Here is a 114,027-nt window from a genome sequence, read left to right as displayed (position 1 = left end):
ACACCGCCGCCCGGAAGGGCCTCGACCCGAAGCTCCTGGAGCTGGTGAAGATCCGGGCCTCGCAGCTCAACCGCTGTGCGCTCTGCGTGGACATGCACAGCAAGGACGCGCTGGCGCAGGGCGAGAGCGTCGAGCGGATCATCCAGCTCAGCGCCTGGGAAGAGTCCGAGCACTTCTACACCGAGAAGGAACTGGCGGCGCTGGGGCTGACGGAGGCGGTGACCGTCCTGACGGACGGCTTCGTGCCGGACCACGTCTACGAGCGGGCCGCCAAGCACTTCGAGGAGGCGGAGCTGGCGCAGCTGATCGCCGCCATCACGGTGATCAACGCCTGGAACCGGTTCGGGGTGACCTGCCGACTGGTGCCGGGGCACTACACGCCGGGGCAGCACGCGTGAGCAAGGCCGGTGACGTCCGGGCCGGGGCTCCGGAAGTGGGCCCCGGCGGCGGTCCGGGAGATCGCCGCCGGGCTCCGTCGGCCGGGGCGGGCGGGATCACCTCACGTGGCTGACCGTCCTCGGACGGAAGCGCCGGTACAGCACCACTCCGGCCGTCAGCGAGGCCAGGCTCGCGGCCGCCGGCGCCCAGGGGTTGCCCGTTCCGGTGTGCGCGAGCGTGCCGGTCGTCCGCTGCCGGACGACGGTGGCGGGCGGCTTCGGCGTCGGGTGGGCCTTGGCCGGGTGTGACGGCTGGTGACGGACCGGGGGCGCGGGAGGTGTGGACGGGCCGGACTCGTCGGGATGGCCGTTGACGGACTCGTTGCCGAAGACGGGATTGCCGACACCCACCACGTTCACGCTGTTGCCGACGACGTTCAGGGGAACGTCGACCGGAAGCTGGATGTCGTTGCCGGAGAGGACGCCCGGCGAGTCGTGGGCGCTGCCGACGGCTGTCGCCCCTTCCTTCTTCTCCGCGGACTTGCCCCCCTCGTTGGCGCACCGGTTGCCCATCGCGGGGTTGAGGAGCCCGACGACGTCGACGGTGTTCCCGCACACGTTCACCGGGATGTTCACCGGCAACTGGATGTCGTTGCCGGACACCAGCCCGGGCGAGCCGGCCGCGGAACCGTCCGCGGCGGAGTCGGCCCACGCAGGCCCCGCGACCGCCATCGCACCAGACGCGACGGCGAAGGCGATCACACTGTTTCGGGTAGCCCGTTTCATGGGTTCCCTGCCCTTCCAGACACGTCGCGGGCACTCACCCGCGATCGGCGAAAACCAAGCAAAGCGAAATAAGTAGTACTTTTTTGGACCGGTATCCGGGCGTGCCGGGCTGGAGCGTGCGGGCCCGCCTGACTCTCGACGAGACGAGGCGTGCCACGGTCGTCCGGTCCGGCGCCCCGCCGACGTCTCCCTGCGCCATGGTTCGCCTCGGGCGGCGGATGCGCGCACGACGGCGGGGCACATGGCCGGGGGATCGACGCGGCCGGCGGCTGTTGCGCGTCGGCCTGTGGCACAGGCCGGGCAGACAGCGGCGAGGCGTCAGAGCGCCTGGTTGTTACAGCCCATGTCCGAACCGAGGTGGTTCTGCTGTGCGCCCGGGTTGCCCTCGCCGTTCAGCAGGTTGCCCGCCAGACCGGTGATCGCGCCGACACTGCCGATCACTTCGATGTTCATGTCGTGAGAACGGCACTCGGTGGCCTGGGTGATGTCGAGGTCGCGGCCCAGGTCGTCGTGAGCGGACGCGGTGTTGGCGCCGAAGGAGCCGACACTGCCGAGCATGGCGCCCACGAGGACTGCCTTGTGGAACTTGCGCATGGGTTCTCCATTGGTCTGGCGGAATTGGTCTGGCGGAGGGAATCAGGTCGTGCGGGACGTGCGGATGTTCGCCGGCGCGGCCGTCAGCCGAGCCGGGGAAGCCCCAGCTGGCCGACCGGAGGTGCCGCGACCTGTCCGAGGCCGACCGGGGAGAGCTGCGGCGCGCCCGGCGACCCGAGCTGCGGGCTGAGGAGCGGGTTCACCTGCGGGTTGAGCTGGGGGTTCACCTGCGGGGCGACGATCGCCGGCGCCTGCGAGGCGAAGTCCTGGGGTACCTGGGGTACGGCCAGCTGCGGGGCGACCTGCGGCATGACCTGGGGCATGACCTGCGGCACCACCTGGGCCGGCTGCGCGGGGGCGGCCTGGACCGGCTGCGGCGGGGCGGCCTGCTGCGGGTACTGCGGCGCGGCCTGCTGCTGGTACGGAGGAGGGGCCTGCTGCGGGTACTGCGGGGCGGCCTGCTGCGGGTACGGCGCCGTGGCGGCCTGCGCAACTCCCTGCGAGGAGGCCGTGCTGGAGGCGTAACCGGTCGGCTGTGGCGCGGGCGCGGCCTGCTGGACCGGCTGGGGTGCGGGAGCCGGGGCCGCCTGGGGAGCGGGAGCCGGAGCCGCCTGGGGCGCGAATTGCTCGGGAGCCGGAGCCGGAGCCGGGGCGGGACTGCCTTGTCCGATGGGAGCGGCATGACTGACACCGCCGCCGAGTGCGGACAGACCGCTGGCCGCCACTGCAAAGAGCGCGGCCTTGTGAAGCTTGCGCATGAAACCCTCGGCCCTTCGATACCTGATGGGAAGTCCATTGCATTCAGCGCGGTCACACGTACAGTCGGTGTGATACTCGTACTGCACGGCCGGCAGCAGCAATTCCGATAAGCACGCGGACTTCGCATTCGAAGCCGGCAGCGATTGCCTCACCCTCTTCAGGTCCACGGTCGCTGCCCTCTCCTCGTCGGAACGAGGATCGCCCGGCTGCGGTCACGGCATCCAAAAGCCCGTCACCCATTTGCCGACCAACGGGGCCGACTTCACCACTCGCACACCCTGCGGCAAATGGGTGACCACGACCAGGCGACCGTTTCTGGGTCTGCGCACGTCTCGTTCCCCACGGGGCAAGAACGATGGTTCACCGCAGCCGCACAGGGTGGCAGGAACAGCGACAACTGCGCTGCCTCATCAGCATTTCATCAGATTCCGTGCACAGGTCAATGAAGGGCCGAGAATTCCATGCGCAAGCTTCGTAGGGTCGCGCTCGTCGTCGCAGCAGCCGGAGGTCTCACCGCCGTCGGCGCCGGCCCAAGCTCCGCGGTCACTCCCGCCACCTACAACGGGGCTGTGCCGCCGCCCGTTTCACAGCCGGACGCCCAGGCCGCCTCGCTCTCCTCCGCGCAGGCGACCGCGCAGTCCTACGGCTCGCCGGCCCCGCAGCAGGCGCCCCCGCAGCGTGCCACCGAGGTCGCCCCGCAGATCAACCCGCAGCTGAACCCGCAGATCAACCCGCAGCTTTCCTCGCCGGCCCCGCAGCCGGCGCAGGGCCAGGCCGCCCCGGTGAGCCAGACCAACATGTTCCGTCCGTCCCAGGAGTGCAGCCCGCAGAGCCTGCTCGACGCGAACGTCCCGGTCGCCCTGCTCGCCGCTTCCCAGACCCGCGGCATCGACTGCTCCCAGGCCAACAGCCAGTCGAACTCGCTCGCCAACGCGCGCCAGGGATGACGGCCAAACATCGGCGCGCGGCTGGAAGTTGTCGAAAATCGCCACCGACGGGTCCATGTCGACGCGATACGGCTTTCGGGTGCTTTCGCCTTGCGATCGCGAAATCGGCGCGTCGTTGCCATCTTTGGCGTATTTCGCACTAATCTCCCGTAACTGTAATAAGCCGATCTCCCGCAGATCGCACCCACTCACTCCCCGGAGATGACATGCGCAAGCTTCGCAACGTTGCCGTCCTGATCGCCGCAATCGGCAGCATCGGACTCGTCGGCGGCACGGCCCACGCCGACCAGGGCGGTAAGGGCGGCGAGCACGGTGACAAGTTCAAGATCACGCAGAGCTCCAACTGCAAGTCGCACGACCTGAACCTGGACGTCCTCGGCGAGGTCGGCGTGCTCGACGGCGTCCTGGGCAGCGCGCTGAACGGCGAGGGCAACCCCGGCGCCCAGGCCACCGACATCGGCTCCACCATGGGCTGCAACAACAGCGCCTTCTGAAAATCTGATCGGCGCGAAGACGTCGGTCGACAAATGGTCCCGGCGCCGGGCTCCAACTCTGCGCCGGGACCATTTGTATGCGTCGGCAGACCTCCGAGGTAGCGAAAATTACGCGAGTTCGGCGCGCCGCTGGATTATCTCGGTTATTTCGTATCAACCTTCAGGTCAACGATGTCGATCTTTCACGGATCGCCTCTACCCCACCTCACCGGAGATGAAATGCACAAGGTACGCATGGCTGCTGTCCTCTTCGCCGCATTCGGGAGCATCGGGCTCCTGGGTGCCGGCGCCGCCCACGCCGGCCAGGGAGGCGGCAAGGGGGGCGACAGCTTCGACATCCGGCAGAGCAGCACCTGTACGTCGCACGACGGCAACGTCGACATCCTCGGCGAGGTCGGCATCGGCAACGGCCTGGGCGGCAACCTGCTGAACGGCGAAGGCAACGCCGGTGCGCAGCAGAGCCACCTCGGTTCGGACATGGGCTGCAACAACAGCTTCGGCAAGTAGGCCGAACCGACAGATCCCGGTGCCCCGGCAACGGCCGGGGCACCGGGATCTGTCAATGCCGCTCAGAACTCGATGTGCGGCTTCTTGAAGCCCTTGGGCAGCTCCGCCGTGTTGGAACAGTCCACCTCCGGTCCGGCGCTCGTGGATCCGCTGCCCAGCACTCCGTCCTCCGGATACACCACGCTCGGCCGGTCGGTCGTCTCGCAGTTCTGCGTCTGCCTGATGATGTGCGTGCCGTCCTTGTCGGAGTGGATCTCGTTCTTGCGAACGCAGACGGTGTCGCCCTGCGCGTTGGTCTTGCAGTCGCTCGAGTGTCCGTCTGCATACGCGTGTCCGGCGCCGACGCAGATCGCTGCGAGACTCCCGACGAGCCCCGTGACGGTGGCAATCTTCTGCCGAGTGAACATGTGCTGCTTTCCTTTGCAAAAGAGGCCCGGTCGCGTGCCGTTACCGGCGTGCGTCCGGGCCCGAGAAGGTCGAAACAGGGCATCCTGCGCCTGGACGCGGTGCCGACCGCTACCGACGACAGGATGGCGGCAGCCCGGACGCGTGCCCCGAGGGAGCGGTGCGTCCGGGCTGCCTTCGCCACGGGGTGTCACTCAGCAAGCCGCTGAACGGACCCCGGAGTTCGTGCGATGTTCCGCGGGCTTCCGGAGGGAGGCCGATGCGCTCGTGAGGGCGCCGAGAGGACGAGTCCTCGGTACGCCGTTACTCGCCCTCGCCGCCCTGCTGCTGGCCGTAACCCTGCTCGGGCTGCTCAGACTGGTCGGGGCCGGCCTTCTGCTCCTCCGGCTGGCCCTCCGGCTGACCCTCCGGCTGGCCCTGCGGCTGCGCCTCCGGCTGGTCCTGAGGCTGCGCCGCCGGGCCGTAGTAACCGCTGCCGACGGCGACGGCGTTGGCCGACGAGTTGGCCACGGCGGTGACGCCCTGGCCCGCGTCCTCGCCACCGGCGGCGAAGCTGGCCCCGGCACCGACGAAGGACAGGCCGGCAATCGCCGCCGCTACGACCGCGGCGCGCTGAAACTTACGCATGATGTGACCCTTTCTTATCCGGGCAGGACAGCCCGGCTTGACTACACAATGTGAGCATATACACACATTAGGTAGTCATTCAGGATCTACACTCGCTCATGTCGCGTCGTTCTCGCCTCGCGTCATCGCCCGCCAATGACCCGCATGCCGGTCCTCGCGGGTGCCGGTCGATCCCCACGTCGTGGGGGAACAGGTCACCTCGGGCCCGAGCCGCGCCCTCCCGTTGCCCAGGGCGGCGGGCACCGTCAGGGGCTGCACCGTCTGGCAGGTGTCCTGGTGGGGCGGGAGTTCGCCTTCGGGGACCTCGCCCTGGAACCGCTGGGTGCAGGTGAGGTTGCCCAGGAGATCACGAGTGCAGTCCCCCGGGTCCGCCGCGGCATACGCCTGGGTGATGCCGGCGCCGGTCGCGACGAGGCCGCCGACGAGCACCGAGAGAGCCGCGATCTTCTTCCGGTTCACCATGTCAAGGTCACCCTGTGAAAGCGGTGTTGTACTGACCGCAGGTGGTGTCCGTGGTGCCCGCGAGGCCGAGCACACCGATCGGGACGTCGTTCTCGGCGACCGTCTGCGGACTGCACTCCTGGTAGGGGCGGTACAGGTCGGACACCTGGAGCCCGTTGGCGCCGTTGTCGGCGACAGCGGTGCCGGCGCCGAGGGCAGACAGGCCGCCGGCCGCCGCCACCGCCGCGAACACGACCTTCTGAAGCTTGCGCATGGAAACCTCGATTCTTTTTCTGTACATCGAGACCGATTGCCTAGCGTGACCGCGCAAACACTAGCAGTAGCCGCATGCGACTTGCCGCACGGGAGATCCGTGTTCCCCATGGGGCATATAGCCCGACGAAATCACCAGGCGGACACCAATTGACGGGACAGGGCCACGAGTTGCCGTTGGCCGCATAACGCCGCCGATACCAATACGGTCGTATCAGAGGGAAGTTGGGTCAGAGGAGTTCCGGCTGCGCGGCCCGCATGTGATCGCCCGCCGGCACGGAGGCAATCAAGTCCCGCAACCTCTCGGCATATCGCCGCACGTTCTTGTAGGCGGCCTCGGTGTCCGGGTAACGGCAGGCGAACCACAGTCCCTCGTGCAGTCGGCTCACCCAGGCACACACCTGGTCGCCGTACGACACCCGGATCAGCCCGTACGTCTTCTGCTCGCTCCAGCCGGCCGAACCGGGGGTGAGGCGGGCATCCACGTACGAGACGATCGAGTACATGTCGGGCGAGGTCGGACGGAAGTCCGCACCGAGCAGACGCAGTACGCGGGCCAGTGGAATGCGCGCCAGCGACCGGTTGGCCCGCAGCTCGGCGCGGACCGTGGCGAGCGCGCCGTCGAAGTCCCGTGCCGCCGGTACCTCGATCGGTGCGCCGCCGACGTACCAGCCCACGGAGTCCGACCACTCGGACTTCAGCCGGGTGTGGAACGGCACGACCGTACGGTAGACGGGCTGCCCGCCGAGTTCGTGGACGATCAGACTGGTCGCGGCCAGGATGCCCACCAGGCTGCCGCCGTAGGGCCGGCAGTGCGCCTCGAACGCGGCCGCGGTGTCCGCGTCGACGAGCGGCTCGCACATCAGCTTCTGGGCGGGCAGCGCGCCACCGGGTTGCAGACCGAGGTCGACGGGGAACTCCGGAAGCCTCCCGTCGCACCGGGCGATGAACTCCCGCCAACGCGCGACGATCGCGTGTGTGTCGTCGATTCCGTCCGCGTTCGCCCGCTCGTGCCGGCAGAAGTCGACGTAACTTCCCACCGGCGTACCGGAGACGGGCCGCCCCGTGACGCCCGACGTGTACAGCCCGTGGATCTCGTTCGAGGTGAGCTGGAGGGAGTAGGCGTCGACATTGGTGTGGTCGAAGGCCATGTACACACTGGTGGAGTCGTCACGGACGACCGCCGCGTAGATGAGGTTCGGCCAGTCGAGCGCGTCCGCCGCGACGTCGAACCGGTCCTGCAGGTACCGGGTCAGCACCTCGGCGTCGGCGAAGTCGCCGACCACCTCGCGGTGCAGCGTCACGTCGTTCGCGTCGAGCGTGAACCGGTGCATGTCGTCACCGACCCACCGGAAGCCGCTGCGCAGCGTCTCGTGACGCAACGTCCAGCCGTGCAGGGCCTCTTCCAGCGCGTCGAGGTCGGCTCGGCCCGGCAGGTCGAACGCCGTGCCGAGCCAGGTCGGTACGAACAACCCGTCCTCGCGCACCGCCCGCGCCGTTCTGATGTGCGACTCCTGGATGTACGCCGGCGGCCGCGGATCCGGCGGCAGCGCTGTCGCGGCCGCGACGGTCGCCGGGCTGAACGTCCACTCGACTAGCCGTCCGGGCCGGACCTCGCAGCGCTGAATGTCAGAAATTCGCACGATGGCGTCTCCTTCACAGAAGACACCAGCTTGATCAAGTCAAAGCCGTGCGCGAGCGATGGCCGCTGTGTCGCCCACTTTTCAGCGAGACGTGTGACACCTCGAACGAGTTGACGGAAGCGGCTCAGGACAGCCACTTCTTCCAGACCGAAGGGTGGTTGTCCACCCACTTCTTGGCGGCCTCCTGAGGACTCAGCTTCTGGTCGGCGATCATCAGCGAGACCTCGTTCTGGTCCTCGGTCGTCCACTTGAACTTCTTCAGGAAGGCCGCCGCCCTGCCGCCGCTCTTCGCGAAGTCCGCGTTGAGGTACTTCTGCAGCGGGGTGTGCGGGTAGGCGCAGGCGACCTTGGCCGCGTCGGCGTCACAACCCTCCTGGTACGCCGGGAGCTTCACCTCGGTCATCGGCACCTTCTTGAACAGCCACTGGGGCGAGTACCAGTAGGTCAGGAAGGGCTTCTTCTCCTTGGCGAACTGCTTCATCTGGGTGATCTGGGCGGCCTCGGAACCGGCGAAGACGACCTGGTAGTCCAGCTTCAGGTTGTTCACCAGCGCCTTGTCGTTGGTGACGTACGACGGTGAGCCGTCCAGGAGTTGGCCCTTGCCGCCGCTCTCCGCGGTGCGGAAGAGGGAGGCGTACTTGTTGAGGTTCTTCCAGTTCGTGATGTCGGGATGCTGCTTGACCAGGTAGGTCGGCACGAACCACCCGATGTGCCCGGTGACCCCGAGGTCCCCGGCACGGCCGATGGTCTTCTTGTCCTCGACGTACCGCTTCTCCTGGTCCGGGTGGCCCCAGTCCTCCAGGATCGCGTCGACGCGTCCCTGGCTGAGCGCGTCCCAGGCGGGCACCTCGTCCACCTGCACGGTGTCGACGCGGTAGCCGAGTTCGTGTTCGAGGAGGTACTGGGCGACGGCCACGTTGGACTGCGCGCCGACCCAGGACTGCACGGACAGGGTCACGGTCTTCGATCCCTGCGCGTTGGCGAAGGGCGAGGCCTGCTTGGTCATGTCGGCGGCACCGCAGCCGGTCGCGAGGACCAGCACGGAGGCGGCGGCCACGAGGGTCGTACGACGCATGGTCAGGCTCCCTTCTCCGTACGGCGTTCCGTGGGCTGGGTGACGCGGTCGAGCATCAGGCCCAGGCAGACGATGGCGGCACCGGCCACCAGTCCGGTCGCCAGGTCGCCCTGGGCGAGCCCGAAGGCGACGTCGTAGCCGAGGGCGCCGCCGCCGACCAGGCCGCCGATGATGACGACGGCGAGGACCAGCACCACTCCCTGGTTCAGGGCGAGCAGCAACGCGGGGCGGGCGAGCGGCAGTTGGACCTGCCACAGCTGCTGACGGCCGGTCGCGCCGAGCGACCGGGCGGACTCCAGGGCGGCGGGGTCGACCTGCCGCAGCCCCTGGGTGGTGATCCGTACGACGGCGGGCAGCGCGTAGACGACGGCGGCCGCCACGGCCGGGGCGCGGCCGACGCCGAACAGGGCGACGACCGGGATCAGGTACACGAACTGCGGCATGGTCTGGAACACGTCCAGGACCGGGCGCAGGGCGCGTTCGACGCGGTCGCTGCGGGCGGCGGCGATACCGGTCGCGAAGCCCAGGACGAGGGTGACGGCGACGGCTGCGAGGACCTGGGACAGCGTGTCCAGCGACGGCTCCCACACGCCCAGCACACCGATCGCGGCCATCGCGAGGACGGCGGTGAGCGCGGTGCGCCAGGTGCCGATCAGCCAGGCCAGGGCGGCGACGATGAGCAGCACCGACCACCAGGGCAGCCACTGCAGGCCCGACCGGACGGGATCCAGGATCCAGGTGGTGAAGTGGGCCGCCCAGTCGGCGGTGCCGCCCACGACCGGGACGCCCGAGTACAGGTGGGCGGTCATCCAGTCGACGGCGCGGTTGACCGGTTCGGCGAAGTTCAGGGTCCAGGCCGCGGGCCAGTCCAGGCCGCCGAGGAGACGGGCGGCGACGGCGACGGCCACGGTGGCGACGAGGGCGTAGAGGAGGCCGGCCGGGGAGGGGCGGGTGTCGCCCCGGTCGCCCGCCGCGGCGGTGATGCGGTCCAGGACGACCGCGAGCAGCACGATCGGGATGCCGGCCGCGAGGGCCGCGCCGACGTCGACCGAGGCGAGGGCCTGATAGACGCGGTCGCCGAGGCCGCCGGCGCCGATGACGGAGGCGATGACCGCCATCGACAGCGCCATCATGATCGTCTGGTTGAGGCCGAGGAGGAGTTCCTTGCGGGCGAGCGGGACACGGGCGGTCAGCAGCCGCTGCCTGCGGGTGGCACCCAGGGAGTCCACGGCCTCCAGGACCTCCGGGTCGGCGCCGCGCAGGCCGAGGGCGGTGAGCCTGGCCATGGGCGGGGCGGCGTAGACGACGGTGGCGAGGACGGCCGCGGGGACGCCGATGCCGAAGACCAGGACGACCGGGAGGAGGTAGGCGAAGGCGGGGAGCACCTGCATGGTGTCCAGGACCGGGCGCAGGGCGCGGTGCAGCCGGTCGGAGAGACCGGCGCCGAGGCCGAGGACCAGGCCGACGGCGACGGACGCGAGGACCGCCACGACCATCAGGGCGAGGGTCTGCATCGTCGGCACCCACATGCCGAGGGCACCGCAGGCGAGGAACGCGGCGGCCGTACCGACGGCGAGCCGGAGGCCGGCGACGCGGTGCGCGACGGCGGCGGCGAGCACGGTGACGCCGGGCCAGCCCGCGGCGAGAAGGGCGAGGTAGACGACACGGACGGTGAGGACGACGGCGTTGCTGATGTAGCCGAGGAAGTAGAGGAAGAGGGGGTGGGTGTCGCGGTTGTCGATGACCCAGTTGCTGGCGGAGGTGAGCGGTGAGGAGAGGTCGACGGTGAGGGTGTGGGGCCAGGCGGCGCTGGTCCAGTGGGAGTTGGCGAGGGGGACGAGGACCGCGGCGACCACGGCCAGGGCGAGGAGCTTGCGCACGGCCTGGCTGGCGGGCAGGGCTATTCGACGGGGGCTCGGGACAGTGATCGTCGCCATCAGACACCCTCCGGGCTGGTGCGGGGAGCGGGGGGTTTCATTTGCCCGCGCTCGGGAGGCACCCCATCGGCCGGGGGACTCTGCGACGGACCATCCGCATCCCCACCCAGGGGCGCGGGGCTCTGTCGTGTGCGGCTCTGCCGCGTGGGCGCGACCGGCCCCCGCTGGGTCGCGGACGGCGTACTGGCCGCAGCCCCCTTCGCCACGACGCCGAGCAACGTGTCCGCGTCGACGACGCCGACGCACCGGTCCCCGTCCACGACCCGCGCCGGGGCGCCGGCCCCCGCCACCACGTCGATCGCCTCGGCGACCGTCGCGGCCGGGCCGACCGCGGGTCCCGCCGAGGCCTCCCCGTCCTTCGCCGGCCTCATCGCGGAGCGCACCGTCAGCACCTGCTCGCGCGGCACGTCCCGCACGAACTCCCGGACGTAGTCGTCGGCCGGGGAACCCACGATCTCCTCAGGCGTCCCGAGCTGCACCACGCGCCCGTCCCGCATCAGCGCGATGCGGTCGCCGAGCTTGAGCGCCTCGCTGAGGTCGTGCGTGATGAAGACCATCGTGCGGCCCTCCTCCTGGTGCAGGCGGACCACCTCCTCCTGCATGTCCCGCCTGATCAGCGGGTCGAGCGCGCTGAACGGCTCGTCGAAGAGGAGCACCTCGGGGTCGACGGCGAGCGCCCGCGCCAGCCCGACCCGCTGGCGCTGGCCGCCGGACAGCTGGCCGGGACGGCGCTGCTCCATGCCCTCCAGGCCGACCTTGGCGACGACCTCGGCGGCCCGCCTGCGCCGCTCGGACCTGCCGACGCCCTGGATCTCCAGGCCGTAGGCGACGTTGTCGAGGACGGACCGGTGCGGCAGCAGTCCGAAGTGCTGGAAGACCATCGCCGCACGGTGCCGGCGCAACTCCCGCAGCCGGCTCTTGTCCATCGCCCGGACGTCCTCGCCGTCGATGGCGATCGTGCCGGAGGTGGGCTCGATGAGCCGGGTCAGGCAACGGACCAGCGTCGACTTCCCGGAGCCGGACAGGCCCATCACCACGAAGACCTCGCCCTTGCGCACGTCGAAGGAGACGTCACGGACGGCGGCCGTACAGCCGGTGCGGGCGCGCAGGTCGCCGGGCGCGAGCCCGGTCAGCTCGGGGTCCGCGGGAACGCGGTCGGCCTTCGGGCCGAAGACCTTCCACAGTCCGTCGACGGAGAAGACAGGGGTCGAGCCCGGGGGTGTGGCAGGGGTCGTCACAGGGGTCGTACTGGTCATCACGCACCGCCCTTCAGCAGGTCCACGGCCCTCTCGCCGACCATCAGCACTCCGATCATCGGGTTCACGGCCGGCATGGTCGGGAAGACGGACGCGTCGGCGACACGGATGCCGTCCAGGCCGCGGATCCTCAACTCCGGGTCCACCACGGCCTGTCGGTCGTCCGTCGAGCCCATCCGGCAGGTGCCCGCCGGGTGGTACACGGTGTGCGCGACCTTGCGGGCGTACTCGCTGAGCTCGGCGTCGCCGAGGATCTCCGGCCCCGGGCACACCTCGCGCTTCAGCCAGCCGGCCAGCGGCTCGGTCTTCGCGATCTCGCGGGCGATGCGGATGCCGTCGACGAGGGTGCGGCCGTCGTAGTCGTCCTCGTCGGTGAAGTAGCGGAAGTCCAGCGCGGGCTTCACGGACGGGTCGGCGCTGGTGAGGTACAGCCGGCCGCGGCTGCGCGGCTTCGGGATGTTCGGGGTCATCGAGACGCCGAACTCCGGCCGCCGGTAGCCCAGTCGCTCCGGGTTGTCCGTGAACGGGATCTGGTAGAAGTGGAACATCAGGTCCGGGCCCGCGTGTTCGGGGTCGCGGCGCACGAACAGGCCCGCGTCGGAGTCCATCGCGGAGTTCTCCGGGATCGGGCCGTTCGTCTCCCAGACGATCACCGACTCGGGGTGGTCGAGGAGGTTCTCGCCGACGCCCGGGAGGTCGAGCACGACCGGGATGCCGAGCGCTTCGAGGTCCTGGGCCGGGCCGATGCCCGAGTGCAGGAGCAGCCGCGGGGAGTCGACGGCGCCCGCGCTCAGCACGACCTCGTTGCGGGCCCGTATCAGCAGGTCCTCGCCGTCCTTGGTGCGGACGTGGACGCCCTCGGCACGGGTGCCGTCCAGCTCCAGCCGGTACGCCCAGGTCTCCAGCAGGATCGTCAGGTTGGGCCGCTCGTCCATCACCGGGTGGAGGTAGGCCACCGAGGCGCTGGACCGCTTGTTGTCCTCGGGGTGGTAGGCGAGGTCGAAGAAGCCGACGCCCTCGGTGAACGGCTTGCGGTTGAAGCCCTCCACGCGCGGGACGCCCAGCGCCTCCTGTGCCGCGTCGACGAAGTCGCGGGCGATGGCGTTCCGGTCCTTCTCGTCGACCGGGACGATGTTGTTGAGGAGGCGGGCGTAGTACGCCTCCATCGGGACCGCGCCCCAGCCCTTGGCACCGGCATCCTCCCACTCGTCCCAGTCGGAGGGCAGCGGCTTGAAGGCGATGAGCGTGTTGTGCGACGAGCAGCCGCCGAGGACGCGGGCCCGGCTGTGCCGGATGTGGGAGTTGCCGCGCGGCTGCTCGGTGGTCGGGTAGTCGTAGTCCAGCTCGCCGCCGAGCAGGCCCATCCAGCGGCGCAGGGTGAGGACGTCGTCGCGGCCGACGTCGCTGGGACCGCCCTCGATCACGGCGACCGTGACATCGGGGTTCTCGGTGAGACGGGAGGCTATGACGGAACCCGCGGTTCCGCCGCCGATCACGACGTAGTCGTAGGTGTGGGACTGGGACATGGGGGTACTCCAAAAACTTCCGAAGACCTCGGTGAGGCTTCTCGCGTAGCCGTTCTGCTCGTCCGGCAGCTCTTCTCGCGTCGCGGCTTCTCGGGTACGGCGGTCGGGTGGGCTCAGCCGGCGAACCAGCGCACCGGCCGCGGCGCGAGGTTCTGGTAGACGTGCTTGGTCTCGCGGTACTCGGCGAGCCCGGCGGGTCCCAGCTCGCGGCCGGTGCCGCTCCTGCCGAAGCCGCCCCACTCCGCCTGCGGGAGGTAGGGGTGGAAGTCGTTGATCCAGACGGTGCCGTGCCGCAGCCGCCCCGCGACCCGGCGGGCGCGTCCGGCGTCGGCGGTCCAGACGGCACCGGCCAGGCCGTACTCGGTGTCGTTGGCGAGGGCGACCGCCTCGTCCTCGGTGCGGAAGGTCTCGACCGTGAGGACCGGCCCGAAGACCTCCTCGCGCACGACCTTCATCTCCCGCTGGCACTGGTCGAGGACCGTCGGCTCGTAGAAGTAGCCGCCGGCGGGACGGTCGGGGGACGGCTCGGGGCGCTTGCCGCCGGAGCGCAGCACCGCGCCCTCGGCCAGCGCCGACGCCACGTACGCCTCGGTCTTGGCGCGCTGCTGTTCGGAGACGAGCGGGCCGCACTCGACGCCGTCCGCCGTACCGCGTCCGAGGCGGATCCGGGCGGCGCGGCGGGCGAGTTCGGCGACGAACCGTTCCCTGAGCGGCTCCTCGACGATCAGCCGGGCGCCGGCCGAGCAGACCTGGCCGCTGTGGATGAAGGCGGCGTTGAGGGCCTGGTCGACGGCGGTGTCGAAGCCCTCCTCGGTGGCGCAGGAGTCGGCGAAGACGACGTTGGGGTTCTTGCCGCCGAGTTCGAGGGCGACCTTCTTGACCGAGACGGCGGCCGCCTGGGCGACCTTGACCCCGCTGACCAGTCCGCCGGTGAAGGAGACCAGGTCGACATCGGGGTGCTCGGCGAGGCGGGCGCCCACGCTGTGCCCGGGGCCGGTGACGAGGTTGGCGACTCCGGCCGGCAGCCCGGCCTCCACCAGCAGCTCGATCAGCGCGACGGTCGTCAGCGGGGTGATCTCGCTCGGCTTGATCACGAAGGTGTTGCCCGCCGCCAGCGCCGGAGCGATCTTCCAGCTCGCCTGGAGCAGCGGGTAGTTCCAGGGGGTGATCAGGGCGCAGACACCGACGGGCTCGTGGACGACGACGCTGTGGATGTCGGGCGAGCCCGCGTCCACCACCCGGCCCGCGCCCTCCGCCGCCACCAGGTCGGCGAAGTAGCGGAAGGCATCGGCGACACAGTCGATGTCGACCCGGCCCTCCTCGACGGTCTTGCCCGCGTCCCGGCTCTCCAGGAGGCCGAGCTTCTCGCGGTCGCGCACGAGCAGGTCGGCCACCCGGCGCAGCAGGGCGGCGCGCTCGGCGACCGGGGTGCGGGGCCAGTCGCCGGTGTCGAAGGCGCGCCGGGCGGCGGCCACCGCCGCCTCCGCGTCCTTCTCGTCACCCTCGGTGACCACGGCGAAGGGCAGGCCGTCCGCGGGGTCGATGATCTCGCGCATCGCGCCGGAGACGGCTTCCAGCCACTCGCCTCCGGCATGGATGGTCGCTTGTGCCGTTCGGTCCGCCATGATCGGTGTTGCCTTCCGTTCCTGTTCAGTGCCCCTGTGCGACAGAGGAGTCACACTCGGGGACCGTCACCGCCTGCCCTCGGTCCGGGATTGCATGCGCAATCGTGGCCGAAAGTGTGCTGCATCACTGAACAGTCGGATGAAACGGGGCAAAAGTCCTCTCAGGGCGTGGAACCCGCCGCCTCTGTGTGCGTGGCGTGCCGGGGCCTGCTCTTCGCCGAGATCTGGCCGACGAGTTCCCAGAAGCACACCAGGGCAGTCACCGGCGGAATCCCGAAAATCACTAACGACAACAAGGCATGCGACGAGTGGCTGGCGCACAGCGCCACGGCCAGGACGGAGGCGGCCAGCACCACACACCAGGACCGGCGCGCACTCCGGCGCTGAGCGGTGGCCCGCAGGACGGAGAGCGCCGCCACGAACCAGGGCCCGTACACCGTCAGCGGCCAGTACCGCGCCAGCCCCGCGGGCAGCACCCCCGAGGCGATCCCGCGCAGCTGCCCGTAGGAGTAGCAGACGGACCAGGTCAGCATGCACACCGCGCACAGCGAGACCGCCGCGATCAGGAACGTGATGTGCGTTACGCGCCGGCCGCCGTCGAGCAGGTGAGGCTCCTGGCGGGGCCGCCGACGGCTGCCCCTGCGCTGGGCCGGCACGTCCAGCAGGGTGGGAGCCGTGCTCGCACTCACGCCGGTCGGCGCGGACAGCATCTGCGCCAGCTCCTCGACCGGATCCCAGTCGTTCGGCGCGACACCCGGCTCCGGTGCGCCCCAGCCGTGTTGCTCGTAGCGACCGGTGTGATCATAGAGACCAGAGTGGTCATAGAGACCGGTGTGATCATAGAGACCAGGGTGGTCGTAGAGACCGGTGTGATCATAGAGACCGGCGTCATGCTGAATCCCGTCCATCGGTGAAACCTCCGCACCCTGCCTCAGAACGCTCTGTAGAGATCCGCCAGCGTCCGCCGATATTCATTTTCCATCATGTTGATTCTCTTCAGGAAATCATCGAGCAGGTCCGAGCATGAGGTGATATCCATACTTCCGGGCCAGTGGAGCACGGCCGTCGGATGATCTTCTGTTGAGTGCCAGTCCAATCGCATCACGGTCACCTAACGACCATCGCCCGGGACGGGATTTGGGGCATTCGGGGGAATTCAAGTCACCCGGAAGAGAAGCTATAGAATGTCCATCGCCACGCAATTGAAGAAATTGTGCATTGGCGTTCGGATATATCCCGTGAACACGGAAAGTAAATGAACGACGATGTGACCGGCGGAGGGACCCCGGGGGGACCGGCGCTCAGTCCACGGCGGGGTCCGCGTCACAGAGCGTGTCCGGCGGGCAGAACCAGTCCAGCGCCGTCGTGAGATGGGCAAGCTCGTCGTCGCGGCCGTCGGAGTCGGGGCCGTAGGAGGCGACGGCATAGATGTTGCCGTCCGGTGCGACGAACCGCTCGTCGACGACATGCCAGGTGCCGACGTCCGGCTCGCCGCCGATCCGGCCGGCCAGGTACTCCAGGCGGGAGCCGGTGAACCGGCCGTCGTCGAGGTCGGTCAGGCCGAGTTCCTGGAAGCCGTCCGGCTTGGGGGTCTCGGCGGAGAGGTAGAGCTCGAAGGAGGCGTCCGGGGAGTCCTCGGCGACCTGGTAGACCTGCAGCCGGTGCTCGCGGTCGGGGCTGCGGTAACTGACGACGGCGATGCCGTACGAGGAGTCGACGGTGGACCGCGACCAGCCCTCGGGGACGGCGATCCGGAAGCCCTCGGTGTCGTGGCGCAGCTCGTATCCGGCGGGAGGCGCGGAGGCCGACGGGGACGGGGAGCCGGTGTCCGTGGGTGACTCGGACGCCTCCGTGGGCCGCTCGGAGGGGGTCGGGGTGACCGAGGCGGCGGCCGTGGCGGGCTGGTGGCCGTCGTCCTTGCCGACCACCAGGCTCAGGACCAGGCTCGTGGCCACGCCGACGACGGCGGCCCCCACGACGACGGACCAGGCAAGCCTGCGATCACGCCCCCGGGAAGCCACGGGCGCCGGGGTCTGCTCGGCGGGCGCCCAGTCGCGGCCCCCGTCCGACCACCACTCCGCCTCCGGAGCCGACACCGGACGCTCCGGAGCCGACGGCAGACCCTCCGGAGCCGTAGGAGCCTGTGTCGTCGGAGCCGGTGCCGTCGTAACCGAAGCCGGCGGAGCCGGAGCCGTCGTAACCGAAGCCGGCGGAGCCGGTGCCGTCGTAACCGAAGCCGGCGGAGCCGGTGTCGTCGGAGCCGGTGTCGTTGCCGGATGGACCTGGGGTCCTGCCGGAGGCCGTGGTGGGGCCGGCGTGGCGGCGGGTCGGAGGCCGTCCTCCCACCGCTGCGTGTCCTCGTTCCAGTGCCGCGCTCCCCCGCTGGTCATCGGCTCTCTCACCTCCCCAGCAGGCCGGCCAGTGTGCCTGCCGAGGCCAGTACGTTGATGAGGGCCTGGGAGTCGGTGAGGAGTTCACGCAGACGTTCACGGCGGGTGGGGCCCGCCTGGCCGGTGCGGGCGATCTCGTCCTCGGTCTCGGCGAGCGCCGTGCCCAGCGCCGCCGTCTGCTCGGTGCCCCGCACCCGCTCCAGGTCGGCACGCAACTCCCGCACCGCCGCGAGGAGTTCCTCGTCGGCCGGGGAACCGGCGGTGCCGTGGTGGTGGCTCTCGGCGTGCGCGTGGCTGCCGATGGCGAACGTGCTTCCGGAGATGTTCCCCAGGGTGACCTGCGGCTCGTCACTTGCCATTGCTGTCGGGCCCCTTCTGCGTCGTGTAACTGACGGCGGTGGCGTGGCTGCCGAAGGCGAAGGTGGAGCCCTCGACCCGGTCGATGCTCACGTTGGTGCTGTTGTTGACGGTCTTCTGGACGAACTCGCCGGTCTGGTAACCGGCTTCGGCGAGCGCGGCCCGTACGCCGTTCGTCACCCGGTCCTGGATGCTGCGCAGGTACCGGACGACGTCCATCTCCTGGAAGTGGGAGCCGACGTCCACCGCGCCCAGTTCCCGCACGGACAGCGCTGGACCCTCGGGCAGCGCACCCGCATGGCCGCCGGTCAGCAGCCGCCAGAGGTACACCGCGCCCCGGCCGAGCTGGCCCAGCGAGCGGCCCACCGAGCCCGGGACCAGGGCGATCGCGGCGGCGGTCTTGCCGGCCCAGTTGTTGTTCCGGAACCGGTGGGCGGTGCGGTCGGCGCCCTTGAAGTCCGCGCGGACCGGAGTCAGTACGTGCGGGGCGATCTCCAGCACGAGCATCCGGCCCTGGGTGTGGATGCGCACGAACACCGTGACGACCACCTCCTCCTCCCAGCCGCCGACGCGGATCCGCAGGAAGTGCCGGCGCTTCTCGGCACCCTCCTCGACGGCCCGCGCCCGGTGCTCCTCGAAGGCCTGCGGGATGTAGGGCGCCTGGTCCCGGGCGAGCAGTCCCTCGGCGGGCAGGAACACGCACTCGTCGATCTCCAGCTGGCGCAGCCGGTCGCGGTTGCCGGGTCCGGCGTACTCGGCCGGGACGCGGAGCTGTTCGAGCAGCGGGCGGATCTTCTCCAGGATCGCCCGGTTGCTGAGCGGCTGCTGCTCCTTCTTCAGCTCGTCGGGCTTGAGTTCGACGGCGAGCACCCACGTGTCGTAGGCGGCGCCCGCCCCGCAGAACGGGGAGGCCTCGTTGTACATGATCAGCGGCGCGTGCTGTTCGATCCGGATGCGCTGCTTGAGCCGCTGGAAGCGCGGGTTCTCGGCCTTCTCGGCGGGGTCGCTCGCCGCGTCCGGGAAGCGCTGCGGGGAGAGTTCACCGGCCAGTGCCCGGCTGAACTGGGTGCGCTGGGCGTGCGCGCACAGGGCGATGCCGGCGAACACGGCGAGCGTGAGCCAGGCGTGCCAGGCCTCCGCCAGACCGCCGAAGTCGCCGAGGCCCGGGGCGAACAGGTCGCCGACGCTGGTCGAGTCGGAGTAGCTGGAGCCGTAGCCGTCGGAGCCGTACGGGTCGTACGAGGCGCTGTCGTCCGAGCCGCCGCCGAACGCGACGGCGACGGTCGCGATCAGGGCCACCGCATAGAAGGACCGGCCCCACCAGCGGACCAGGAAGGCGGCGATCACCCGGTACAGCGGCGGCCGGGCGGCGCGGCCCCTGATCCAGGGCGCGACGGCGAGCGCGATGCCCGGCACCAGGAAGAGCACGAGCAGCCCGCCGCTGAGCGGCAGTCCCACCACCCACAGGCCGAGGATCGCCGCGGCCCACAGCAGCTCCTGGCGGCGGGCGCGCAGGGCGTGGGCCAGGACCCGGGCGGCGTCGAAGCCGAGCGAGGGCGCCGCGATCCGTTGTTCGTTGAGGTGGAGTTCCTCGATGACCCGGTCCCGGTATGCGGAATCCAGATAGGTGCCCGCGCACAGCAGCCGGGTGGCCTCACTGGCGTACGGCGGTGTGGGCGGCAGCGCGGGCGGCGCCCCGGCGGGCGGTCCCGGATGCGGTTGTTGCGGCACGTAAGCGGTGCTCACGACGATCCCCCGATGCGTGTGACGTGCGGTGCTGGAAGTGCGTTACTGGACGTCGAGTTGACAAACCATCAGCATAGGGCGACGGCCGTGGCCGGTGAAACGGAATTGCCCGAAGTCACCGCAGGTCAGAAGTCGGCCGGCGAGACTACGACCCACCACCGGCAACGGCACCGGGCCCGTCGGTGATCATCAACTCCCTTACGCAGCCCCGGAGCCAGGCGTGTGCCGGGTCGGCGTCGTGACGCGGGTGCCAGGCCAGTCCGATGCTGATCGGCGGGAGGTCGAGCGGCACGTCGAAGGTGACCAGGCCGAGCGCGGTGGCCAGGGGCGCGCTCCAGGAGGTGATCAGGCCGATCAGGTCGGAGTCGCGGAGCACAGGGAGGCCGGGAAGGTGCCGACGGTGCCCACCACCCGGCGCTCCAGGCCGAGTCCGGCCAGCGCGGTGTCCACCGGGCCGTGCAGCTTGCCGCGCCGGGAGACGTTCAGGTGACCGGCCGCGCTCGCATACCGCTCGGGGGTCAACTCGCCTTCCAGGAGCGGGTGTCCGGCCCGTACGACACCGAGCATACGGTCCTCGTGGAGGTGTTCCACATGCACCTCGGGCAGGGCGGTGTCGACCACCCCCACCTCCAGGTCGGCGGTGCCGTGCCGCAGGAACGGCGCGTCCACATGGCTCTCGGCGAGAAAGCGGATGCGGATGCCCGGCGCCTCCTCGGCGGCCCGGGCGAACAGGGTCGCGCCATGGGTGCCGGCGATCGCGTCGTGGCCGATGATCGTGAACGTCCGGGAGACGGTCCGCAGGCCTGTCCATGCCGGCCCTGACCCTGGGCGTCGTCACCTCGCTCCCGCCGCATCAGGCAGGCCTGGGCTCGGGCCTCGGCACCACGGCCCGCGAGACCGGCGCGGCCCTGGGCGTCGCGGTCACCGGCACGATCCTGTCCGCCCACACCGACCTGGCCTCCGGCCTGGGCCCGGCCCTGCGTACCGTCGCGCTGCTGGTCCTCGCGGCGACGGCGCTCGTGGTGGCCGGTTACCGCGACCGGACCCCGACACGTACTATCGCGTCCGACCGGAAACGCGTACTGTCGCGATCATCCGGCGCCTGAGCAACTCCCCACACCATACGGCCCGTTGAGGAGCCTCCCATGCCCGCCCTGCTGAATCCCGTCCTCGACCTGCTGACCCTGCGCGGCACCGTCGCCGAGGTGGAACAGATCACCGCCCGCACACGCCGGCTGCGCATCGACGGCGACCAGCTCGCCGGTCTCGACGTGCGGCCCGGTCAGCAGGTACGCGTCCTGGTCACCGGCCTGACCCTCCGCACGTACTCGGTGTGGCGCTACGACCCGTCCGGCGTGGTCGAGTTGTGCGTGCTGGACCATCCCGAGGGCGGGCCGGGGGCCCAGTGGGGGCGCACGGTCTCCACCGGCGAGCCGGTGCGGCTGCGCAGGCCCGAGGGCACGTTCACGCTGCGCCCCGAGGCCGCCCACCATGTCTTCGTCGGCGACGAGACGGCCTCGGTCGCCTTCGGCGCGATGCTCGCTGCGCTGCCCGAGGAGGCCGCCGTCTCCGGCTGCGTGGAGACGGCGACCGCGGCGGACCGGCTGCCCCTCGCGTACGCGGAGCACCTCGACTGGGTGCTCCGCGGCGAGACCTCACTGCCGGAGGCGGTACGCCGACTCGCCCCCGAGCCCGGCGGGATCGCGTATGTCGCCGGGGAGGCGCGGGCCGTGCAGGCGGTACGCAAGGTGCTCGTCCAGGAGGCGGGGTGGGACCGACGGGCGGTGCTCACCAAGCCGTTCTGGACGCCGGGCAAGAAGGGGATGGAGTGACGACGACGCTCAGGAACACCGGGCGCCGGCGGGGCAGAAGGAGTCGAGCGCCGTGGTGAGCGGCCCCCGGACCAGCGCGGCGGGGAGGCTCCCGGGGCCGCTGGAGCGGATCGCGTACAGGGTGCCGTCGGCGGCCTGGAAGCGGTGGTCGATGACCTGCCGGGTGCCCTTGTCCTTGTCGTCGTAGCGGTATGACAGCTCGGCCCAGGTGTCGCCCGAGGTACGGTCACCGGGCTGGTAGCCGGGTTGCTTCGCGTATCCGTACCCGGGGTCGTTCTCGGCGAGGTCGAGGGACTCGGCCGGGGTGGCCTCGGCGAGCGCGAAGATCTGCATCTGGCGCCCGTCGGACGGGGAGTCGTAGTACACCACCGGCGCCTTCTCCCCCTGCTGCTGCCGCCGGGTCCACCCCTGGGGCACGTCGAGGGTGTACCCGACGGGATCGCGCACGACGCGGTATCCGGCGGCGACGGAGGGGGTGGGAGTGGGGCTGGCCGTGGGCTCGGGGGACTCGGGCGCCGACGACTTGGCACTGACGCTCACGCTCACGGACGGGGCGGTCCCGGTACCGGAGCGATCACCGCCGTCCCGGCCGAAGTACCAGAACCCCAGCCCGGAGAGACCGGCGACCAGAACCAGACCGACCGCCGCGGCGAGCGCCCGACCGGACCGCCGTCGCGGGGTGTACCCGGCCGGCGGGGGCGTGGCCGTAAGCCGCTGTCCCGACGAGGTCGGGGCACCTGACCAGGGAGGCGGCGTGTAGCCCCTCCGAGCCTCACCCGGTGACGGGGGCAGGGACGGCACCGGACGGCGGCCATCGGGCGGCGCCGACGGGACGGGCAGGGTCGGGGACGGAGACGAGAACGCGGTCGGGAGCGGAGGCAGGCCCGGGGGCGGCGTCGGGGGCCAGGCCGGCCGCCCCTGGTCCTCACCCGGGACGCGCCCGGGACCGTACGGCTCGTCACCACCACCCTGGCGCGGGGGAAGCACGCCGGGCGCGGAGCGCTCCGTGCGCCCCGGCTTCTCCAGCGACACCGGCCAGTCGGACTGCCTCGAACTCTCCGACGTGCGCGGCCGCTCGGACTGCGGCGGGCTCTCCAGCGTGGGCGACCGGTCGGACGGCCTCGGGCTCTCCGACGTGGGCGGCCACTCGGACTGCCTCGGGCTCTCCGGATGCCATGGGTTCTCCGGCGGCTCGGGGCGTTCCTGGCGCCATGGGCTCTCCGGGACCCCCGTGTGCTGCGGGGTCACCGTCGGCCATCTCTGCGTGCTCGGCTCCTCCGACTCCTCCGACTCCTGCGGATCCGCCGGCCGTGGGCCCTCCGGCGGCTCGCTCGCTGCACTGTCCTCGGACCGACCGCTCCTGTCGCTCATCGCGAACCCCCCGATTCACTCCACCGCTTACCTCTTCCGACGGTAGCGGCGGAAACGGGAACGGGCCCCGTTCCGGACGAAACCGGAGTGGGGCCCGTGGGCGCGGGAGGCTCAGATGAGGCCGAGGGCGCGGACCGCGTCGCGCTCCTCCGCCAGCTCCTGCACCGAGGCGTCGATGCGGGCGCGGGAGAACTCGCTGATCTCCAGGCCCTGGACGATCTCGTACACGCCGTCCTTGGTGGTGACCGGGAAGGAGGAGATCAGGCCCTCCGGGACGCCGTAGGAGCCGTCCGAGGGGATGCCCATGGAGGTCCAGTCGCCGTCGGCGGTGCCGTTGACCCAGGTGTGGACGTGGTCGATGGCGGCGTTCGCGGCGGAGGCGGCGGAGGACGCGCCACGGGCCTCGATGATGGCCGCGCCACGCTTGGCGACGGTCGGGATGAACTCCTCGGCCAGCCACTTCTCGTCGTTGACGACCTCCGCGGCGTTCTTGCCGGCGACGGTCGCGTGGAAGATGTCGGGGTACTGGGTGGCCGAGTGGTTGCCCCAGATGGTCAGACGCTTGATGTCGGCGACCGTGGAGCCCGTCTTCTTCGCCAGCTGGGTCAGCGCGCGGTTGTGGTCGAGGCGGGTCATCGCGGTGAAGCGCTCGGCCGGTACGTCCGGCGCGGCGGCCTGCGCGATCAGCGCGTTCGTGTTGGCCGGGTTGCCGACGACCAGGACCTTGATGTCGTCCGCGGCGTGGTCGTTGATGGCCTTGCCCTGCGGCTTGAAGATGCCGCCGTTGGCCTCCAGGAGGTCACCGCGCTCCATGCCCTTGGTGCGCGGGCGGGCGCCCACGAGCAGGGCGACGTTGGCACCGTCGAAGGCGACGTTCGGGTCGTCGGAGATGTCGATGCCCGCCAGGAGCGGGAAGGCGCAGTCGTCGAGCTCCATGGCGGTGCCCTCGGCGGCCTTGAGCGCGGGGGTGATCTCCAGGAGGCGGAGCCGGACCGGCACGTCCGCGCCGAGCAGCTGGCCGGAGGCGATGCGGAAGAGCAGGGCGTAACCGATCTGGCCGGCCGCGCCGGTGACGGTGACGTTCACGGGAGTGCGGGTCATGGCGTTCTCCGTATGACAGCTGGCGGTGGGCGTCCTTGCCCTGGGGTGCGGACGTACAAATGATCGATCTCTCGGCATCAAGAGATCCACCGGTCAGGCTATCGCGCATTCCGGATGCCGGACGTGGAGGGGTCGGTGTGGCTCACCCCACAGACGTGACCCTACCGACGCCATCCGCAGGCACGTACGAAAAAGGCGGCCGCCCGTCCGGGAGAGGTGAGACGGGCGGCCGCCACCGGGGGTGCCGGAATCCGGACTCCCGTGGGGGGTACGGTTCACCTGCCCGGGAATCGCGACGGCATTCCCGGACACACGGAGTTTCTACGAGGTGCACCCCGTCTGCCCCGACGCCAGCGTCGCGCACGCCCTGGCCTGGGCCGCGTCCCGTACCGCGACCATCGGCGTGTACGCGATCGTGTCGCCGACGGCCGTGATGTCGCCGGTCTTCGTGGTGGTGCCGGCCGTGACCCGCACCGAGTCGCCCCGGGCGGCGCCGGTGATACGGCCCCAGGCGGCGCCGCAGGTGCTGCTGTAGCGGACCTCCAGGGTGGTCGCACCGACCGTGGCGGTCCTGGCGGTGGTCACGAGGTCGCCGCTGCACCCCATGGCCTCCGCGTCCTTGCCGGTGCAGCCGGTGCCCGCGCACTTCACGCCGGCCGGCAGGTCGGTGCCGGCGCTGGTGGACGGGGCGGACGAGGTGGCACCGCTCCGGTTCTTCTTCCCGTCGCCGCCGTTGTCGGTGAGGAAGAAGACGGCGGCGACGACCACGGCCACGCCGACCACCCCCGCGAGGAACATCGTCAGCCGCCGCCGGCCGCCCGCGGCGGCACCCGGCCCCCCGGGCGCGGCCGGCCCGCGGGAGCCCGTGCCCTCCCGGCGGTTGGCGTCGGGTGCCGTCGGCTGGGGCGGGATGGTGGGCGAGACGCCCGCCGGCCCGGCGATCCCCGGCGTCGCGACGGCGCTGCCCGCCCGGCGCGGCGCCTTGCCCCCGGCCGTGGTGGTGGACGTGGACGTGACCGGCGGCCCCCCGAACTCCCCCAGCGCGGCCCGCGCCTGGGAGATCCGGATCGCCTCCATCGTCATGTCGTGGCGCTGCTCCGAACGGCTCCAGGCCCGTTCGGCCAGCTCCCACATGGTCGTCAGGTGGACGGGATTGGCACCGGTGACCTCGGCGAGCGCGACGATCGCGCCCTTGGGCGCCAGCAGGCGCCCGCCCAGGTACCGCTCCCAGGACGTCTTGCTGTAGCCGGTGCGGTCGGACAGTGCCGCGACACTCAGCCCGCTGCGGTCCACGAGCCGCCGCAGCTGCGTCGCGAACTCCTTGACCTGCGGATCGAGTTCATCCGGCAGGGCCTTCCAACGAGGCATTGCTTCCCCCCTCATTCCCCCGGTCCTCTTGCCCCCGGTTCGGTGGCGTGTCTTCCCCCGCGTTCCCCTTGCGCGTGGTGCCCCCGCGCCGGTCCCCGTTCTGGTTACCCAGCGGACCGCGGCGCCCCCGGAATCCAGTCCCCCGGCAGGGGGCGCACAGGAGCACTGCCCCGTCCGCGTGCACCGTCGCACGCCGACCGCGAAGCGGTCCAACGGGCCTTCGGCTCGTCCCGATTGGACACGTTAGCCCGCTTGTGAGTCGGCTTCGTGACATATCCGCGAACTTGTCAACACATCGACACACCGGTCATCGGGCCGTGACCTCGCAGGTCACGGGAGACTCGGCTCACCCGAGAGCCACGGCACCGACGACCGTCACGAGAAGCAGGACGAGCAGCAGCAGGACCGCGGCCGGCAGCAGCAGGCCGTGCGGGCGGGGCGCCCGCTCCTGCTCCGGGCGGTCCCACCAGGGAAGGGTGGGATCGTCCTCGTACTCCCCGGTGCCGGGCGGCGGTTCCGGCACGTTCGCCGGGCGCGGCCAGGCCTGGACGGCCAGCTCCCAGCGCACGGTGTGCCGTTCGGCGTCGGCGCCGGTGAGGCCCGCGACCCGGCACAGCGCGGCGACGGCCTGCCGCGGCGGCGGCTGAACGGCGTTCAGGTACCGCTGCCAGGAGGACTTGCTGTACGCGGTGCGGGCGCCCAGCGCGACCAGGCTGAGACCGGTGTCGTCCTTGAGGAGCCGCAGTTGCTCCACGAAGTGCCGCACCTCCGCCGGGAGCCCCTCCGGCAGCGGCTGCCAGCCGCCCATCACACACCTCCACGGCTTCCCACGTCGCCGGTTCGTTGCCCGTTCAGACCGGGTGACGACGGGGGGCGGTCCGACGGTTCCCGCAGGCTGTGGCAGTGCGGACGGTCCGTAGCGGAACTGTCACCTCTGTGCCACAGCCGACGGACAGCCGTTGAACAGCCGCCGCCCGATGGGAAGGCTGAAACCGGACGGCGGTCCGTCCTGCTCGGGGGAGGGGACGGGCCGCCTTTCAGCCGCTTTCAGCCGCCGAGGCCTGCCGGCCCGCCCGGCCCGCCCAGCCCGCCCGGCGTCACCAGTCCCGTCTCGTACGCCACCACCACCGCCTGTGCCCGGCTGCCCAGGTCGAGCTTGGTCATCGTGCGGTTGAGGTGGGTCTTCACGGTGGCCTCGCTGATGTAGAGGCGCTCGGCGATCTCCAGGTTGGACAGCCCGCGCGCGGTGAGCCTGAGGACCTCGACCTCCCGCGAGGCCAGCAGGTCGAGGTCGGGCGGCGGACCGGTCTGCGGGTCGGGGCCGTGCCGGCGGGCGAAGGCCTCGACCAGGCGCCGGGTGACACTGGGCGCGAACAGGGCGTCACCGCCGTCCACCGCGGTGACGGCGGCCAGCAGCCGTTCCGGGCCGGAGTCCTTGAGGAGAAACCCCGAGGCGCCGGCGCGCAGCGCGCCGTACACGTACTCGTCGAGGTCGAAGGTGGTGAGCACGAGGACGCGCGGCGCGGGGACCGCCGCCTGCGCCAGGATGCGCTCGGTGGCCTCGATGCCGTTCAGACCAGGCATCCGGATGTCCATGAGAATGACGTCGGGACCGGTCTCGGCGGCCAGCCGCACCGCCTCCGCACCGTCCCCGGCCTCCCCGACCACCTCGAACCCGGGCGCGGCTTCCAGCAGCCCCACCAGACCCGCGCGGATGAGGAACTGGTCGTCGACCACGAGCACTCTGGTCATCCGGTACGGTCGTCCCCCCGCCGTGCGAGTGTGGCCGAGGTCGGCAGGGCCAGCTCGACCGCGAAGCCTCCCTCGGAGCGTGGGCCGACGCTGATCGTCCCGCCGTAGAGCTTGGCCCGCTCACGCATGCCAATCAAGCCATGTCCGGCGCCCGTTCGCACTCTGTCCGGATTCACCCCCTCCCCGTCGTCGAGGACGGACACGGTCAGGCCGTGCGGCCGGTACCGCAGCAGCACGCGCGCGTGCGCGCGGCCGGCGTGCTTGAGGACGTTGGTGAGCGCCTCCTGGACGACGCGGTAGGCGCACAGCTCGACGCCGGGCGGCAGCGGCCGGGGCTCGCCCTCGACCACGAACTCGACGGGCAGCCCGCCGCTGCGCACCCGCTCCAGGAGGTCGGCGAGCCGGTCCAGGGTGGGCATGGGAGCCCGCTCGGCGGCCTGCGGATCCTCCTCGCGCAGCACCTGGAGCATGCGCCTCAGCTCCTCCAGGGCCTCCCCGCTGGTGTCCGCGATCGTCCCCAGCGCCCCGCGCGCCTTGCCGGGGTCCGACTCGAAGACGAACCGGGCGAGGCCCGCCTGCACGGAGATCACCGACATGTGATGGGCGACGACGTCGTGCAACTCCCGTGCTATCCGCCCGCGTTCCTCGGCCACGGCCCGGCGCGCCCGTTCGGCCTGCTCGGCCTTCAGATGCCGGGAGAGTACGGCGGAGCGCTGCGAGAGATGCCCGAACCAGACGAACACCGAGCAGTACAACAGCGCCTGTACGACGACGGAGGGCATCGAGGAGCCGCGGGTGACGAGCCCGGCGTACAGCCACATGCCGGTCATGCAGACCGCGCAGCCGACGGCGATCCGGACCGGCCGCACCGACGCGACCGTGTACAGCCCCAGCAGGGAGCCGAAGGTGCACACCACGGGCCAGAAGCCGAGGCCGACGTAGACGATCGACGCGCCCTGCATCACGGCGAAGACCGCGACCGGCCACCGCCCGCGCAGGGCGACGGGCAGCTGCGCCAGCACGATCAGCACATACGCCCGCGCGTCGAGCTGCGGCCACCCCTGGGCGGGCGACTCCCGCCCCAGCAACACGGCCATCACGACCGTCCCGCACGCGATCAGCGTGTCGACGGCGAGTGGGGGCGGGTTCCGCAGTCGCATCGCCGCAGCGTAACGCGGGGGCCCGAGGCCGGGAGTCAACCACCGGACGTACCGCGGAAGTTGTAGGGGGTTCAATCAGAAGTGGGATTCGCCGGGGGCACCGGGTCCCTACCTTCGAACAGGGGGAAGGCCCGCACCCGCCGGGGGAGGTGCGGGCGCCCCGACAGCGGCGCGGGGCTGTGTCGATGCGCGGCTACCGCCGCGTGGGCGCGACCAGCCCCACCGCCCGCAGCCGAATACGAATCCACTAGCTCTTCATCGTGAAGTGCAGCGTGTCCTTCAGATACGGGATCACCAGCCACGGCTTCGGCTGCGCCATCAACGCCAGCAGCACGATCGCCAGCCCCAGCACGCCGTACGTCGCGATGTCCGTGAACCGGGACCGCACCGCCAGCATGCCCACGCTCGGCAGTATCCAGCGCATCACCGCCCCCGCGAGCAGCGCCGCCCCGATCAGCAGCGCACCCACCCGGAACTGGTCCAGCGAGGTCAGCAGCAACCCCACGGCGACGGTCGCCAGCACCACCAGCAGCGGCCACTGCCGCGCCGGCGCCGGCAGGTCTCCCGACGCGGCCCTGCCGCCCCCCTCGGGGCGTGCCGTGTCCCGTGTGAACAGCGGGAAGCGCCGGGTCGTACGACGCCCCGCGTCCTGTCCGTGACCGCCGTCAGCCGACACTGCGCTCCGCCGCCTCGACCACGTTGACGAGCAGCTGGGCCCTGGTCATCGGTCCGACACCGCCGGGGTTCGGGGAGAGCCACCCGGCGACCTCGGCGACGTCGGGGTGCACGTCGCCGACGATCTTGCCCTCGGCGTTGCGGGAGACGCCGATGTCGAGGACGGCCGCGCCCGGCTTGACGTCCTCGGCACGGATCAGATGCGGGGAGCCGGCCGCCGCGACGATGATGTCGGCGCGCCTGAGGTGGGCGGAGAGATCACGCGTGCCGGTGTGGCACTGGGTGACCGTCGCGTTCTCGCTGCGCCGGGTGAGCAGCAGCGGCATCGGGCGCCCGATGGTCACGCCACGGCCGACGACCACCACCTCGGCGCCCTTGATCTCGACGCCGTAGCGGCGCAGCAGGGTCAGCACGCCGTTGGGGGTGCAGGGCAGCGGCGCGGGCTCGCCGAGCACCAGCCGGCCCAGGTTCATCGGGTGCAGGCCGTCCGCGTCCTTGTGCGGGTCCATCAGCTCGAGGATGCGGTTCTCGTCGATGCCCTTGGGCAGCGGGAGCTGGACGATGTAGCCGGTGCAGGCGGGATCGTCGTTGAGCTCGCGGACGACGGCCTCGATCTCCTCCTGGGTCGCGGTGGCGGGCAGCTCGCGCTGGATGGAGGCGATGCCGACCTGCGCGCAGTCACGGTGCTTGCCGGCGACGTACTTCTGGCTGCCGGGGTCGTCCCCGACCAGGATCGTGCCGAGGCCGGGCGTGACGCCCCTCTCCTTCAGCGCCGCCACGCGGGCGGTCAGATCGGACTTGATCGCGGCTGCGGTGGCCTTGCCATCGAGAATCTGGGCGGTCATGGCTCCATCCTCGCGGATGCCGGTCTCCCGGTTCCAATCGGGTGTGCGGTCATGATCAATGATGTTGCACTTGCACAACACCTCGCGAATCGGACTGGACAACAACTCGCCCTTACTAAACGATGAGCGGCGCAGTATCGCGGTCCGGTTGGGGGGCAAACCGCTCAGAACGTGACGTACCTCCGTCCCTGTCCGCGTCGTCCCCGCAGGTCCAACGGAGGAAATCGGCCATGAGTTTCGGCTCGCCCAACAACCCCTACGGTCAGCAGCCTCAGAACCCGCAGCAGGGTCAGCCCGGCTACGGCTACCCGCAGCAGCAGCCCGGCTACCAGCAGGCCCCGCAGGGCGTGCCGCCGCAGCAAGGGTACGGCTACCCCCAGCAGCCCGGTTTCCCGCAGCAGGGCGGCTACGGCTACCCGCAGCAGGGCTACGGCGCGACCCCGCCGTACGCGAACTGGGGCCAGCGCTTCCTCGGCACCCTCGTCGACGGCCTGGTCTTCCTGGTGCCGTACATCCTGGTGATCGTCGGCAAGGACACCCCGGCGCTGGCGGCCATCGGCGGTCTCGCGCTCCTCGGCCTGGCGATCTGGCAGCTGATCCAGGAGGGCCGCACCGGCCAGACCGTCGGCAAGAAGGCGCTGGGCATCCGCCTGGTGAAGGAGGCCACCGGCCAGCCGATCGGCGTCGGCATGGCCTTCGTGCGCCGTATCGCCCACTTCCTGGACAGCCTCGCCTGCTACCTGGGCTGGCTGTGGCCGGCGTGGGACGCCAAGCGCCAGACGTTCGCCGACAAGGTGTGCGGCACGATCGTGATCCGCAGCAACTGAGCGACCTGAGCAACCGGCCGACTCCCGCACACTCCAAGGGCCGTGTCCCCCGCGCAGGGGGACACGGCCCTGGTGTCTGTCCGCTTCACCCACGGCTCAGTGGAAGAAGTGCCGCGTCCCCGTGAAGTACATCGTCACGCCCGCCTTCTTCGCGGCCTCCACGACGAGTTCGTCACGGACCGAACCGCCCGGCTGCGCCACAGCCCTGATGCCGGCCGCGGTGAGGATCTCCAGGCCGTCGGGGAAGGGGAAGAAGGCGTCGGAGGCGGCGTAGGAGCCGCGCGCCCGCTCCTCCCCCGCCCGCTCGACGGCGAGCTTCGCGGAGTCGACGCGGTTGACCTGGCCCATGCCGACGCCGACCGAGGCGCCGTCCTTGGCGAGCAGGATGGCGTTGGACTTCACGGCCCGGCAGGCCTTCCAGGCGAAGGCGAGTTCCCGCAGCTCCTCGGGGCTCAGCGCCTCGCCGGTGGCCAGGGTCCAGTTGGCCGGGTCGTCGCCGTCGGCCTGGAGCCGGTCGGTGACCTGGAGCAGCACACCGCCGTCGACGGGCTTGACCTCCACCTGGTTGGCGGGGGCGCCCGGGGCCTTCAGTACCCGGATGTTCTTCTTCTTGGCGAGGGCCTCCAGGGCCCCCTCCTCGTAGTCGGGCGCCACGATGACCTCGGTGAAGATCTCGGCGACCTGCTCGGCCATCTCCTTGCTGACCGGACGGTTCACGGCGATGACCCCGCCGAACGCAGACAGCGGGTCACAGGCGTGCGCCTTGCGGTGCGCCTCGGCGACGTCCGAACCGATCGCGATGCCACAGGGGTTGGCGTGCTTGATGATCGCGACGCACGGCTCGTCGTGGTCGTACGCGGCACGGCGCGCGGCGTCCGTGTCCGTGTAGTTGTTGTACGACATCTCCTTGCCGTGCAGCTGCTCGGCCTTCGCGAGGCCACCGCCACTGGCGTCGACGTAGAGGGCGGCGGCCTGATGCGGGTTCTCGCCGTAGCGCAGGGTGTTCTCGCGCTCCCAGGTGGCGCCGAGGAAGTCGGGGAACCGCGACTCGTCCACGGGGGCGTACTCCGAGGCGAACCAGCTCGCGACCGCCACGTCGTACGACGCGGTGTGCTGGAACGCCTCGGCGGCGAGCCGCTTGCGGGTGGCGAGGTCGAAGCCGCCTGCGGTGACGGCGGCCAGCACGTCGGCATACCGCTCGGGGCTGGTGACCACGGCGACCGAGGGGTGGTTCTTGGCGGCGGCGCGGACCATCGAGGGGCCGCCGATGTCGATCTGCTCGACGCACTCGTCGGGCGAGGCGCCCGAGGCGACGGTCTCACGGAACGGGTAGAGGTTCACGACGACGAGGTCGAACGGCTCGACACCGAGCTCTTCGAGCTGCTTGCGGTGGCTCTCCAGGCGCAGGTCGGCGAGGATGCCGGCGTGCACCTTGGGGTGCAGGGTCTTGACCCGGCCGTCCAGGCACTCCGGGAAGCCGGTGAGCTCCTCCACCTTGGTCACGGGGACCCCGGCGGCGGCGATACGGGAGGCGGTGGAGCCGGTGGAGACGAGCTCGACGCCCGCCTCGTGCAGCCCGCGCGCGAGGTCTTCGAGGCCCGTCTTGTCGTAGACGCTGACGAGCGCCCGTCGGATGGGCCGCTTGTTGCTCTCGGCGGTCACTGGATAACTACCTTTCGTCCCTCGATGCGATAGCCGTTGCGGGCGATCCGCCCCACGACCTCGACGAGCAGGCTTCGCTCGACTTCCTTGATGCGCTCGTGCAGAGCGCTCTCGTCGTCCTCGTCCCGGACCTCCACCACGCCCTGAGCGATGATCGGCCCGGTGTCGACGCCGTCGTCGACGAAGTGGACGGTGCAGCCGGTGACCTTGGCGCCGTACGAGAGCGCGTCCCGTACGCCGTGGGCCCCTGGGAAACTGGGCAGCAGGGCGGGATGCGTGTTCACGGTCCGCCCGCCGAACCGCGCCAGGAACTCCTTCCCGACGATCTTCATGAACCCGGCGGAGACGACGAGGTCGGGCTCGTGGGCGCTGACGGCGTCGGCCAGCGCCCGGTCCCATTCCTGCCGCGTCCCGAAGTCCTTCACCCTGGTCACGAAGGTCGCGATCCCGGCGCGCTCGGCGCGCGCGAGCCCCTCGATGCCGTCGCGGTCGGCTCCGACGGCGACGACCTCGGCGCCGTAGGCCTCGACGCCGGCCTCGGCGATCGCGTCGAGGAGCGCCTGGAGGTTGGTGCCGGATCCGGAGACCAGCACGACGAGGCGCTTGGCCACGGGCTTGGCGGCCACGGTGGGGCCCTTTCTCGGGGGAGCGTCGGTACGGCGGCCGGACTCGTACCCGCTTTGTACATTCGTACGAGTGCTTCGCGCCCCGGGATACGGGGAAGTCTACGAAGCGGCCGACCGTCAGCAACGATACCGGCACACCGGACGGCCCCCACGGGACGGGGGCGTGGCCGGAAGGTAGCGTCTGGGAGGTACCGAGGCGGGAACGCGTCCGGGATACGACGCGTTCACGAAGTAACCAGCCGTTTCGCCCGCTGTATCGATCAGCCGTAGCCATCAGCTGTATCCGTGCAGTCGTATCCGTAAGCCAGCCGTATCCGTATGCCACTCGTAGCCATCAGCTCTGTTCATCTTGATCTAGGGGAAGACGCTCACTTGATGCCGGACCGCAGCCTGGGACTTCGTATGCTCCCCCCGCAGTCGGTGCAGGGAGGGCCGCGTTTCGCCGTGCTGTTGCGGGAGCGGCCGGCCTCGCCGCCGGAGGCGCCCTCGGACCGGCCGAAGGGCGACCAGCAGGACGACAACCCCTTCGCCCCGCCGCCGGAGGGCACGCCGGACAAGCCGTGGCAGCCGCGCCGCCCGACCGATGACGGAGACGGGGAATCGCCCTGGGGCAGCCAGTGGAGCGACCGCCAGCCCGGCCGGCAGTCCGGCGGCTTCGGCCAGCGTCCCGACGAGAGCGGCCCGGGCGGCGGCGGTCAGGGCGGCCCCGGTGGCCCGGGGATGCGCTGGGACCCGACGGACCCGGCGCAGCGCCGGGCGCGGTACGCCCTGCTGAGCGGTATGTGGGCCTTCCTCTTCGCCCTCTTCGGCTGGCCCTACGTGGCCCTGCTGCTGGGCGCCCTGGGCATCTACTGGGGTGTCAGCGCGATCCGCGCCAGGCCGCGCAGCCCCGAGGAGGCCGCGGCCAACGCCAACGCCGGCCGCCCGCAGACGACGGCGGCGATCAGCGGCCTGGTCACGGCGTCGCTGGCGCTGGCCCTGGTGGCGGCGACCTTCACGGCCCAGATGGTCTACCGCGACTACTACACGTGCGTCTCGGACTCCCTCACCAACGAGGCCAAGCAGTCCTGCGACCACCTGCTCCCGAAGGAACTCCGCACCATCCTGGGCACCACGAACAGCTGAGCGGCCGACCGAAGCGGTCCGGGCCCACTGATGGACGGTCAGGTTCCGTCGGGGGCTGTCCGACGCTCAGACTCCGTCGGGGCTGTCCCACGCTCACGCTCCGTCGGGGCCGTCCCACGCTCAGACTCCGTCGGGGCCGTCCGACGGTTCGGATGACTCTCGTAGTGCCGCCCACCGGGCCTTGCGGGTCGTCTCGTCCTGCCAGGTGTCGGACGGCGGCGGGGCGGCCGGCGGCATCTCGTACGGCTCGGCGGGCAGCGCCTCGTACGGCTCGAACGTGTCGCCGTCGCCCTGGTCGGGCAGGAGGACGACCACCGGGGCCGGGGCCGAGGGGGTCCCGTTCTTCTTCTCCGCCGGCGGCTCCTCCTCCGGCTTCTCCTTGCCGAAGCCCAGCCATGCCGCGAGCGAGGCCAGGCCCAGCCCCCGCCAGGCCCGCAACGCCAGGGCCGCCGGTACGCCCACCCCCATGAGCCAGCCGCCGGTCGCCGCGCCCGTCTGCCACCAGACCGGGCCGAAGCGGGTGAGCGCGGCGACGCCCAGGGGGCCGCCCGCCAGCTCGGCCAGGGCCGCGAGCAGCAGCGCGCACAGCAGGGCCGCGAGCACCATCACCCCGGCCGTACGCCCGGCCGGCCAGCGCCGTCTGACCGCCCTGCCCACCACGAACCACGCCATCGTCACCCCGGCCGCCAGCGGCACCGCCCCGGCCAGCCAGTTCGACGGCGTGCCGGGCCCGTCCGCCGGCACGGCCGCGAGCAGCGGAAAGGGCGGCAGCAGCGGGGCCGGGTCGGCGGCCAGGGGGTTCACGACATGCCCGGCGCCGAGCGCGAAGCCGGGACCGACGGCGTACGACGCCGACCACACCGCCGCGTTCGGGATCAGCGAGACGCAGAGCAGCAGGACCGCGAACCGGCCCGTCCACCCCTCCGTCAGCTGCAGGAACGACGTCCGGGCCGGCTCACCGTGCAGCACCAGCGACACCGCGAGCAGCAGCGTCCCGCCCCCGAAGAACACGGCCACCCCGGCCAGGGACGCGCGGACGGCAGTACCCCACCGCACCCGGGTGTCCCGGCCCAGGAGCAGTCGCCGTACCGGCCCCGGGGCCACCCCCACCAGGCTCAGCAGCGGCTCGCGCGGACGGCCGTACGCCGTCCACACCCCGGCGCCCGCCGCGGCCGCCGCGAGCAGCGGCAGACACACCGCCACCCACCCCCACACGGGCCGCAGTTCGCCGCCGGACGCGTACAACGCGACGCAGCCGCCGACGCCGAGGTAGCCGGCCACGACCCCGGTCCACGCCGTCCGGGCCCGGACCGGCGGCGGTGCGTCCACGTCGGCACCGTCGCCGTGGCCGTCGCCGTCCGGGGCGTCCACCGCCTCCCGCGCTCCCCGGTACACCAGCAGCGCCGGCAGCACGAGGAGCAGCAACGGCGTCACCCCGACCGGGGCCGGCACCCCGGACAGGGTGTCGGTGCGGACCAGTTCGATCCCGTGGGCGAGCAGCCACAGCGCCGCCGCGAGATGCAGCGCGCCGCCCGGTCCGCTGTCGGGATAGGGCGAACTGACCCACAGCGCCATCACCAGCACGGAGAAGCAGGCGAGTCCGAGCCCGGCCGCGATCGCGCCGCCCAGGAGGCTCGCGGCCAGCCCCGGGGATCGGTCGCGCAACCGGGTGAGCAGGCGCGACAGAAGCGGCGGGCGCGACGAGCGCGACGGAGGTGCCGACGGCGGTCGGTGGGCGGGCATCCGAATCACGACGGCCATGCTCCCAACGACACGCGCTTTCCCGTCGTAACAGGCGAACTACCGAAGTGTCGCCCAATATATGTTTATGTGTTTTTTCGAAGGAAGGTGCGCCCGGTGACGCAGAGCCCTGTCCCCGCCGACGAGGCCGTACCGTCCGCTGCCCTGACGCCCACTCAGGCCTTCGACGCGCTGTACGCGTTCTGCGCCCCGGCCCTGGTACGGCAGACCTACCTGCTCACCGGGCGCCGGGAGCTGGCGCGCGAAGCCGTCGAGCGGGCCTTCCAACTCGCCTGGCAGAACTGGCCGCAGGTGGCCCGCGACCGGGACCCGGCCGGCTGGGTGCGGGCGGTGGCGCACGAGTGCGCGCTCTCCCCCTGGCACCGGTTCCGGCTGCGCTACCGCCAGCCCGAAGCCCTGCCGGCCGACGCGGCCGACCGCGCGCTGCTGGAGGCACTCCTCGAACTCCCGCCGTCGTACCGCCGCACGCTCCTCCTGTACGACGGTGTCGGCCTCGACCTGCCGGAGACGGCGGCGGAGACGGAGGCGAGCACGCCGGCGGCGGCGCGGCGGCTGACCCATGCGCGGCGGGCGGTCGCCGACCAGGTTCCCGAGCTCGCGGACCCCGCCGCGTTGCACCGGCGGCTGGCCGAACTGGCCTCGACGGAGCGGCTGCGGGCGGCCCAGCCGCCCGCTGTGCGGACCTTTGCCGAACGCCGGACACGTTTCTGGACCCGGTCCGCGCTGGCGTTCACGGCGACGATCATCGCGGCGACGACGCTGACGCTGCGGACGGCACCGACGCACTACGAGGCGCCGATCGGTCCCGCGCAGGCGATCAGCGGGGTACCGGCGGAGGTGGGGCTGGGGCCGTTGTCGGCGGGGGAGCGGGCCTTGCAGGCGAAGCTGCGGAGGATCGCCGAGAAGGGACCGGAGAGATTGGTGCCGGTGGCGAGGTAGCGCGTTCGGGTGCGGCCAAGTGGGGCCGGTCGCGCCCACGCGGCGGTAGCCGCAGATCGAATACAGCCCCGCGCCCCTTACGGGGCTGCACAGCTGCGGGCAGTCGTGCCGCTGGGGCGATGAGGGTCCCCCCGCTCGAGCGAAGCCGAGCGGGGGGCACCCCGCGAGCGCGGGCGAGCGAAACGCCGGTAGGCCCGCCCCAACCCGGGACGGGCCTACCGGCGTACAGTCACGCGGTTGTTCAGCCGGCGAGAAGCTCGCGCGCCAGCTTCGCCGTCTCGGTCGGGGTCTTGCCGACCTTGACGCCCGCGGCCTCCAGGGCCTCCTTCTTCGCCTGGGCGGTGCCCGACGAACCGGAGACGATGGCGCCGGCGTGACCCATGGTCTTGCCCTCCGGCGCGGTGAAGCCCGCGACGTAACCGACGACCGGCTTGGTCACGTTCTCCTTGATGAACGCGGCCGCACGCTCCTCGGCGTCGCCACCGATCTCACCGATCATCACGATCAGGTCGGTGTCGGGGTCGTCCTGGAACGCGGCGAGCGCGTCGATGTGCGTGGTGCCGATGATCGGGTCGCCACCGATACCGACGGCGGTCGAGAAGCCGATGTCACGGAGCTCGTACATCATCTGGTACGTCAGCGTGCCGGACTTCGAGACCAGGCCGATACGGCCCGGCTTGGTGATGTCGCCCGGGATGATGCCGACGTTCGACTGGCCCGGGGTGATGATGCCGGGGCAGTTCGGGCCGATGATCCGGGTCTTGTTGCCCTTCTTGCCGGCGTACGCCCAGAAGGCCGCCGAGTCGTGCACGGCGATGCCCTCGGTGATCACGACGGCCAGCGGGATCTCGGCGTCGATGGCCTCGTCGACCGCGGCCTTGGTGAACTTCTCCGGCACGAAGATGACGGAGACGTTGGCGCCGGTGGCCTCGATGGCCTCCTTGACGGTACCGAAGACCGGTACCTCGGTGCCGTCGAAGTCGACCTTCTGACCGGCCTTGCGCGGGTTGACGCCGCCCACGACGCTGGTGCCGTCGCCCAGCATGAGCTTGGTGTGCTTCATGCCCGTGGCGCCGGTCATGCCCTGGACGATGACCTTGCTGTCCTTGTTGAGCCAGATAGCCATGGTGTGTTCTGTCCTCGTCCTGAGTGCTTACTTGGCGGCGTGGGCCAGCTCGGCGGCCTTGTCGGCCGCGCCGTCCATGGTGTCGACGCGCTGCACCAGCGGGTGGTTGGCGTCGGTGAGGATCTTGCGACCCAGTTCGGCGTTGTTGCCGTCGAGGCGGACGACCAGCGGCTTGGAGACGTTCTCGCCGCGGTCCTCCAGGAGCTTCAGGGCCTGCACGATGCCGTTGGCGACCTCGTCGCAGGCGGTGATGCCACCGAAGACGTTCACGAACACGGAGCGGACGTCCGGGTCGCCGAGGATGATCTCCAGGCCGTTCGCCATCACCTGGGCGGAGGCGCCGCCGCCGATGTCGAGGAAGTTGGCGGGCTTGACGCCGCCGTGCTTCTCACCGGCGTACGCGACGACGTCCAGGGTGCTCATGACGAGACCCGCGCCGTTGCCGATGATGCCGACCTCGCCGTCGAGCTTGACGTAGTTGAGGTTCTTCTCCTTGGCGGCCGCCTCGAGCGGGTTGGCCGCGGCCTTGTCGTGCAGCTCGTCCCAGTCGTGACGGAACTCGGCGTTGTCGTCGAGCGACACCTTGCCGTCCAGGGCGAGGACCTCACCCGAGACGACCTTCGCGAGCGGGTTGACCTCGACGAGGAGGGCGTCCGACTTGATGAAGGTGTCCCACAGCTTGACCAGGATGTCGGCCACCTGGTCGGCGACGTCGGCCGGGAACTTCGCCGCGGCGACGATCTCCTTGGCCTTGGCCAGGTCCACACCGTCGATCGCGTTGATCGGGGTCTGGGCCACGGCCTCCGGACGGGTGGCCGCCACCTCCTCGATCTCCACGCCGCCCTCGACGGAGGCGATGGAGAGGAAGGTGCGGTTCGCACGGTCGAGGAGGAAGGAGACGTAGTACTCCTCGACGATCTCCGGGGCGGTCTCGGCGATCATCACCTTGTGGACCGTGTGGCCCTTGATGTCCATGCCGAGGATGTCCGTCGCACGGGCGACGGCCTCGTCCGCGGAGGCGGCCAGCTTGACGCCACCGGCCTTGCCACGACCACCGACCTTCACCTGCGCCTTGACGACGGACTTGCCGCCCAGACGCTCGGTGATCTCGCGCGCCGCCTCAGGCGTGTCGATGACTTCACCGGCCAGCACCGGTACATCGTGCTTGGCGAAGAGGTCCCTCGCCTGGTACTCGAACAGGTCCACGCGCTTCCGTCCCTATCAGTGATCTCGCGGTTCGTTGGATGCGTGGGCGTGCCGCGAAGGGCAACGTGACGTCCGCAATGTGTCACAAGGGGGGCGCACACGGTGTCCGAGCGCGCGGCATGTCCGTCTCGCAGATTATCGCCGCTCGCGGGGGGTCTCTAAATCAGGGGTCACACCTGAGCGGTGATACCTGTCACATGATGCCGGGTATCCGCGATTTTGGTGGCACGGCGTGCCGTCTTGCGAACGATGTGCGAGGCCTCACCGGGCTGGGGTCGGCCCGGTGAGGCCTCCGCCCCGGGGGCTGCGCGCCTCCGGGGTGGACCGCCGCTCCCTGCCCCACTGGGATCGGCCGGCCCGGACCGCGGGGTCCCGGCGGGGGCGAACCGACGGCGTTCGGCCGCCCACCCCGAGTCACCCCGCGGAGTCAGACGGAGTAGGCCCTGGCCTGTGAGGCGTGGCGGTACTCCGGAGTCATGGGGCGGTGCCGGTGATGGTCCCGCTGCCTCCGCTGACTCCGTCGAGGCCGGTGAAGAGCGCGGAGGCCGTTTCGGGAACGACCTCGGAGCCGATCATGGTGGCCGCCCGCCTCTGCAGGGCCCGGGCGTGCGCCCTGGCGATGGCCTGGGCCTCGGCCGTGGCCTGCGCTGCCCGGGCCGCCCGGGCACCCTGGATGGCCCGCGCGGCACGTATCCCGGCCACCCGGCCGGGGTCCTGCCGACGTGCGGCGTCGCCGGCGGCGGCTATGGCTGTGGCAGTAGCAGTACCTGTGGCAGTAGCAGTAGCAGTGGCTGTGGCTGTGGCGAGGGGACCGCTGATGTTCTTGTTCATGCGTACGTCAGTCCTTCGGGGCTCCGGTGCGTGTGTCACGCACCCGCGGAGCCGGGAGTGCCTCCGGTGGGCCGGAAGCGCGGCTGGGGACATCGCCGTCCGGAGCGGTGGGAGGGGACTCCACAGAGGGATCCGAAGCGCGGGATCCGAAGGGTCCGGACGGACTGGCAGACCTGTTCCGCCCCCGCGCGACAGGTCTGTGGCGGGGCGTGGGCCGGCCGGCCGTCCTAGCCGGGGAAGACGGGGATGTCCCGGTACCTGTCCCGGGTCCCGGCCGCGCCGACGTGCGCGGTGGCACCGGGCACCAGCCGCAGCGGCGCCCGGTCGTCGAAGGTCACGGCGTACGCGTCGCCGTACCTGGAGGAACTGCCGTCGACCCCCGACTTGCCCAGCGCGCCGTCCGGGTCTCCGGTGGGCGCGGGGCGGCTCGGGCCGTCGAGGGCGCGGGCGGCACGGTGGCCGCCGGTGTGCGTGTGCGCCGCCGTCCCGGGGACGGGCGCAAGGGCAAAGGTGGTGCCCTGCGGCCCGTACGACCCGACGGTCGCCGCCGGCTTCTTCGTACGGGCGGTCTGCTGCCGGCCGCCCTCCGTCACAGCGGGCCGTGCCTCGGTGGTGCCGGGCGTCGAGGTGACCGGCACCGGGACGGAGCCACCGGGCGGTTCCGACACCGGCAGGGTGGTGGACGTACCCGGCAGCGCCGGAAGCGCGGGCAGCCGCACGGGCAGCGTGACCAGCCCCTTCGGCAACTCCGTCACCTGCTGCACCACGTCACCGAGCTCCTGAACCACGGCCGCAGTCGCGGACACGGACACGGTCACTGAGCGAACCGTTTCCCCCACGACCGGCACGACCTGGACCACCGGCTCGGTGGGCAGCGTGAGGGCGGGGGATGCCGTGCGGGTCACGGGTGCCGTGGGGATCACGGGTGCCGTAGAGGTGGAGGAGGGCGTGGAGGTGGAGGTGGGCGTGGAGGGCGCGGAGGTGGAGGGGGTGACGCGCTCGCGGGGCGTTGCCTCACGGGGTTCTGCCTCACGGGCCGTGGTCCCGTGGGGCGCCGCCTCGTGGGGTGTGGTCACGCAGGGCGTTGCCTCGCCAGGCGTGCTCTCGCGGGGCGCCGTCTCGTGTGCCGTGGTTTCGTCAGGCGCCGTTCTCCCGGCAGGCGCCGTTCTCCCGTCCCGCGCCGTCTCACTGGGCGGGAGGATCCTGTCCACGCCCAGCCGACTCACCAAGGACGTCAACGGCGGCGTCGACGGCACCGATTGCGCCCCTTCGGCCGCCTGCGCCCGCCCTCCGCAGAGAAGGCCGAGCGCGAGCAGTCCGCCGGCCAGCAACGCCAGTTGCAGCGCACGCCGCCCCGCCGCCGTACGCGACTCACACGCGGCGGAACCGGGCAGAACGGCTGGCGAGGTCACGACGGGAAGGATCCTCCGGTGCGGCGGAACGCGGACGCGAAGCAGGGATGCGGCGCGAGGGCCCGGAGAACACGGACCGCCACGCGGGCGTCGATCCTCGCACGCCCGGCCCACCGCCGCGCAAGCCCCCATCACCATCAGATAATCATGTCCGGTTCACAAGTCCTCTTTGACTTGATGCGGTCTCCTTCACAAGGTGTCCGGTACCGGAATCGGCCGCTTCTCGATCGCCGCGGCCATCACCTCGGGGAAGAGATCGGGCGTGCAGGCGAACGCCGGTGCCCCGAGCGCGGCGAGCGCGGCCGCGTGTTCCCGGTCGTAGGCCGGCGCTCCCTCGTCCGACAGCGCGAGCAGCGCCACGAACTGCACCCCCGACGCCTTCATCGCCGCGACCCGCTTCAGCATCTCCTGCCGTATCCCACCCTCGTAGAGGTCGCTGATGAGCACCACGACGGTCTCGGTCGGCCGGGTGATCTGCGACTGGCAGTACGCGAGCGCCCGGTTGATGTCCGTGCCGCCGCCCAGCTGGGTGCCGAACAGGACGTCCACCGGGTCGTCGAGCTGGTCGGTGAGGTCGACCACCGCCGTGTCGAAGACGACGAGCCGGGTGTCGATGGACCGCATGGACGCCAGCACCGCCCCGAACACCGAGGCGTACACCACCGAGGCCGCCATCGACCCGGACTGGTCGATGCAGAGCACCACTTCCTTCTTCACCGACCGTGCCGCCCGCCCGTACCCGATGAGCCGCTCCGGCACGATCGTCCGGTACTCGGGCAGGTAGTGCTTGAGGTTGGCCGCGATCGTGCGGTTCCAGTCGATGTCGTGGTGGCGCGGCCGACTGATCCGGGCGCTGCGGTCGAGAGCGCCGGTGAGGGTGGCCCGGGTGCGGGTGGCCAACCGCTTCTCCAGATCATCGACGACCTTGCGTACGACCGCCCGTGCCGTCTCCTTCGTCGTCTCCGGCATCGCCTTGTTGAGCGAGAGCAGCGTGCCGACCAGGTGCACGTCGGCCTCCACCGCCTCCAGCATCTCCGGTTCCAGCAGCAGCGCGGCCAGCCCCAGCCGGTCGATGGCGTCGCGCTGCATGACCTGGACGACGGAGGACGGGAAGTACGTCCGGATGTCCCCGAGCCAACGCGCGACCGACGGCGCCGACGCCCCCAGCCCCGCCGAACGCTCCCGGCCCGACTGCGGTCTGTCCCCCTTCCCGTAGAGCGCGGCCAGCGTCCCGTCCATCGCGGCGTCCCGTCCGGACAACGTGCAGCCGGTCCCGTCGGCGGCCTCGCCCCCGAGCACCAGCCGCCAGCGCCGCAGCCGTTCCTGGGCCGTGTCGTCGAGGCCGGTGCCGCCGCCCGTCAGGTCTGCTGTCATCTCCCCACCCCCACGAGGTCGTTGTCCGGTGCCGTTCCGTCGAGGTCGAGCAGCAGCCGCAGCACCGGCAGTACGGCGGCGGCGCGCTCCTCGTCCGCCTCGACGCCGAATCCCGGTGTCCCGCCGGCCTGCCCGGGCGCATCCGCCCGCTCCCCCGGCCCGCGGCGCACCAACTCGCCGATCGTTCTGCGCACTCCCGGCTCGTACGCCGAGAACGTCCGCCGCAGCAAGGGCAGTACGTCCGTGAACGCGTCCGCCGGCACCCCTGTGAGCCAGGTGTCGACGAGGCCGAGCAACCGCTCGTCGTGGACGAGCAGCATGCCGCCCCCGCCACCCCCGACGAACCCCTCGACCCAGGCGGCCGCGTCCGCGGGCGGAGTCCCCGGCGAGAGCACCAGCCCCATCAGCCGGGCCGCCTCCTCCGGCTCCAGCTCTCCCTCGTCCAGCAGAATCCGCACCGCCCGCCCCCGCAGCACCCCGGGCACGGTGTCCCGCCCCGCCAGCGTGCGCAGCACCGCCCGCCAGCGGCCCCGCAGATCACGGCCGCCGGAATCGGCCCCCGTCCCGGGCTCCCCGAGCAGCCCCACCGCCGTGTGCACCGCGTCCACATGGCCCCGCATCTCCTCCGCCGCGTCCGCGTCGAGGGCGGCGCAGGCCGGCGGGAGCCCGACGAAGACCCGCTCGGCGAGACCCGCGGCCACCTCGGCGAGCGCCCCGGTGTCGGTACCCCGTACATCGCCGTAGCGCAGGGAACGGACCAGGGCCGGCAGCGCCTGGGCGAGTTGGCCGACGTCCGTGTCCAGCGCCGCCCGGTCCGCGAGGGCCCGCATCACCACCGGCAGCGCGTCCGGCAGCGCGGCGAGCAGGCAGTGCTCGGCGAGCGCGGTGACGTCGGCGAGGGCGATCGCCTGCACCGCGTCGGCCTCGGCCCTGGCCGTCGCCGCACCCTCGACGGTCGTCCCCCATACCCCGGCCTCGGCGACCCGCACCGACAGCTCCGGCTCCCAGCGCAGCCGCCAGGTCTCCCGGAACGTACCCGTGCTCCCCCGCGACTGCGCCTGCTCACCCCACCCGATGCCGAGCAGCCGCAGCCGGTGCAGCAGCCGGCTGCGCCCGGCGTCGGTCTCCTTGCGCAGGTCGAGCTCCAACTCCCGTTCCAGCGCCTCCGGCTTGAGCCTGAGACGGCGCTGCTCCCGGGCCAGGTCGCGCTGCAGCGGAACCGCGGGCGCCGTCTCCGGCACCTCCCCCAGCATGTCCCCGACCACCAGCCGGTCGTGCACCAGCGCCAGCGGAACGTCCGAGCCCTCGCAGAGCACCGCCCGCACCGCGTCGGTGGTCTCGCCCAGGCCGGGCAGCGGGCGGCCACGCATCACCGCGAGGGTCTCGGCCAGCCGTACCGCCTCGATGACATGCGCCGAGGAGACGATCCGGTCCTCCTCGCGCAGCAGTCCGGCGACTTTGGTGAGCCACCGCTCGACCGGCCGGTCCGGGGCCCGGAACAGATGCCCGTACCAGCCCGGTGAGTCGATGCCGGCGCCGTATCCGCTCGACCGCGCCAGCCGGCGGTTGGTCCACGGCACCCAGGTCAGGTCGGTCTTGACCTTGGGCAGGCCCTTCAGCAGCTCCTTGTCGGCCGCGACGGTGCTCCGCGCGCGCAGCGCCGGCACATGCCACGCCCCGCACACCACCGCCACGTCCTCGCCGAACTCGTGTTGAGCTGCCCTCAGTTGGAGCCGCATGTACGCCTCGCGCACCGGGTCCCGGTCGCGCCCCCCGACCCCGTACGTCTCCCGCAGTACCTCCATCGCCTCCGCCACCGCGGTAAACGGCGCGAGCACGTCCCGCTCCCGCTCCCCGGCCCCGCCCCGGTGCTCGACGACGTCCTCCCACCAGCGCTCGGGGTCGTCGTAACCGGCGGCCTCGGCGAGGGCGGCCAGCGGGTCGACCCGCATCCACTCATCTGCGTCGGACTCACCGCCCCCGGCCTCGGGTTCGCCGGCCTCGGCGTCGGGTGCACCGCTCTCGGCGTCGACCGGCGTCGCCGCTTCCTCACCCGCCCTCCCCCACGCCAGCGTGTGCGTGGCCGGCAGGTCGATGAAGCGGGCCGGGACCTCGTGCTCCAGCGCCCAGCGGATGGCCACCCACTCGGGGCTGAAGTCGGCCAGCGGCCAGAAGGCCGAGCGGCCGGGCTCGTCCACGGCGTGCGCGAGGAGGGCGACCGGGGGCCGCATCTGCGGGTCGGCGGCCAGCGGGATCAGCGCATCGGCCTCGGGCGGCCCCTCGATCAGCACGGCCTTCGGCCGGACGGTCTGCAAGGCGGCCCGCACCGCCCGTGCGGATCCGGGCCCGTGGTGCCGTACCCCGAGAAGCAGCGGCCCGGTCCGCCGCCGCGCGGAGTCGCTCATGCGCTCACCTCCCGGCAGGCGCGGTAGAAGTCCTTCCAGCCGTCCCGCTCGCGGACGACCGTCTCCAGGTACTCCTGCCAGATGACCCGGTCGGCCGCCGGGTCGCGGACGACCGCGCCGAGGATGCCGGCCGCGACATCGCCGGCCCGCAGCACGCCGTCGCCGAAGTGGGCGGCCAGGGCGAGACCGCTGGTGACGACGGAGATCGCCTCGGCCGTGGAGAGCGTGCCGCTCGGCGACTTCAGCTTGGTACGGCCGTCCGTGGTGATGCCGTCGCGCAGCTCCCGGAAGACGGTGACGACCCGGCGGATCTCCTCGATGCCTTCGGGCACGGCGGGCAGGTCGAGGGAGCGGCCGATCTGGTCGACGCGGCGCGCGACGATGTCGACCTCGGCGTCCGGGCTCTCCGGCAGCGGCAGGACGACGGTGTTGAAGCGGCGGCGCAGGGCGCTGGAGAGGTCGTTGACGCCCCGGTCGCGGTCGTTTGCGGTGGCGATCAGGTTGAAGCCGCGGACCGCCTGCACCTCCTGCCCCAGCTCCGGGATCGGCAGGGTCTTCTCGGACAGGATCGTGATCAGAGTGTCCTGTACGTCGGCCGGGATCCGGGTCAGCTCCTCGACTCTCACCGTCATCCCCTCCGCCATGGCCCGCATGACCGGGCTCGGCACCAGTGCGTGCCGGCTCGGGCCGTTGGCCAGCAGCTGGGCGTAGTTCCAGCCGTAGCGGATCGCCTCCTCCGGGGTGCCGGCCGTGCCCTGCACCAGCAGGGTCGAGTCACCGCTGACGGCGGCGGCCAGGTGCTCGGAGACCCAGGTCTTGGCGGTGCCGGGCACGCCGAGCAGGAGCAGGGCACGGTCGGTGGCGAGGGTGGTGACGGCGACCTCGACGATACGGCGCGGGCCGACGTACTTCGGTGTGATCACCGTGCCGTCCGGCAGGGTGCCGCCCAGGAGATAGGTGGCCACCGCCCAGGGCGACATCTTCCAGCGGGCCGGGCGCGGCCGGTCGTCCTGTCCGGCCAGCGCGGCGAGTTCGACGGCGAAGGCGTGCTCGGCGTGCGGTCGCAGCGCACCCTCGGTGGTCGTCGGGTCGGTCGGTTCCACGGACACAGTCATGGCTGAGGCCCCCTCCAGCTCGGCCGGTTCGGATCTGGTGTCCACCGTGCACCACGCCACTGACAATCGCTCTGACCTGCGCAAACACTCTCGCAGGGTCGATTGTCAGTGGGGGGATCTACCTTCGATGACATGACTCAGCAGGGGGTGCGCTGGAGTGCGGACCAGGTGCTGGCACTGGCTCCTGACGCCGCGTCACGCAAGGCGGGAAGCAAGCTCGGAGCGGCGGGGCCGTGGTCCGAGGCGGGGAGTTGCGAGGAGGGGACCGTATGGGGACTGTGCAAGGGCAGCGGCAGCAAGCCGTACCAGACGATCGTGGACATCGCGGACCCGGCCGGGCTCGCGTACAAGTGCAGTTGTCCCAGCCGGAAGTTCCCCTGCAAGCACGCCCTCGGGCTGCTCCTGCTGTGGGCGGGCGAGGACGACACGGTACCGACGGTGACGGAGCCGCCGGACTGGGCCGAGCAGTGGATCGCGGGCCGGCGCAAGCGCGCGACGGACAAACGGGCGGCGAGCGGCGGGAGTTCCCCGGCCGCCGCTGATCCCGAGGCGGCCCGGCGGCGGGCGGAGCGGCGGGCCGAGCGGGTCACGGCGGGCGCCACCGAGCTGGAGCAGCGCCTGACCGACCTGCTGCGCGGCGGCCTGGCCGCGGCCGAACAGGCGGGGTACGGGCTGTGGGAGGAGACGGCGGCCCGCATGGTCGACGCCCAGGCGCCCGGGCTGGCCGCGCGGGTACGGGAATTGGGTGCGATACCGGGCTCCGGGCCCGGCTGGCCGGTGCGGCTGCTGGAGGAATGCGCCCTGCTGCACCTCCTCGACCAGGGCTGGCTGCGCCGCGACCGGCTCCCGGAGAGCCTCGCCGCCACGGTCCGCTCCCGTATCGGCCTGCCCGCCACGGCGGACGGCCCGCCGGTGCGCGACCGCTGGCTGGTCCTCGCCCAGTACGACACGGCGGACGCGAAGCTGACGACCCGCCGGATCTGGCTGCACGGCGCCGACTCTGGCCGTACGGCGCTGCTCCTCTCCTACGGCGCGGCCGGCCGCGCCCCGGAGCTGGCGCTGCCGGTCGGTCTCGCCCTGGAGGCGGAGCTGTCCGCCTATCCCGGCGCGGGCGAGCACCGGGCGGCCCTGGGCGAGCGGTTCGCCGCGCCCGCGCCCCTCTCGATCCGGCCGCCCGGCATGACGACGGCCCAGGCGGCGGCCCGGTACGGGGAGGCGCTGCGGGAGGACCCGTGGCTGGACTCGGTGCCGGTGACGCTGGGCCGGGTGGTGCCCGTCCAGGACGGCGGCTCCTGGCAACTGGCCGATGCAGAGGGAGAATTGGCGCTTCCCCTCTCCCCCGCCGCCCGCTCCCGACCCGGTCTGTGGCGGCTGGTCGCGCTCTCCGGCGGGGCACCGGTCACGGTCTTCGGCGAGTGCGGTCACCGCGGCTTCACACCACTGACGGCCTGGCCGGAGCACACGGGCGAGGCAGTACCGCTGTGCTGACCCGACCGACTCACGGAACCCGACCGGCTCACAGAGCTGGGCCGGCTCACGGGACCCGACCGGCTCACAGACATGGGCCGGCTCGAGGCACCCGATCAACTCGCACAACTCCGCCGACTCGCAGAAGGGAAACCCCGTGACCGCTTGGGAAGACCTCGTCACCACGGCCCTGCTGGGCACGGACCGGCGTCCGCCCGCGACCGGCGGGCCCGGGCGGGAGGCTCCGGTGGCCCTGCTGGACGAGGCGGCCGTGGCGACCGTACGACGACGGGCCGGACTGCGGCCCGCGCAGGCCGCGCACCGCCCCGAACCAGCGCCAGCGGACCCGCGCCCCGTGCTGCCGGCCGCGGCGGCGCGCAGGCTGGCGATGCTGCTCTCGGACCGTCCCGGCACCGGGACCGGCGGCCGCCGGGGCGCCTCGCCCGACCTCATGGAGCTGCTGCCCCAGTGGCTCGCGGCGGCCAACGCGCGCGGGTTCGCCGCGCCCCCGCAGACGCTGCCCGCGCTGCTGGACGCGGCCCGCGGCCGTACCGACCTGCGGCCCGCCGCGCTGGCCTTCGCCGGGCCGCGCGCCCTGTGGCTGGCCCGGTTCAACCAGGACTGGCGGTTCGCCCTGCGCGCGGCCCCGGGCGGCGGCGCGAGCCTGCCCGGCCCCGAGGACATGGATGCCATACGGCGGCTGTGGCAGGAGGGGTTGTTCGCCGAGCGGGTCGCGCTGCTGGCGGCGCTGCGGGCTCGTACGCCCGATGCGGCGCGCGAGCTGCTGGCCGGGACCTGGGCGACGGAGCGGGCGGAGGACCGGCTGATGTTCCTCGACTCGCTGCGCACCGGGCTGGCCGCCGGGGACGAGCCGTTCCTGGAACTGACGCTGTCGGACCGGAGCCGTAACGTGCGAACGACGGCGGCGGAGCTGCTGTCCGCGCTGCCGGGCTCGGCGCTGGCGGGGCGGATGGCGGTGCGGGCCGGGGCGTGTGTGGCCGTCGACCACACGGGGGACGGCCCGGTGATGGCCGTGGAGGCGCCACCGGAGTGCGACCCGGGCATGGAGCGGGACGGGGTGGTGGCCAAACCGCCGAGCGGACGCGGTGAACGGTCCTGGTGGCTGGGCCAGTTGGTGGAGGCGGCCCCGCTCGCCACCTGGCCGGCGCGGCTCGGCGGCCGTACGCCCGGGGAGATCGTGGCGCTTCCGGTCGCGGACGGCTGGCAGGGCGAGCTGCACGCGGCCTGGTGCCGGGCCGCCGTACGGCAGGGGGACGCCGAATGGGCGAGAGCGCTGCTCGGGGCCCCGGCGGCGCCGGAGGCGGGCGGTCCGGGCGCGGTGTCCCTGGCCGAACGGGCCAAGCTGCTGGGCACGCTGGACGGTACGGAACGGGCCGGGTGGGTGGCCGGGTTCATCGCGGCGCACGGCCTGTCGGAGGCGTTCCAGCTGCTCGGTGTCTGTGCCCTGCCGTGGTCGGCGCCGCTCGGCCGGGCCGTGGTGGACGCCCTCAACATCGCGCGGGACGCGGGGAGTTACCCCTGGAGCTTCAGCGGGGTGATGGGCCTGGCCGAGCGCTGTCTGGATCCCGCGGAAGCGGGCCGGCTGGACGCGTTGCTGGCGGTGCCGGACGAAGGGGAGGACGCGTCACCGGGTGCCGGCGGGTACTGGGCGGAGGCGTTCCAACGGCTCGCGACGACATTGAGGCTGCGGGCGGTGATGCTGGAGGAGCTGGGGCCGGCCGGCGACTGAGCGTCCGATGCCGCGACGCCTCCCCGGGGGGGCCGCGCCGCCGAGCCACCGGCGACGCGAACGGCCTCGTGCCCGGACGCGGCCCGGCCGTCCTGGCCCGGTCGCCAGGGTCAGGACGGATCGGATCGGGTCCGTCCGGGCCGGGCCGGGCCGCCGTGACGTGAACGCTGGTTACGCCTCCGTGGGCTGCCGGACGTTCTCCCGTACCCACTCCACGATCGACGTCATCGTCGCCCCCGGCGTGAAGATCGCGGCGACGCCCTTGTCCTTGAGGGGGGCGATGTCGTCCTCGGGGATGATGCCGCCGCCGAAGACGAGGATGTCCTCGGCGTCACGCTGCCTGAGGAGGTCGATGACCGCGGCGAACAGGGTGTTGTGGGCGCCGGAGAGAATGGAGAGGCCGATCGCGTCGGCGTCCTCCTGGATGGCCGTGTCGACGATTTGTTCCGGCGTCTGGTGGAGTCCGGTGTAGATGACCTCCATGCCCGCGTCGCGCAACGCCCGCGCGATGACCTTGGCCCCGCGGTCGTGGCCGTCGAGCCCCGGTTTGGCCACCACCACGCGGATCGGACCGGCTGCCACACCCATCACTGCCTCCATGACCATGAAACGAACACGCCAGCATGCGTGCGTACCGAGAAGTACCGCACATTTGGCACGTTCCGCCACCCGTCCCCAGTGAACGAACGTTATCTCCAGCATCCCGCAACCGGCAGTTTCGCGGAGGTTACCGAGGGGGAAATCACACACAGTGGGACACGTCAGGGAGCCGCAGCGTGGTCCGCGGGGGCAACAGGGGCACGCGACGCGGCCCGTCGTCGTACCCTCGCCACCTCCGCTCGGCCTCCCATGAGGGCACACGGGGGACAGAGCCGTCCTCCGCGCGCCGACAGGAGGTCGGCCGATGAAGGTCACCGCGGCACTCGAGCCCTTTCTCCCGCTCTGCCGTCGTTTTCTGCCCGGCAGACTCGCCGGCCTGTCGTTGGCCCTCCTGAAGTCGACCGCGCTGGAAGCCGCGATCCTGGCCGGGCACCTGCTGCTCTACCCGACCGGCCTCACCCCGGAGCGCCGCTCCCCCGCGCAGCCGGCGCCGCAGGACGGCACGGCCCTGCTGCCGGTCCGGACGGCCCCGCCGGTCGTGCTGCTGCACGGGTTCATCGACAACCGCTCGGTCTTCGTCCTGCTGCGCCGCACCCTCGCCCAGCACGGCGGCCAGCGCATCGAGTCGCTCAACTACTCGCCGCTGACCTGCGACATCCGCACCGCCGCCGGGCTGCTGGGCCGGCACATAGAGGAGATCTGCCAGCGCACCGGCAGCCGTCGGGTCGACATCGTCGGACACAGCCTCGGCGGCCTGATCGCCCGCTACTACGTCCAGCGGCTCGGCGGTGACTACCGCGTCCGCACCCTGGTGACGCTCGGCACCCCGCACTCCGGCACCCGGGTCGTGCCGCTCGCGGACGCGCACCCGATCGTGCGGCAGATGCGCCCCGGCTCGGAGGTCATCGAGGAGCTGACCCGGCCCGCGCCCGGCTGCCGTACCCGGTTCGTCAGCTTCTGGAGCGACCTCGACTCACTGATGGAGCCGGTCGAGACGGCCCGGATCGACCACCCCGACCTCATGGCGACGAATGTGCAGGTGACCGGGATCGGCCACCTCGCCCTGCCCGTCCACCCGGCGGTCGCGACCGGCATACGGCAGGCCCTCGACGAGGTGCACTCGGAGGAGCGGGTCGCGGACGGCCTGACGGTGGCCTGACGGCGACCCCAGAACGAACCGGGCGAGTCGGGCATTTGGGGTGATTCGGGCGGGCAACGACCGCCCGACACCGCCGACTTAGACCCCCGCATCCTCGAACACTCCTCGAACACAAGGCCAAACCCGCGCCCGTCGTCCCCCGAAACACGGCCGAATGCCCGTTTCCCGAAACCACGAAACCTGTTGAAGATTGTCGCGCCCGTATACCGCCGGGTACAGTCGCCGCACTGCTCTGGCAGCCCCTGTTGTCGAGGCGAAAGAGAAGTTGGTGAACGACCGTCACCCGTCGGGGACCATGACCACCCCGGCCCCGGCTTCCGACGCCGACCAGGCGCACTACGCGCCGTACGGCACCCAGGAAGCCCAGTACGGCGACTTCACCATGTACGGCGACCACGCCGCTACCAGCACCTCGTTCCACAGCGACCCGCTCTTCGGTCACCTCCCCGGCGAGGCACAGGCCACCGGCACGTACGACGCCACGCAGTGGCAGACGACCGGCGACCACACGCTGAACTACGACCCCTACGCGGCCCAGCACCACGCCGCCTACGACTCCGGCGCCTACGACAGCACCGCCTGGACCGTCCCGCCGCAGACCGCGCACGCGACACAGGGCACGGTCGGCGACGGCAGCGGCCACTGGGACGCGAACGCCTGGCTCCAGCACGACCAGTCGCACCTGGCCGGCGCCACCCAGCAGTGGGAGTGGGGCACCCAGGCCTTCGACACCGGCACGTACGACGCCACGCAGTGGAACTCCGACGGCACCCCGGCGCAGCCCGCGGAGCCGGAACACGAGCACGAGCACGAGCCACAGTCCGCCGAGCCCTTCGAGCAGTCGGCGACCCAGATGTTCGAGCAGGTTCCCTACGGCGAGTTCGAGGAGTACACGGAAGGCTCCACGGACGCCGCGGAGTTGGCCGCGACCGGTGAGCTACCTGCAGTAACGCCACTGCTGGAGGACCAGGAAGAGGTCACCCCGGCCGCTCCGGCCGCGACACGCGCCGGCGCCCGCGCGGGGGCGCGCTCCCGCCGTCGTACGCCCCCCAAGCGCTCCGCGCTGCTGACTGTCGCCGTGCCCTCGGCCTGTGTGATGGGGGTCGCCGGAATCGCGGCCGCCTCCGTAGGCACCCTGACCGGCGGCGAGGGCCAGGACACCTCCGCCTCCGCCCCGGACGCGCAGTCGGTGAAACCGTCCGCCGCCAACAGCAAACTGGACGCCCAGCTGAGGACGCTCTCGGCGGGCGCCGACGACTTCGCCGACCGGGCCAGCCGGACCCAGGAGCGCATCGACCTCAAGACCCAGCAGGAGGCCGAGAAGAAGAAGGCGGCGGCGGAGGCGGCCCGCAAGGAGCGACTGCGCCCCAAGTACGTCCTCCCGGTCACGCAGCGGGGGCTCAGCGCCTACTTCGGCCAGGCCGGCGTGAACTGGATGTCCGTCCACACCGGCATCGACTTCCCCGTCTCCTACGGCACGACGGTGATGGCCGCGACCGACGGCGTCGTCTCCACCAAGTGGAACAGCGCCTACGGCAACATGATGATCGTGACGGCGAAGGACGGCACGGAGACCTGGTACTGCCACCTCTCGTCGTACCGCGTCACCTCGGGTGCGACCGTGAAGGCCGGGGATCCGATCGCGTACTCCGGGAACTCCGGGAACTCGACCGGCCCGCATCTGCACTTCGAGGTCAGGCCTTCGGGGGGCTCCGCCATAGACCCGCTGCCGTGGCTGCGGAGCCACGGACTCGACCCGACCTGATCCTGGTCAGCAAGCCCCGATCAGTGAGCCCCGATCAGTGAGCCCCGATCGTGGCAGCGGGGCTCAGCCTTCTGTCCTCACAGCGCTTGTGCGGTCACAGCTTCTCCACCGGCGCGTACCGCAGCAGCAGCCGCTTCGGCTTGGTGTCGCCGAAGTCGATCGTCGCCTCCGCGTTGCCGCCCGTGCCCTTCACCCCGACGACCGTGCCGAGGCCGAACTGGTCGTGGTTGACCCGGTCTCCGACGGCCAGCGAGACCACCGGCTTCTCCGAGGTCCGCCGGGTGGCGAAGCCTGACGCGCCGGACGCCGAGGAGCGCGAACGGGTCGAGGAGAGCGAGGCCGCCACGCCCGACGCGGGCCCGGAGGACACCGGCGCCATCGCCCCGGTCCGCTTCCACTCCAGATACCCGGCCGGGATCTCCTCCAGGAAGCGCGAGGGCGGGTTGTACGAAGGCTGCCCCCAGGCGCTGCGCATCGCCGACCGCGTGAGATACAGCCGCTCCCGCGCGCGCGTGATGCCGACGTACGCGAGGCGGCGCTCCTCCTCCAGCTCCTTGGTCTGGCCGAGGGCGCGCATGTGCGGGAAGACGCCGTCCTCCATGCCGGTCAGGAAGACCACCGGGAACTCGAGGCCCTTGGCGGTGTGCAGGGTCATCAGGGTGATGACGCCGGAGCCGTCCTCGTCCTCGTCGGGGATCTGGTCGGAGTCGGCGACCAGGGCCACCCGCTCCAGGAAGGCGGACAGGCCGCCCGACGCCTCCTCCGCCCCGGACTCCTGCTCGAACTCCAGTGCCACGGAGGCGAGTTCCTGGAGGTTCTCGATCCGGGTCTCGTCCTGCGGGTCGGTGGAGGCCTGCAACTCGGCGAGGTAGCCGGTGCGTTCCAGGATCGCCTCCAGGACGGTGGCCGGTCCGGCGCCGGACTCCACGACCGTACGGAGGTCCTCCATCAACGTGTTGAACCGCTTGACCGCGTTGGTCGACCGCGCGGCCATGCCGTACGCCTCGTCGACGCGCCGGAGCGCCTGCGGGAAGCTGATCTTCTCGCGCTGGGCGAGGGCGTCGATCATCGCCTCCGCGCGGTCGCCGATACCGCGCTTGGGGACGTTGAGAATCCGGCGCAGCGGGACGGAGTCCTCGGGGTTGGCCAGCACGCGCAGATACGCCAGGACGTCCCGGACCTCCTTGCGCTCGTAGAAGCGGACACCGCCGACGACCTTGTAGGGCAGGCCGACGCGGATGAAGATCTCCTCGAAGACACGGGACTGCGCGTTGGTGCGGTAGAAGACGGCGACATCGCCCGCCTTCGCCTCGCCCGCGTCCGTCAGACGGTCTATCTCCTCGGCGACGAACTGTGCCTCGTCGTGCTCGGTGTCGGCGACATAGCCGGTGATCTGCGCGCCCGCGCCCGCGTTGGTCCACAGGTTCTTCGGGCGGCGGGACTCGTTGCGCTCGATGACCGCGTTGGCGGCGGAGAGGATCGTCTGTGTGGAGCGGTAGTTCTGCTCCAGGAGGATCGTCGTCGCGTTCGGGTAGTCCTCCTCGAACTGGAGGATGTTGCGGATCGTCGCGCCCCGGAAGGCGTAGATCGACTGGTCTGCGTCGCCCACCACGCACAGTTCGGCGGGCGGGAGGTCCTGCTCGCCCGGCGGTACGTCCTCCTCGTGCGCGCCGGTGCCGACCAGCTCGCGCACGAGGGCGTACTGGGCGTGGTTGGTGTCCTGGTACTCGTCGACCAGGACGTGCCGGAAGCGGCGGCGGTAGTGCTCGGCGACATCCGGGAAGGCGCGCAGCAGGTTGACCGTCGTCATGATCAGGTCGTCGAAGTCGAGGGCGTTCGCCTCGCGCAGCCGCGACTGGTACATGGCGTAGGCCTGGGCGAGGGTCTTCTCGAAGCCGTCGCTCGCCTGGGCGGCGAAGTCCTCCTCGTCGATCAGCTCGTTCTTGAGGTTGCTGATCTTGGCGCTGAAGGACTTGGGCGGGAACCGCTTGGGGTCGAGGTCCAGGTCGCGGCAGACCAGGGCCATCAGACGCTTGGAGTCCGCGGCGTCGTAGATCGAGAAGGCGGAGGTGAAGCCGAGCTTCTTGCTCTCCCTGCGCAGGATCCGCACGCAGGCGCTGTGGAAGGTCATCACCCACATCGCGTTCGCGCGCGGGCCGACGAGGTGCTCGACGCGCTCCTTCATCTCGCCCGCGGCCTTGTTGGTGAAGGTGATCGCGAGGATCTGGCCCGGGTGCACGTTCCGCGCGCCGAGCAGGTGCGCGATGCGGTGGGTGAGCACGCGCGTCTTGCCGGAACCGGCGCCGGCCACGATCAGCAGCGGGGCGCCGGCGTGCACGACCGCCGCCCGCTGGTTCTCGTTCAGCCCCTCCAGGAGGGCGGCCGGGTCCAGGGCCGGGCGGGCGGCGCCGTCGCGGTAGTAGGCGTCCCGCTCCGGGGGCGCGTCGAACTGCCCGCCGAACAGGTCGTCCGGAATCGGCTCCGGTACGTGCTCGTCCTCGGGCGGCGGCGGGGGTTCCTCCTCGTGGCCGCGCGGGGGCTGGAGGCTCGCCAGGAAGCTGTCGTCAAAGAGGCTGCTCATCGCTCTCCGAGTCTAGGGCGCCCCACCGACAACCGGTCCCCACCCCGGAAACTCGCTCCGGTCACCCACCAGAATCGGCCCCTCACGGTCAGCGATCACGCACCGTGAGCGCGGGCGTGCCCGTCAGCCGGGAGAGCGGACCCCCCGACCGCACCGGACAAGTCACCGCAGACCATCCCCGATCAACCGATCCGGCCGAGCCACAACACCAAGGTCACGAAAATGTATCGGGCATATCGCACATCAAACTTCACACAGAGCACACGAGTTGGCTAGCGTGCCGAGCAGGCCGTACGACCCCCACCGGCGAACGTCGCCGGGCCGCACGGCCTCCGCCGAGTCCAGGGTGCCGCCGCGCACCCGGAGCCGGGGACCCACACCGAACCTTGGGGTGAATCGGTCCCGACTTCCCACCGGGGAACGGACCGTAGGGCAACCCTTCCGAACCACCCGCCCGAACCCGACAGCTAACTCGGTAGGCGGAGCATGGAAGGAGTCGCCCCCGTTGGCGTCGCACCGCAAGTCGCGTCCGTCCGCAACGCGCGTAGCAGGCATACGCACCCCCGCCCTGGCCACCGCCGCCCTCACCTCCGTGGCACTGCTCTCCCAGACGGCCAACGCCGTGCCCTCCGAGGACGGCAAGCCCAGCCTGGAGGAGGTCGAGAAGAAGGTCGACGCCCTCTACCGGCAGGCCGAGTCGGCGACCGAGAAGTACAACGCGGCCAAGGAGAAGACCGGCAAGCAGCGCAAGCAGGTCGACACCCTGCTCGACGACGTCGCCGAGCGCACGGACCGGCTCAACAAGGCGCGTGAGGAACTGGGTTCCTTCGCCGCGGCCCAGTACCGGACCGGGGCCAGCGCACCCGACACGGCGACCTTCCTGCTCGCGGACAGTCCGCAGGACTACTTCGACCAGACGCAGCTGATGAGCCGGCTGACCTCGCGCCAGAAGGACGCGGTCGACGACTACGCCACACAGCAGTCCGCGACCATGGCGAAGCGGCAGGAGGCCGCCAAGAGCCTGGAGACGCTCACCGAGACCCAGGACGACCTCAGGACCGCCAAGACCACCGTCCAGACGAAGCTGGCCTCCGCGCGGGATCTGCTGTCACAGCTGACCGCCCAGGAGAAGGCGCGGCTGGCGGAGATCGAGAAGAAGCAGCAGGCGGAAGCGGCACGCAAGGCTGCGGAGCTCGCCAAGCAGCAGGCGGCGGCCGCTAAGGATGCGTCATCGTCATCGACGTCGACCTCCAGCGGCTCCTCTTCGTCCTCTTCGTCTTCCTCCTCCTCGTCCGACTCCGCCTACGGGACGAAGGCCGCCAAGGCGATCGCCTTCGCCCGTGCGCAGATCGGCAAGCCGTACGTCTGGGGCGCCACCGGCCCCGGCTCCTACGACTGCTCCGGCCTCTCCCAGGCCGCCTGGAAGGCCGCGGGCGTCTCCCTGCCGCGCACCACGTACGACCAGGTGAACGCCGGCACCACCGTCTCCCTCGCCAACGCCCAGCCCGGGGACCTGGTCTTCTTCTACGACGACATCAGCCACGTCGGCATCTACATCGGCAACGGCATGATGATCCACGCCCCGAAGCCCGGCGCGTACGTCCGGGAGGAGTCGATCTACTACGGCGGCGAGTCGATCATCCACAGCGTGGTGCGACCGGCCTGAGGGGCGCGGGCGCGCCAGGAGGGCGCGCCCGCAATGGCGCGGGCGCGGAGCGCGTGTGGTGAGGGCCGGGCACACCCAGATACCCACGCGCGCCTGCGTGCGCACCTCCGCCCGCGCCACACGCGCAGCCCAACCCCTCACGCACCCTTCAGGCGCCCCGGCCCACTCCTCCACCCCCGCCTGCTCGGCACCGCTCCCGCGCACCCCGCCTCTCGCGCGCCCTGCGCGTATTTCGTGCGCCACGCGCGCGTGCCCCGCTCGCGCACCCGGTGAGGCTCTCTAGCATCGGCGGCATGTCCGGCATTTCACCCCTCCGTGCCTGGTGGGCGCAGCGTCCGCCGGCGGCCGGGGCCGCTGTGATGGCCACCGGCATCATGTCGGTGGCGTTGCATCTGGCGGGGGCGGAGACGGTCTCCCGGATCGCTCTGGTGCTGGCCTGCTTGGCGTGGGCGGGGCTGGCCGCGGAGTTCGCCGTACGGCTGCTGGCGGACCGTCGGCGGTGGCGGGCGGAGGCGGAGACGCCGGGCGCGCTCACCGCCGTGGCGGCGACGACGGTACTGGGGACGCAGTTCTCGGCGCTCGGCCGGCAGACCCTCGCCGAAGCCCTGCTGGCGTTGTCGGCGGTGCTGTGGCCGCCGTTGCTGATCCTCGTCGTACGGCACTGGAAGCGGCACATGTCCGGTGCGGTGTTCCTGACCTGTGTGGCCACGCAGGGGCTGGCCGTGCTGGGGGCGACGCTGGCGGCGGCCGTGACGACCGCGTGGCTCGCGCACGCGGCGCTGGTGCTGTTCTGGCTGGGGCTGGTGCTGTACGGGTTCGCCGTGGCCCGTTTCGAGTGGCGGCAGGTGGTCGAGGGGCCCGGTGACCAGTGGGTCGCGGGCGGCTCACTTGCGATCTCCGCGCTGGCCGGGGCGAAGCTGCTGGCCGCCGACAGCGCCCGGCTGTACCTGTGGAACGACGACGACCGGGGTGTCCTGCGCACGGTGACCGTGGCGCTGCTCGTCCTGGCCCTGGCCTGGTACGCCGTGCTGGCGGCCGCCGAGGTGGCGCGTCGCCGGCCTCGTTACGACGTACGCCGCTGGGCGACCGTGTTCCCGATGGGGATGATGGCCGCGGGGACGCTGTCGGTCGCGGCCGCCGTGGGCATCCCCTGGCTGACGTGGCCGGGGCGGGTACTGGTGTGGGTCGCGGTGGCGGCCTGGCTTGCGGTGGCCGCCGGCGCGGTGGCGGTCACCCGCGCCGCGTTGGGGAAGGCTTCCTGAGGGTCACGTCCACAGCACGGCGATGAAGATGTTCGCCATGGTCAGCAGGCCCACCAGGCCGAAGGCGCCCTTCTCCACCTTCTCGTCGTCCCGCTTCACGTAGACGAGTCCGAGGATCACGATCAGCAGCGCCAGCTTCACGCCGATCTTGACGGTGTTGACGTGGTGGTCGTCGGCCTCGTTGAGGCCGACCAGGATCACACCGGTCGCGAGCATGGTGAACGCGCCGTGCAGCATCCCGGGGACGAAGCGGGCCGTGCCCTGGCCCATCGCCTTCATCTGGGTGAGGAAACCGCCGAGAAGCGCGGCGATGCCGATGATGTGCAGGCCGACGAAGAGATGGATGAGTACGCCCATGGCCCGGGAGCCTAATCAAGGTCCCCCGGGGCGCCGGGCACCGGCCCCTCCCTCCGCACCAGCCGCCGCCCGCCACCGCCCGCCGAAAGGCATCGCATATATGCACCCCATAGCACCCCGCGCCCACCGCTCGCCCCGGAACCGCCGTTTCGGTCATCCCGCCCCGTGAAGCCGACGGCTCCGGACCGGAATCCCGGTCACATACCGTCGGGTAACGATCCGGTCACACCAATTCCGTGCATCGCGTTACCAGGCCGACACAGTCCGGCCTAGCGTCCTCCCCCAGGTGACCGACTCCCCACCGCCGCCCGGGCCAGGGGCGGCAGTCGGACACCACCGCCGAGAAAGTCCGGCGGCGGCCCACTCCCCCTGTGCGGGCCGCCGCCGGACGCGTAATCCGCACCCCCGCGGCCGTATACGCCCTCCCCTGGCGTGCGTACGGACCACACGGCGGTCGTACGAAAGGACGTGACCAGTCCAGGTGGCAGCGCACCGCAAGCCCCGACAGCGCTCGCTCAGCGGCAGTACGGCCCGCACGGCCGCCACCCTCGCCCTGGCGGGCGCGGCCACCGCGACGGGCTTCGAAGGGACCGGACACGCCGAGCCGCAACTGACACCGGCGCAGGTGAAGACCAAGGTGGACCAGCTGTACCAGGAGGCCGAGGCGGCCACCGAGAAGTACGACGGAGCGAAGGAGAAGGCCGACACCGCCCAGCGGCGGCTCAAGGCACTGCAGGACGAGACCGCCCGCAAGCAGGACAGGCTCAACTCCGCGCGGGACGCGCTCGGGCTGGCCGCGGCCGCGCAGTACCGCGACGGCGGTATCGACCCGGCGTGGCAACTGGCGCTCTCCAGCGATCCCGACCGGTACCTGGACAACGCCGCGTTCGCCGAACGGGCCGGTGCCGCGCAGGCCGGCGCGGTGGCACGGGTGCGCCGACAGCTGCGGGAGATCGAGCAGTTGCGCGGCGCCGCGCACGTCGAGCTGACCTCGCTGCGGTCCCGGCAGGCCGAACTGAAGCGGCAGAAGACCACCGTCACCGGCAAGCTGGACGAGGCCCGGCGGCTGCTGGACCGGCTCTCACCGCAGCAGCGGGCGGCGGACGGCGACTCCGCGCGCGCCTCCCGTTCGGCCTCCGGCGCCCGCGCCACCCTGGCCCCGGGCAGCGTCGCCGCCCCCGACTCCCGGGCCGCGGCCGCCGTGGCGTACGCCTACTCCAAGCTCGGCAGCCCCTACGTCTGGGGCGCGACCGGCCCCGACGCCTTCGACTGCTCGGGACTCGCCCAGGCCGCCTACCGCTCCGCCGGCGTCTCCCTCCCCCGTACCACCTACGCCCAGATCAACGCCGGCCGCCGCGTCTCCCGCTCCGAACTCCAGCCCGGCGACCTGGTGTTCTTCTACTCGGGCATCAGCCACGTCGGCGTCTACATCGGCAACGGCCAGATGATCCACGCTCCCAATCCGTCGGCTCCGGTACGGATCGCCCCCATCGACGAGATGCCGTTCGCCGGGGCGACACGGGTGGTGTGAACCCCGTCGGCCACCATGCGGATCCGGGACCTCCCGGATCCGCCTCAGACCAGGCGGCGCGCGGTCGCCCAGCGGGTCAGCTCGTGCCGGTTCGACAGTTGCAGCTTCCGCAGCACCGCCGACACATGGGACTCGACCGTCTTGACGGAGATGAACAGCTGCTTGGCAATCTCCTTGTAGGCGTAGCCACGCGCGATCAGGCGCAGGACCTCGCGCTCGCGCTGGGTGAGGCGGTCGAGGTCCTCGTCGACCGGCGGGGCGTCGGTGGAGGCGAAGGCGTCCAGCACGAACCCTGCCAGCCGCGGGGAGAAGACGGCGTCGCCCTCCTGCACCCGGAAGATCGAGTCGACCAGGTCGGTGCCGGTGATCGTCTTGGTGACATAGCCGCGGGCGCCGCCGCGGATCACCCCGATCACGTCCTCGGCCGCGTCCGACACGGACAGCGCGAGGAACCGCACCGGCCGTTCGGCGTCCGCCGTCAACGGGGCGCACCGGCGCAGCACTTCGACCCCGCCGCCGCCCGGCAGGTGCACATCGAGGAGCACCACCTCGGGCCGGGTCGCGGTGATCACCGTGACCGCCTGGTCGACGTCGGCGGCCTCGCCGACCACCTCGACGCCGGTCTGCTCGGTCTGGCCGATCTCGGCCTGCACACCGGTACGGAACATCCGGTGGTCGTCGACGAGGACCACGCGCACCCGACGCCCGGCCTTCTCCGTGCCTTCCGCCGGGCCGTTCGCCTCGGTCGCGTCGCTCATGACGTGTTCTCCGCCCTCTCCATCTCCAACTCGACCTCCGTGCCGCCGCCCGGAACGGACCGCAGCCGTGCCGTACCGCCGTGGCGCTCCATGCGGCCGACGATCGATTCTCTGACACCCATGCGGTCGGCGGGTATCGAGCCGAGGTCGAAGCCGGGACCGCGGTCGCGGACGGACACGAAGACCGTCCTGCCCTCGGCTTCGGCGTAGACCTGGACGGCGCCGCCCTCGCCACCGTACTTGGCGGCGTTGACCATCGCCTCGCGCGCGGCCTGCATCTGCGCGCCCGTCCGCTCGTCGAGCGGGCAGTCGCCGACCACCACGACCTCGATGGGGACGCCGTGCTTGTCCTCGACCTCCGCGGCGTTGCGCCGGACCGCTTCGGCGAGGGTGGTGGGCTCGTCGGCCTCGTCCTTGCCGGTGCCCTCGGGCTTGTAGAGCCAGGTGCGCAGGTCGCGCTCCTGGGCGCGGGCGAGGCGGCGCACCTCGTTCGCGTTCTCCGCGTTGCGCTGGATCAGGGTCAGGGTGTGCAGCACGGAGTCGTGGACATGGGCGGCGACCTCGGCGCGCTCCTGGGCGCGGATACGCATCAGCCGCTCCTCGGAGAGGTCCTGGGTCATCCGCACGAGATACGGCCCGGCGAGCAGCGTGATGCCGACGAGCACGGCGAGCGAGGCCTGGAGCACCGCCCCGATGTGCGCGGCGGAGCCCTGCATGACGAAGACGCCCGAGACGCCCGCCGTGACGAGGAGGACACCGACGCCCGCGCGCAGCAGCGAGAGGGTACGACGCCGGCTGCCGACCTCGACCCAGCGGGCCCGGCGGGCGTTGTCCGCCTGGCGCCAGACGAGCGCCACACCGGCGGCGACCAGGACCGCGGGCAGGAGATAGGCCTTGGCGCCGCTGGTGAGGTTGACACTGCCCACGAACACCAAGGACACGACGACCATGAGGAGCAGCGCGACGATCTGGCCTCTGTCGGGTCTGCGGGCGACGAGTCTGCGGCGGCCGTCCGCCGAGGTCTCGGTGGTGACCAGGGAAGGCGGCTTCTGGCCGCCGACGCCGCCGAGACCGAGGGGCACGAAGAACCAGAACGCGGCGTACAGCAGCGCGCCGAGGCCGTTGGCCATGAACAGGCCTACGAAGACGAGCCGTACCCACACGACGGGCAGGCCGAGATGCCCGGCGAGGCCCCGCGCCACCCCACCGAGCCAACGGCCGTCGCTGCTGCGGTAGAGCTTGCGCGGCGGCCGCGGGTCGTCGAGGGGCACTGCTGCGGCTTCCGGCATGCCATCGATGTTCACACGCCACAAGTCCCCGGGCATCAGGGTCGGCCCCCGATACTCCCCTGATCTTCGGATTTCCCCGCGGCGAGTGCCCGGACTTCCGGTGGCGAGCGGCCGGGTCCGTCGCCGAGGCGCGGCTCGAACGCCTCCCGGCCCGGCCTCGGGGCCGATTTCAGGGTTCGGCCAGGGTCATCCCGACTGCCGTTGCGGCGGCTCGCCCGTCACCATTGACTCATGACTGATCACGAGCACGCCGCGACGGGTCCGGGACCCGGCCCCGGCCCGCGGCCCGCCCCGGGCCCCGGGCCGTCGGATGCCGCGCCCGCCGCGGCGGAGGCGGCCGGGACGGGGGCGCCCGGGACGGAGGCCGACGCCACCGGCACCGGCGCGGAGGCGCTCCCCCGGTTCCGGCGCGACCGCCGGCACAAGATGATCGCGGGCGTGTGCGCGGGGCTCGGCCGTCATACCGACCTGGACCCCGTGATCTTCCGCATCACCCTGGCCGTGCTGGCCGCGACCGGTGGCATCGGTCTCCTCTTCTACGGCTTCGCCTGGCTTTTCGTGCCGTACGAGGACGACGAGGAGAACGAGGTCCGCAAGCTGCTGACCGGCCGGGTCGACGGGCAGGCCCTGGCGGCCGTCCTGTTCGCCCTGGTCGGCTGCGGAGTCCTGCTGACGATGATCAGGAACGGCGGGGTGCTGGCGTTCGCCGTCGTCCTCTCCGTTCTGCTGGCGGGCGCCGGGTACTGGTCGCGGCGGCGAGGCGCCCCGGACCCCGACCCACTGGCCGCTCAGACGGTCGCCGACGCCCCTCCCGAGGCCCAGGCACCGCCGATCTCGATCACCTACCCGTCCTGGTGGCGCGACCCGATCGTCAAGGACGGCACGCATGTCGGCGGCACCGGCTATCTGTGGGGCCCCGCCGACGCCCGCAGCCGGGACGTCCCGGGACTCGACTTCCGGCTGAGCACCCCGTGGGTCCACGGCCAGGACACACGCGCCCGGCAGAGCACGCCCCCAAGGCCGCGCGGACCGCGCTGGATCGGCGGCTGGATCTTTCTGTTCGCCCTGCTGGCGGGCGGCCTGGGCACGGGCCTGACATGGGACACACACCCGCTGGGCACCAGCCTCCAGGCCGGTCTGGCCGGTGCGCTGATCGTGTTCGGCCTGGGCACGGCGGTCAGCTCGTTCCTGGGACGCACGGGGGCCGGCTCACTGTTCCTGGCGCTCGTCACGGCGACTCTGCTCGCGGCGTCGACGGCCATGCCGTCCGACATCAGCACCCACTGGACGCGCGAGTCCTGGACCCCGGCGACGGCGGCCCAGGTGGATTCGGAGTACGACCTGGGGACCGGGGTGGCCACCCTGGACCTGCGGCACATACGCATCGCCGAGGGGCAGACGGTGTCGACGGCCGCCGAGGTGGGGGCGGGACAGCTGAAGATCGTCGTGCCGGCGGATGTGACCGTGCGGATGAGCATCGACGTGGGGGTGGGCGACATCCAGTTGCCCGGTGACGACAAGAAGGACGTGGACGTGGAACCGGGCAAGCACAAGGACGTGACGCTGCGGCCGACGGGCGGTGCGAAGAGCACGGGCACGCTCGACCTGGATCTCCAGGTCGGCGCGGGACAGGTGGAGGTGAGCCGTGCTGCGGCATGAGTTCCAGCCCGGGCGGCTGGTCGTGGGCGTCTTCCTGACGGCGACGGGAGTCGCCTACGCCGGTGACGCGGCGGGCCTGTGGGCGACCGGGTGGTTCGCGGTCATCCCCCTGATGATGGTCGGCCTCTTCCTGGCAGGCGTGACCGCGGCCCTGACCCGGGCGATACGCAGGCGCCGCCGCGCACCGCAGAGCTGACGGAGAGCCGAAGAGCTAGCGCAGGCCGCCGGACCGTTGTCGGCGCCGGGCACGCAGCATCGCGTCCAAGGAGAGGTAGGGGGCGCCAGCCAGGACCAGGGGCAGCCAGGCCATCAGGTAGGCGAGGTCGTTGCCGTAGTAGTACGGGGAGTTGGCCCAGCTGATGGTCAGCCAGAGGCTGAGCGAGATCAGCGCACCGCCGAGGGCGGCCAGGCGGGCCAGCAGGCCGAAGAGGGTGCCGAGGCCGACGGCGAGTTCGCCGATGGCGATCGCGGTGCCGAAGCCGACGGGGTTCTTCAGGGCCAGGTCGACCAGGGCCGGGATCGCGGCGGAGTCGCGGACCCCGCGCATGGTGTCACCGATCGAGCCGGCGCCGCCGGACTTCAGGAAGGCGCTGTCGGTCAGCTTGTCCAGACCGGCGTAGATGAAGGTGACGCCGAGGAAGATCCGCAAGGGAAGGAGGGCATATCGGGTGGCGGTATCGCGCAGACCGCGATCGCCATCAAGATACGGGGGGTGCGTGTCCGTACGAATGCCGTGAGTCATCGCCACTAGCCGCCTCTCGCCGCTGTACCCAGGGCCCCTCAACAGACCATACGTACGACAATCGCGACCCGCTCAATCCTCGTCCGGATATTTTTACGAATTTCGGCCGGTCTTCGTCACCCGCCTGGAGGCCGCCCTCACCCGGTCCCCCGCCCACGGATCCCCTCCCCCGGTGCCCTTACTCGGTCACCTCCACCACGCACCGGTTGGTGGCCGCCCCGGCCGCCGTCACCACCTGGACCTCGACCAAGCCGGGTTCCACCTCGGCGGGTACGGGGACGGTGAGGACGCTGTCCGTGGGGTTGCTGAAACCGCCGGTGACGGGGACCAGGGGCACGTGGACGTTGACCGCGCCGACGCGGACGACCATGCGGGAGAGGCGGTCGGCGGTCTGGGCGCCGGGCGGGACGAAGCCGGTGCCACGGATCTCGATGTCGTCGCCCGTGCGGATGGGCGCGTCCAGGTCTCCGGCCTCACGGGCGCGCACGACGGAGAGGATGACCGGGCGGCCGCCCTCGGCGTACTTGCCGGCGAGGTAGGTCGCGGCGGAGATCAGGACCACCGTCGCGAGGCCCCAGGGCAGGTCGGGAAGCTGGTCGGGGCGGCGGGCGAGGCGTACGGCGGCGAAGACGAGGGCGACGGCACTGATCACGACGTACTGAATGTCGGCGAAGGTACCCCGGCCGGCGTCGTCGGTGAGCAGGTCGGCCGCGCGGGGGCGGTGTGCGGGCACCTTCTGCAGACGCTGGCCGAGGATGCGCAGGCCGACCACCCGGCGCACCAGGACGGCGATGCCGCTGGCCACGGCGAGGACGGTCACCACACCGGCGCCGCGGGCGAGGTCGAGGCCGGAGATGAGGGAATCCCGGTCGGCGGGAGAGGAGGCGACGGCCAGGCGGCCGGCCAGCACGAGTACGGCGTAGGCGACGAAGAGGACCCAGGAGGCGGCCACGGTGCGGGAGGTGGACATGCGGTTGTCCTCGCCGATCACGGGGGCGAGGACGCCGCCGCGCGAGCGGTGGAACCAGGAGGCGGCGGTCAGCGCGAGGGCCACGGCCACGGCGGCGACCAGTCCGGCGGTGCGGGCGCTGGTCCAGCCGGCGCCGATCGCGGTGAGGGACTGGGCGAGCAGCGTGATCACGACGGCCGCCCAGACCGTGACCACGGTGCGCAGCCAGAGCCGGGCGAGCCAGGCCTCGCCCTCGGCGCGGCCGCGTTCGGCGACCACCTCGGCGGACTGGGAGAGTTCCTCGGAGACCCACTGGCGGGAGGCGGAGGCGGAGTGGGCCACCGCTGCGGGCAGCCCCTGGCCGGCCGCGAACTCCTCGCGTTTGAGGAGGAATTCGGCGACCGCCCGCCGGTGCCCCTCGCGTGCCCCGTGCGGACAGTCCCCGCACGCGCACCCGCCCCCGTGGACACCCGAACCGGCGCCCTGCCTCGCCTCCTGCACCGCCACGCCCGACGCCCGCCTTCCCCACGCCCGGGGCACGACGCGCAGGGCCCTCCCCGGGGCCGGACGACGCCGTGCAACTCCCTTGTGTCGAGAGCGAATTGTGCCCTACGCCACGCTGTTCGCGTTCAGCAGGTTGGTCACGACGGGTGAAGGTACGGCCGACAGGTTGACCCGGCTGCGAGAATTCCCCCATGGCCGAGATCATCCAGCGGGACGGGACCTGGGCCTTCGACGGCAGCACGGTCCGGATCACGCCGGGACGCCATCGCTCCGTGCCGCTGTTCCGGCAGACGTACGGGGAGATCGCCGTACCGCTGGAGGCGGTGTCGGGGGTGGTGTACGAGCCGGAGCGCAAGCGCGGGCGGCTGCGGATGCGGCTGCGCGAGGGCGCGGATCCGTTGCTGCAGGCGACGGGCGGGCGGCTGCCGGAGACAGCGGATCCGTATCTGCTGACGGTGGACGCGGACCGGTCCGGGGTCGCGGAGTACGTCGTGGCGGAGATCCGGCAGGCGCTGCTGCTGGACCAGATCCCGACGGAGCCGACGAAGGCGTATCTGCTGCCGGGGCCGCCGGTGCCGGTGTCGGTGCGGTCCTCGGACGGCACGGTGTCGTTCGACGGTACGCAGGTGCGGATCGACTGGGCCGACACCGCCGACCGGGTCAAGCGGGCGACCGGGCCGCGGATCATCGGGCTCGGCGACCTGGTGCAGGTCGAGTGGCTGCCCAACTCCGGCTACGAGGACGGCTTTCTGCGGTTCGTCACCCGGGAGACGGTGTTCTCGAAGCTGCCGGCGGAACGCGACCCCTACGCCCTGGACCTGTGGGGCAGTGTCCGCCGCGATCTGCTGACCGCGCTGGTCGCCGCGGCGGTCACGGCCCGGCTGCCGCATCCCTCGACCCGCGCGGGCGCGGAGTACGCCGACCGGGACCGGCCGCTTGCGGCCGTGCCGCGCCAGTCGGCCGACCATCACGACGTACTGCTGCGCAGGCTGCGGGAGTTGGGCGAGCTGCACCGGGACGGGGTGCTCACGGACGAGGAGTTCGCGCTGACGAAGGCGGCCGTGCTCAGAAGTTTCTGAGGCCGCTAGCTCAGCAGGTCCGGTTCGGCGCGGCTGATGTCCTGCCACAGGGGCTGGTAGTTGATCCAGGCCACCAGGTCGCCGCCGAGCTGTTCGCGGGTGGCGACGGCGAGTTTGTGGTCGATGAGCAGCGGGCGGCCGGCCGCCTTCGCGGTCAGCTGGACCTGGGCGGACTTCTCCATCGAGAGGAACCACCAGGCGGCCGCGTCCACCGAGTCGCCGACGGTCAGCAGCCCGTGGTTGCGCAGCACCAGTGCCTTGCGGGAGCCGAGGGCGCCGGCGATCCGGCGGCCCTCCTCGGCGTCGACGGCGACCCCGGTGTAGGCGTCGTAGAGGGCGTGGTCCTCGTAGAAGGCGCAGCTCTCCTGGCTGATGGGGTCGAGCAGGTCGCCGAGGGCGGACAGGGCGCGGCCGTGCGCGGAGTGGCAGTGGGCGACAGCGACGACGTCCGGGCGGGCCGCGTGCACCTGGGCGTGGACGGTGAAGGCGGCCTGGTTGACGTGGTAGCGGCCCTCGATCACCTGACCGTCCTGGTTGGCCAGGACGAGGTCGCTGACGGTGACGTGCTTGAACGGCATGCCGAACGGATTGACCCAGAAACAGTTCGAGTACTCGGGGTCGCGGGCGGTGATGTGCCCGGACACCCCGTCCTCGAGTCCGGCCCGACCGAAGATCCGCAGCGCGCCCGCGAGCCGCTCCTTGCGATGCCGGCGCTCGTCGTCGAGCGAGTCGTGCATCGGTGGCATCGCGAACCGGAGCTGATCGGTGGGCAGCGGCAGGGGCGGAGTCGGCCCGTGCATAGGTCCTCCAGCACTGGGTTTGTGTTACGGCCGGAAGTTACCGTCGGTCAGCGCAGGAAAACAGAGCTGTTCTGTAAAGATGACGCGCGCGAGCAAATCACGACAGAAGATGTCGGGTATCGGCAACACACTGGCTCGTATGACACGTACAACCCCCACAAGCGGAACAGCCGGTACCGACTGGGCAGGCTTCGCCGCCGCCGCGCCCGACCTGGCGCGCACCGTCGAGGAACGCTTCGCCGCCCACCGCCACCACGTCCTGGCCACCCTCCGCAAGGACGGCTCACCCCGCACCTCGGGCCTGGAGGTCCGCTTCCTGGCCGGCGAGGTCTGGCTCGGCATGATGCCGGACTCGCTGAAGGCGCTCGACCTGCTGCGCGATCCGCGGTTCGCCCTCCAGGCCAATCCGGGGGCCGGCACCGACATGGGCGGCGGGGACGTACGGATCGCCGGACGGGCGTACGAGGTCGTGGATACGGCGGTGAAGGGGGCGTACACGCAAGAGGTGGAACCGCCGGAGCCGTTCCACCTCTTCCGTACCGAGCTGACGGAGGTCGTACGGACCCGCGTCGAGGACGACACCTACCTGGTCGTCGAGATCTGGCAGCCCGGCGAGCCCCTGCGCACCGTCAGGCGCAGATAGGCCCTACCCGCCTACTCCCACTCGATGGTGCCCGGCGGCTTCGAGGTGACGTCGAGGACGACCCGGTTGACGTCGCGGACCTCGTTGGTGATCCGGGTGGAGATCTTCGCCAGGACGTCGTACGGCAGGCGCGACCAGTCGGCCGTCATGGCGTCCTCGGAGGAGACCGGGCGCAGCACGATCGGGTGACCGTAAGTGCGGCCGTCGCCCTGGACGCCGACCGAGCGGACGTCCGCGAGCAGGACCACCGGGCACTGCCAGATGTCGCGGTCGAGGCCGGCCGCGGTCAGCTCCTCGCGGGCGATGGCGTCGGCCTCGCGGAGCAGGTCGAGGCGGTCCTTGGTCACCTCGCCGACGATCCGGATGCCGAGGCCGGGGCCCGGGAAGGGCTGGCGCTGGACGATCTCCTCCGGCAGGCCGAGCTCCTGGCCGACCATCCGGACCTCGTCCTTGAAGAGCTGGCGGAGCGGCTCGATGAGCTTGAACTCCAGGTCCTCGGGGAGACCGCCGACGTTGTGGTGGGACTTGATGTTGGCGGTGCCGGTGCCGCCGCCGGACTCGACGACGTCCGGGTAGAGCGTGCCCTGCACCAGGAACGCGACCTCGGGGCCCGCGTCCGCGATGATCTCGGCCTGGGCCTGCTCGAAGACCCGGATGAACTCGCGGCCGATGATCTTCCGCTTCTGCTCCGGGTCGGAGACACCGGCGAGGGCCTTCAGGAACCGCTCCTCCGCGTCCACGACCTTGAGCTGGACGCCAGTCGCAGCCACGAAGTCCTTCTCGACCTGCTCGGTCTCACCCTTGCGCATCAGACCGTGGTCGACGTACACGCAGGTCAGCTGGGCGCCGATGGCCTTCTGGACGAGGGCGGCGGCCACCGCGGAGTCGACACCGCCGGACAGACCGCAGATGGCGCGCTTGTCGCCGACCAGCTCGCGGATCGCGGCGACCTGCTCCTCGATGACGTTGCCGGTGGTCCAGTTCGGCTCCAGGCCCGCACCCCGGTACAGGAAGTGCTCCAGGACCTGCTGGCCGTGCGTGGAGTGCATGACCTCGGGGTGGTACTGGACGCCGTAGAGCTTCTTCTCGTCGTTCTCGAAGGCGGCGACCGGGACGACGTCCGTGGACGCGGTGACGGTGAAGCCCTCGGGGGCGGCGGAGCAGGCGTCGCCGTGCGACATCCACACGTGCTGCTCGCCCGGGGTGCCCTCGAAGAGGGTGGACGACGTCCTGGAGACGTGCAGGTCGGTACGGCCGTACTCACGGGCGCCGGTGTTGTCCACCGTGCCGCCGAGGGACTGTGCCATCAGCTGGAAGCCGTAGCACATGCCGAAGACGGGGACGCCGGCCTCGAAGAGCGCGCGGTCCAGACGGGGGGCGCCCTCCTCGTACACGGACGAGGGGCCGCCGGAGAGGATGATCGCCGCGGGATTCTTGGCGAGCATCTCGGCGACCGGCATGGTGCTGGGCACGATCTCGCTGTAGACCCGGGCCTCGCGGACGCGGCGGGCGATGAGCTGGGCGTACTGCGCGCCGAAGTCGACGACCAGGACGGTGTCGGGGGTGGCGGCAGCGGGAGTCGCTGATGACACGGGGTGCCTTCCGGCGGTGGGGCGGGGGTCTGTGATTACCGATTCTAACGGGGCGGGCGCCGGACACCCCGACGAGGTGGTGTGGCATACTCCCCCCATGCTCACGCAGACGACCTTCTCCTTTACCTATGGCAACCGGTCCGCCGGCTGCCATGGTCGTGCCGCTTGAGCAACTGACAAGCGACTTCCCCAGGCGCCCCGGGCCGACAAGGTCCGGGGCGCCTGGTGTTTCTCCGGATCATGCCGGTCCGGGGCTCCCGCCCTTCCGAGAACGAGGAGCCCCGACATGACCGTCAGCCCCGCCGAGCACATCAGCCCCGCCGAGAAGACCGGTGCCCGTACCGCCGAGGCCGCCGATGTGATCACCGGTGCGCGGGAGCGCATCGACGCGCTCGACGACCGGATCATCGGTCTGATCCAGGAACGGATGGCGGTCTCCGCCGTCATCCAGGAGGCCCGGATCACCTCCGGCGGCCGCCGGGTGAACCTGTCCCGGGAGATGGAGGTCCTCGGCCACTACAGCGAGGCGCTCGGCAGGCCGGGCACCTCGCTGGCCATGACCCTCCTCGAACTGTGTCGCGGGCGGATCTGAACGGTCGCATCCGAGTCGGGCGGATCTGAGTTCGGGGCCTTCTCACCCGTACGGCGCGTGACCGGCGCGCGAACCGCTTCGTTGGTGGGGTGTCCGTGTCAGCCAGGGGCGGGCCCGAAAGAACCACGCGTGGCTCACTGGAGCGATGAGGCGTACGGATCGTGCCGTGCGCCGTGGGACCTCGCTCCAGTCACGTGACCGGACGGCAGGGGACAGCAGCCCGGTCACACCAGAGACGGCCGGCTCCGGGGACGCCCGGGGCCGACCGGCGGAAAATTGCAAAAATGCATAAGGGCTGGGTCAAACGGTTGCGGAGGCCCCGTGCATCCAGCACGATGCCCAGAAGGCCCCCAAGGCCTTCAGAAGTCCCCAAGTCCCAGTTCAGGCAACGGAATTGCCGTGTGCCGACCGCCCGTCGAAGGTCGAGACCTGCCGTACGCCCCGAGTGCGCCGGGGCGCCGACCCGGGGCACGGACGGCGGCACAGGGCACAGAGACCAGCGGCGCAACCCCCCGGCGCCGCTCCCCGGCACCGACGCTGCCCTGACGTCGGTGCTGACGGAAGAAGGGCCCCGCGGCTCCGTCCCGCGGGGCCCTTCGCCTTTCCGCAGAGAGCCGGCCCGCAGAGAGCCTTCCCGCAGGAAGTCGGCCCACAGGAAGCCGAGTCACAGAGAGTGACTAGGTACGGCTCACCGTGCCGCACCCCTCCCGTCCGTCCCCGAGTTTCCGGCTGCGGTCGTAGGGATCGGCCGACGGGCCGGTCGGGGCGGCGCTGCCCGTCGGCGCCTGGGACGGGAACTGCGGGTGCAGGAAGCCGTCGTTGATGTCGCAGGCCGAGTTGCCGGCGTCCTCGTCGTACCTCAGGAGGGTCAGGCGGCCCGGGGTCACCTGGTAGCGCGTGGGGTCGGGGAGTTCGGTGTCGATGACCCGGCGCACGATGGTGCGGGTGACCTCACCGGAGCCGTCGACGGGGACGACCGGGTAGACGAAGGTGAAGTCGGCGTGCACGGCCACGCCCGCGAACTTGCCCTTGGCGAAGGTGATCCGGCCGCGTGTCTTGATGACCTTGCCGGCCGGCATCACGTCTTCGGGGTCGAAGCGGCTGAAGAGGGACAGCGGGTCGTGGGCCTTGCTGGGGGTGTGCAGCGCGGTGTTGAGCTCGTCGAGCAGGCGGGGCTGCTTGGGGTCGAGCACCGCGAGGGCTGCATCGGGGTGGGCGCCGGCCACGACCTGGGGGTTGAGGTTGGCGTCGACCAGCAGTTTCTTGGTCTGCCGCAGGGCCAGTTCGACGCGGTCCTTGGGGATCGAGGCGAGCGCGGTGGCCTTCGGCAGCACGATGCCGTCCGCGCCGTCCGCCCAGCGCTGCGCCGGGGAACCGGCGAACGGGTGGGCCAGGGTAGGGGTGTCGGCGGCGACCGCGGACGGCGGCGCGGTCGGGGCGGCGGTCTCGGCGGGGAGCGGCGAGGTGGCGGTGTCGGTACCGGAGGACGAGCCGAAGGGATCGCCGGGAATCAGCGAGGGCCGCATCGCCACGACGGCCACGGCGATCGCCACCGGCAGTCCGACGACCGCCCAGATCCTGCGGCGCCGGGCGGCCCGCCCGTCCATCTCCTGCCAGGCGGGCCCGGTCCGCCAGCCCTCGGGCTCCTGCTGCCCCTTGAGCCGCTCGGTCACCTGACGGGCGCGCGCGGAGGGCTCCTTCGGAGCGGACTTGCGGATGTCGCGCTCGGTGTCGCGGATGAACTGCTCCCACACCTCGTCGGGTATGGAGGAGGACGACGACGGCTCGTCCCCCGACGACTGCTCGGACCGTCTGTCAGACATGGCACTCTCTCGCTCGGCCGTTCGACGGGGGCGAGAATAGCCTTGGAATCTGCTGTGGACATGCCCACCCCGTCGGACACCCGAAAGTGACGACCGTCACATAAGAATTTGGTGAATGTGGAGGCAACCATTCACCAGATTCACCAGTCACATCAGCGGAACCAACGGTTACATCCGTCTGCCGCACCTGATTCACGGGGGTCCTCATGAAGCTTCGCCGCGCCATGGCCGCGGCAGCCACCACGGCTGTCATCGCGCCCATAGCCCTGCTGTCCGCGCCGGCCGCCCTCGCGGACGACCTGCCGTCCACGCCCGCGTCCGAGAGCGCGCCGAGCGAGATCCCGAGCGATTCCGCCTCGGCCTCCCCTTCGGACTCCGCCGCGCCGAGCGACAGCGCCTCCGCGTCCGCGTCCGCGTCCGCTTCGGAGTCCGCCTCGCCCAGCGACAGCGCGAGCGCCAGTGCCAGTGCCAGCGCGTCCGCCTCGGGCGAGCCGTCCGAGTCGGCGGAGCCCAGCGAGGACCCGTCCGACCCGGACGTCCCCTACTGCGAGGACCTCGACGAGAACTTCGGCGACGCCAAGGTGTCCGCCGACATCAAGGGCCTGCCCGGCAAGATCGTCGCGGGTGACGGCTTCCACGGCTTCAAGCTGGTCGTGACCAACGAGTCCAAGACCGACGTCGAGGGTGTCGCCTTCTACGCCGAGATCGAGAACTACGAGCTCAGCGAGTCGAAGTACCTCAGCCCGTACGTCGACCTGGAGTTCAAGAACCCCGACAGCGGCTCCTGGGACCGAATCGGCAGCGACGACTGGGCCGGCGACTACTTCTTCTACGTCGACAAGCTCAAGTCCGGCGCGAGCAAGTCGGTCGACCTGCGGGTCTCCATCGACGCCAAGGCGCCCGCGGGCGACGCCTACTCCTTCGGCTCCGGCGCCTACCTGGACAAGGTCGACGGCCAGGACTGCATTGCCGAGGGCTGGGCCCAGTACGACTTCACGGTCCTCAAGGCCGGCTCGTCCAACCCCGACCCGGGTACGGCCACGCCGAGCGACGACGGCGGCAAGGACTCCGTGAAGAAGCCGCAGGGCGAGGTCTCCGACCTGCCGACCGGCAACCTCGCCGAGACCGGCTCCAGCTCGGCGCTCCCGGTCATCGGCCTGGTCGGCGGCGTCGCCGTCGTGGCCGGCGCCGGTGCGGTGTTCGTGGTGCGGCGCCGGAAGGCCGGGGCGGCCGCATAGCCATGTGAACGAGGTCGCGCGGACCGTCGTCGTACGGCGGCCGCGCACACCGGACGAAGAGGGACCTGGGCTCGGAGGGGGGCACAGGTCCCTCTTCGACGTCCGGACCCTCAAGCGCCAGGGTTACTTCTTCGGGGGTACGGCCGGGATGTCCAGCAGCGGCAGGCGCAGCGCGCCGAAGGCCTCCGCCGGGACCGCGGGGCCGTGCGGCTCGACCGGCCGGAGACGCTCGTACGCCTCGCCCTGCCGTGGCCGCGGGTCCGTCTCGCCCTTGTTGGGCCAGTACGACATCGCACGCTCGGCCTGCGCGGTGATGGTGAGCGACGGGTTCACGCCCAGGTTCGCGGAGACGGCGGCGCCGTCCACCACCGAGATGCCCGGGTGGCCGTAGAGCCGGTGGTACGGGTCGATGACCCCGGTCTCGCGCGAGTCGCCGATCGGGCAGCCGCCGAGGAAGTGCGCGGTGAGCGGGGTGCCCATCAGCTCGCCGACGTTGCTGCCGGCGAAGCCGTTGATCTCGGCGGCGAGCACGCCGGCAGCCTCCGAGGCGGCCTTGATCTGCTTGGGGTTGGGGGCGCCGTGCCCCTGCCGGGCGGTGAGCAGGCCCTTGCCGACGCCGTCCGGTTTCAGGTACGTCGTCAGCGAGTTGTCCAGCGACTGCATCACCAGGCCGATGATGGTCCGCTCCGACCAGCGCCGGTTGGAGAGCGAGCGCAGCACGAGCAGGGGGTGGCGGGCCGCGTTCGCCAGCCAGCCGAGGACGCGGGAGGAGCCTTCCGCGTACGGCACCTGGAGGATGGACATGCCGCCCATCGCGTTGGAGCCCTTGCCGTAGCGGACCGGCTCGATGTGCGTGTTCTCGTCCGGGTGGATCGAGGACGTGATGGCGACGCCCCGGGTGAAGTCGGCCTTCGGGGTGCCGTGTGCCCTGCGGTAGCGGCGGTCGTCGGTCTGGGCGCCGACCAGGGCCTCGGAGTTGGTACGGGTGAGGTCGCCCAGCCGGTCGGAGAGGTACGGCAGCTGGCCGCCGGCCTTCATCCGGTGCAGCAGGGTCTGGGTGCCGTAGGTGCCGGCCGCGACGACGACCCGGCGCGCCTTGAAGATCCGGCCCTTCGCCTTCTTGTCGTCGGTGGGGAGGGTCGCGATCGCATAGCCGCCCTGGGAGTCGTCGGTGACGGAGACAACCGTGGTCATGGGGTGCACGACCGCGCCCGCCTGCTCGGCGAGGTGGAGGTAGTTCTCGTTGAGGGTGTTCTTCGCGCCGTGCCGGCAGCCGGTCATGCACTCGCCGCACTCGGTGCAGGCGTTGCGGGCGGGGCCGGCGCCGCCGAAGTAGGGGTCGGCGACCTGGTCGCCGGGCACGGCCTTCGCCTCGCCGTCGGCGTCCTTGCCGTCGCCGAAGAAGACGCCGACGGGGGCGAGGTGGAAGGTGTCGCCGACGCCGAGTTTCTCCGCCGCCGCCTTCAGGTGGACGTCGGAGGGGGTCATCGTCGGGTTGAGCCGTACGCCGAGCATGCGCTGCGCCTGGTCGTAGTACGGCTTCAGCTCCTCCTGCCAGTCCGTGATGTCACGCCACTGGGGGTCGTCGAAGAAGGCCTTCGGCGGAACGTAGAGGGTGTTGGCGTAGTTGAGCGAGCCGCCGCCGACGCCCGCTCCGGCCAGCACCATGACGTTGCCGAGGAGGTGGATGCGCTGGATGCCGTAGCAGCCGAGGGCGGGGGCCCAGAGGTAGTTCTTGATGTCCCAGGAGTTCTTGGGGAGCGTCTCGCGGGTGAAGCGGCGGCCCGCCTCTAGGACGCCGACTCGGTAACCCTTCTCGGTGAGGCGCAGGGCGGTTACCGAGCCACCGAATCCTGAGCCGACGACTATGACGTCGTAGTCGTAGGTGTCCTGGGGCACGGGTGCTCCTCGTTGAGTGTCGCGTGCGGGTGGATCGTGGTTGCTCGCGCAGTTCCCCGCGCCCCTCAAGGGCGCCTCAGCGCAGCCTCAGTGCCTTCATCACCCGGAGGCTGGTGCTCATGAACTGGGCGTACTTCTCGTCGTCCATGCCCAGTGAGGGGGCCATCGGGAGGAGGCGCTGCTGGGCGACCGTCTGGGCCTCCGTGTACTTGAGGATGCCCTCCGAGCCGTGTCGCCGGCCGAGGCCCGAGTCCTTCATGCCGCCCATCGGGGACTGGACGCTGCCGTAGGCGGGGGCATAGCCCTCGTTGACGTTGACCGTGCCGGTGCGCAGGCGGGCGGCGACCTCGCGGCCGTGGCCGCCGTTCTTCGTCCAGACCGAGGAGTTCAGGCCGTACGGCGTCGCGTTGGCGTGCTCGACGGCCTCGTCCTCCGTCTTGAAGCGGTAGATCGAGACGACCGGACCGAAGGTCTCCTGCGTGCAGACGGCCATCGCGTCCTCGACGCCGTCGAGAATGGTCGGCTCGTAGAAGTAGGGGCCGATGTCGGGGCGGGCGGTGCCGCCGGCGACGAGGATCGCGCCCTTCTCCACGGCCTCCTCCACATGCCGGGTGACCGTCTCCAGCTGGCGCTCCCCGACCAGGGATCCCATGTCCGCGCCGTACGCGAGGGACCTGCCGAGGCGCATGGCCTTGGTGCGGGCGGCGAACCGCTCGACGAAGGCGTCGGCGATCGACTCGTGGACGTACAGCCGCTCGATGGAGATGCAGAGCTGGCCCGCCGAGGAGAAGCAGGCGCGGACCGCGCCGGCGGCCGCCTTCTCGACGTCGGCGTCCTCGAGGACCAGCATGGCGTTCTTGCCGCCGAGTTCGAGGGAGACGCCGACCAGCCGGGCGGCGGCACCCTGGGCGACCTCGCGGCCGGTGCGGGTGGAGCCGGTGAAGGAGACGTAGTCGGCGTGCTTGACGACCTCGGGGCCGACGACCGGGCCCTCGCCGAGGACGACCTGGAAGACGTCGGCGGGCAGCCCGGCCTCGATGAGGATGTCGCGGGCCCACAGGGCGGTCAGGCAGGTCTCGGTGTCCGGCTTCATGACGACCGCGTTGCCCGCGACGAAGGCGGGCAGCGCGTCGCCGACGGAGAGTTCCAGGGGGTAGTTCCAGGGGGCGATCTGACCGACCACGCCCCGCGGGTGGCGCAGTTCGGTGACCTTGGTGAGGGTGGGCATGGCGCCGGCGTGCCGCTTCGGCCTCAGGTAGGAGGGGGCCTTGCGGCCGTAGTGGCGGGCGGCGACGGCGACGGCCTGCACCTCCTCGTGCGCGTGCAGGCGGGCCTTGCCGGTCTCCAGCTGGATGAGGTCGAGGACCTCCGCCTGGCGGGCCAGCACCAGGTCGTGGAAGCGGAGCAGGACGGCCGCGCGCTGCCGTACCGGCACCTTCGCCCACACGGCCTGCGCGGCGCGGGCCGCGTCGAAGGCCTTCGCCACGTCCTCGGGGGTGGACTCGGGCAGGTCGGCCAGCTTCTCGCCGGTGAAGGGCGTGTGGTTGGCCGTACGACCGGATCCGACGACGCCCTTGGTGAGCTGGGCGACCAGCTCGGGCGTGACCACGTCGGCGGCGGTTCGGGCCCCTGCGGGGGCGGGGGCGAGCGGGTTCGTGCCGGTGGTGGCCGGTGCCTGGGCCGGGGCCTGCGAGTCCGTCATGAGCCGCAGGGTATTCGGGAGCGGGGCCTTTGGGTACCCGTGGGTAACCCGGATTCACCGAGTGCACACATAGTGCCAGTGATCACTGGCGGTGAATGTGCTGATCAGGGTGTCGGACGGGGACGATCAGCGCCGGTCAGCCGCGTTCCGGTTTTTTGGCGAGAAGGAGGCCGAGGGCGGCGAAGGGGGTGAGGCGGCGGGGTTCGGGGGCCGTCGCGGGCGGTGCGGCCGGGGGTGGCGACGGTGCCGGTGCCGGGGGTTCCGTGACCCACTTCGGCAGGGCCGTCCCCGCGGCCTCGGCGAGGATCCCGGCGGCCTCCGGGGCGGTCGGTCGGGCCTCCGGGTCGGGGGCGAGGAGCCTCTCCAGAAGCGGGCCGAGGGGACCTGCGTCCTGCGCGGTGGCCGCCCGCAGCAGCGCGCCCAGGGACCACAGGTCGGAGGCGGGACCGGCGCCCCGCCCCGCGGCACACTCGGGCGCGACGAAACCGTCGGAGCCGTGGGAGGCGGTGTGTCCCTGCTGCCCCTGCTGCCCCGCGCCGATGCCGAAGTCGGTCAGTACGACCCGCTCGCCCCCGGCCTCCAGGAGAACGTTGGACGGCTTGAGGTCACGGTGCACGATGCCGACGCAGTGGGCGGCGTGCAGGGCGCCGAGCACCGCGAGCCCGATCCGGGCGGCCTCGGCGGGCGCCAGGGGGCCGTGCGCGGCGAGCGCTTCCTGGAGAGACGGGCCTTCCACCAACTCCATGACGACCCACGGAAGTTCGCCCTCCTGGAGTACGTCGAGGATGGCGACGGCGGCCGGATGGTCGACGCGGGCGGCGGCCCGGGCCTCGTGCAGCAGGCGGTGTGCGGCGCGCTGCCACTCCTCGTCGTCCGGCTCGCCGGTCAGGCGCGGCTCCTTGACGGCGACCTGCCGCCCGTCCTGCTCGTCGCGGGCGCGCCACACGGTGCCGGTCGGCCCGGAGCCGATGCGCTCGACGAGCCGATAGCGCCCGCCGATCAGACGTTCCCCGACCGGCTGTTCGCCGTCTTCACTCATGCCACATGAGTACCTTGCGCACCATGCCCTTGTCGAAGCGGCACGGTCAGCGGACCGCGGAGCACGGGCCCCTTCCTGTGGAAGGGGCCCGGAAGGGGCCGGTGGCCCTCAGATGTCGACGCCTCCCATGGCGAGTTGGGCGATCTGGGTCCGGGTCAGGACGCCCGCGTAGGTGTGCACCTCGTCGATCGCGCCGGCCAGGTAGTCGGCACCGCCGTCGGGCGTGCGGGTGCGGCCGACCTGGAGTGGACCGGTCGGCGTCCAGGTGTTCTCACCGGCGACGTCCGCCGTGGCGGCGGGGTAGTCGGAGGCGACGTAGAGGCGGAGTTGGTCGGCCTTCTCGTCGTACACCACCGCGAGGTACTCGTCGCTCGACGCGGCCCAGTCGGCGGGCGCGCTGACCGTCGTGGTGGGCGCGCCGGCCCGGTCCTCGTGGGCCACCACGGCCTCCCAGGTCTGGGAGGCCGCGACATAGCGCAGGGTGAACAGGTCGGTGTGGGCACCGGGCTGCGACAGCACGGTCATGTCGTGGCCGGCGGTGCCGGTGTCGATGCGGGTGTGCGCGGTGACGGAGAAGCCGGCGTCGGTCGGGGTGACCGCGGTCGGGGTGCTCGCGTAGTCGCCGTCACCGTCGAGGAGGAGGTCGCCGGTTCCCCACAGGGGGTAGGTGGCCGGGGCGCAGTCGGGGTTGGTGGCGCAGTCGTCGCTGCCGGTGTTGATGGCGGCGTCCCCGGCGAGGGTGAGCGGCTCGCCGCCGGCGAAGGCCGGGCTGCTGCCGTCGGTGGCGGTGTCCAGGTCCCAGTAACCGATCCGCTGTGCCGAGCGTGCGGCCGCCTCGTCGGCCTCGTTCGCCACGAAGACGCGGTCCCAGACGTTCACGTCGGTGAGCAGCCCGTGCCAGTGGCCGCCGGTGCCGTCGGCGCCGAGCCGCAGCGCTCCCTCGCCGCCGGCCGCCGTGACGCCCTCCATCGTGCCGGTCGGGCTCCCGTCGACATACAGCCGCACGGTCCCGGTCTCGGTGTCGTACACCCCGGCGAGGTGGGCCCACTCGCCCCGCTCGGGGGCCCCGCCGGTGACGCGTGCGGTGCCGCCGTCCCGGGTGGGGAGGGTGAAGGACCAGACGGGAGCGCCGGTCGCCGGGTCGGTCGCGGTGCCCAGCGTGAAGCCGGAGCGACGGCTGACCGCGGTCCCGGAACCGTCGAGGGTGTCGGGCCGTACCCAGGCGTCGACGGCGAAGGTGCCCGCCGTGTCCACGGCCGAGTCGAGGCTCAGGTATCCCCCGTCCGTGCCGTCCAGCGCGGCGGCGGAGGTCACGCTCGTCCCGGACGGGCCGGACGCGTCGAGGGTGACGCCGGTGCCGGGCGTGGCCCCCGAGGGGTGTTGCGGGTCCCAGTGGGTGACGGCCGTGCGGCCCTGCGAGACCTTCACGTAGTACGTGGTCTGCGCGCTGACCTTGCCGGTGCCGTCGACGGCCTGCGCCTGCAGATAGGTGGCCGTGTCGTCGTCCGCCAGCCAGCGGAAGGCGACCGGACCGCCGGGCGCGTCCGGCGCGAGGGTGTGTGTGGCGCCGCCGAGCCAGCGGTAGCGGTACGAGACGACGTCGTCGGAGGCCGAGTCGATCGTGAACGTGCCGTACTCGCCGACACCGTCGTGCCAGTCGCCGTCGTCCGGGTACTCGGCCGACGAGACGACCGGCGCCGCCGGCACCTCACCGTCCTCGGCCGACGCCGCCGCCGCGACCGGGACCGCAGCGGCCACCGCCAGCACGGCGAACGCACACGACACCGCGACGCCCCGCCCCACGGTTGTCATCGTCAAGACCTCTCCCCAGGTTCGTCACAAGCCCGGGTCAACACCGGACCAAGAGGAGGATGACCACAACTCCTGTCCCACGCAACGCATTTGCCATCTCAGCCCGCCACGAACGTGTCCACCGCGACATCGAAGTACTCCCGCGCCTCCCGTACCTTCCCGACCGGTGCCGACACCCACACGTCGTACATCCGGCCGCCCTCCTCCCAGCACAGGTCATAGGTGTGCCGGGGGCCCTCCGCCGCGCTGAAGCCCTTCCAGGTGAACTCCCAGAAGGCGGCGGGGTGTCCGGAGTGGGTGGTGTCGGTGACCCGGCCGTCGTGGTAGCCGGGGTTCGTGCTCGGCCCTTCGGCCGCCGCCCGCCGCATCGCCGTCCCCGGTCCACCGGTCTGCGGCTCGGAGACCTTGATGCCGAGCCGGAAGGCCTGCCCCGGCGACAGGTAGAAGACGCGCTGGCCCTGCGGGTCGCGGGTGAAGTCCTCCGGTACGGCGAGGGAGAAGCCGCCCGGGTCCCGCGCGAGACGGTAACCGGAGGGCGCGGTGCGGGAGTCGGTGGCCGGGGGCGAGGAGCGCGACGGGGAGGGCGAGGACGGCGGCGGTGTCGAGGGGGGCGCCGTGTGCGAGGCGGAGACGGTCGCCGTACCTCCGGGGCCCGGGGCACCGCCGCCTCCGCCGCCGTTGAACAGCAGCGCGGCCGCCGACACGCCGGCCCCGGCCATCGCCGCGACCAGCAGCGCGGCGACCAGCACCCCGCGGGGCGAGTACCGGGGCGGCCCGGCCGGTGCCGGGGCCGGTGGCCAGGGCACGTCCCGCTGGGTCGGTGTGTACGCGGAGGCGCCGGCGCTCTCTGTCGCACTCGCGACCGCCATGGCTCCCGTCTCCAGGAAGCCGCGCAGCATCCGCTCGGCCTCCGCCGCGCCCAGCCGCCGTTCGGGATCCCGCTCCAGCAGCCCTCGTACGACCGGCAGCAGCCGCTCCGCCTGGGCCGGTGGCCGGATCTCGTCGGAGACCACGGCATGCAGGATGCCGCCGAGCGAGTCGCGCCGGAACGGCGACTCGCCGCTGAGCGCCGTGCACAGCAGCGCGCCCAGCGACCACAGGTCGGAGGCGGGACCGGAGCGGGAGCCGGACATCCGCTCGGGCGCGGTGTACTCGGGCGAGCCGACGAAGGAGCCGGTCTCGGTGAGCGTGGTGGCGCCCGCGACCTGGGCGATCCCGAAGTCGGTGAGGACGACACGCCCGGTGGCCGCCTCGACGAGCACGTTCGCCGGCTTGATGTCCCGGTGCAGCACGCCGGCTGTGTGCGCCGTCCGCAACGCGCTCAGCAGGGCGATCCCGATCCGCGCGGCCTCCCCGACGTCCACCGGACCGCTCCGCGAGATCCGGTCGGCGAGTGAACCACCGACGATCAACTCCATGACGATGTAGGGCCGTTCGCCCTCCTCCACCACGTCGTGCACCACGATGATGTGCGGGTGGTGCAGCTGTGCGACGGCCTGCGCCTCACGCAGGGTGCGGTCGCGGCGCAGCCGGGCGTCGTCGTCCGGGAGCGAGTCGTCGACGGTGAGTTCCTTCACGGCGACCTGCCGACCGAGTAACTGATCGGTCGCGCGCCATACGACACCCATCCCGCCCCGCCCGAGCCGCGTTTCCAGGCGGTAACGCCCCGCGATCAGCCGGACGACTTCCCCGTCGGTCCCCATGGCCCCATGATGCCGCACCGGACGCCTGCGTTCCGGACGGTGACCGGCCAACAAACGCGCCCGGGGCGGCGCACGGGAGCGCGCGGCGTCAGCCGGACGCTCCCGGATCCCAGCTCTGCAGCACCCACTTGAACTGTTTGCTCGCGGTCGGCCAGTCCTTCGCCGGCGACGACATGTAGATCGCGTACTCGACGCCCGCCCGCGAGTAGTACGTCTCCTCGATCGCGCGCCGCGGCCCGGCGGCGTTCGCCCCGTCCTTCTTCAGCGCGGTCCAGGTGTACTCCCACACCGACCCGTCCCGGTCCCGGTACAGGTTCTTCTCCATGGTCACGCGTTGGTAGTCGACCAGCCGCTGCAACTGCTGCTCCAGGTCGAGCTGGTGCGCGAGCGCGTCGGAGAAGTCGGGTGAGCTGTCGATGGCGATGCGGAGGAAGTGCCGGCCGTTGTCGGGCGTGTAGTCGATCTGCTTGAGGTCGCCGTCGATGCCGTAGACGCTCCGCTTCCAGCCCTTGGGCAGGGAGAGCTTGAAGCCCAGCGGGTCCTCCACGGACTTCCAGTCGGTGGGGACCGCGCCCTCCGGCGCCGAGGTCGGACCGCCGGAGGAGGAAGCGGACGTGGCAGGCGCGGCCACGCTGCCGGAGCCGTCCTGCTGCCCGAAGTCCCACTTCTGCAGGGCGACCGCCGCGCCACCGCCGAGCAGCGCGGCCATGGCGACGACGAGCGCGAGCGTACGCAGCCGGCGCCGCCTGGGCTGGGCGTCTCCGGAGGCGGACGGCGGGCCGATGGTCGTCGCCGCGTCCATGGAGCCGCCCGAGGGGCTCCGTCCCTCGTACGAGCCGCCGTAGGAACCGCCCTGCGAGCCGCCGTACGGGCTGCCGTACGATGCCGAGTCCCGCGAGCTGTCGAACGAGCCCGCGTGCGGTGTCACGGGGTCCGGCCGTGGCCCCCCGGTGACCTGCGACCGCGTCGGTACGTACGCCTGCGCCCCGCTCGGCCGCCGTCCCTCCGCCGCCTCGGCGAGCATCTGCTCGACCTCTTCGGGATTCGGCCGCTGCGACGGTTCCTTGCGCAGCAGCGCGGTGATGACCGGCTCCAGCGGGCCCGCGTTGCTCAGCTCGGCGGCCTCGTCCTCGACGACGGCCTGCATGGTGGTCAGCGGCGAGGTGCGGCGGAACGGCGAGCGCCCCTCCACCGCGGTGTACAGCGTCGCGCCCAGCGCCCACAGGTCGGAGGAGGGCCCCGGATCGTGCCCGCGCACGCGCTCCGGCGCGAGGTAGTCGACGGATCCGACGACTTCCCCGGTACGGGTGATCGTGGTGTCGCCCTCGATCTGCGCGATGCCGAAGTCGGTGAGGAGGACCCGGCCGTCCCGGCCGATCAGGACGTTGCCCGGCTTGACGTCCCGGTGCAGCACGCCGGCGCTGTGCGCGGCGCGCAGCGCGCGCAGCACCCACAGCCCGATCCGCGCGGCCTCCCGCGGCTCGACGCGCCCGCGCTCCTTGACCTCGTCGGCCAGCGAGTGGCCCTCGACCAGCTCCATGACGATCCACGGACGGCCGTCGTGTTCCAGGACGTCGTGGACGGTGACGACGGCGGAGTGGTTGATGCGCGCCGCGGCCCGGGCCTCCGCCCGGGTGCGGGCGAGCAGGATGGCCTGGTCACCCTCGGAGACGTAGAGCGCGGCCGTCAACTCCTTGATGGCGACCGCCCGGTGCAGCACTTCGTCGTGGGCGCGCCACACCCGGCCCATGCCGCCGCTGCCGATGATGTCGGCCAGCCGGTAGCGGCCCGCGATGAGCAGGCCCTGCATCTGATTCACGTTGCCCCGCAATGGTCTTGTCAGGGCCAGACTAAGGACCGGCCTTCGGTCATGGAACCGCTGGGGTCCCACGGAGACAGCACTGTGACGGTTTTCGCTTTCGGCACGGAAAGTGAACAGAATCCGCCCGCCGGAACGGGAACCATACGGCTCGCACCGGCGTTGGAGCTCAGCCCGTGTACTTGTACGTCGACGACGCCTGGTCGTACAGCCGTGTGACCTCGTCCCGTTCCGACTCCGGGCCGCGGACCTGGACGATGTGGTACCGACCGTTGATCAGGAAGACCGTGTTCCGTACGAACAGGTCGCCCTGCTGACTGTCCGTCCAGGTGAACTGCCCCTCGGCGGACACCTTCTGGCCCACCGTGATGGTCCGCAGCCCGCCCGCCGTGGCCCAGCTGGAGTCCCGGTACGGCTGCAACTCCCGCTCCTTGTCGCGCTGGTACGTCATCGGGTCGTTGCCGTAGGTCGCCGCGCTGTCCCGGCCGGCCACGACGATCAGCTCGAACTTCCCGTGCGAGTAGATCACCTGGCCGCTGCCGTTGCGCGGCGAACGGCTCCAGCCCTTGGCGACGGCGACCTGGAAGCCGTCCGGGTCGTTGCGCAGGGTGAAGCCGTCGGCGGCCGTCCCGCCGCCCGTCGAACCCGCGGTGGTCTGCGTCTCGGTGGACGGGGCCGCCGTCTGCGACGGTGTCGGCGTGGGGGTCGGGCTCGGACTCGCTGCGGGACCGGTCTCGCCGGCCGCGCCCGTCCGGTCGCCGTTCGTCGCCCCGCCGTTGTCCGCGCTGTCCTTCTTGGGCAGGAAGAGCATGGCGTACGCGACCACGGCGGCCAGCAGGAGCAGCACCAGCAGAAGCAGCGTACGGCCCAGTCTGCGCGGGGACTTGGCGGCCTCCTGCCGGGCCCGCTTGTGCCGGCCGTGCGGGCTGGTCGCCGGCAGCCCGGCCCGGCGCCAGCGCACCAGCTGCCCGCGCCGGCGGACGATCGGCAGCCGAGCCGGGTCGGCGGCGGGCGGGGCGGCGACCACATGCGCGCCGGCGTCCGGCTCGGGCGCGGACCGCACCAGCGAACGCAGCCAGCCGCGCAGCTCCTCGAAGTCCAGCCGCTCGGTGGGGTCCTGACGCAGCAACGACTCCACGACCGGCCTCAGCGACCCGCACTCCTCCGCGAAGGCGGGCGGCTCCGAGCACACCAGCTGCACCAGCTCGGCCGTGGACTCCTCCGGATACGGCGCGTGTCCCTGCACGGCCCGGAACAGCAGCGCGCCCAGCGCCCACAGGTCGGTGGCCGGGCCGATGGGTGCCGCCAGCTGCCAGTTCTCGTGCACGGGGCCGGCCTGCTCCGGCGCCCAGCGCTCGGTCACCGGACCGACCACAGTCATCCGCACCTGCCGGGCCCGCTCGGCGGCCAGCGCGGTGGCGGGCCCGCGCCGCCCGGTCACGACGGCACCCGGCTCGCCCCAACGGGGGGCCTGCGCGGGCACGACCGGCCGCGGGAGGTCGGTACCGGGGCCGACGGCCGGGAGCGCGGTGCGCTCCGCGGGAGGCGTGCCGGGGCGGGGCACGGCACCGTGCCAGGGCGAGGGCGCACCGCTCACCCCGTAAGGGTCGGCGATCTGTCCGGGCGGCACACTGCCGACGGCCCGCTGCCCGCCGCCGGGCGCCTCCACCTGCGCCTGCGCCTGCGCCTGCGCCTGCCCATCGGCGTACGACGGCTGTTGGGCCGCCCCGTTGGCGTGTCCCGGGGCATACGGCGACTGGGCCGCCCCATTGGCATACGGCGACTGCGCGGCACCGTTGGCCTGCCCCTGCCCGTAGGGCGACTGCGCGGCACCGTTGGCCTGCCCCGGCCCGTACGGCGACTGCGGGGCGGGGGGTGTGGTGTCGCCGTCGGACGGTGGCCGGGCGCCGGGGAGCGCGGCCCGGCCGTTCTGCTCGGCCTCCTGGACCCGGGCCGCGGCCCTGGCCCCCGCCCGGTACGCGGCGATCGCCCCGGCCCGCGCGGCCCGGATGTCCCCACCGGTCTCCAACGCCCGCCGCTCCACCGCACCCGTACCGGCACCGCCCGAGCCCTCGTCGGGCCCGGCCCCCGGCAACCCGCCGGCGGCCCGGGCCTGGATGGCGGCGCGCCGGGCGGCCTCGGGATCCACCTCCGCCGCACCGGGCGCCGTCCGCGCGCCGGTCGTACCACCCGACGCACCACCGATGCTCCCGATGCCCCTGACAGCGAGGGCCCCCGAGCCTCCGGGACCGGCCGGACCGCCGGATGTGGCGGAACCTTCCGCCTCCCCGACACGCCGACGGCCGTCGGCCTCCGCGCCGCCCTCTCCCTCCGGCACCGGCACCGGGTCGTACCCGCAGAGCGCCTCTTCCGCCGCCCCGACCGCGAGGCCGGTCAGCATCACGCGGCCGTCGTCGCAGACGAGGACCGTGCGGGCGGTGATGTTGCGGTGCACCCAGCCATGCGCGTGCAGCACCCGGAGCGCCATCAGCACGTCCGAGGCGACCTCGGCCGCCCGGTACGGCGTCAGCGGCCGCTCGGCGAGCATCGTCGCCAACGACCGCGCGGCCACGAACTCGCTGACGATCCAGAGCGAACCGCCCTCGGCGAACACGTCGAAGACCTGGTCGAGCCGGGGATGGTCGGGGATCCGGGCGGCGGCCTGCGCGGCCTCCACGGCGCGACGCACCGCGGGATCGCTCGGTCGGCGTGTCGCCGTGCGGGCGGCCGGTGGCCGACGCGCGCCACGGTCACGGGCCGTGAAACCGTCGGGCAGCCCCTCCGCGTCGAGCACCTCCGCCTCGACGACCTCCGGCAACGGCACCTGCCGGACGTACACTTCCTGCCCGCTGTAGGTGTCGAAAGCCCGGGTCTCGGTGTGTTCGTACTCGTCGGAGGGGGGCAGGGGCAGGCGGTAGCGGTCGGCGAGCACCCGACCCGCGTAGTCGTCCACGTTGCCTCCCCCGGCCGCCCGGTGGTCAAATCCGCTCGTTTCGCGGCCCGTTCTGCATACCTACCTGGATGCGTACGGTCCGCAACCACTCACGATACGTGCCGGAGGCAATTCGCATTGTGGGGATGCGAATTTGTCACTTCGGCTCGAAGCTCGCCGTCAGCGTCTTCCAGGTGTCCTCGCGCAGCTCACTGCTCCAGTCGGCGGCCTTCGCGGTGTACATCAGCGCGTACCCCTGTTTCGGGCTGACGACGAAGCCACGGTCGACGGTCCGGTACTCGGTGCCGCCGTCGACGTAGGTGAACTCCCAGTCAGCCGTGTTCCAGCCGCGGTAGCTCACCGCCGCTATGCGGATCTTGTGGTACTGGGAGCGCACCATGTAACGCTCCTGGTTCTTCCAGTCCGCCACCGGGTCGTCCTTGGGCGTGCTCGTCCAGGCGATCAGCAGCTTCTGCCCTTCGGGCCCGGTGAACCGGTCCCCGGCGGAGCTGCCGGTCTGGAACTTCCAGCCTTTGGGCAGCCCGATCGAGTACCCCTGACCGCCGTTGTACGTCTTGACCGCCGAGGCGCTGTCACCCTTACTGCCACTGGAGTTCGACGCCGAGGAACCGTCGTCGTCCGATGCGTCGGTGTCCCCGGAGTTTCCGGAGGTCGCGGACGCCGCGGAGCCGCCGTCCGCCTGTGTACCGCCGCTCGGGTCCTCCTTGGTGGAGGACCCACCGCCGGACCCCGAACCGGAACTCGCGCTCGCTCTCGCGCTCGCGCCCGAGGTGGCCACCGCCTTGGAACCGCCGCCGCTCTTGCCACTCCCCTTGTCGTCCCCGTCGCCGCCGCCCAGCGTGAGGGCGAGCACGGTACCGAGCACCGCGAGCACCACCACCACGGCGATGATCACCAGGGTCCGCTTCGGCACCACGTCCGTGAGCGGGGCCCGGGGCACGGTCCGGGGCGCCAGGTCCAGATCCGGCGGCGGCACCACGGGCCACCCGGAACTCGCCTTGCCGGCGGCGGGCTTGGCCCCCGCCGATCCGCTGCCCGCACCGGCCCCGCCGGCAGCGGCACCGGCGAGGGGACCGGCAGCGGGACGTGCACCGTCCGCCGAGCCGGAAACCGAGCCCGAGCCGGTCGCGACCGGGCCGGCCTTGGCGGCGCCCGCCTCGGCAGCGGCGCTCTTCGACCGGGTCGCGGACGCGGCACTCGCCGCTCCCGCGGCCTTCCGCACCGACCGCAGCGCCCCGCGCAGCTTCTCCCCTGCCTCCTCGCCCCGCCTGGGCGTGGTGCCCTTCTCCTCCTGCGGCGCGTCCGGCTGCGGGGGCAGCGGCACGACCCGCGTGGCATCGACGGGCAGTTCCTCGGGCGCGTTGATCACCGCGTTGAGCATCGCCCGCGCGCCGGCGTCGTCCAGCCGCTGGGCCGGGTCCTTGGTGAGCAGACCGTAGATGACGTCCCTGAGCGGCCCCGCGTTCTTGGGCTCCTCCAGCTGTTCGGTCATCACCGCGGTCAGCGTGGCGATCGCCGACCCCTTGTCGTACGGCGGGGCGCCCTCGACCGCCGCGTACAGCAGGCCGCCGAGCGACCACAGGTCGGCCGCCGGGCCGGGCTTGTGACCGCGGGCCCGCTCCGGGGAGATGTAGGAGGGGGCGCCGACGAGCATGCCGGTGGAGGTGATCGACGGGTCGCCCTCGACCTGGGCGATACCGAAGTCGGTGAGCACGACCCGGCCGTCGCCCTCGGCGATCAGCACGTTGGACGGCTTCACGTCCCGGTGCAGGATGCCCTCACGGTGCGCCGACCGCAGCACGTCCAGGATCGCGAGCCCGACCTCGGCCGCGCGCCGGGGCTTGAGCAGGCCGTCCTCCCGGATGACCTCGGCCAGCGATTTGCCCTCGACCAGCTCCATCACGATCCAGGGCCGGTCGTCCTCCTCGACCACGTCGAAGACCGTCACCGCACTGTTGTTGCGGATCCGGGCGATCGCCTTGGCCTCGCGCAGGGTGCGCGTGATCAGGCGCCGCTTCTCCTCCTCGTCGATGTTCGACGGGAACCGCAGCTCCTTGACGGCCACCGTCCGACCGAGGGTCTCGTCCTCGGCGCGCCACACCGTGCCCATGCCGCCGCGGCCAAGCACTCGTCCCAGCCGGTACCGCCCGGCGAGAAGACGCTCACTGTTGTCCTGACGAGTCTCCTGACGAGAAGTACCCGCCCGCTCCGCCTCCGACATGCGTCCCCTCATGCAACCCGCCCTGACAGAGCCTTCATTGTCCCTCACCCGACAAGTGCCCAACGCCCAGGGTGCCCCTGACCGCACATCGGGGCCGGCCGACCGGAACCCCCGGTGACGATGGCGTCACGCAAGCCGGGATGATGGGCCGCGACAAGGGAGGAATCCGGATGCCTACGCTTCGGACACTGGTGGCCATACCAGTCTCTCTTGCCCTGCTGCTGGCACCCGCGGCGACCGGTTCCGCGTCCCCTGCGCAGGCCACGGACCCGCTCCTGTCACAGTTCGTCGCCAAAGGCCGGGCGCCCGCCGCGGCGCTCCTGGACCACGACGGCGACGACGTCCGCTATGCGGCCGCCGGCCCGGGCATCGCCCGCGCCGACCACTTCCGCGCCGGCAGCATCACCAAGACCTTCATCGCCACCGTCGTCCTGCAACTGGCCGCGGAACACCGGCTGTCCCTGTCCGATCCCGTGGAGCGTCATCTGCCGGGGCTGCTGCGCGGACGGGACACCGACGGGCGACGGATCACCCTGCGCGCCCTGCTCAGCCACACCAGCGGGCTCGCCGACTTCACCAAGGTCACCCGAGGGGCCGTCCCCCTGACCTCGCTTCAGGCCGTACGCATCTCGCTCACCCTCCCCTCGACCGGCCTCGGCCGCTACTCGTACTCCAGCACCGACTACGTCGTCCTCGGCATGGTCGTCCGCCGGGTCACCGGTCACTCGTACGCCACCGAGGCGCGGCGCCGCATCATCACTCCCCTCCGCCTGACGGGCACGTCCTTCCCGGGTGCCCGTGCCTCGCTGCCCGCGCCGCACGGCCGTGCCTACGCGGCCGACGGCTCCGACGTCACCGAGCTCGACCCGCGCGTGGCCGGCGCCGCGGGTGAGCTGCTGACCACGCTCGACGACCTGGACCGCTTCTACGCGGCGCTGCTGGGCGGCGAGCTGCTGCCCTCGCGCCGGCTGCGCGAGATGCTCAGCACCCGTGCCGCACATGGGGCGTACGGCCTGGGGATCTTTCCGGTGAAGCTGTCGTGCGGGACCACGGTGTGGGGGCACAAAGGCCGGATCGCGGGCAGCTATGTGCGGAGTGCTGCCTCGGTCGACGGCCGGCATGTCCTTACGTTCCGCGTGAACACGACGACGGTTGCGGACCCGGCCCTCGAACCCGCCCTGCTCACGGCCGAGTTCTGCCCTCGCAGTAGGTAGAACGGCCGAGGTTCCTGAATCCACCGGACGGCAGGCCCCACCGGACGCGAAGCCCGGCCGACCCCACCAGACACGAAGCCGCCGGACGGGAGGCCCGCCGGACCGCAGACGGAGGCCTACAGCGGCACGATGTCCGGGGCTCCCAGGCGGGCCGCGTCTGCCGTCTGGTCGTCCGGCTGGAGTTGGGACTCCCGTTCCGCCTCCACCCGCTTCTCGTAGTGCTCGACCTCCCGCTCGATCTGGTCCTTGTCCCAGCCGAGGACCGGCGCCATCAGCTCGGCGGCTTCGCGGGCGCTGCGGGTGCCGCGGTCGAAGGTCTCGATGGAGATGCGGGTGCGGCGGGTCAGGACGTCGTCGAGATGGCGGGCGCCTTCGTGGGAGGCGGCGTAGACGATCTCGGCGCGCAGATAGTCGTCGGCGGCCGAGAGCGGCTCGCCCAGGGCGGGGTCGGCGGCGATGAGGTCGAGGACCTCCTCGGCCATCGAGCCGTACCGGTTGAGGAGGTGCTCGACCCGGACGACGTGGATGCCGGTGCGGGCGGCGATCCGGGCCCGCGCGTTCCACATCGCCCGGTAGCCCTCCGCGCCGATCAGCGGGATGTCCTCGGTGACACACTCCGCGACCCGCATGTCGAGCCCGTGCACCGCCTCGTCGACGGCGTCCTTGGCCATCACCCGGTACGTCGTGTACTTGCCGCCCGCGACGACCACCAGCCCCGGCACCGGATGCGCGACCGTGTGCTCGCGCGACAGCTTGCTGGTGGCGTCGGACTCGCCGGCCAGCAGCGGGCGCAGTCCCGCGTACACGCCCTGGACGTCGTCGCGCGAGAGCGGCACCGCGAGCACCGAGTTGACGTGGTTCAGCAGGTAGTCGATGTCGGCGCTGGAGGCGGCCGGGTGGGCCTTGTCGAGGTCCCAGTCGGTGTCGGTCGTCCCGACGATCCAGTGCCGGCCCCAGGGGATGACGAACAGGACCGACTTCTCGGTGCGCAGGATCAGGCCGGTCGTGGAGTGGATGCGGTCCTTGGGGACGACCAGGTGGATGCCCTTGGAGGCACGGACGTGGAACTGGCCGCGCTCACCGACCATCGCCTGGGTGTCGTCGGTCCACACACCGGTCGCGTTGACGACCTGCTGGGCGTGGATCTCGTACTCCCCGCCGCCCTCCACGTCCTGCACCCGGGCCCCGACGACCCGCTCGCCCTCGCGCAGAAACCCGGTCACGCGCGCGCGGTTGGCCGCCTTCGCACCGTAGGACACCGCCGTGCGCACCAGGGTGGCCACATAGCGGGCGTCGTCCATCTGGGCGTCGTAGTACTGGATCGCGCCGACCAGGGCGTCCTTGCGCAGGGCGGGCGCCACGCGCAGGGCGTGACGGCGGCTCAGGTGGCGGTGGGCGGGCAGGCCCCGGCCGTGCCCGCGGGCCATCGACATCGCGTCGTAGAGCGCGACGCCCGAGCCCGCGTACAGGCGCTCCCAGCCCTGGTGCTGGAGCGGGTAGAGGAACGGCACCGGCTTGACCAGGTGCGGGGCGAGCCGCTCCAGGAGCAGGCCGCGCTCCTTGAGGGCTTCGCGGACCAGGGCGAAGTCGAGCATCTCCAGATAGCGCAGGCCGCCGTGGATCAGCTTGCTGGACCTGCTGGAGGTGCCGGAAGCCCAGTCACGAGCCTCGACGATGCCGGTGTTCAGGCCCCGGGTGGCCGCGTCCAGCGCGGTCCCCGTGCCGACCACTCCGCCGCCCACGACCAGCACGTCCAGCTCGCGCTCGGCCATGGCCGCCAAGGACTCCGCCCGCTGCTTGGGCCCCAGTGTCGCTGTCCTCACCGCTGCCTCCCGCTCTGCCGCCATGGGTCATGGCTCGTCGTCGGTCGTCGGTCGCATCGGCCACACCCGGCAGGCGGGGCCCATGCCCAAAGTCTGACCGCGTTGGCCGACTTCAGCCACCACGCGCCCCCAGCCTGTGGACAACGCTCACCGAACCCCCGGAAGACACACGTACACAATCCCACATAACGTTCATATTTACTCCTAGTCTGACATTGCGCTTCGCTCATCCTGTCCACAGGGCTTGCGCACCTGTCCCGCTTCGGTTACTGGGAAGGACGGCCCACGCCATGCCCGCAGACCTCGCCGTCATGGGACTCGGTCCCTTCGGCCTGCCCCTCGCCCAGGCCGCCGTGGCCGCCGGCATCCCGACGATCGGGTACGCCACCGGTCCCGAGGCGGGCTCGCTCAGCCCCGCCGAGCTGCGCCGGATGCTCTCGGGGGGCTTCCGGGTGGCCAAGGACCCGGCCGAACTGGGGCGGGTGCGGACGGCCGTGATCTGCGCGCCGACCCCGCGCGGCGCCGACGGTGGACCCGACCTGAGCCGGGTGGAGGCCGCGGCCCGCACCCTGGCCGAGCGGCTGCGCCCGCACACCACGGTGATCCTGGAGTCGCCGGTCCACCCGGGGACGACGGAGGACTTCCTGCGGCCCCTGCTGGAGAAGGGCTCGGGCCTGCGCGCGGGGCGCGACTTCCATCTCGCCTACTCGCCCAGCCGGGTGGATCCCGGCAGCCGCGACTTCACCCCGGCCAACACCCCCAAGGTCATCGGCGGTCTCACGCCGGCGTGCACGGAGTCCGCGGCCGCGTTCTACAGCCGGCTCACCGACAAGGTGGTACGCGCGCGTGGCCCGCGCGAAGCCGAGACCGTGCAGCTCCTGGAGACCAACTTCCGGCACGTCAACATCGCCCTCGTCAACGAGATGGCCGTCCTCTGCCACGACCTGGGCGTCGACCTGTGGGACGTCATCCGCTGCGCGGAGACCAAGCCGTTCGGTTTCCAGGCCTTCCGCCCCGGCCCCGGCATCGGCGGCCACGGGGTCGCCCAGGACCTGTCCGGCGCCGCCGGCCGCGGCCTGCGCATGGTGGAACTGGCCCAGCAGGTCAACAACCGGATGCCGGGATACGTCGTCCAGCGCGCCGCCGCCCTGCTCAACGAGCACGGCAAGTCGGCCCGCGGCGCGCGCGTGCTGCTGCTCGGCGTCACCTACAAGGCCGACCTCGCCGACCAGCAGGCCACGCCCGCCCGCGAGATCGCGATCCGGCTGATGGAACTGGGTGCCTCGGTGAGCTACCACGACCCGCACATCGCGTCCTGGAACGTCCTGGACCGCCCGGTGCCGCGCGCGGACTCCCTCTACGAGGCGGCCGCCGACGCCGATCTGACGATCCTGGTCCAGCAGCACCGGACTTACGACCTGCAAGGCCTGTCGGTGAAGGCACAGCTGCTGCTCGACACCCGCGGGGCGACACCGACGGGGGCGGCACACCGGCTCTGAGACCTGCTCCGCGGCCGCGGCGAAATCGTCAGGAGCGTTGTCACAGGCTCCTGTTAGTCTCCCCCCACTCGTCGCACAGGTGTGCGCACATCTCTTCACCTCGCTGTTCGCGCGGTGATCCACCAGGGGGGATCTTCTGTCATGAGCCAGTCACCACCGCCACCGCCACAGCCCCAGTCGCCGTCGCAGCCCCAGTCAGCGCCGCAGCTCCAGTCAGCGCCGCAGCCCCAGTCAGCGCCGCAGCTCCAGTCGCAGCCGGCCGACGGCAACCCGTTCGCCCAGCAGCAGGCTCCCGCGCCGTACGCCGCCCAGCCCGGCGCCGTACCCCCGCCTCCGGCGCCGCCCGCGCCGCCCCGGGGCAATGTCGCCCTCGGCGTGATCGGTGCCGCCGCCGCTGCCGTGGCCGCCGCCGCCCTCTACGGCATGGTCATCGGCCTCACCAAGCACGAGATCGGCTGGGCGGCCGTCGGCGTCGGCTTCGTCATAGGCCTCGCGGCCGGCAGGCTCGGCGGCCGCAACCCGCTGCTCGCCGTCGTCAGCACCGTCCTCGCGCTCGGCTCCGTCTACCTCGGCCAGCTGGTCGGCGAGGCGATGATCGGCGCCGACCAGCTCGACATGAGCTTCTCCGAGGTGTTCTTCCAGCACTTCGGTGTCGTCCAGGACGCGTGGAAGGAAACGGCCGACCCGCTGACCTTCCTCTTCTTCGCGATCGCTGGGTGGGCGGCGTTCTCGGGCGCCAGGAAGGCCGCCGCCTGACGGGCTTGCGGCACGCGAAAGGGCCGGTCACCCCAACCGGGTGTCCGGCCCTTCGCCCGACCTGCGGGACCTACCGCTTGTGCTGGCTGTCCGCCACCGTCACCTCGACGCGCTGGAACTCCTTCAGCTCGCTGTAGCCGGTCGTGGCCATCGCCCGTCGCAGCGCACCGAAGAGGTTCATCGAGCCGTCCGGGGTGTGGGACGGGCCGGTGAGGATCTCCTCGATGGTGCCGACCGTGCCGAGGTCGACCTTCTTGCCGCGCGGCAGTTCCTCGTTGACCGCCTCCATGCCCCAGTGGTGGCCCTTGCCCGGCGCGTCCGTCCCACGGGCGAGCGGGGAGCCCATCATCACCGCGTCCGCACCGCAGGCGATCGCCTTGGGGAGGTCGCCGGACCAGCCGACACCGCCGTCGGCGATCACGTGCACGTACCGGCCGCCGGACTCGTCCATGTAGTCACGGCGGGCCGCCGCCACGTCCGCGACGGCCGTGGCCATCGGGACCTGGATACCCAGCACGTTGCGCGTGGTGTGCGCGGCGCCGCCGCCGAAGCCGACGAGCACGCCGGCCGCGCCCGTGCGCATCAGGTGCAAGGCAGCGGTGTACGTGGCGCAGCCGCCGACGATGACCGGGACGTCCAGCTCGTAGATGAACTGCTTCAGGTTCAGCGGCTCGTGCGAACCCGACACGTGCTCCGCCGAGACCGTCGTACCGCGGATGACGAAGATGTCCACGCCCGCGTCCACGACGGCCTTGGAGAACTGGGCCGTGCGCTGCGGGGAGAGCGCGGCGGCCGTGACCACGCCCGAGTCGCGCACCTCCTTGATGCGCTGCCCGATCAGCTCCTCCTTGATGGGAGCCGCGTAGATCTCCTGGAGGCGGCGGGTCGCGGCGTCCGCGTCCAGCTCGGTGATCTCGTCGAGCAGCGGCTGCGGGTCCTCGTAGCGCGTCCAGAGGCCTTCGAGGTTGAGCACGCCGAGGCCGCCGAGCTCGCCGATGCGGATCGCGGTGGCCGGGGAGACGACCGAGTCCATGGGGGCGGCCAGGAACGGCAGCTCGAAGCGGTAGGCGTCGATCTGCCAGGTGATCGAGACCTCCTTCGGGTCCCGCGTACGGCGGCTGGGGACGACGGCGATGTCGTCGAAGGCGTACGCCCGGCGGCCGCGCTTGCCGCGCCCGATCTCGATCTCAGTCACGTCTGTGGCCTTTCCTCTGCGTTTCAGCGTCTTCCAGTATCGCCGACGGGTACGACAAGGGCGGCCCCGGTGTGTCCGGGGCCGCCCTGGAAAGGCCGTGGTGACTACTTGCGGCTGTAGTTCGGCGCCTCGACCGTCATCTGGATGTCGTGCGGGTGGCTCTCCTTGAGGCCCGCGGAGGTGATGCGGACGAACTTGCCCTTGGACTCCATCTCCTCGATGGTGGCGGCGCCCACGTAGCCCATGGTCTGGCGCAGTCCGCCGACGAGCTGGTGCAGCACGTTGGAGAGCGGGCCGCGGTAGGGCACCTGGCCCTCGACGCCCTCGGGCACGAGCTTGTCGTCGGTGGCCACCTCGGCCTGGAAGTACCGGTCCTTCGAGTACGACCGGCCCTGGCCTCGGGACTGCATCGCACCGAGCGATCCCATGCCGCGGTAGGACTTGAACTGCTTGCCGTTGATGAAGAGGAGCTCGCCGGGCGACTCCTCACAGCCGGCCAGCAGGCTGCCGAGCATCACGGTGTCAGCGCCGGCCGCAAGGGCCTTGCCGATGTCACCGGAGTACTGCAGACCGCCGTCGCCGATCAGCGGGATGCCGGCCGGGCGGGCCGCGAGGGAGGCCTCGTAGATGGCGGTGACCTGCGGGACGCCGATGCCGGCGACCACGCGCGTGGTGCAGATGGAGCCGGGGCCCACACCCACCTTGATGCCGTCGACGCCCGCGTCGATGAGCGCCTGGGCGCCGTCGCGGGTGGCGACGTTGCCGCCGATCACGTCGACGTCCACGCTCGACTTGATCTTCGACATCCAGCTGAGGGCGTTGCTGTTGTGGCCGTGCGAGGTGTCGACGACCAGGAAGTCCGCGCCGGCCTCGGCGAGCGCCTGGGCCCGCTCCAGGGCCTCGGGGCTGGCCCCGACGGCGGCGCCCACGAGCAGGCGGCCCTCGGCGTCCTTGGCGGCGTTCGGGTACTTCTCGGCCTTGACGAAGTCCTTGACCGTGATCAGGCCCTTGAGGACGCCCTCGTCGTCGACCAGCGGCAGCTTCTCGATCTTGTGCTTGCGCAGCAGCTCGATGGCCTCGGTGCCGGAGATGCCGACCTTGCCGGTGACCAGCGGCATCGGGGTCATGACCTCGTGCACGCGGCGCGAGCGGTCGCTCTCGAAGGCCATGTCGCGGTTGGTGACGATGCCGAGCAGCTTGCCGGCCGGGTCGGTGACGGGCACGCCGCTGATCCGGAACTTGGCACACAGGGCGTCGGCCTCGGCGAGGGTCGCCTCCGGGCGCACCGTGATGGGGTCGGTGACCATGCCGGACTCGGACCGCTTGACCAGGTCGACCTGGTTGACCTGGTCCTCGACCGACAGGTTGCGGTGCAGCACGCCGACGCCGCCGAGGCGGGCCATCGCGATCGCCATGCGGGACTCGGTCACCTTGTCCATCGCCGCGGACAGCAGCGGGATGTTGACCCGGACGTTGCGGGAGATGCGGGACGAGGTGTCGACCGCGTTCGGGAGCACCTCGGATGCACCCGGCAGCAGCAGCACGTCGTCGTAGGTAAGCCCGAGTGTCGCGAATTTTCCGGGCACTCCGTCGACGTTGGCAGTCATGACACCTTCCCCAAATGGCCTTGAACGGTGCGGATGTCCATGCTAACGGGAAGCACAGGCCCCAAATTCCACGGTACGACTCAGCTTCAGGCTTCGTATGTTCGTACGGAAATGAGCGCACGCCTGTTCATCGGGGGCGGCGAACCGTGCGGCTACTGCTCCGCCAGTGCGCGCAGCCGGCTCAGGGCCCGGTGCTGGGCGACCCGGACGGCGCCCGGTGACATTCCCAACATCTGGCCCGTCTCCTCGGCGGTGAGGCCCACCGCGATACGCAGGAGAAGGAGCTCGCGCTGGTTCTCGGGGAGGTTGGCCAGGAGTTTCTTGGCCCATTCGGCGTCGCTGCTGAGCAGCGCCCGCTCCTCGGGGCCGAGGGAGTCGTCGGGGCGTTCCGGCATCTCGTCGGAGGGGACGGCCGTGGAGCCCGGATGGCGCATCGCGGCCCGCTGCAGGTCGGCGACCTTGTGGGAGGCGATGGCGAAGACGAAGGCCTCGAAGGGACGGCCGGTGTCGCGGTAGCGGGGCAGCGCGAGGAGGACCGCCACGCAGACCTCCTGGGCCAGGTCCTCCACGAAGTGCCGGGCGTCGCCCGGCAGGCGGGACAGGCGCGTACGGCAGTAGCGCAGCGCGAGTGGGTGGACATGGGCGAGCAGGTCGTGCGTGGCCTGCTCGTCCCCGTCGACGGCGCGGTGGACGAGAGCGCCGATCGTCCCTATGGCGGTGACCGCCTCGTCGTCGCGCATCGGTCCATCGTGCCCTGCGGCCGTCGGCGGTGTGGCACCGCGTCCGTCGTTGTGCACCGAAGCGTTATGAGCAGGTGCGCCGGAGCTCATTCCTTGCGCCCTCCCCTTCCGCTCGAACGACTCGTCCCCGAGAGACTCCACACCTCAAGGATGCGGCATCGGCGCCGAAACGAGCAGCGCACCTCCGGCGCTCCGCCTTGCGGACCCCGCCCACCGTGGGGTAGGCGGGGGCGTCCGGTCGGTGCGCGATCCCGCTGCGGCGCAGTTCACCGCCCTGCTAACGGACCAGTCCCCAGCGGAAGCCGAGGGCCACCGCGTGGGCGCGGTCGGAGGCGCCGAGCTTCTTGAACAGGCGCCGGGCATGGGTCTTCACGGTGTCCTCGGAGAGGAACAGCTCCCGGCCGATCTCGGCGTTGGAGCGGCCGTGGCTCATGCCTTCCAGGACCTGGATCTCGCGCGCGGTGAGGGTGGGCGCGGCGCCCATCTCGGCCGAGCGGAGCCGGCGGGGCGCCAGCCGCCAGGTGGGGTCCGCGAGCGCCTGGGTGACGGTCGCGCGCAGCTCCGCACGCGAGGCGTCCTTGTGCAGGTAGCCGCGGGCGCCGGCGGCGACGGCCAGGGCCACCCCGTCCAGGTCCTCGGCGACCGTGAGCATGATGATGCGTGCGCCGGGGTCGGCCGACAGCAGCCGGCGCACGGTCTCGACGCCGCCCAGTCCGGGCATGCGCACGTCCATCAGGATCAGGTCGGAGCGGTCGGCGCCCCACCGGCGGAGGACTTCCTCGCCGTTGGCCGCCGTGGTCACGCGCTCGACGCCGGGCACGGTCGCCACCGCGCGGCGCAGCGCCTCTCGGGCAAGCGGGGAGTCGTCGCAGACGAGGACGGATGTCATGACCGCCCTCCGCAGCTGATGCGCGTCACCTTGAGCCTCCAGGCTGGTACGGAATCGTCACCTGTGCGGTCGACCGTCTCGGACGCCTGCCCGAGCGCTTGTTGTTTCAACCGCCTCCGCACTCTCAACGACGGTCACTCGAAAGAGTTACGGGGCTGCCTGCCGTCTTCGGCACTCTACGTGAGGGCGCGGACACGGTGCAGACATGGACGTCAGACCCTCAACTTTTCATCACATCCAATGCCCCATTTAGACCTTTTTCTTCCCGTTTCACAGTGTCTGGGGCTAGATTCGCAATGAGTCATATTTTCATCTCTCTAGACCGGAGATGTACGGTCGTTGGCACCGTATCCGCCCAGAACGGCTACAAGGGGTCACGTAATGGCAGATTTCTCCCGCCTTCCCGGACCGAACGCGGACCTGTGGGACTGGCAGCTCCTGGCTGCCTGCCGTGGGGTCGACAGCTCGCTCTTCTTCCATCCCGAGGGCGAGCGCGGGGCGGCTCGGAGTGCCCGTGAGAACTCGGCCAAGGAGGTCTGCATGAGGTGCCCGGTCCGCGCGGAGTGCGCGGCGCACGCGCTGGCGGTCCGCGAGCCGTACGGCGTCTGGGGCGGCCTGACCGAGGACGAGCGCGAAGAGCTCATGGGGAGGGCGCGCAACAGGCTGGTGTCGGCGTCGACGACCAGCGGCGACCCCCTCCCGCACACCTGAAAGAACCGACTCCCTCGCACACTCCTGAAAGAACGTTTCTTCTAACCGCTGCCGATCGGGCCGCCCGTCGCCCTAGGCCCGCTGGGCCGCCCGGCCCAGCTGTTCCAGCGTCGCCGCCACCGCCGGCACCTGCGCCAGGTCGGGCAGAGTCAGGGCGACGATCTCCCGCACCACCGCGGGTTCCAGCGCCACCGTGCGCGCGCCTCTCGGACGTACCGACTCGATCGCCAGCTGGGGCAGCACCGCGACGCCCAGACCGGCGCCGACCAGGCCGACCACGGCCGGGTAGTCGTCGGTGGCGAAGTCGATGCGGGGCGTGAAGCCCACCTTCTCGCACGCCTGGACCAGCTGTCCCCGGCAGCGCGGGCAGCCCGCGATCCAGGGCTCGTCGGCGAGTTCCCCCAGTGCGACCGACTCCGCGCGTGCGAGCCGGTGCCGTTCGGGCAGCAGACCGACCAGCCGGTCCGTCAGCAACGGCCGCACCACCAGGTCGTCCCACTCCTCGGCGCCCGCCGCGCCCTCGTAGCGGAAGGCCAGCGCGATGTCGCAGTCGCCCGCGCGCAGCAGCTCCACGGACTTCGGCGGCTCGGCCTCCTCCAGGGAGACCCGGGTGCCGGGGTGGGCCGCGCGCAGAGCGGCCAGCGCCGTCGGGACCAGGGTGGAGCTGCCGCTCGGGAAGGAGACCAGGCGGACCCGGCCGGCGCGCAGGCCGGCGATCGCGGCGACCTCCTCCTCGGCGGCGGTGAGCCCGGCGAGGATCCCGGAGGCGTGCCGCACGAGGGCCTCGCCGGCCTGGGTCAGCCGCATCTCGCGGCCGTTGCGCACCAGCAGCGGGGTGCCCACGGAGGCCTCCAGGGCCTTCATCTGCTGGCTGACGGCGGGCTGGGTGCAGCCCAGTTCGCGCCCCGCCGCCGAGAAGGAACCGGTGGTGGCGACAGCGCGCAGGACGCGCAGATGACGGGCCTCTATCACCCCTGAAGCATAAGGCGGGCTTGGACAGCGCGCCCCATAATGCGTCGACGCTTTGAGGCAGGTCCCGTACCTTCGGACCATGGAGCTTCTCTCGGTGAACCTCGGAACCCCGACGCCGTCACCCCACACGGACCAGAAGGACGGCGTGACCGGCATCGACAAGCGCCCCGTGGACGGCCCGGTGCGGGTGCAGGCGCCCGGGCCCAAGGGGGTCGCGGGCAGCGGACTGGCCGGAGACGCGGTGTGCGAGCTGCGCCACCACGGCGGCGACGACCAGGCGGTGTACGCCTACGCGCGCGAGGACCTCGACGACTGGGCGAAGGAGCTCGGCCGGCCTCTGCGGAACGGCTGTTTCGGTGAGAACCTCACGACAAACGGGCTGATCGTGTCGGATGCGCTGATCGGCGAGCGCTGGCGGATCGGTTCCGGGCTCGTACTGGAGGTCACCTCCGGGCGCATCCCGTGCCGCACTTTCCAGGGCCATCTGGGCGAGCGGGGATGGGTGAAGAGGTTCACGCGGAAGGGTGCCTCCGGTGCCTACCTCCGGGTGATCGAACCGGGTGAGATCCGGGCCGGGGACCCGATCGAGATCGTGCACCGGCCGGCCCACGGGGTGACGGCGGCGATGGAGTTCCGCGCGACCACCACCGAGCGGGAGCTGCTGCCGCGGATCCTCGCGGCGGGCGAGGCGCTGCACCCGGAGGCGCTGGCACTGGCCCGGAAGTACGTGGCCGCGCGGCAGGACTGAACGGCCGTCACTCCCGGGTCGTTCACCGGCGCTTCACCCTTCGGGAGAGCTGGTGCGCACAGCGGACGCCGTCAGTCCGGGTAACTACCCTTGGGCCATGACAACGGCTCTGATTACGGGATCGACCGCGGGGATCGGTGCCGCGTTCGCGCGGCGGCTGGCGGCGGACGGGCACAACCTCGTCCTGGTGGCGCGGGACACCAAACGGCTGCGCGAGCAGGCGACCGAGCTGCACGACCGGCACGGCATCGAGGCGGAGGTACTCACCGCCGACCTCGCCGAGGACACCGGCATCGAGTCGGTCGCCGGCCGTCTCGGCGACCGCAGGAACCCGGTCGACCTGCTGATCAACAACGCGGGCTTCGGCAACAAGGGCCGCTATCTGGACGTCTCGATGGCCGACGAGCTGAAGATGCTCAAGGTGCACTGCGAGGCGGTGCTGCGGCTGACCTCGGCGGCGGCCGAGGCGATGCGGGAGCGCGGGCGCGGCGGTGTCGTCAACGTGGCCTCGGTGGCGGCCTTCGTGCCCCGGGGCACCTACGGGGCCTCGAAGGCGTGGGTCGTCCAGTTCACCCAGGGCGCGGCGCGCGACCTGGCGGGGACCGGTGTCCGTCTGATGGCGCTGGCGCCCGGTTTCGTGCGCACCGAGTTCCACCAGCGGGCCGGGATGGGCACGGACAACATCCCGGACTGGATGTGGCTGGACGCCGACAAGCTGGTCGAGGCGGCCCTCGCCGACCTCTCGCGCGGCAAGACGCTGTCGATCCCGGACCCCCGGTACAAGGTGCTGACCGGTCTGGCGAAGGTGGCCCCGCGCGGGCTGCTGGGCGGCATCTCCTCGAAGACGGGACGCAAGTACGGGCCGCAGTGACGGCTGCGGTGCCGCTTCCCCCGGTGCGAAAATGGGCGTGACGGTACCGGACCCAGGGGGGCCGGAGGCGGCGGCATGACGTTCGTACAGCTCATCGAGTGCAGGACCAACCGGCCGGCCGAGATGGACCGGCTGATGGACAGGTGGGTCACGCAGGCCAAAGGGAAGCGGACGGCGACGCACGCGGTGGTCGGCAAGGACCGCTCCGACGCGTCGCACGTCGTCGAGATCGTGGAGTTCCCGTCGTACGAGGAGGCGATGCGGAACTCGAACCGGCCGGAGACCGACCAGGTCCTCAACGAGATCCTGGCGCTCTGCGACGGGATGCCGACGTTCACGGATCTGGATGTGGTCCGCGACGAGCGGTGGTACGCCGAGACCGCGCGGCGGTTCTTCGAGACGATCGCCGCGCCCGGCCCGCTGGTTCCGCTGGACGGCCTGATCACCGAGGACTACCACGACCACGAGCCGGTCGAGGGCCAGGACACCATCGGCATGGACGCGATGCGGCGCAAGCTGGAGATGTGGCGGGGGGCCTTCGACTTCTCGTTCCTCGTCGAGGACCAGATCGCCCAGGGCGACCGGGTGTGCACCAGGTGGCTCTGGACGGGTGTGCAGAAGGCGGCGTTCATGGGGGTGCCGAACACCGGTCGGCAGGTCACCATGGCCGGGACGACGATCCACCGCTTCGACGCCGACGGGAAGATGGCCGAGGGCTGGTTGCAGTACGACCGGCTCGGGCTGATGGAACGGCTCGGAGCGCTGGACGCGGTGCAGAACTGAAGTGACGGCGGCCGTGAAGTAGTACGACCGGCGAAGTGGTACGACAGTAGGAAGTACCCGCGAGGGGCGAAGCCCCCGTTCCCGGCGGACGACCCGGAACGGGGGCTTCTTCTGCCGCTGGTCTCCGAGCAGGAGCAACAGCACCCAGCGCCGTTGGTCCACCGAGTCCTGGGAGAAGCGGGAAGCCGCCGCGCTGCGGAACTGGCTGCTCGACACTGCCGAGCGCGAAGACCTCTGGTTTCGTGGACCGGGACGGGTTCACCGTGCCTCAGCCGCTCACCGTCAACCAGCTCGCCGACGCCCTGCGCCACCACAAGGACATCCAGGCCGTCGCCGAGTTGTACGCCGCCGATCAGCTCGGCAAGCGTGACGCCTCCCTCGTCACCGTCCTGGCCGCGGTCATCGAGGCCGAGCACGTGCCCTACCTCGCCGCTCTCCGCTACAAGGACACCGGGCCTGCGCAAGCGCGCCCAGTGGGAGCAGGTCTGGGAGCAGCAGCGCGAGGAGGACCGGATCGGGCAGCGTCTCGACATCAAGGTGCCACCGAAGTACACCGGCGCCGACTTCCTCCAGGAGGTGCCGCCCCCACCCCCGCCCGTCCCGGACCGCACGCCTCCACGTGCCCCGGAGCTGCAGACCCCCGGCGTCGGCGTCTCCGCACGCCTGGCCGTCCTGCGCGAGTGCGAGGGCAGTGGGTCCCGACAGCCCCACAAAGTGCCGGCCCACCCCTACAGAAGCCCTCTGTAAGGCCATCATCGCTGGTCACAGCCATCCCGGAGACGGGATCTTCGCGCCATGACGACCACCTTCGCCCTCCGCTTCTCCGCCACCCCGCGCGGCGCCCGTCTGGCCCGGCGGCTCGCCTCGCACCAGATGGACGCCTGGGGCCGGACCTACGGCAGCCGGTCCACGACACCGTCGAGCTGATCGTCGCCGAGCTGGCCGCGAACGCCGTCAGCCACGGCCGGGTGCCCGGCCGGGACGCCGAGCTGCGGCTGAGCCTCGAGGCCGGGCAGGTGCGGGTGGAGGTGAGTGACACGCGCGGCGACCGGCTTCCCGTGGCGCGCGACGGGGGCGGCTGCGAGGAGGGCGGTCGGGGGCTCGCCCTCGTCGCCTCACTGACCAAGGAGTGGGGCACCACCCCACGCCCCGGCGCTCCGGGCAAGACCGTCTGGGCGGTCGTGACCGGTTGAGCGGCGGCATCAAGTTCCGGTCCGCTCGACACTGACGATTCGTCACCATCCCTCAGAAAAGGCTCAGCTGACGACCAAGCACAAGTCAAGCAAAGGCCATGCAAGAGCAAAGTCCACCACCCGGAAACACTCTCGAAAGTGGACAGAATTGAATTGACCATGCCATTCACCTCCCGTTCATGACTGCTAGGTTCACGACGGCTCCGGACCTGACCATCCGGGACCTTGCACAACAACGGGAGGAAAACATGCGCAAGTTGGCAGTCGGCGCAATAGCCGCAGGCCTGTTCGCCGTCAGCGCGGGGACGGCGGCAGCCGTTTCATGGCACACCATTCCGACGCTGTCCACCGGCGGCGGTTCGTTCACCAGTGGCCAGTACGCCTTCTGGCCGTCGAACCAGAACCACGGCGCCTTCGAGTGGGCGGGCAACCTGAACGACACCGACAACGGTGACGGCCACAACGTCTACATGCAGGTCCGCGTCGAGGGTTACGACTGGAGCCGCTACAACGGCAAGCAGAAGCACAGCGTCCCGCTCGACAAGCTGAACTGGGACGGCGCCGCTCTGCACACCGACGACGCCTACATCCGCGTCTGCCGTGACAAGGGCTCGCTCAACCCTGACAACTGCTCGTCGACGAAGCACTACCAGAGGTAGGCAGCGCTTCGGCAGGACCGCGGGCCCAGGGGCACATCCCCCTGGGCCCGCACGCTTCTTTGGGGGAAGCCATCAGCACGTCAGACATCATCTCGGCCGTCGGAGTCGACCTCTCCTACGGCAACCACCAGGCCGTCCGCGACGCCCACCTCTCGGTCGCCCCGGGTGAGGTCGTGGCCATCACAGGGCAGAGCGGCTCCGGAAAGTCCTCGTTGCTCTACTGCCTCGCCGGCGTCCTGCCGACCACACGTGGTCAGGTGCGCTTCGAAGGGCGCTCACTCGGTGACCTCTCGGACGACGAGATCAGCGCCCTGCGCCGGGAACGTTTCGGGTTCGTCTTCCAGTACGGCGAACTGCTGCCGGAACTGACCATCGAGGAGAACACCGCACTGCCGCTGCGCCTGAGCGGACAGCGCAAGCGGCCCGCTCTCGCCAGAGCGGGCGAAGTGCTGGAACGGCTCGGCCTCGGCGAGCTGCGTGAACGCCGGCCCTCACAGGTCTCAGGAGGGCAGAGCCAGCGCGTCGCGGTGGCGCGCGCCCTGGTCCACCGGCCCGCGGTCGTGTTCGCGGACGAGCCGACGGGCTCCCTGGACAGCGCCAACGCCTCGGCCGTACTGAAGGAGTTCCTCGGGCTGGCCCGCTCACAGGGCACCGCCGTCCTTCTGGTGACGCATGATCACGGGGTGGCCGCACAGGCCGACACCCGTTACACGATGGCGGACGGGGTGCTCACGCCGCGAGGTGCGGCGTGACGGAATTCCTGCTCGGTCTGCGACTCCTCTTCGGCGCGGGGCGAGGCAACCGCACACGCTTCTTCCTGATGGCGGCCGGCGGCTCCATCGGTGTCTGCTGCCTGGCCCTCGTGCTCACCGTTCCGGCGATCCTGCACGCCCACGACGGCCGGGCCGCGGCACGACAGCCCGTCACCTCCGCCAAGGGACCGGCCGACGGCACGCTCGTCGTCCAGCGCTCCGACGCCTACGGGTCCAGGCCGTTCACCCGCGTGTTCATCGCCAGGGGCACCGAGGGAACACGGTCGGCCCCACCCGGTCTGACCCGGCTCCCCGGCCCCGGCGAGGTGTTCGTCTCGCCGCGCGTCCATCACCTCCTGCGTGAGGCACCCGCCGTCAAGGGGCTGCTGCCGGGACGGGAGAAGGGAACCATCGCGGGGGCCGGGCTCGCGCACCCGGACGAGCTGTACGCGTACATCGGCACCACGCGCGGCCGGATCGCCCACGAGGGCCGGACCCTGAAGGGGTTCGGTTACGACTACGCCCCGTCCCCCGCTGTGGAACCGTCCACGCTGACGGACGTGCGGTTCGCTCTGGCCACCCTGGTTCTGCTGCCCCTGGGGATCTTCCTCACCGTCTGTGCGCGTCTGTCCGCCGCCAGCCGCATGCGGCGCCTGGCGGCGCTGCGCCTGCTCGGCCTCAGCGTCAAGGGCACCCAGCGCGTGAACGCAGCGGAGACCGTGATGGCCGCAGTGCTCGGCGCGTTGCTCGGCCTGGGTGAGTACTGGGTTCTCAACCAGGTGATGTCCAGGACGGGGCTGCCCGCGCTGCGGTGGTATCCGGACGACGGTGCCCTGTCCGCGACCACCGTCGCCGTGTGCCTGATCGGCTGCCCGGCGCTGGCCTGGTTCGTCGGCCGCAAGAGCGCGCGAGAGGCCGCCGCCAACCCGCTGGCGGTACGCCGCACCGCGCTCCCGCGACCGCCGTCCAAGTGGGGCGGTCTCCTCCTGATCGCCGGTATGGGCATCGTGTCCGGCTTCTGCGTCAGCGGTGTGCTCGGGCACCCCGCGTCGAGTGTGGGCGTGAACGCGCTGCTCGTGGTCGGCGGCGTCGTGCTGACCGGAGTCGGGCTCGTGCTCACGCTCCCGTTGATCTCGTACGTTCTCGCCCGCCGCGTGGCGGCGTCCACCCAGTCCCTCACGCTCAACCTGGCGATGCGGCGCAACGAGGCCGAGCCCGGAAGCACGATGAGGGTCGTCACCGGTCTCGTGCTCCTCGTCTACGCCGCCTCGCTCGCCCAGGGTGTTCTCATCCAGCTGGAACAGGTCAGCCGGCCGTCCGGACCCGTGCAGGACTACTCCCTCTCCCTGTCCGCTCTGACTCCGGACCGGCAGAGGGAACTCGGCGGCCTCGCCGGTGTGCGCACCCACGCCGTCATGATGAACTCCTGGGTCGACCTCGAGAGGAAGAGCCCCGAGGACGCGTTCGCATCGTCGGCCACCGCCCTGATCGCCACCTGCGCGCAGCTGGACCGCATGGTCCAGCGCTCCCAGGGCTGCGTGGACGGCAAGGTGATGAGGCTCGTCGACCCCAACTCCAGCGTCGGATCCGGCGTGAAGCCGGGCACGCCCTTCCGGTTCCGCCTCTCGGGGAGCGGGACCGGGCACCTGGACATCGGCTTCCCCACCGACGGGATCGTCTACAGCGGGTACTCCGCGTCCGCCGTGGGCAACGCCGTGCTCCTCGTCCCGCCGTCGGCACTGCCCTCACACGCCCGGCCCCGTGACGCCGAGCTCGTGCTCACCAGCAGCTCGGAGCCGGGCCAGGTCCGCAAGGTCCTCGACGGCATCGGTGCGATCGCTCCGATCGCCGAGGTGGAGCTGGTCGGACTGAACGTCCAGGGACTCGAACAGATATCGGTCGTCGAAACCCTGCTGGCCCTCGGCATGATCATGGGGCTCGTCATCGGCGTGGCCGCGTTCCTGGTGTCCGTGACCGACCGCGCGGTCGAACGCCGTGCGCAGGTCACCGCCGTCACCCTGATCGGTGCCCGGGCGCGGACCATGCGGGCCGTGCAGTGCCTCCAGGTGGTGCTGCCGCTCGGTCTCGGTCTTGCCCTGGCGGCCGTCACCGGGAAGCTCGCCGAATCCAGCTACCTGATCACCGGTGGCGGGGCGATCCGCTGGGATGTCGCCGGCATCCCCCTGCTGTCCGTGGCGGTGGCGGGAGTGGTGGCGGCCGCGGCAGCGGGCTCACTGCCGTTGGCCGGCCGCCGGATCGATCCGGAGCTGATCCGCCGCGACTGACCGGTCGGCTCGCTATGGCGAAAGGGGCTGCCCGAAGCCGGCCCTCGGCTTCGGGCAGCCCCTCGGAGCCGAGCGAGGAGTCCGGCCGAAGCGGACCGGCGAGCCGCACACCGTCCATCCGGAGTGCGGTCGTTCACTCTGGCCCGTGCCACTCGTGAGGTCCTCCTCGGCAGCGGTCCTCCGGTGCTGCTCACTCGTCGAGCGGAGGCGGGACTCGCCGAGGCCCGGGAAACATACATCGACGTGGTTCACCCCGCCGGCACGGTCATCACCCGTCGGAGCGACGGGGACGTGCGCTGGTGGACCTGGGCCGGCCACCGGGCGAACGCCACGCTTGCCGCGTCCCTTTCCTCCGTAGGTCAGCGACACCGGCTCGTCGACGACCGCTTCATCCGGCTTCGGGACGATCTGAACCCCCAGTCGTGGCGGGCAGCGGTAGCGGATGCGGGGGCAGGCCTGACACTGCCCGAGGTGGACGCTGCTGCCGTGCGTGGCCTGAAGTTCGCGGAGGCACTGCCGCAGCGGCTTGCTCAGGCCACTCTCGCCGCGCGGATGGCGGACAAAGAGGGGGCACTGGCCGCGCTCGCGGAGCCCGTCCGGTTCCTGGTGTGGCAGGACAGCTGACGGCGGACGCGGCGCTCGCCGGCGTCCGGATCACCGCCCATCGACACACGGGGTGCCAACACCCGGACGCGCCCGGCAGTCCGGTGGGAGCACTGTGCCCCGCCGCAGAGCGGCGGGGCACAGCAACCTACTGCTCACCGGCTTTGCCGGCCTGCCTCAGTGGGAGTGACCGTGGGAGTGGCCACCGGCGGCCGGCTCCTCCTCTTCCTTCTTCTCGACGACCAGGGTCTCGGTCGTCAGAAGCAGGGAGGCGATGGAGGCCGCGTTCTCCAGGGCGGAGCGGGTGACCTTGACCGGGTCGATGACGCCGGCCTTGACCAGGTCGCCGTACTCGCCGGTGGCGGCGTTGAAGCCCTGGCCCTTCTCGAGCTCGGCGACCTTGGAGGTGATGACGTAGCCCTCCAGGCCGGCGTTCTCGGCGATCCAGCGCAGCGGCTCGACGACCGCGCGGCGGACCACGGCGACACCGGTGGCCTCGTCGCCGGTCTTGCCCAGGCCGCCCTCCAGCACCTTGGCGGCGTGGACGAGCGCGGAGCCACCACCGGAGACGATGCCCTCCTCGACCGCGGCGCGGGTCGCGGAGATGGCGTCCTCCAGACGGTGCTTCTTCTCCTTCAGCTCCACCTCGGTGGCGGCGCCGACCTTGATCACGCACACGCCGCCGGCCAGCTTCGCGAGGCGCTCCTGGAGCTTCTCGCGGTCCCAGTCGGAGTCGGTGTTCTCGATCTCGGCCTTGATCTGGGCGACGCGGCCGGTGACCGCACCGGACTCACCGGCGCCGTCGACGACCGTGGTGTCGTCCTTGGTGACCGTGACACGGCGGGCGGAGCCCAGCACGTCCAGGCCGACCTGGTCGAGCTTGAGGCCGACCTCCTCGGAGATGACCGTGGCGCCGGTGAGGATCGCCAGGTCCTCCAGCATCGCCTTGCGGCGGTCGCCGAAGCCGGGGGCCTTGACCGCGACCGCGTTGAAGGTGCCGCGGATCTTGTTGACGACGAGGGTGGAGAGCGCCTCGCCCTCGACGTCCTCGGCGATGATCAGCAGCGGGCGGGAGGCGTTGCTCTGGATGATCTTCTCGAGCAGCGGGAGCAGGTCCGCGATGGAGGAGACCTTGCCCTGGTTGATGAGGATGTAGGGGTCCTCCAGGACGGCCTCCATGCGCTCCTGGTCCGTCACGAAGTACGGCGACAGGTAGCCCTTGTCGAAGGCCATGCCCTCGGTGAAGTCCAGCTCCAGACCGAAGGTGTTGGACTCCTCGACGGTGATGACACCGTCCTTGCCGACCTTGTCCATCGCCTCGGCGATGAGCTCGCCGACCTGCTGGTCCTGGGCGGACAGCGCGGCGACGGCGGCGATGTCGGCCTTGTCGTCGATCGGACGGGCGGAGGAGAGCAGCTCCTCGGAGACAGCGGCGACGGCGGCGTCGATGCCCTTCTTCAGGGCGGCCGGGGAGGCGCCGGCGGCGACGTTCTTCAGGCCCTCGCGGACGAGCGCCTGGGCCAGCACGGTGGCGGTGGTCGTACCGTCACCCGCGATGTCGTTGGTCTTGGTCGCCACCTCCTTCACCAGCTGGGCGCCGAGGTTCTCGTACGGGTCGTCGAGCTCGACCTCGCGGGCGATGGTGACGCCGTCGTTGGTGATGGTGGGGGCGCCGAACTTCTTGTCGATGACGACGTTGCGGCCCTTGGGGCCGATCGTCACCTTGACGGTGTCGGCAAGCTTGTTGACGCCGCGCTCGAGGGCGCGACGGGCGTCCTCGTCGAACTTCAGGATCTTCGCCATGGGAGCGGTTCAGCCCTCTCGGAAAGCGTGGGTGAAACGAACCGCGCCCCCGACGCCCGGCTTCATAAGGTCGCGGGGGCCAGGGGCGCAGCTCAAAGCAGAATGTGCTTCGGGTGAACTACTTCTCGATGATCGCGAGCACGTCGCGAGCCGAGAGGACGAGGTACTCGTCGCCGTTGTACTTCACCTCGGTGCCGCCGTACTTGCTGTACAGCACGATGTCGCCGACCTTGACGTCGAGCGGCAGGCGCTCGCCGTTCTCGAAACGGCCCGGGCCCACGGCGAGGACAGCACCCTCCTGGGGCTTCTCCTTCGCGGTGTCCGGGATGACCAGGCCAGAGGCGGTGGTCTGCTCGGCGTCGAGCGGCTGGACCACAATGCGGTCCTCGAGCGGCTTGATGGCAACCTTGGAGCTGGTGGTCGTCACGATCCGACCTCCCCCTTCGGAGATCTCACGGGGTTAACTGTCTGAGGTGGCGACCAGGTGGATCCGTCGTCGCGGGTGCCGGACCTGCCCGTCGCGTTGTTGGCACTCTCATCTGCCGAGTGCCAGAGCCGAGACTATGACCGCGATTAGCACTCGGTCAAGCGGAGTGCCAATTGCCTGCGGCGCGGCGCCGAAAAAATGGTGGCCGGGGCCGCGGTGACCGCCCCTGGGGCTGCCGCCGGTCCTACAGGTAATCCTCCAGCCGCCCCACCGTCAGGCCGTTCTCCTGGACCCGGCGGAGCAGGCGTGTCGTGCGTTCGCGCAGTGTCAGGCCCGTGGCCTCGTCCGGGCCGACCAGGACGATGTCGCCGGGGCGCAACCGCTTCTCACCACGGCGGTACGCGATGCCGTCGGCCGTCATCGCCGCGCGCCACAGGACCACCGCCGCCACCCCGCAGTCGGCCGCCGCGCGCAGGGTGGTGGTGTCGTACGTGCCGTAGGGCGGGCGGAAGAGGCGGGGGCGGACGCCGAAGCGGGACCTCAGCTTCTCCTGCTGGCCGCAGATCTCGGCGCGCTGGCCGGCGTAGGGCAGGCCGGGCATGGCCGGATGGTCGAGGGTGTGGTTCTGGACGCTCGCGCCGACCTCCTGGAGGCGGGCGAAGTGGCCGTAGCCGGGGCCGACCACGCTGTCCGTGAGGAACATGCTCACCGGGAGCCGCAGTTCGCGGACCATGTCCACGAACCGGGGGTCCTTCTCGGCACCGTCGTCGTAGGTGAGGAAGACGACCTTGTCGGCGGTGGTGACGTGGTCGACGACCGGGGGGAGGCTCGTATGGAGGGCGAGCGGGTGGAGCGGGGGGTGCGGCGCCGGGAGCAGGGGCGCGGCCAGGCCCCAGCGGCGGTACGGCTGTTCGCCGGCCGGGCCGTGCGGCCGCACCCGGTCGGCCGCCTTCTTGCCCAGCCGTTCGATCGGGTCGACGGACTGGGCGCAGCCCGCCAGGAGGAGGGCGGCGGTCAGCAGCGCGGCCGTCGCCCTCGGCCGGCTCACAGGTAGTCCTCCAGGCGCGCCACCGCATAGCCCTCGCGGGTGACCTTGTTCAGAAAGCGGCGCATGTCGTCGATCATCGTGCCGTCCCAGTCGTCCGTGCCCCGGAAGTGCGTGAGCACGATGTCACCGGGGTGCAGGCCGCGGTCCCACTCGCGGTACTCCCAGTGGTCGACGAACACCTCCTCGTCCCAGATCGGCGCGTACTTGATGCCGCAGGACTTGGCGGCGCGCAGGGTGTCGCCGTTGTAGTTGCCGTAGGGCGGCCGGAAGACCGTCGGCGCCTTGCCGAACTGCTTCTTCATGATCGCCTGCATGCCGCAGATCTCGTCCCTCTGCTGCTCGTAGGACAGGCCGGGCAGATAGGGGTGGGTCAGGGTGTGGTTGTTGAGGGTGTGGCCCTCGGACTGCATCGTGCGGAAGTAGCCGTAGTCGTCCTTGACAAGGTAGTTGCTGAGGAACGCGGTGTAGGGGATCCGCAGGTCGTTCATCATCCGGAGGAACCGCGGGTCCTTGTTCGAGCCGTCGTCGATGGTCAGGAAGACGACCTTCCGCTTGGTCGGGATCGTGGTGAAGACCGGGGGCAGGTCGTCCTCCTCCTGCCCGTCCACCTCGAAGCCGTCACGCGCGGTGATCCTCGGCTTCACCTTCGGCGGGGCCGGGGGCCGCAGCGGGACCGCGTCCAGGCCCCAGCGCCTGGCGGCGGCGACCAGGGCGGCGTGGGAGTCGGGGGCGGGCGCCGCCCGGGGCGGCTGCTGGCCGGCGGCGGGACGGGCGGTGGAGCCGGTGTCCGGCCCCGCGCAGCCGGACATCAGGGCGGCCACGGCCAGCAGGCCCACTGTGCCCACCTTCAACCCTTTTTTGTCATTTTGTACGACTACTCGCATGGCGTCGGATCCTTCCAGGCCCTCCCCCGGAACCGGCGCCGACACCGCCGCCGGAGGCGAACCATCCACCGACTGGCCGACAATGAGCCGGTGAACGACCTCCTCGCCCCCCTCCTCTCCCCCGAGGGCCGCGCCCTCCTCGCCGAGGTGCGCGGCACCGCGCCCGCCGACGAACTCGCCGTGGCCACCCGGCTGCGCCGCGAGCACCCCGCCGAGCTGGTGTCGGCGGCACTCGCCCAGGCCCGGCTGCGGCAGCGGGCGGCGGCGAAGTTCGGGGAGGCGGACGCGGGCCGCATGTTCTTCACGCCGAACGGGGTCGAGCAGTCGACGCGGGCGAGCGTCGCCTCGTACCGGGCGCAGCGGCTGACGGCGCTCGGGGTGACCTCGGTCGCCGACCTGTGCTGCGGGATCGGGGGCGACGCGATCGCGCTCGCGCGGGCCGGGATCCGGGTGCTCGCGGTGGACCGGGACCCGGCGACGGCGGCCGCGGCGCGGGCGAACGCCGACGCGCTGGGGCTGGCCGGCCTGATCGAGGTCCGGGAGGCGGACGTCACGGAGGTGGACACGGCCGGCTACGACGCCGTGTTCGTCGACCCGGCCCGGCGCGGCGGCCGCGGCCGCATCTTCGACCCGGAGGCCTACTCGCCACCCCTGTCCTGGGCGATCGAGGCGGCCCGCGGTGCCTCGCACACCGCCGCGCTGAAGATCGCCCCCGGCATCCCGCACGAGGCGGTCCCGGCGGACGCCGAGGCGGAGTGGATCTCGGACGCGGGCGACGTGAAGGAGGCCGTGCTGTGGTTCGGGACGGCGCCCGGAGCGGTCCGCGCCACCCTGCTGCCCGGCCCGCGCACGCTGCTCGGCCGGGGCCTGCCCGATCCTCAGGTCCGTCCCGTGGGGCGGTACCTGTACGAGCCCGACGGCGCCGTCATCCGCGCCCATCTGGTCGCCGAGGTGGCCGAGGAGCTGGACGGCGGGCTCGTCGACCCGACGATCGCGTACATCACCGCCGACGCACTGCGTGCCACCGCCTGGGCGACGCCGTACGAGATCACCGACCGGCTCCCCTTCAACGTCAAGAAGCTGAAGGCACTGCTGCGGGAGCGCGAGGTCGGCACGCTGACCGTGAAGAAGCGCGGCTCGGCCGTGGAGCCGGAGGAGCTGCGCAGGAAGGTCAAGCCGCAGGGACCGAACGCGGCGACGGTGTTCCTGACCCGGGTGGCGGGGGGGGGGCCCCCCCGGGCCCCCCCCCCCCCGCCGGCGGCGACAGGGGCCGGGGCGGCCTGAAAGGCCGCGGGTTCGGCTGGGGCGAGCGCGCGGTCAACGCCCCGGCGGA

The 114,027-nt window shown here is 71.6% G+C and carries 100 protein-coding genes, 4 pseudogenes and 1 riboswitch (1 of these 105 running past the window's edge); of the genes and pseudogenes, 38 read left to right on the top strand and 66 right to left on the bottom strand.

The features are described 5' to 3' along the window. Positions 1-398: the 3' portion of a carboxymuconolactone decarboxylase family protein gene (locus ACWGJB_RS08205; RefSeq protein WP_453379385.1), read on the top strand. 100 nt of this gene lie to the left of the window's left edge; 398 of the gene's 498 nt are visible here — the last part of the coding sequence; its start codon lies off the left edge, out of view; its stop codon occupies positions 396-398. Positions 399-494: 96 nt separating this feature from the next. On the opposite strand, the gene ACWGJB_RS08200 is transcribed toward ACWGJB_RS08205, so the two are convergent. The 3 genes from ACWGJB_RS08200 to ACWGJB_RS08190 form a co-directional block, all read right to left on the bottom strand. Continuing rightward, entirely contained in the window at positions 495-1,139 is a 645-nt protein-coding gene (locus tag ACWGJB_RS08200) for a chaplin (RefSeq protein WP_453379384.1), read from the bottom strand. Positions 1,140-1,481: 342 nt separating this feature from the next. Next, a complete protein-coding gene (locus ACWGJB_RS08195; RefSeq protein ID WP_453379383.1) occupies positions 1,482-1,757 on the bottom strand; it encodes a hypothetical protein in 276 nt (91 codons plus the stop codon). A gap of 83 nt (positions 1,758-1,840) precedes the next feature. After that, entirely contained in the window at positions 1,841-2,515 is a 675-nt protein-coding gene (locus ACWGJB_RS08190) for a hypothetical protein (protein WP_453379382.1), read from the bottom strand. Positions 2,516-2,977: 462 nt separating this feature from the next. On the opposite strand from ACWGJB_RS08190, the gene ACWGJB_RS08185 reads away from it, so the two are divergent. The 3 genes from ACWGJB_RS08185 (at position 2,978) to ACWGJB_RS08175 (ending at position 4,464) form a co-directional block, all read left to right on the top strand. Continuing rightward, positions 2,978-3,463 (top strand): hypothetical protein, encoded by a 486-nt coding sequence (locus ACWGJB_RS08185; RefSeq protein WP_453379381.1) that lies wholly within the window; start codon positions 2,978-2,980, stop codon positions 3,461-3,463. A gap of 206 nt (positions 3,464-3,669) precedes the next feature. Beyond that, positions 3,670-3,957 (top strand): hypothetical protein, encoded by a 288-nt coding sequence (locus ACWGJB_RS08180; RefSeq protein ID WP_453379380.1) that lies wholly within the window; start codon positions 3,670-3,672, stop codon positions 3,955-3,957. Positions 3,958-4,176: 219 nt separating this feature from the next. Beyond that, the gene (locus ACWGJB_RS08175) at positions 4,177-4,464 is read left to right on the top strand and encodes a hypothetical protein (protein ID WP_453379379.1); all 288 of its coding nucleotides are present in this window, start codon (positions 4,177-4,179) and stop codon (positions 4,462-4,464) included. Positions 4,465-4,526: 62 nt separating this feature from the next. Here ACWGJB_RS08175 and ACWGJB_RS08170 read toward each other — a convergent pair whose 3' ends face one another. The 17 genes and pseudogenes from ACWGJB_RS08170 to ACWGJB_RS08090 all read right to left on the bottom strand — a co-directional run. Continuing rightward, positions 4,527-4,871 carry a hypothetical protein gene (locus ACWGJB_RS08170; protein ID WP_453379378.1) on the bottom strand — a complete coding sequence of 115 codons (345 nt, stop codon included), beginning with the start codon at positions 4,869-4,871 and terminating at the stop codon, positions 4,527-4,529. 301 nt (positions 4,872-5,172) lie between these two features. Next, a complete protein-coding gene (locus ACWGJB_RS08165; RefSeq protein WP_453379377.1) occupies positions 5,173-5,496 on the bottom strand; it encodes a hypothetical protein in 324 nt (107 codons plus the stop codon). Between the two features lie 96 nt (positions 5,497-5,592). Continuing rightward, positions 5,593-5,958, bottom strand: coding sequence for a hypothetical protein (locus ACWGJB_RS08160; protein WP_453379376.1), 366 nt, complete (start codon positions 5,956-5,958; stop codon positions 5,593-5,595). A 7-nt stretch (positions 5,959-5,965) separates the two neighbouring features. Further along, positions 5,966-6,211, bottom strand: coding sequence for a hypothetical protein (locus ACWGJB_RS08155; protein WP_360487752.1), 246 nt, complete (start codon positions 6,209-6,211; stop codon positions 5,966-5,968). Between the two features lie 229 nt (positions 6,212-6,440). Further along, the gene (locus ACWGJB_RS08150) at positions 6,441-7,853 is read right to left on the bottom strand and encodes a condensation domain-containing protein (protein WP_453379375.1); all 1,413 of its coding nucleotides are present in this window, start codon (positions 7,851-7,853) and stop codon (positions 6,441-6,443) included. Positions 7,854-7,977: 124 nt separating this feature from the next. After that, a complete protein-coding gene (locus ACWGJB_RS08145; RefSeq protein ID WP_453379374.1) occupies positions 7,978-8,928 on the bottom strand; it encodes an ABC transporter substrate-binding protein in 951 nt (316 codons plus the stop codon). A gap of 2 nt (positions 8,929-8,930) precedes the next feature. Next, entirely contained in the window at positions 8,931-10,865 is a 1,935-nt protein-coding gene (locus tag ACWGJB_RS08140) for an ABC transporter permease (RefSeq protein WP_453379373.1), read from the bottom strand. After that, on the bottom strand, positions 10,865-12,121 hold the full coding sequence (locus ACWGJB_RS08135) for a betaine/proline/choline family ABC transporter ATP-binding protein (protein WP_453379372.1): 1,257 nt from the start codon (positions 12,119-12,121) through the stop codon (positions 10,865-10,867). Before ACWGJB_RS08135 ends, ACWGJB_RS08140 begins: the two co-directional genes overlap by 1 nt. Then, entirely contained in the window at positions 12,121-13,647 is a 1,527-nt protein-coding gene (locus tag ACWGJB_RS08130) for a GMC family oxidoreductase (RefSeq protein ID WP_453379371.1), read from the bottom strand. Before ACWGJB_RS08130 ends, ACWGJB_RS08135 begins: the two co-directional genes overlap by 1 nt. A gap of 113 nt (positions 13,648-13,760) precedes the next feature. Next, a complete protein-coding gene (locus tag ACWGJB_RS08125) occupies positions 13,761-15,272 on the bottom strand; it encodes an aldehyde dehydrogenase family protein (RefSeq protein ID WP_453379370.1) in 1,512 nt (503 codons plus the stop codon). Between the two features lie 161 nt (positions 15,273-15,433). Next, positions 15,434-16,180: a DUF2637 domain-containing protein gene (locus ACWGJB_RS08120; RefSeq protein ID WP_453379369.1), complete on the bottom strand. Its 747-nt coding sequence runs from the start codon at positions 16,178-16,180 to the stop codon at positions 15,434-15,436. Positions 16,181-16,203: 23 nt separating this feature from the next. Then, entirely contained in the window at positions 16,204-16,383 is a 180-nt protein-coding gene (locus ACWGJB_RS08115; protein ID WP_453379368.1) for a hypothetical protein, read from the bottom strand. Between the two features lie 190 nt (positions 16,384-16,573). Then, a complete protein-coding gene (locus ACWGJB_RS08110; protein WP_453379367.1) occupies positions 16,574-17,227 on the bottom strand; it encodes a hypothetical protein in 654 nt (217 codons plus the stop codon). 46 nt (positions 17,228-17,273) lie between these two features. Beyond that, positions 17,274-17,618: a hypothetical protein gene (locus tag ACWGJB_RS08105; RefSeq protein WP_453379366.1), complete on the bottom strand. Its 345-nt coding sequence runs from the start codon at positions 17,616-17,618 to the stop codon at positions 17,274-17,276. 52 nt (positions 17,619-17,670) lie between these two features. After that, positions 17,671-18,021 carry a hypothetical protein gene (locus ACWGJB_RS08100; protein WP_360487721.1) on the bottom strand — a complete coding sequence of 117 codons (351 nt, stop codon included), beginning with the start codon at positions 18,019-18,021 and terminating at the stop codon, positions 17,671-17,673. Beyond that, positions 18,011-19,765 carry a hypothetical protein gene (locus ACWGJB_RS08095; RefSeq protein ID WP_453379365.1) on the bottom strand — a complete coding sequence of 585 codons (1,755 nt, stop codon included), beginning with the start codon at positions 19,763-19,765 and terminating at the stop codon, positions 18,011-18,013. Before ACWGJB_RS08095 ends, ACWGJB_RS08100 begins: the two co-directional genes overlap by 11 nt. Positions 19,766-19,910: 145 nt before the next feature. Further along, positions 19,911-20,566, bottom strand: a pseudogene (locus ACWGJB_RS08090) (LysR substrate-binding domain-containing protein); the annotation flags it as partial. On the opposite strand from ACWGJB_RS08090, the pseudogene ACWGJB_RS08085 reads away from it, so the two are divergent. Continuing rightward, positions 20,566-20,871 (top strand): annotated as a pseudogene (locus ACWGJB_RS08085) (MFS transporter); the annotation flags it as partial. The pseudogenes ACWGJB_RS08090 and ACWGJB_RS08085 overlap by 1 nt on opposite strands. Positions 20,872-20,910: 39 nt before the next feature. Further along, on the top strand, positions 20,911-21,597 hold the full coding sequence (locus tag ACWGJB_RS08080) for a siderophore-interacting protein (protein WP_453379364.1): 687 nt from the start codon (positions 20,911-20,913) through the stop codon (positions 21,595-21,597). Between the two features lie 9 nt (positions 21,598-21,606). On the opposite strand, the gene ACWGJB_RS08075 is transcribed toward ACWGJB_RS08080, so the two are convergent. Beyond that, the gene (locus ACWGJB_RS08075; protein ID WP_453379363.1) at positions 21,607-22,143 is read right to left on the bottom strand and encodes a hypothetical protein; all 537 of its coding nucleotides are present in this window, start codon (positions 22,141-22,143) and stop codon (positions 21,607-21,609) included. A 460-nt stretch (positions 22,144-22,603) separates the two neighbouring features. Between ACWGJB_RS08075 and ACWGJB_RS08070 the strand changes: the two genes are divergently transcribed. Continuing rightward, positions 22,604-23,014 (top strand): hypothetical protein, encoded by a 411-nt coding sequence (locus ACWGJB_RS08070; protein ID WP_453379362.1) that lies wholly within the window; start codon positions 22,604-22,606, stop codon positions 23,012-23,014. A gap of 65 nt (positions 23,015-23,079) precedes the next feature. Here the strand turns inward: ACWGJB_RS08070 and ACWGJB_RS08065 are convergent, their stop codons facing one another. From ACWGJB_RS08065 to ACWGJB_RS08035, 7 genes are all read right to left on the bottom strand, one after another. Next, a complete protein-coding gene (locus ACWGJB_RS08065; RefSeq protein ID WP_362731749.1) occupies positions 23,080-24,069 on the bottom strand; it encodes a malate dehydrogenase in 990 nt (329 codons plus the stop codon). A gap of 321 nt (positions 24,070-24,390) precedes the next feature. After that, positions 24,391-25,437 carry a DUF2690 domain-containing protein gene (locus ACWGJB_RS08060; protein ID WP_453379361.1) on the bottom strand — a complete coding sequence of 349 codons (1,047 nt, stop codon included), beginning with the start codon at positions 25,435-25,437 and terminating at the stop codon, positions 24,391-24,393. A 346-nt stretch (positions 25,438-25,783) separates the two neighbouring features. Continuing rightward, positions 25,784-26,245 (bottom strand): helix-turn-helix domain-containing protein, encoded by a 462-nt coding sequence (locus ACWGJB_RS08055; RefSeq protein ID WP_453379360.1) that lies wholly within the window; start codon positions 26,243-26,245, stop codon positions 25,784-25,786. A 239-nt stretch (positions 26,246-26,484) separates the two neighbouring features. Further along, on the bottom strand, positions 26,485-27,189 hold the full coding sequence (locus tag ACWGJB_RS08050) for a response regulator (RefSeq protein WP_453379359.1): 705 nt from the start codon (positions 27,187-27,189) through the stop codon (positions 26,485-26,487). Next, positions 27,186-28,349 (bottom strand): sensor histidine kinase, encoded by a 1,164-nt coding sequence (locus ACWGJB_RS08045; protein WP_453379358.1) that lies wholly within the window; start codon positions 28,347-28,349, stop codon positions 27,186-27,188. The genes ACWGJB_RS08050 and ACWGJB_RS08045 overlap by 4 nt, the downstream gene beginning before the upstream one ends. Positions 28,350-28,596: 247 nt before the next feature. Beyond that, positions 28,597-29,025, bottom strand: a complete 429-nt coding sequence (locus tag ACWGJB_RS08040) for a DUF3017 domain-containing protein (protein WP_453379357.1) — start codon at positions 29,023-29,025, stop codon at positions 28,597-28,599. Beyond that, entirely contained in the window at positions 29,015-29,869 is an 855-nt protein-coding gene (locus ACWGJB_RS08035; protein WP_453379356.1) for a bifunctional methylenetetrahydrofolate dehydrogenase/methenyltetrahydrofolate cyclohydrolase, read from the bottom strand. The genes ACWGJB_RS08040 and ACWGJB_RS08035 overlap by 11 nt, the downstream gene beginning before the upstream one ends. A gap of 230 nt (positions 29,870-30,099) precedes the next feature. On the opposite strand from ACWGJB_RS08035, the gene ACWGJB_RS08030 reads away from it, so the two are divergent. Then, positions 30,100-30,696 (top strand): RDD family protein, encoded by a 597-nt coding sequence (locus tag ACWGJB_RS08030; RefSeq protein WP_453379355.1) that lies wholly within the window; start codon positions 30,100-30,102, stop codon positions 30,694-30,696. Between the two features lie 96 nt (positions 30,697-30,792). On the opposite strand, the gene purH is transcribed toward ACWGJB_RS08030, so the two are convergent. Then, positions 30,793-32,358, bottom strand: coding sequence for a bifunctional phosphoribosylaminoimidazolecarboxamide formyltransferase/IMP cyclohydrolase (gene purH, locus ACWGJB_RS08025; protein ID WP_453379354.1), 1,566 nt, complete (start codon positions 32,356-32,358; stop codon positions 30,793-30,795). Continuing rightward, complete coding sequence (gene purN, locus ACWGJB_RS08020; protein ID WP_453379353.1) at positions 32,355-32,984, bottom strand: phosphoribosylglycinamide formyltransferase; 630 nt, start codon at positions 32,982-32,984, stop codon at positions 32,355-32,357. Before purN ends, purH begins: the two co-directional genes overlap by 4 nt. A gap of 375 nt (positions 32,985-33,359) precedes the next feature. On the opposite strand from purN, the gene ACWGJB_RS08015 reads away from it, so the two are divergent. Next, positions 33,360-34,109: a hypothetical protein gene (locus ACWGJB_RS08015; protein ID WP_453379352.1), complete on the top strand. Its 750-nt coding sequence runs from the start codon at positions 33,360-33,362 to the stop codon at positions 34,107-34,109. Positions 34,110-34,229: 120 nt separating this feature from the next. Here ACWGJB_RS08015 and ACWGJB_RS08010 read toward each other — a convergent pair whose 3' ends face one another. Continuing rightward, the gene (locus tag ACWGJB_RS08010) at positions 34,230-35,852 is read right to left on the bottom strand and encodes a cell division protein PerM (protein WP_453379469.1); all 1,623 of its coding nucleotides are present in this window, start codon (positions 35,850-35,852) and stop codon (positions 34,230-34,232) included. Positions 35,853-35,957: 105 nt separating this feature from the next. On the opposite strand from ACWGJB_RS08010, the gene ACWGJB_RS08005 reads away from it, so the two are divergent. After that, the gene (locus ACWGJB_RS08005; RefSeq protein ID WP_453379351.1) at positions 35,958-36,809 is read left to right on the top strand and encodes an RNA polymerase sigma factor; all 852 of its coding nucleotides are present in this window, start codon (positions 35,958-35,960) and stop codon (positions 36,807-36,809) included. 241 nt (positions 36,810-37,050) lie between these two features. Here ACWGJB_RS08005 and sucD read toward each other — a convergent pair whose 3' ends face one another. From sucD to ACWGJB_RS07970, 7 genes are all read right to left on the bottom strand, one after another. After that, a complete protein-coding gene (sucD, locus tag ACWGJB_RS08000) occupies positions 37,051-37,935 on the bottom strand; it encodes a succinate--CoA ligase subunit alpha (RefSeq protein WP_351933019.1) in 885 nt (294 codons plus the stop codon). 27 nt (positions 37,936-37,962) lie between these two features. Beyond that, on the bottom strand, positions 37,963-39,141 hold the full coding sequence (gene sucC / locus ACWGJB_RS07995) for an ADP-forming succinate--CoA ligase subunit beta (RefSeq protein WP_453379350.1): 1,179 nt from the start codon (positions 39,139-39,141) through the stop codon (positions 37,963-37,965). A gap of 474 nt (positions 39,142-39,615) precedes the next feature. Further along, positions 39,616-39,843 carry a hypothetical protein gene (locus ACWGJB_RS07990; protein ID WP_453379349.1) on the bottom strand — a complete coding sequence of 76 codons (228 nt, stop codon included), beginning with the start codon at positions 39,841-39,843 and terminating at the stop codon, positions 39,616-39,618. Positions 39,844-40,199: 356 nt separating this feature from the next. Next, positions 40,200-41,048, bottom strand: coding sequence for a hypothetical protein (locus tag ACWGJB_RS07985; protein WP_453379348.1), 849 nt, complete (start codon positions 41,046-41,048; stop codon positions 40,200-40,202). 525 nt (positions 41,049-41,573) lie between these two features. After that, positions 41,574-42,758: a VWA domain-containing protein gene (locus ACWGJB_RS07980; protein ID WP_453379347.1), complete on the bottom strand. Its 1,185-nt coding sequence runs from the start codon at positions 42,756-42,758 to the stop codon at positions 41,574-41,576. Beyond that, entirely contained in the window at positions 42,755-45,163 is a 2,409-nt protein-coding gene (locus ACWGJB_RS07975) for a DUF5682 family protein (protein WP_453379346.1), read from the bottom strand. Before ACWGJB_RS07975 ends, ACWGJB_RS07980 begins: the two co-directional genes overlap by 4 nt. Continuing rightward, positions 45,160-46,278: an ATP-binding protein gene (locus tag ACWGJB_RS07970; protein ID WP_453379345.1), complete on the bottom strand. Its 1,119-nt coding sequence runs from the start codon at positions 46,276-46,278 to the stop codon at positions 45,160-45,162. Before ACWGJB_RS07970 ends, ACWGJB_RS07975 begins: the two co-directional genes overlap by 4 nt. 132 nt (positions 46,279-46,410) lie before the next feature. Here ACWGJB_RS07970 and ACWGJB_RS07965 point away from each other — a divergent pair, with 132 nt between their 5' ends. Together ACWGJB_RS07965 and ACWGJB_RS07960 are read left to right on the top strand one after the other, a co-directional pair. Further along, positions 46,411-47,766, top strand: coding sequence for an SWIM zinc finger family protein (locus tag ACWGJB_RS07965; protein WP_453379344.1), 1,356 nt, complete (start codon positions 46,411-46,413; stop codon positions 47,764-47,766). Between the two features lie 94 nt (positions 47,767-47,860). Continuing rightward, positions 47,861-49,495 (top strand): DUF5691 domain-containing protein, encoded by a 1,635-nt coding sequence (locus tag ACWGJB_RS07960; protein ID WP_453379468.1) that lies wholly within the window; start codon positions 47,861-47,863, stop codon positions 49,493-49,495. A gap of 171 nt (positions 49,496-49,666) precedes the next feature. On the opposite strand, the gene ACWGJB_RS07955 is transcribed toward ACWGJB_RS07960, so the two are convergent. Beyond that, positions 49,667-50,083 (bottom strand): cobalamin B12-binding domain-containing protein, encoded by a 417-nt coding sequence (locus ACWGJB_RS07955; RefSeq protein ID WP_453379343.1) that lies wholly within the window; start codon positions 50,081-50,083, stop codon positions 49,667-49,669. 316 nt (positions 50,084-50,399) lie between these two features. Between ACWGJB_RS07955 and ACWGJB_RS07950 the strand changes: the two genes are divergently transcribed. After that, a complete protein-coding gene (locus ACWGJB_RS07950; protein ID WP_453379342.1) occupies positions 50,400-51,254 on the top strand; it encodes an esterase/lipase family protein in 855 nt (284 codons plus the stop codon). 268 nt (positions 51,255-51,522) lie between these two features. Then, the gene (locus tag ACWGJB_RS07945) at positions 51,523-53,019 is read left to right on the top strand and encodes a M23 family metallopeptidase (protein ID WP_453379341.1); all 1,497 of its coding nucleotides are present in this window, start codon (positions 51,523-51,525) and stop codon (positions 53,017-53,019) included. 94 nt (positions 53,020-53,113) lie between these two features. On the opposite strand, the gene pcrA is transcribed toward ACWGJB_RS07945, so the two are convergent. Next, the gene (gene pcrA / locus ACWGJB_RS07940; RefSeq protein ID WP_453379340.1) at positions 53,114-55,600 is read right to left on the bottom strand and encodes a DNA helicase PcrA; all 2,487 of its coding nucleotides are present in this window, start codon (positions 55,598-55,600) and stop codon (positions 53,114-53,116) included. 323 nt (positions 55,601-55,923) lie between these two features. After that, positions 55,924-56,097: riboswitch (cyclic di-AMP (ydaO/yuaA leader) on the top strand. Between the two features lie 8 nt (positions 56,098-56,105). Between pcrA and ACWGJB_RS07935 the strand changes: the two genes are divergently transcribed. Both ACWGJB_RS07935 and ACWGJB_RS07930 read left to right on the top strand, forming a co-directional pair. Then, positions 56,106-57,266 (top strand): NlpC/P60 family protein, encoded by a 1,161-nt coding sequence (locus tag ACWGJB_RS07935; RefSeq protein WP_453379339.1) that lies wholly within the window; start codon positions 56,106-56,108, stop codon positions 57,264-57,266. Between the two features lie 293 nt (positions 57,267-57,559). Beyond that, positions 57,560-58,528, top strand: a complete 969-nt coding sequence (locus tag ACWGJB_RS07930) for a tellurite resistance/C4-dicarboxylate transporter family protein (protein WP_453379338.1) — start codon at positions 57,560-57,562, stop codon at positions 58,526-58,528. 3 nt (positions 58,529-58,531) lie between these two features. On the opposite strand, the gene ACWGJB_RS07925 is transcribed toward ACWGJB_RS07930, so the two are convergent. Continuing rightward, a complete protein-coding gene (locus tag ACWGJB_RS07925) occupies positions 58,532-58,885 on the bottom strand; it encodes a hypothetical protein (protein WP_393538042.1) in 354 nt (117 codons plus the stop codon). 481 nt (positions 58,886-59,366) lie between these two features. Between ACWGJB_RS07925 and ACWGJB_RS07920 the strand changes: the two genes are divergently transcribed. Then, on the top strand, positions 59,367-60,416 hold the full coding sequence (locus tag ACWGJB_RS07920) for an NlpC/P60 family protein (protein WP_453379337.1): 1,050 nt from the start codon (positions 59,367-59,369) through the stop codon (positions 60,414-60,416). A 44-nt stretch (positions 60,417-60,460) separates the two neighbouring features. Here the strand turns inward: ACWGJB_RS07920 and ACWGJB_RS07915 are convergent, their stop codons facing one another. Continuing rightward, entirely contained in the window at positions 60,461-61,174 is a 714-nt protein-coding gene (locus ACWGJB_RS07915; protein WP_351742085.1) for a response regulator transcription factor, read from the bottom strand. Beyond that, positions 61,171-62,463, bottom strand: coding sequence for an ATP-binding protein (locus ACWGJB_RS07910; RefSeq protein WP_453379336.1), 1,293 nt, complete (start codon positions 62,461-62,463; stop codon positions 61,171-61,173). Before ACWGJB_RS07910 ends, ACWGJB_RS07915 begins: the two co-directional genes overlap by 4 nt. 231 nt (positions 62,464-62,694) lie before the next feature. Between ACWGJB_RS07910 and ACWGJB_RS07905 the strand changes: the two genes are divergently transcribed. Both ACWGJB_RS07905 and ACWGJB_RS07900 read left to right on the top strand, forming a co-directional pair. Then, positions 62,695-64,122 carry a PspC domain-containing protein gene (locus ACWGJB_RS07905; protein ID WP_453379335.1) on the top strand — a complete coding sequence of 476 codons (1,428 nt, stop codon included), beginning with the start codon at positions 62,695-62,697 and terminating at the stop codon, positions 64,120-64,122. Continuing rightward, entirely contained in the window at positions 64,109-64,318 is a 210-nt protein-coding gene (locus tag ACWGJB_RS07900; RefSeq protein ID WP_453379334.1) for a hypothetical protein, read from the top strand. Before ACWGJB_RS07905 ends, ACWGJB_RS07900 begins: the two co-directional genes overlap by 14 nt. 15 nt (positions 64,319-64,333) lie before the next feature. On the opposite strand, the gene ACWGJB_RS07895 is transcribed toward ACWGJB_RS07900, so the two are convergent. Together ACWGJB_RS07895 and ACWGJB_RS07890 are read right to left on the bottom strand one after the other, a co-directional pair. After that, positions 64,334-64,864 (bottom strand): DoxX family protein, encoded by a 531-nt coding sequence (locus ACWGJB_RS07895; RefSeq protein ID WP_453379333.1) that lies wholly within the window; start codon positions 64,862-64,864, stop codon positions 64,334-64,336. Positions 64,865-65,042: 178 nt separating this feature from the next. Beyond that, the gene (locus tag ACWGJB_RS07890; protein WP_453379332.1) at positions 65,043-66,320 is read right to left on the bottom strand and encodes a hypothetical protein; all 1,278 of its coding nucleotides are present in this window, start codon (positions 66,318-66,320) and stop codon (positions 65,043-65,045) included. 188 nt (positions 66,321-66,508) lie between these two features. Here ACWGJB_RS07890 and ACWGJB_RS07885 point away from each other — a divergent pair, with 188 nt between their 5' ends. Then, positions 66,509-67,396, top strand: coding sequence for a DUF4429 domain-containing protein (locus tag ACWGJB_RS07885; RefSeq protein WP_453379331.1), 888 nt, complete (start codon positions 66,509-66,511; stop codon positions 67,394-67,396). Positions 67,397-67,401: 5 nt separating this feature from the next. Here ACWGJB_RS07885 and ACWGJB_RS07880 read toward each other — a convergent pair whose 3' ends face one another. Then, complete coding sequence (locus ACWGJB_RS07880; RefSeq protein WP_453379330.1) at positions 67,402-68,196, bottom strand: class II aldolase/adducin family protein; 795 nt, start codon at positions 68,194-68,196, stop codon at positions 67,402-67,404. A gap of 139 nt (positions 68,197-68,335) precedes the next feature. Here ACWGJB_RS07880 and ACWGJB_RS07875 point away from each other — a divergent pair, with 139 nt between their 5' ends. After that, entirely contained in the window at positions 68,336-68,839 is a 504-nt protein-coding gene (locus ACWGJB_RS07875) for a pyridoxamine 5'-phosphate oxidase family protein (RefSeq protein ID WP_453379329.1), read from the top strand. 11 nt (positions 68,840-68,850) lie between these two features. Here ACWGJB_RS07875 and guaA read toward each other — a convergent pair whose 3' ends face one another. Then, positions 68,851-70,431 (bottom strand): glutamine-hydrolyzing GMP synthase, encoded by a 1,581-nt coding sequence (guaA, locus tag ACWGJB_RS07870; protein ID WP_453379328.1) that lies wholly within the window; start codon positions 70,429-70,431, stop codon positions 68,851-68,853. Between the two features lie 286 nt (positions 70,432-70,717). On the opposite strand from guaA, the gene ACWGJB_RS07865 reads away from it, so the two are divergent. Beyond that, complete coding sequence (locus ACWGJB_RS07865; RefSeq protein ID WP_453379327.1) at positions 70,718-71,023, top strand: chorismate mutase; 306 nt, start codon at positions 70,718-70,720, stop codon at positions 71,021-71,023. A 677-nt stretch (positions 71,024-71,700) separates the two neighbouring features. On the opposite strand, the gene ACWGJB_RS07860 is transcribed toward ACWGJB_RS07865, so the two are convergent. Then, positions 71,701-72,846 (bottom strand): hypothetical protein, encoded by a 1,146-nt coding sequence (locus tag ACWGJB_RS07860; protein WP_453379326.1) that lies wholly within the window; start codon positions 72,844-72,846, stop codon positions 71,701-71,703. A 206-nt stretch (positions 72,847-73,052) separates the two neighbouring features. Here ACWGJB_RS07860 and ACWGJB_RS07855 point away from each other — a divergent pair, with 206 nt between their 5' ends. Continuing rightward, positions 73,053-74,084, top strand: coding sequence for an LAETG motif-containing sortase-dependent surface protein (locus tag ACWGJB_RS07855; RefSeq protein WP_453379325.1), 1,032 nt, complete (start codon positions 73,053-73,055; stop codon positions 74,082-74,084). A gap of 123 nt (positions 74,085-74,207) precedes the next feature. Here ACWGJB_RS07855 and ACWGJB_RS07850 read toward each other — a convergent pair whose 3' ends face one another. The 8 genes from ACWGJB_RS07850 to ACWGJB_RS07815 all read right to left on the bottom strand — a co-directional run bounded on the left by ACWGJB_RS07850 (position 74,208) and on the right by ACWGJB_RS07815 (position 89,232). Further along, entirely contained in the window at positions 74,208-75,983 is a 1,776-nt protein-coding gene (locus ACWGJB_RS07850; protein ID WP_453379324.1) for a GMC family oxidoreductase N-terminal domain-containing protein, read from the bottom strand. A 76-nt stretch (positions 75,984-76,059) separates the two neighbouring features. Beyond that, positions 76,060-77,685: a succinic semialdehyde dehydrogenase gene (locus ACWGJB_RS07845; protein ID WP_453379323.1), complete on the bottom strand. Its 1,626-nt coding sequence runs from the start codon at positions 77,683-77,685 to the stop codon at positions 76,060-76,062. 136 nt (positions 77,686-77,821) lie between these two features. Next, complete coding sequence (locus ACWGJB_RS07840) at positions 77,822-78,724, bottom strand: serine/threonine-protein kinase (protein WP_453379322.1); 903 nt, start codon at positions 78,722-78,724, stop codon at positions 77,822-77,824. Positions 78,725-78,832: 108 nt separating this feature from the next. Next, positions 78,833-80,536 carry a LamG-like jellyroll fold domain-containing protein gene (locus tag ACWGJB_RS07835; protein WP_453379467.1) on the bottom strand — a complete coding sequence of 568 codons (1,704 nt, stop codon included), beginning with the start codon at positions 80,534-80,536 and terminating at the stop codon, positions 78,833-78,835. A 98-nt stretch (positions 80,537-80,634) separates the two neighbouring features. Then, positions 80,635-82,239: a serine/threonine-protein kinase gene (locus tag ACWGJB_RS07830; protein ID WP_453379321.1), complete on the bottom strand. Its 1,605-nt coding sequence runs from the start codon at positions 82,237-82,239 to the stop codon at positions 80,635-80,637. Between the two features lie 88 nt (positions 82,240-82,327). Further along, a complete protein-coding gene (locus tag ACWGJB_RS07825; protein WP_453379320.1) occupies positions 82,328-84,049 on the bottom strand; it encodes a serine/threonine-protein kinase in 1,722 nt (573 codons plus the stop codon). A gap of 178 nt (positions 84,050-84,227) precedes the next feature. Then, a complete protein-coding gene (locus ACWGJB_RS07820; RefSeq protein WP_453379319.1) occupies positions 84,228-87,011 on the bottom strand; it encodes a protein kinase domain-containing protein in 2,784 nt (927 codons plus the stop codon). 136 nt (positions 87,012-87,147) lie between these two features. Then, positions 87,148-89,232 carry a serine/threonine-protein kinase gene (locus tag ACWGJB_RS07815; RefSeq protein ID WP_453379318.1) on the bottom strand — a complete coding sequence of 695 codons (2,085 nt, stop codon included), beginning with the start codon at positions 89,230-89,232 and terminating at the stop codon, positions 87,148-87,150. Between the two features lie 170 nt (positions 89,233-89,402). On the opposite strand from ACWGJB_RS07815, the gene ACWGJB_RS07810 reads away from it, so the two are divergent. Further along, the gene (locus tag ACWGJB_RS07810) at positions 89,403-90,446 is read left to right on the top strand and encodes a serine hydrolase domain-containing protein (RefSeq protein WP_453379317.1); all 1,044 of its coding nucleotides are present in this window, start codon (positions 89,403-89,405) and stop codon (positions 90,444-90,446) included. A 116-nt stretch (positions 90,447-90,562) separates the two neighbouring features. Here ACWGJB_RS07810 and ACWGJB_RS07805 read toward each other — a convergent pair whose 3' ends face one another. Continuing rightward, the gene (locus ACWGJB_RS07805; protein ID WP_453379316.1) at positions 90,563-92,269 is read right to left on the bottom strand and encodes a glycerol-3-phosphate dehydrogenase/oxidase; all 1,707 of its coding nucleotides are present in this window, start codon (positions 92,267-92,269) and stop codon (positions 90,563-90,565) included. A 290-nt stretch (positions 92,270-92,559) separates the two neighbouring features. Between ACWGJB_RS07805 and ACWGJB_RS07800 the strand changes: the two genes are divergently transcribed. Together ACWGJB_RS07800 and ACWGJB_RS07795 are read left to right on the top strand one after the other, a co-directional pair. Beyond that, the gene (locus tag ACWGJB_RS07800; RefSeq protein WP_453379315.1) at positions 92,560-93,768 is read left to right on the top strand and encodes a nucleotide sugar dehydrogenase; all 1,209 of its coding nucleotides are present in this window, start codon (positions 92,560-92,562) and stop codon (positions 93,766-93,768) included. Between the two features lie 141 nt (positions 93,769-93,909). Next, the gene (locus ACWGJB_RS07795) at positions 93,910-94,524 is read left to right on the top strand and encodes a hypothetical protein (protein WP_453379314.1); all 615 of its coding nucleotides are present in this window, start codon (positions 93,910-93,912) and stop codon (positions 94,522-94,524) included. A gap of 70 nt (positions 94,525-94,594) precedes the next feature. Here the strand turns inward: ACWGJB_RS07795 and ACWGJB_RS07790 are convergent, their stop codons facing one another. The 4 genes from ACWGJB_RS07790 to ACWGJB_RS07775 all read right to left on the bottom strand — a co-directional run bounded on the left by ACWGJB_RS07790 (position 94,595) and on the right by ACWGJB_RS07775 (position 98,955). Further along, positions 94,595-95,719 (bottom strand): GuaB3 family IMP dehydrogenase-related protein, encoded by a 1,125-nt coding sequence (locus ACWGJB_RS07790; RefSeq protein ID WP_453379313.1) that lies wholly within the window; start codon positions 95,717-95,719, stop codon positions 94,595-94,597. Between the two features lie 104 nt (positions 95,720-95,823). Continuing rightward, positions 95,824-97,326, bottom strand: coding sequence for an IMP dehydrogenase (gene guaB, locus ACWGJB_RS07785; protein ID WP_453379312.1), 1,503 nt, complete (start codon positions 97,324-97,326; stop codon positions 95,824-95,826). A 152-nt stretch (positions 97,327-97,478) separates the two neighbouring features. Further along, positions 97,479-98,066, bottom strand: a complete 588-nt coding sequence (locus tag ACWGJB_RS07780) for a sigma-70 family RNA polymerase sigma factor (RefSeq protein WP_351693558.1) — start codon at positions 98,064-98,066, stop codon at positions 97,479-97,481. 277 nt (positions 98,067-98,343) lie between these two features. Then, the gene (locus tag ACWGJB_RS07775; RefSeq protein ID WP_003948568.1) at positions 98,344-98,955 is read right to left on the bottom strand and encodes a response regulator transcription factor; all 612 of its coding nucleotides are present in this window, start codon (positions 98,953-98,955) and stop codon (positions 98,344-98,346) included. Positions 98,956-99,336: 381 nt separating this feature from the next. Between ACWGJB_RS07775 and ACWGJB_RS07770 the strand changes: the two genes are divergently transcribed. Then, positions 99,337-99,666, top strand: coding sequence for a WhiB family transcriptional regulator (locus ACWGJB_RS07770; protein WP_351693561.1), 330 nt, complete (start codon positions 99,337-99,339; stop codon positions 99,664-99,666). A gap of 72 nt (positions 99,667-99,738) precedes the next feature. Here the strand turns inward: ACWGJB_RS07770 and ACWGJB_RS07765 are convergent, their stop codons facing one another. Beyond that, on the bottom strand, positions 99,739-100,638 hold the full coding sequence (locus ACWGJB_RS07765; RefSeq protein WP_453379311.1) for a LysR family transcriptional regulator: 900 nt from the start codon (positions 100,636-100,638) through the stop codon (positions 99,739-99,741). A gap of 79 nt (positions 100,639-100,717) precedes the next feature. Here ACWGJB_RS07765 and ACWGJB_RS07760 point away from each other — a divergent pair, with 79 nt between their 5' ends. The 10 genes and pseudogenes from ACWGJB_RS07760 to ACWGJB_RS07715 all read left to right on the top strand — a co-directional run bounded on the left by ACWGJB_RS07760 (position 100,718) and on the right by ACWGJB_RS07715 (position 108,553). Continuing rightward, on the top strand, positions 100,718-101,386 hold the full coding sequence (locus ACWGJB_RS07760) for an MOSC domain-containing protein (RefSeq protein WP_453379310.1): 669 nt from the start codon (positions 100,718-100,720) through the stop codon (positions 101,384-101,386). A 97-nt stretch (positions 101,387-101,483) separates the two neighbouring features. Further along, entirely contained in the window at positions 101,484-102,257 is a 774-nt protein-coding gene (locus tag ACWGJB_RS07755; RefSeq protein WP_453379309.1) for an SDR family NAD(P)-dependent oxidoreductase, read from the top strand. Positions 102,258-102,332: 75 nt separating this feature from the next. Further along, on the top strand, positions 102,333-103,040 hold the full coding sequence (locus ACWGJB_RS07750; RefSeq protein WP_453379308.1) for an ester cyclase: 708 nt from the start codon (positions 102,333-102,335) through the stop codon (positions 103,038-103,040). 242 nt (positions 103,041-103,282) lie between these two features. Continuing rightward, positions 103,283-103,435, top strand: a pseudogene (locus ACWGJB_RS07745) (hypothetical protein); the annotation flags it as partial. Continuing rightward, positions 103,407-103,787, top strand: a complete 381-nt coding sequence (locus ACWGJB_RS07740) for a DUF7008 domain-containing protein (protein ID WP_453379307.1) — start codon at positions 103,407-103,409, stop codon at positions 103,785-103,787. The pseudogene ACWGJB_RS07745 and the gene ACWGJB_RS07740, both read left to right, overlap by 29 nt. A gap of 48 nt (positions 103,788-103,835) precedes the next feature. Beyond that, a pseudogene (locus ACWGJB_RS07735) lies at positions 103,836-104,233 on the top strand (ATP-binding protein). Positions 104,234-104,481: 248 nt separating this feature from the next. Further along, positions 104,482-104,892, top strand: a complete 411-nt coding sequence (locus tag ACWGJB_RS07730) for a hypothetical protein (protein WP_351693576.1) — start codon at positions 104,482-104,484, stop codon at positions 104,890-104,892. A 59-nt stretch (positions 104,893-104,951) separates the two neighbouring features. Further along, positions 104,952-105,644: an ABC transporter ATP-binding protein gene (locus tag ACWGJB_RS07725; protein ID WP_453379306.1), complete on the top strand. Its 693-nt coding sequence runs from the start codon at positions 104,952-104,954 to the stop codon at positions 105,642-105,644. Next, positions 105,641-107,929, top strand: coding sequence for an ABC transporter permease (locus ACWGJB_RS07720; RefSeq protein WP_453379305.1), 2,289 nt, complete (start codon positions 105,641-105,643; stop codon positions 107,927-107,929). The genes ACWGJB_RS07725 and ACWGJB_RS07720 overlap by 4 nt, the downstream gene beginning before the upstream one ends. 123 nt (positions 107,930-108,052) lie before the next feature. Further along, complete coding sequence (locus ACWGJB_RS07715; protein WP_453379304.1) at positions 108,053-108,553, top strand: hypothetical protein; 501 nt, start codon at positions 108,053-108,055, stop codon at positions 108,551-108,553. 156 nt (positions 108,554-108,709) lie between these two features. Here the strand turns inward: ACWGJB_RS07715 and groL are convergent, their stop codons facing one another. From groL to ACWGJB_RS07695, 4 genes are all read right to left on the bottom strand, one after another. Further along, the gene (groL, locus tag ACWGJB_RS07710) at positions 108,710-110,335 is read right to left on the bottom strand and encodes a chaperonin GroEL (protein WP_453379303.1); all 1,626 of its coding nucleotides are present in this window, start codon (positions 110,333-110,335) and stop codon (positions 108,710-108,712) included. Positions 110,336-110,453: 118 nt separating this feature from the next. Next, positions 110,454-110,762, bottom strand: a complete 309-nt coding sequence (gene groES / locus ACWGJB_RS07705) for a co-chaperone GroES (protein WP_330459340.1) — start codon at positions 110,760-110,762, stop codon at positions 110,454-110,456. Between the two features lie 244 nt (positions 110,763-111,006). Continuing rightward, positions 111,007-111,810: a polysaccharide deacetylase family protein gene (locus tag ACWGJB_RS07700; RefSeq protein WP_453379302.1), complete on the bottom strand. Its 804-nt coding sequence runs from the start codon at positions 111,808-111,810 to the stop codon at positions 111,007-111,009. Then, entirely contained in the window at positions 111,807-112,694 is an 888-nt protein-coding gene (locus ACWGJB_RS07695) for a polysaccharide deacetylase family protein (RefSeq protein WP_453379301.1), read from the bottom strand. The genes ACWGJB_RS07700 and ACWGJB_RS07695 overlap by 4 nt, the downstream gene beginning before the upstream one ends. A 90-nt stretch (positions 112,695-112,784) precedes the next feature. Here ACWGJB_RS07695 and ACWGJB_RS07690 point away from each other — a divergent pair, with 90 nt between their 5' ends. Further along, entirely contained in the window at positions 112,785-113,978 is a 1,194-nt protein-coding gene (locus ACWGJB_RS07690) for a class I SAM-dependent methyltransferase (protein ID WP_453379300.1), read from the top strand. The last annotated feature ends 49 nt before the right edge of the window (positions 113,979-114,027 follow it).

It is taken from the genome of Streptomyces sp. NPDC054813 (genome assembly GCF_053611365.1).
Note: the sequence above shows the minus strand (reverse complement) of the source record. Positions and strands in the feature narration are given on the sequence as shown.

Excerpts from the sequence above, each read along its gene's own strand:
- ACWGJB_RS08045 (WP_453379358.1), bottom strand. The coding sequence starts at position 28,349 with ATGCGACTGCGGAACCCGCCCCCACTCGCCGTCGACACGCTGATCGCG.
- ACWGJB_RS08125 (WP_453379370.1), bottom strand. The coding sequence starts at position 15,272 with ATGGCGGACCGAACGGCACAAGCGACCATCCATGCCGGAGGCGAGTGG.
- ACWGJB_RS08145 (WP_453379374.1), bottom strand. The coding sequence starts at position 8,928 with ATGCGTCGTACGACCCTCGTGGCCGCCGCCTCCGTGCTGGTCCTCGCG.
- ACWGJB_RS07965 (WP_453379344.1), top strand. The coding sequence starts at position 46,411 with ATGACTCAGCAGGGGGTGCGCTGGAGTGCGGACCAGGTGCTGGCACTG.
- ACWGJB_RS08100 (WP_360487721.1), bottom strand. The coding sequence starts at position 18,021 with ATGGCAAGTGACGAGCCGCAGGTCACCCTGGGGAACATCTCCGGAAGC.
- ACWGJB_RS08030 (WP_453379355.1), top strand. The coding sequence starts at position 30,100 with ATGAGTTTCGGCTCGCCCAACAACCCCTACGGTCAGCAGCCTCAGAAC.
- ACWGJB_RS07970 (WP_453379345.1), bottom strand. The coding sequence starts at position 46,278 with ATGACTGTGTCCGTGGAACCGACCGACCCGACGACCACCGAGGGTGCG.
- ACWGJB_RS08165 (WP_453379377.1), bottom strand. The coding sequence starts at position 5,496 with ATGCGTAAGTTTCAGCGCGCCGCGGTCGTAGCGGCGGCGATTGCCGGC.
- ACWGJB_RS07730 (WP_351693576.1), top strand. The coding sequence starts at position 104,482 with ATGCGCAAGTTGGCAGTCGGCGCAATAGCCGCAGGCCTGTTCGCCGTC.
- ACWGJB_RS07795 (WP_453379314.1), top strand. The coding sequence starts at position 93,910 with ATGAGCCAGTCACCACCGCCACCGCCACAGCCCCAGTCGCCGTCGCAG.
- ACWGJB_RS08065 (WP_362731749.1), bottom strand. The coding sequence starts at position 24,069 with ATGACCCGCACTCCCGTGAACGTCACCGTCACCGGCGCGGCCGGCCAG.
- ACWGJB_RS07865 (WP_453379327.1), top strand. The coding sequence starts at position 70,718 with ATGACCGTCAGCCCCGCCGAGCACATCAGCCCCGCCGAGAAGACCGGT.
- ACWGJB_RS07800 (WP_453379315.1), top strand. The coding sequence starts at position 92,560 with ATGCCCGCAGACCTCGCCGTCATGGGACTCGGTCCCTTCGGCCTGCCC.
- ACWGJB_RS07930 (WP_453379338.1), top strand. The coding sequence starts at position 57,560 with ATGTCCGGCATTTCACCCCTCCGTGCCTGGTGGGCGCAGCGTCCGCCG.
- ACWGJB_RS07780 (WP_351693558.1), bottom strand. The coding sequence starts at position 98,066 with ATGCGCGACGACGAGGCGGTCACCGCCATAGGGACGATCGGCGCTCTC.
- ACWGJB_RS07910 (WP_453379336.1), bottom strand. The coding sequence starts at position 62,463 with ATGCCGGAAGCCGCAGCAGTGCCCCTCGACGACCCGCGGCCGCCGCGC.
- ACWGJB_RS07860 (WP_453379326.1), bottom strand. The coding sequence starts at position 72,846 with ATGTCTGACAGACGGTCCGAGCAGTCGTCGGGGGACGAGCCGTCGTCG.
- ACWGJB_RS07775 (WP_003948568.1), bottom strand. The coding sequence starts at position 98,955 with ATGACATCCGTCCTCGTCTGCGACGACTCCCCGCTTGCCCGAGAGGCG.
- sucD (WP_351933019.1), bottom strand. The coding sequence starts at position 37,935 with ATGGCTATCTGGCTCAACAAGGACAGCAAGGTCATCGTCCAGGGCATG.
- ACWGJB_RS08170 (WP_453379378.1), bottom strand. The coding sequence starts at position 4,871 with ATGTTCACTCGGCAGAAGATTGCCACCGTCACGGGGCTCGTCGGGAGT.
- ACWGJB_RS07760 (WP_453379310.1), top strand. The coding sequence starts at position 100,718 with ATGGAGCTTCTCTCGGTGAACCTCGGAACCCCGACGCCGTCACCCCAC.
- ACWGJB_RS07975 (WP_453379346.1), bottom strand. The coding sequence starts at position 45,163 with ATGAGCGACTCCGCGCGGCGGCGGACCGGGCCGCTGCTTCTCGGGGTA.
- ACWGJB_RS08190 (WP_453379382.1), bottom strand. The coding sequence starts at position 2,515 with ATGCGCAAGCTTCACAAGGCCGCGCTCTTTGCAGTGGCGGCCAGCGGT.
- ACWGJB_RS08055 (WP_453379360.1), bottom strand. The coding sequence starts at position 26,245 with ATGGGCGGCTGGCAGCCGCTGCCGGAGGGGCTCCCGGCGGAGGTGCGG.
- ACWGJB_RS07770 (WP_351693561.1), top strand. The coding sequence starts at position 99,337 with ATGGCAGATTTCTCCCGCCTTCCCGGACCGAACGCGGACCTGTGGGAC.
- guaB (WP_453379312.1), bottom strand. The coding sequence starts at position 97,326 with ATGACTGCCAACGTCGACGGAGTGCCCGGAAAATTCGCGACACTCGGG.
- groL (WP_453379303.1), bottom strand. The coding sequence starts at position 110,335 with ATGGCGAAGATCCTGAAGTTCGACGAGGACGCCCGTCGCGCCCTCGAG.
- ACWGJB_RS07755 (WP_453379309.1), top strand. The coding sequence starts at position 101,484 with ATGACAACGGCTCTGATTACGGGATCGACCGCGGGGATCGGTGCCGCG.
- ACWGJB_RS08060 (WP_453379361.1), bottom strand. The coding sequence starts at position 25,437 with ATGCCTCGTTGGAAGGCCCTGCCGGATGAACTCGATCCGCAGGTCAAG.
- ACWGJB_RS07915 (WP_351742085.1), bottom strand. The coding sequence starts at position 61,174 with ATGAGCGACGCGACCGAGGCGAACGGCCCGGCGGAAGGCACGGAGAAG.
- ACWGJB_RS07955 (WP_453379343.1), bottom strand. The coding sequence starts at position 50,083 with ATGGGTGTGGCAGCCGGTCCGATCCGCGTGGTGGTGGCCAAACCGGGG.
- ACWGJB_RS07925 (WP_393538042.1), bottom strand. The coding sequence starts at position 58,885 with ATGGGCGTACTCATCCATCTCTTCGTCGGCCTGCACATCATCGGCATC.
- ACWGJB_RS07815 (WP_453379318.1), bottom strand. The coding sequence starts at position 89,232 with ATGTCGGAGGCGGAGCGGGCGGGTACTTCTCGTCAGGAGACTCGTCAG.
- ACWGJB_RS08185 (WP_453379381.1), top strand. The coding sequence starts at position 2,978 with ATGCGCAAGCTTCGTAGGGTCGCGCTCGTCGTCGCAGCAGCCGGAGGT.
- ACWGJB_RS08195 (WP_453379383.1), bottom strand. The coding sequence starts at position 1,757 with ATGCGCAAGTTCCACAAGGCAGTCCTCGTGGGCGCCATGCTCGGCAGT.
- ACWGJB_RS08140 (WP_453379373.1), bottom strand. The coding sequence starts at position 10,865 with ATGGCGACGATCACTGTCCCGAGCCCCCGTCGAATAGCCCTGCCCGCC.
- ACWGJB_RS07885 (WP_453379331.1), top strand. The coding sequence starts at position 66,509 with ATGGCCGAGATCATCCAGCGGGACGGGACCTGGGCCTTCGACGGCAGC.
- ACWGJB_RS07830 (WP_453379321.1), bottom strand. The coding sequence starts at position 82,239 with ATGGGGACCGACGGGGAAGTCGTCCGGCTGATCGCGGGGCGTTACCGC.
- ACWGJB_RS08050 (WP_453379359.1), bottom strand. The coding sequence starts at position 27,189 with ATGACCAGAGTGCTCGTGGTCGACGACCAGTTCCTCATCCGCGCGGGT.
- ACWGJB_RS07855 (WP_453379325.1), top strand. The coding sequence starts at position 73,053 with ATGAAGCTTCGCCGCGCCATGGCCGCGGCAGCCACCACGGCTGTCATC.
- ACWGJB_RS07980 (WP_453379347.1), bottom strand. The coding sequence starts at position 42,758 with ATGACAGCAGACCTGACGGGCGGCGGCACCGGCCTCGACGACACGGCC.
- ACWGJB_RS08080 (WP_453379364.1), top strand. The coding sequence starts at position 20,911 with ATGCCCGCCCTGCTGAATCCCGTCCTCGACCTGCTGACCCTGCGCGGC.
- ACWGJB_RS08015 (WP_453379352.1), top strand. The coding sequence starts at position 33,360 with ATGCCGGACCGCAGCCTGGGACTTCGTATGCTCCCCCCGCAGTCGGTG.
- ACWGJB_RS08120 (WP_453379369.1), bottom strand. The coding sequence starts at position 16,180 with ATGGACGGGATTCAGCATGACGCCGGTCTCTATGATCACACCGGTCTC.
- ACWGJB_RS08180 (WP_453379380.1), top strand. The coding sequence starts at position 3,670 with ATGCGCAAGCTTCGCAACGTTGCCGTCCTGATCGCCGCAATCGGCAGC.
- ACWGJB_RS08010 (WP_453379469.1), bottom strand. The coding sequence starts at position 35,852 with ATGCCCGCCCACCGACCGCCGTCGGCACCTCCGTCGCGCTCGTCGCGC.
- ACWGJB_RS08175 (WP_453379379.1), top strand. The coding sequence starts at position 4,177 with ATGCACAAGGTACGCATGGCTGCTGTCCTCTTCGCCGCATTCGGGAGC.
- ACWGJB_RS07810 (WP_453379317.1), top strand. The coding sequence starts at position 89,403 with ATGCCTACGCTTCGGACACTGGTGGCCATACCAGTCTCTCTTGCCCTG.
- ACWGJB_RS07695 (WP_453379301.1), bottom strand. The coding sequence starts at position 112,694 with ATGCGAGTAGTCGTACAAAATGACAAAAAAGGGTTGAAGGTGGGCACA.
- ACWGJB_RS07845 (WP_453379323.1), bottom strand. The coding sequence starts at position 77,685 with ATGACGGACTCGCAGGCCCCGGCCCAGGCACCGGCCACCACCGGCACG.
- ACWGJB_RS07880 (WP_453379330.1), bottom strand. The coding sequence starts at position 68,196 with ATGCACGGGCCGACTCCGCCCCTGCCGCTGCCCACCGATCAGCTCCGG.
- pcrA (WP_453379340.1), bottom strand. The coding sequence starts at position 55,600 with ATGAGCAGCCTCTTTGACGACAGCTTCCTGGCGAGCCTCCAGCCCCCG.
- ACWGJB_RS08160 (WP_453379376.1), bottom strand. The coding sequence starts at position 5,958 with ATGGTGAACCGGAAGAAGATCGCGGCTCTCTCGGTGCTCGTCGGCGGC.
- ACWGJB_RS07840 (WP_453379322.1), bottom strand. The coding sequence starts at position 78,724 with ATGAGTGAAGACGGCGAACAGCCGGTCGGGGAACGTCTGATCGGCGGG.
- ACWGJB_RS08130 (WP_453379371.1), bottom strand. The coding sequence starts at position 13,647 with ATGTCCCAGTCCCACACCTACGACTACGTCGTGATCGGCGGCGGAACC.
- ACWGJB_RS07835 (WP_453379467.1), bottom strand. The coding sequence starts at position 80,536 with ATGACAACCGTGGGGCGGGGCGTCGCGGTGTCGTGTGCGTTCGCCGTG.
- ACWGJB_RS07905 (WP_453379335.1), top strand. The coding sequence starts at position 62,695 with ATGACTGATCACGAGCACGCCGCGACGGGTCCGGGACCCGGCCCCGGC.
- ACWGJB_RS08035 (WP_453379356.1), bottom strand. The coding sequence starts at position 29,869 with ATGACCGCCCAGATTCTCGATGGCAAGGCCACCGCAGCCGCGATCAAG.
- ACWGJB_RS07825 (WP_453379320.1), bottom strand. The coding sequence starts at position 84,049 with ATGCAGGGCCTGCTCATCGCGGGCCGCTACCGGCTGGCCGACATCATC.
- ACWGJB_RS07875 (WP_453379329.1), top strand. The coding sequence starts at position 68,336 with ATGACACGTACAACCCCCACAAGCGGAACAGCCGGTACCGACTGGGCA.
- ACWGJB_RS08135 (WP_453379372.1), bottom strand. The coding sequence starts at position 12,121 with ATGACCAGTACGACCCCTGTGACGACCCCTGCCACACCCCCGGGCTCG.
- ACWGJB_RS07895 (WP_453379333.1), bottom strand. The coding sequence starts at position 64,864 with ATGACTCACGGCATTCGTACGGACACGCACCCCCCGTATCTTGATGGC.
- ACWGJB_RS08155 (WP_360487752.1), bottom strand. The coding sequence starts at position 6,211 with ATGCGCAAGCTTCAGAAGGTCGTGTTCGCGGCGGTGGCGGCGGCCGGC.
- ACWGJB_RS07750 (WP_453379308.1), top strand. The coding sequence starts at position 102,333 with ATGACGTTCGTACAGCTCATCGAGTGCAGGACCAACCGGCCGGCCGAG.
- ACWGJB_RS07950 (WP_453379342.1), top strand. The coding sequence starts at position 50,400 with ATGAAGGTCACCGCGGCACTCGAGCCCTTTCTCCCGCTCTGCCGTCGT.